Annotated in this window: 89 protein-coding genes (2 of these 89 running past the window's edge); 53 read left to right on the forward strand and 36 right to left on the reverse strand. The window is 61.2% G+C overall.

Annotated features, from left to right (window positions below; translation table 11 throughout):
• From GTP45_RS09720 to GTP45_RS09810, 19 genes are all read left to right on the forward strand, one after another.
• Positions 1-217, forward strand: partial view of a Pvc16 family protein gene (locus tag GTP45_RS09720; RefSeq protein WP_161013677.1) — the final stretch only. 359 nt of this gene lie to the left of the window's left edge; the window shows 217 of its 576 coding nt (coding positions 360-576); its start codon lies beyond the left edge, outside the window; its stop codon occupies positions 215-217.
• Between the two features lie 3 nt (positions 218-220).
• Positions 221-994: a hypothetical protein gene (locus GTP45_RS09725; protein ID WP_161013678.1), complete on the forward strand. Its 774-nt coding sequence runs from the start codon at positions 221-223 to the stop codon at positions 992-994.
• A 17-nt stretch (positions 995-1,011) separates the two neighbouring features.
• Entirely contained in the window at positions 1,012-2,628 is a 1,617-nt protein-coding gene (locus GTP45_RS09730) for a phage tail sheath family protein (protein ID WP_161013679.1), read from the forward strand.
• A gap of 87 nt (positions 2,629-2,715) precedes the next feature.
• Positions 2,716-3,132: a phage tail protein gene (locus tag GTP45_RS09735; protein ID WP_229258397.1), complete on the forward strand. Its 417-nt coding sequence runs from the start codon at positions 2,716-2,718 to the stop codon at positions 3,130-3,132.
• A gap of 7 nt (positions 3,133-3,139) precedes the next feature.
• Positions 3,140-3,595: a phage tail protein gene (locus GTP45_RS09740; RefSeq protein WP_161013681.1), complete on the forward strand. Its 456-nt coding sequence runs from the start codon at positions 3,140-3,142 to the stop codon at positions 3,593-3,595.
• A 15-nt stretch (positions 3,596-3,610) separates the two neighbouring features.
• Positions 3,611-3,772, forward strand: a complete 162-nt coding sequence (locus GTP45_RS09745; protein ID WP_161013682.1) for a DUF5908 family protein — start codon at positions 3,611-3,613, stop codon at positions 3,770-3,772.
• A gap of 2 nt (positions 3,773-3,774) precedes the next feature.
• On the forward strand, positions 3,775-4,452 hold the full coding sequence (locus tag GTP45_RS09750; RefSeq protein ID WP_161013683.1) for a CIS tube protein: 678 nt from the start codon (positions 3,775-3,777) through the stop codon (positions 4,450-4,452).
• 5 nt (positions 4,453-4,457) lie between these two features.
• Positions 4,458-6,248: a type VI secretion system tip protein VgrG gene (vgrG, locus tag GTP45_RS09755; protein WP_161013684.1), complete on the forward strand. Its 1,791-nt coding sequence runs from the start codon at positions 4,458-4,460 to the stop codon at positions 6,246-6,248.
• A gap of 9 nt (positions 6,249-6,257) precedes the next feature.
• Positions 6,258-6,557, forward strand: a complete 300-nt coding sequence (locus GTP45_RS09760) for a PAAR domain-containing protein (RefSeq protein WP_161013685.1) — start codon at positions 6,258-6,260, stop codon at positions 6,555-6,557.
• Position 6,558: 1 nt separating this feature from the next.
• Positions 6,559-6,972 carry a GPW/gp25 family protein gene (locus GTP45_RS09765; RefSeq protein WP_161013686.1) on the forward strand — a complete coding sequence of 138 codons (414 nt, stop codon included), beginning with the start codon at positions 6,559-6,561 and terminating at the stop codon, positions 6,970-6,972.
• Complete coding sequence (locus GTP45_RS09770; RefSeq protein ID WP_161013687.1) at positions 6,959-10,690, forward strand: baseplate J/gp47 family protein; 3,732 nt, start codon at positions 6,959-6,961, stop codon at positions 10,688-10,690. Before GTP45_RS09765 ends, GTP45_RS09770 begins: the two co-directional genes overlap by 14 nt.
• Entirely contained in the window at positions 10,687-11,505 is an 819-nt protein-coding gene (locus tag GTP45_RS09775) for a hypothetical protein (RefSeq protein WP_161013688.1), read from the forward strand. The genes GTP45_RS09770 and GTP45_RS09775 overlap by 4 nt, the downstream gene beginning before the upstream one ends.
• Before the next feature lie 12 nt (positions 11,506-11,517).
• Positions 11,518-13,989 (forward strand): baseplate wedge protein, encoded by a 2,472-nt coding sequence (locus GTP45_RS09780; RefSeq protein ID WP_161013689.1) that lies wholly within the window; start codon positions 11,518-11,520, stop codon positions 13,987-13,989.
• The gene (locus tag GTP45_RS09785) at positions 13,980-18,464 is read left to right on the forward strand and encodes a contractile injection system tape measure protein (protein ID WP_161013690.1); all 4,485 of its coding nucleotides are present in this window, start codon (positions 13,980-13,982) and stop codon (positions 18,462-18,464) included. Before GTP45_RS09780 ends, GTP45_RS09785 begins: the two co-directional genes overlap by 10 nt.
• Positions 18,465-18,471: 7 nt before the next feature.
• Positions 18,472-19,818, forward strand: coding sequence for an ATP-binding protein (locus GTP45_RS09790; RefSeq protein ID WP_217363339.1), 1,347 nt, complete (start codon positions 18,472-18,474; stop codon positions 19,816-19,818).
• Positions 19,815-23,081 (forward strand): hypothetical protein, encoded by a 3,267-nt coding sequence (locus GTP45_RS09795; protein ID WP_161013691.1) that lies wholly within the window; start codon positions 19,815-19,817, stop codon positions 23,079-23,081. Before GTP45_RS09790 ends, GTP45_RS09795 begins: the two co-directional genes overlap by 4 nt.
• Positions 23,082-23,110: 29 nt before the next feature.
• Positions 23,111-23,746: an eCIS core domain-containing protein gene (locus GTP45_RS28605; RefSeq protein WP_229258398.1), complete on the forward strand. Its 636-nt coding sequence runs from the start codon at positions 23,111-23,113 to the stop codon at positions 23,744-23,746.
• A 78-nt stretch (positions 23,747-23,824) separates the two neighbouring features.
• Positions 23,825-25,891 (forward strand): TonB-dependent siderophore receptor, encoded by a 2,067-nt coding sequence (locus GTP45_RS09805; RefSeq protein ID WP_161013692.1) that lies wholly within the window; start codon positions 23,825-23,827, stop codon positions 25,889-25,891.
• On the forward strand, positions 25,888-27,018 hold the full coding sequence (locus GTP45_RS09810) for an acetyltransferase domain-containing protein (RefSeq protein WP_161013693.1): 1,131 nt from the start codon (positions 25,888-25,890) through the stop codon (positions 27,016-27,018). Before GTP45_RS09805 ends, GTP45_RS09810 begins: the two co-directional genes overlap by 4 nt.
• Here GTP45_RS09810 and GTP45_RS09815 read toward each other — a convergent pair.
• Entirely contained in the window at positions 26,990-27,904 is a 915-nt protein-coding gene (locus GTP45_RS09815; protein WP_161013694.1) for a LysR substrate-binding domain-containing protein, read from the reverse strand. The genes GTP45_RS09810 and GTP45_RS09815 overlap by 29 nt on opposite strands.
• A gap of 86 nt (positions 27,905-27,990) precedes the next feature.
• Between GTP45_RS09815 and GTP45_RS09820 the strand changes: the two genes are divergently transcribed.
• On the forward strand, positions 27,991-29,052 hold the full coding sequence (locus tag GTP45_RS09820; RefSeq protein ID WP_161013695.1) for a tartrate dehydrogenase: 1,062 nt from the start codon (positions 27,991-27,993) through the stop codon (positions 29,050-29,052).
• Here the strand turns inward: GTP45_RS09820 and GTP45_RS09825 are convergent.
• Positions 29,045-30,346 carry a cation:proton antiporter gene (locus tag GTP45_RS09825; protein ID WP_161013696.1) on the reverse strand — a complete coding sequence of 434 codons (1,302 nt, stop codon included), beginning with the start codon at positions 30,344-30,346 and terminating at the stop codon, positions 29,045-29,047. The two genes, GTP45_RS09820 and GTP45_RS09825, sit on opposite strands and share 8 nt — an antisense overlap.
• Positions 30,347-30,421: 75 nt before the next feature.
• On the opposite strand from GTP45_RS09825, the gene GTP45_RS09830 reads away from it, so the two are divergent.
• Together GTP45_RS09830 and GTP45_RS09835 are read left to right on the forward strand one after the other, a co-directional pair.
• Complete coding sequence (locus GTP45_RS09830; protein WP_161013697.1) at positions 30,422-30,856, forward strand: nuclear transport factor 2 family protein; 435 nt, start codon at positions 30,422-30,424, stop codon at positions 30,854-30,856.
• Complete coding sequence (locus GTP45_RS09835) at positions 30,856-31,512, forward strand: pentapeptide repeat-containing protein (protein ID WP_161014175.1); 657 nt, start codon at positions 30,856-30,858, stop codon at positions 31,510-31,512. Before GTP45_RS09830 ends, GTP45_RS09835 begins: the two co-directional genes overlap by 1 nt.
• Here GTP45_RS09835 and GTP45_RS09840 read toward each other — a convergent pair.
• Positions 31,505-32,053, reverse strand: a complete 549-nt coding sequence (locus tag GTP45_RS09840; protein WP_161013698.1) for a thioesterase family protein — start codon at positions 32,051-32,053, stop codon at positions 31,505-31,507. The two genes, GTP45_RS09835 and GTP45_RS09840, sit on opposite strands and share 8 nt — an antisense overlap.
• Positions 32,054-32,146: 93 nt before the next feature.
• Between GTP45_RS09840 and GTP45_RS09845 the strand changes: the two genes are divergently transcribed.
• Positions 32,147-32,938, forward strand: coding sequence for a GlxA family transcriptional regulator (locus GTP45_RS09845; protein WP_161013699.1), 792 nt, complete (start codon positions 32,147-32,149; stop codon positions 32,936-32,938).
• A gap of 10 nt (positions 32,939-32,948) precedes the next feature.
• Here GTP45_RS09845 and bcaP read toward each other — a convergent pair whose 3' ends face one another.
• Together bcaP and GTP45_RS09855 are read right to left on the reverse strand one after the other, a co-directional pair.
• A complete protein-coding gene (gene bcaP / locus GTP45_RS09850; RefSeq protein WP_308494592.1) occupies positions 32,949-34,337 on the reverse strand; it encodes a branched-chain amino acid transporter BcaP in 1,389 nt (462 codons plus the stop codon).
• A gap of 145 nt (positions 34,338-34,482) precedes the next feature.
• A complete protein-coding gene (locus GTP45_RS09855) occupies positions 34,483-35,616 on the reverse strand; it encodes a sugar diacid recognition domain-containing protein (protein WP_161013701.1) in 1,134 nt (377 codons plus the stop codon).
• 130 nt (positions 35,617-35,746) lie between these two features.
• Here GTP45_RS09855 and GTP45_RS09860 point away from each other — a divergent pair, with 130 nt between their 5' ends.
• Genes GTP45_RS09860 through GTP45_RS09870 form a run of 3 tightly spaced genes read left to right on the forward strand, consistent with a single transcriptional unit; the run spans position 35,747 to position 40,682 of the window.
• Positions 35,747-37,072, forward strand: coding sequence for an MFS transporter (locus tag GTP45_RS09860; protein WP_161013702.1), 1,326 nt, complete (start codon positions 35,747-35,749; stop codon positions 37,070-37,072).
• 12 nt (positions 37,073-37,084) lie between these two features.
• A complete protein-coding gene (locus tag GTP45_RS09865) occupies positions 37,085-38,230 on the forward strand; it encodes a glycerate kinase (protein ID WP_161013703.1) in 1,146 nt (381 codons plus the stop codon).
• Positions 38,231-38,267: 37 nt separating this feature from the next.
• A complete protein-coding gene (locus tag GTP45_RS09870) occupies positions 38,268-40,682 on the forward strand; it encodes a hybrid sensor histidine kinase/response regulator (RefSeq protein WP_161013704.1) in 2,415 nt (804 codons plus the stop codon).
• Here the strand turns inward: GTP45_RS09870 and GTP45_RS09875 are convergent.
• The 10 genes from GTP45_RS09875 to GTP45_RS09920 form a co-directional block, all read right to left on the reverse strand.
• Positions 40,679-41,593, reverse strand: coding sequence for a diguanylate cyclase domain-containing protein (locus tag GTP45_RS09875; RefSeq protein WP_161013705.1), 915 nt, complete (start codon positions 41,591-41,593; stop codon positions 40,679-40,681). The two genes, GTP45_RS09870 and GTP45_RS09875, sit on opposite strands and share 4 nt — an antisense overlap.
• A complete protein-coding gene (locus tag GTP45_RS09880) occupies positions 41,590-44,661 on the reverse strand; it encodes a hybrid sensor histidine kinase/response regulator family protein (protein ID WP_229258399.1) in 3,072 nt (1,023 codons plus the stop codon). Before GTP45_RS09880 ends, GTP45_RS09875 begins: the two co-directional genes overlap by 4 nt.
• A 3-nt stretch (positions 44,662-44,664) precedes the next feature.
• A complete protein-coding gene (locus GTP45_RS09885) occupies positions 44,665-46,878 on the reverse strand; it encodes a TonB-dependent receptor (protein WP_229258400.1) in 2,214 nt (737 codons plus the stop codon).
• A gap of 106 nt (positions 46,879-46,984) precedes the next feature.
• Positions 46,985-50,011: a sensor histidine kinase gene (locus GTP45_RS09890; protein ID WP_161013706.1), complete on the reverse strand. Its 3,027-nt coding sequence runs from the start codon at positions 50,009-50,011 to the stop codon at positions 46,985-46,987.
• A gap of 2 nt (positions 50,012-50,013) precedes the next feature.
• Positions 50,014-52,980, reverse strand: a complete 2,967-nt coding sequence (locus tag GTP45_RS09895) for a sensor histidine kinase (RefSeq protein WP_161013707.1) — start codon at positions 52,978-52,980, stop codon at positions 50,014-50,016.
• A gap of 41 nt (positions 52,981-53,021) precedes the next feature.
• Positions 53,022-56,024: a sensor histidine kinase gene (locus GTP45_RS09900; protein ID WP_161013708.1), complete on the reverse strand. Its 3,003-nt coding sequence runs from the start codon at positions 56,022-56,024 to the stop codon at positions 53,022-53,024.
• Between the two features lie 68 nt (positions 56,025-56,092).
• Positions 56,093-57,427 carry an amino acid permease gene (locus GTP45_RS09905; protein ID WP_161013709.1) on the reverse strand — a complete coding sequence of 445 codons (1,335 nt, stop codon included), beginning with the start codon at positions 57,425-57,427 and terminating at the stop codon, positions 56,093-56,095.
• Between the two features lie 41 nt (positions 57,428-57,468).
• On the reverse strand, positions 57,469-58,824 hold the full coding sequence (locus GTP45_RS09910) for an amidohydrolase family protein (RefSeq protein ID WP_161013710.1): 1,356 nt from the start codon (positions 58,822-58,824) through the stop codon (positions 57,469-57,471).
• Position 58,825: 1 nt separating this feature from the next.
• Positions 58,826-59,965 (reverse strand): dipeptidase, encoded by a 1,140-nt coding sequence (locus GTP45_RS09915; RefSeq protein ID WP_161013711.1) that lies wholly within the window; start codon positions 59,963-59,965, stop codon positions 58,826-58,828.
• Positions 59,962-60,408 (reverse strand): RidA family protein, encoded by a 447-nt coding sequence (locus GTP45_RS09920; protein ID WP_161013712.1) that lies wholly within the window; start codon positions 60,406-60,408, stop codon positions 59,962-59,964. Before GTP45_RS09920 ends, GTP45_RS09915 begins: the two co-directional genes overlap by 4 nt.
• An 87-nt stretch (positions 60,409-60,495) precedes the next feature.
• Here GTP45_RS09920 and GTP45_RS09925 point away from each other — a divergent pair, with 87 nt between their 5' ends.
• A complete protein-coding gene (locus GTP45_RS09925) occupies positions 60,496-61,197 on the forward strand; it encodes a helix-turn-helix transcriptional regulator (RefSeq protein ID WP_161013713.1) in 702 nt (233 codons plus the stop codon).
• Positions 61,198-61,200: 3 nt separating this feature from the next.
• On the opposite strand, the gene GTP45_RS09930 is transcribed toward GTP45_RS09925, so the two are convergent.
• Together GTP45_RS09930 and GTP45_RS09935 are read right to left on the reverse strand one after the other, a co-directional pair.
• Entirely contained in the window at positions 61,201-62,586 is a 1,386-nt protein-coding gene (locus GTP45_RS09930) for a YfcC family protein (RefSeq protein WP_161013714.1), read from the reverse strand.
• Positions 62,587-62,588: 2 nt separating this feature from the next.
• Positions 62,589-63,713, reverse strand: a complete 1,125-nt coding sequence (locus GTP45_RS09935; RefSeq protein WP_161013715.1) for a succinylglutamate desuccinylase/aspartoacylase family protein — start codon at positions 63,711-63,713, stop codon at positions 62,589-62,591.
• A 204-nt stretch (positions 63,714-63,917) separates the two neighbouring features.
• On the opposite strand from GTP45_RS09935, the gene GTP45_RS09940 reads away from it, so the two are divergent.
• The 4 genes from GTP45_RS09940 to GTP45_RS09955 all read left to right on the forward strand — a co-directional run bounded on the left by GTP45_RS09940 (position 63,918) and on the right by GTP45_RS09955 (position 69,897).
• Positions 63,918-64,859 carry a MurR/RpiR family transcriptional regulator gene (locus GTP45_RS09940; RefSeq protein ID WP_161013716.1) on the forward strand — a complete coding sequence of 314 codons (942 nt, stop codon included), beginning with the start codon at positions 63,918-63,920 and terminating at the stop codon, positions 64,857-64,859.
• 25 nt (positions 64,860-64,884) lie between these two features.
• Complete coding sequence (locus GTP45_RS09945; RefSeq protein ID WP_161013717.1) at positions 64,885-67,620, forward strand: TonB-dependent receptor; 2,736 nt, start codon at positions 64,885-64,887, stop codon at positions 67,618-67,620.
• 60 nt (positions 67,621-67,680) lie between these two features.
• The gene (locus tag GTP45_RS09950; protein ID WP_161013718.1) at positions 67,681-68,901 is read left to right on the forward strand and encodes a cyanophycinase; all 1,221 of its coding nucleotides are present in this window, start codon (positions 67,681-67,683) and stop codon (positions 68,899-68,901) included.
• Positions 68,902-68,988: 87 nt separating this feature from the next.
• Positions 68,989-69,897 (forward strand): MurR/RpiR family transcriptional regulator, encoded by a 909-nt coding sequence (locus GTP45_RS09955; protein WP_161013719.1) that lies wholly within the window; start codon positions 68,989-68,991, stop codon positions 69,895-69,897.
• Here GTP45_RS09955 and GTP45_RS09960 read toward each other — a convergent pair.
• Together GTP45_RS09960 and GTP45_RS09965 are read right to left on the reverse strand one after the other, a co-directional pair.
• A complete protein-coding gene (locus GTP45_RS09960) occupies positions 69,864-70,013 on the reverse strand; it encodes a hypothetical protein (RefSeq protein WP_161013720.1) in 150 nt (49 codons plus the stop codon). The genes GTP45_RS09955 and GTP45_RS09960 overlap by 34 nt on opposite strands.
• 8 nt (positions 70,014-70,021) lie before the next feature.
• Positions 70,022-71,359, reverse strand: a complete 1,338-nt coding sequence (locus tag GTP45_RS09965) for a tetratricopeptide repeat protein (RefSeq protein WP_161013721.1) — start codon at positions 71,357-71,359, stop codon at positions 70,022-70,024.
• Positions 71,360-71,492: 133 nt separating this feature from the next.
• Between GTP45_RS09965 and GTP45_RS09970 the strand changes: the two genes are divergently transcribed.
• Positions 71,493-73,805, forward strand: coding sequence for a GH92 family glycosyl hydrolase (locus GTP45_RS09970; protein WP_161013722.1), 2,313 nt, complete (start codon positions 71,493-71,495; stop codon positions 73,803-73,805).
• On the opposite strand, the gene GTP45_RS09975 is transcribed toward GTP45_RS09970, so the two are convergent.
• The 6 genes from GTP45_RS09975 to GTP45_RS10000 all read right to left on the reverse strand — a co-directional run bounded on the left by GTP45_RS09975 (position 73,806) and on the right by GTP45_RS10000 (position 80,435).
• On the reverse strand, positions 73,806-74,183 hold the full coding sequence (locus tag GTP45_RS09975; RefSeq protein WP_161013723.1) for a glyoxalase superfamily protein: 378 nt from the start codon (positions 74,181-74,183) through the stop codon (positions 73,806-73,808).
• Positions 74,184-74,192: 9 nt separating this feature from the next.
• Complete coding sequence (locus GTP45_RS09980) at positions 74,193-74,564, reverse strand: VOC family protein (RefSeq protein ID WP_161013724.1); 372 nt, start codon at positions 74,562-74,564, stop codon at positions 74,193-74,195.
• Positions 74,565-74,620: 56 nt separating this feature from the next.
• The gene (gene ppk2 / locus GTP45_RS09985; RefSeq protein WP_371874443.1) at positions 74,621-75,466 is read right to left on the reverse strand and encodes a polyphosphate kinase 2; all 846 of its coding nucleotides are present in this window, start codon (positions 75,464-75,466) and stop codon (positions 74,621-74,623) included.
• 118 nt (positions 75,467-75,584) lie between these two features.
• Entirely contained in the window at positions 75,585-76,949 is a 1,365-nt protein-coding gene (locus GTP45_RS09990; RefSeq protein ID WP_161013725.1) for a wax ester/triacylglycerol synthase family O-acyltransferase, read from the reverse strand.
• 15 nt (positions 76,950-76,964) lie between these two features.
• Positions 76,965-78,479 carry a fatty acyl-CoA reductase gene (locus tag GTP45_RS09995; RefSeq protein WP_161013726.1) on the reverse strand — a complete coding sequence of 505 codons (1,515 nt, stop codon included), beginning with the start codon at positions 78,477-78,479 and terminating at the stop codon, positions 76,965-76,967.
• Between the two features lie 165 nt (positions 78,480-78,644).
• Positions 78,645-80,435: a thiamine pyrophosphate-requiring protein gene (locus GTP45_RS10000; protein ID WP_161013727.1), complete on the reverse strand. Its 1,791-nt coding sequence runs from the start codon at positions 80,433-80,435 to the stop codon at positions 78,645-78,647.
• 254 nt (positions 80,436-80,689) lie between these two features.
• Between GTP45_RS10000 and GTP45_RS10005 the strand changes: the two genes are divergently transcribed.
• A complete protein-coding gene (locus tag GTP45_RS10005; RefSeq protein WP_092269705.1) occupies positions 80,690-80,857 on the forward strand; it encodes a Flp family type IVb pilin in 168 nt (55 codons plus the stop codon).
• Between the two features lie 48 nt (positions 80,858-80,905).
• Positions 80,906-81,073, forward strand: a complete 168-nt coding sequence (locus GTP45_RS10010; protein WP_161013728.1) for a Flp family type IVb pilin — start codon at positions 80,906-80,908, stop codon at positions 81,071-81,073.
• Positions 81,074-81,283: 210 nt separating this feature from the next.
• Here the strand turns inward: GTP45_RS10010 and GTP45_RS10015 are convergent, their stop codons facing one another.
• The 4 genes from GTP45_RS10015 to GTP45_RS10030 all read right to left on the reverse strand — a co-directional run bounded on the left by GTP45_RS10015 (position 81,284) and on the right by GTP45_RS10030 (position 85,775).
• Positions 81,284-82,150, reverse strand: a complete 867-nt coding sequence (locus tag GTP45_RS10015) for a leucine-rich repeat domain-containing protein (protein WP_161013729.1) — start codon at positions 82,148-82,150, stop codon at positions 81,284-81,286.
• Between the two features lie 55 nt (positions 82,151-82,205).
• Entirely contained in the window at positions 82,206-82,568 is a 363-nt protein-coding gene (locus tag GTP45_RS10020) for a hypothetical protein (protein WP_161013730.1), read from the reverse strand.
• Positions 82,569-83,600: 1,032 nt separating this feature from the next.
• On the reverse strand, positions 83,601-83,864 hold the full coding sequence (locus GTP45_RS10025; RefSeq protein WP_161013731.1) for a hypothetical protein: 264 nt from the start codon (positions 83,862-83,864) through the stop codon (positions 83,601-83,603).
• A gap of 555 nt (positions 83,865-84,419) precedes the next feature.
• A complete protein-coding gene (locus GTP45_RS10030) occupies positions 84,420-85,775 on the reverse strand; it encodes an MFS transporter (RefSeq protein WP_161013732.1) in 1,356 nt (451 codons plus the stop codon).
• A 130-nt stretch (positions 85,776-85,905) separates the two neighbouring features.
• Here GTP45_RS10030 and cyoA point away from each other — a divergent pair, with 130 nt between their 5' ends.
• The 13 genes from cyoA (at position 85,906) to GTP45_RS10095 (ending at position 96,962) form a co-directional block, all read left to right on the forward strand.
• On the forward strand, positions 85,906-86,907 hold the full coding sequence (gene cyoA, locus GTP45_RS10035; protein ID WP_161013733.1) for a ubiquinol oxidase subunit II: 1,002 nt from the start codon (positions 85,906-85,908) through the stop codon (positions 86,905-86,907).
• A gap of 2 nt (positions 86,908-86,909) precedes the next feature.
• On the forward strand, positions 86,910-88,910 hold the full coding sequence (gene cyoB / locus GTP45_RS10040) for a cytochrome o ubiquinol oxidase subunit I (protein WP_161013734.1): 2,001 nt from the start codon (positions 86,910-86,912) through the stop codon (positions 88,908-88,910).
• Positions 88,903-89,532 (forward strand): cytochrome o ubiquinol oxidase subunit III, encoded by a 630-nt coding sequence (cyoC, locus tag GTP45_RS10045; protein WP_161013735.1) that lies wholly within the window; start codon positions 88,903-88,905, stop codon positions 89,530-89,532. The genes cyoB and cyoC overlap by 8 nt, the downstream gene beginning before the upstream one ends.
• Positions 89,529-89,936, forward strand: a complete 408-nt coding sequence (gene cyoD, locus GTP45_RS10050; protein WP_161013736.1) for a cytochrome o ubiquinol oxidase subunit IV — start codon at positions 89,529-89,531, stop codon at positions 89,934-89,936. The genes cyoC and cyoD overlap by 4 nt, the downstream gene beginning before the upstream one ends.
• The gene (locus tag GTP45_RS10055; RefSeq protein WP_161013737.1) at positions 89,933-90,727 is read left to right on the forward strand and encodes an SURF1 family protein; all 795 of its coding nucleotides are present in this window, start codon (positions 89,933-89,935) and stop codon (positions 90,725-90,727) included. Before cyoD ends, GTP45_RS10055 begins: the two co-directional genes overlap by 4 nt.
• Complete coding sequence (locus GTP45_RS10060; protein WP_161013738.1) at positions 90,705-92,072, forward strand: ATP-binding protein; 1,368 nt, start codon at positions 90,705-90,707, stop codon at positions 92,070-92,072. The genes GTP45_RS10055 and GTP45_RS10060 overlap by 23 nt, the downstream gene beginning before the upstream one ends.
• Positions 92,069-92,608: a response regulator transcription factor gene (locus tag GTP45_RS10065; RefSeq protein ID WP_161013739.1), complete on the forward strand. Its 540-nt coding sequence runs from the start codon at positions 92,069-92,071 to the stop codon at positions 92,606-92,608. The genes GTP45_RS10060 and GTP45_RS10065 overlap by 4 nt, the downstream gene beginning before the upstream one ends.
• A complete protein-coding gene (locus GTP45_RS10070; protein ID WP_161013740.1) occupies positions 92,605-93,189 on the forward strand; it encodes a 2'-5' RNA ligase family protein in 585 nt (194 codons plus the stop codon). Before GTP45_RS10065 ends, GTP45_RS10070 begins: the two co-directional genes overlap by 4 nt.
• Positions 93,190-93,231: 42 nt before the next feature.
• Complete coding sequence (locus GTP45_RS10075; protein WP_161013741.1) at positions 93,232-94,380, forward strand: putative peptide maturation dehydrogenase; 1,149 nt, start codon at positions 93,232-93,234, stop codon at positions 94,378-94,380.
• A 188-nt stretch (positions 94,381-94,568) separates the two neighbouring features.
• Positions 94,569-94,883 (forward strand): hypothetical protein, encoded by a 315-nt coding sequence (locus GTP45_RS10080; RefSeq protein ID WP_161013742.1) that lies wholly within the window; start codon positions 94,569-94,571, stop codon positions 94,881-94,883.
• Positions 94,884-95,228: 345 nt separating this feature from the next.
• The gene (locus tag GTP45_RS10085) at positions 95,229-95,441 is read left to right on the forward strand and encodes a hypothetical protein (protein WP_161013743.1); all 213 of its coding nucleotides are present in this window, start codon (positions 95,229-95,231) and stop codon (positions 95,439-95,441) included.
• The gene (locus tag GTP45_RS10090; RefSeq protein WP_161013744.1) at positions 95,438-95,878 is read left to right on the forward strand and encodes a GNAT family N-acetyltransferase; all 441 of its coding nucleotides are present in this window, start codon (positions 95,438-95,440) and stop codon (positions 95,876-95,878) included. Before GTP45_RS10085 ends, GTP45_RS10090 begins: the two co-directional genes overlap by 4 nt.
• A 73-nt stretch (positions 95,879-95,951) precedes the next feature.
• Positions 95,952-96,962, forward strand: coding sequence for a DUF4351 domain-containing protein (locus GTP45_RS10095; protein WP_161013745.1), 1,011 nt, complete (start codon positions 95,952-95,954; stop codon positions 96,960-96,962).
• A 50-nt stretch (positions 96,963-97,012) separates the two neighbouring features.
• On the opposite strand, the gene GTP45_RS10100 is transcribed toward GTP45_RS10095, so the two are convergent.
• Both GTP45_RS10100 and GTP45_RS10105 read right to left on the reverse strand, forming a co-directional pair.
• Entirely contained in the window at positions 97,013-97,267 is a 255-nt protein-coding gene (locus tag GTP45_RS10100; protein ID WP_161013746.1) for an NHLP-related RiPP peptide, read from the reverse strand.
• 104 nt (positions 97,268-97,371) lie between these two features.
• Positions 97,372-102,354 (reverse strand): hybrid sensor histidine kinase/response regulator, encoded by a 4,983-nt coding sequence (locus tag GTP45_RS10105; protein WP_161013747.1) that lies wholly within the window; start codon positions 102,352-102,354, stop codon positions 97,372-97,374.
• A gap of 156 nt (positions 102,355-102,510) precedes the next feature.
• Here GTP45_RS10105 and GTP45_RS10110 point away from each other — a divergent pair, with 156 nt between their 5' ends.
• A complete protein-coding gene (locus GTP45_RS10110; protein ID WP_161013748.1) occupies positions 102,511-103,461 on the forward strand; it encodes a 2-hydroxyacid dehydrogenase in 951 nt (316 codons plus the stop codon).
• An 87-nt stretch (positions 103,462-103,548) separates the two neighbouring features.
• Entirely contained in the window at positions 103,549-104,922 is a 1,374-nt protein-coding gene (yjjJ, locus tag GTP45_RS10115) for a type II toxin-antitoxin system HipA family toxin YjjJ (RefSeq protein ID WP_161013749.1), read from the forward strand.
• Here the strand turns inward: yjjJ and GTP45_RS10120 are convergent.
• From GTP45_RS10120 to GTP45_RS10135, 4 genes are read right to left on the reverse strand one after another with little or no spacing between them, the layout of a single operon-like run.
• The gene (locus tag GTP45_RS10120) at positions 104,879-105,649 is read right to left on the reverse strand and encodes a GGDEF domain-containing protein (protein WP_161014179.1); all 771 of its coding nucleotides are present in this window, start codon (positions 105,647-105,649) and stop codon (positions 104,879-104,881) included. The two genes, yjjJ and GTP45_RS10120, sit on opposite strands and share 44 nt — an antisense overlap.
• An 8-nt stretch (positions 105,650-105,657) precedes the next feature.
• On the reverse strand, positions 105,658-106,044 hold the full coding sequence (locus GTP45_RS10125; protein ID WP_161013750.1) for a DUF1987 domain-containing protein: 387 nt from the start codon (positions 106,042-106,044) through the stop codon (positions 105,658-105,660).
• Positions 106,045-106,064: 20 nt separating this feature from the next.
• A complete protein-coding gene (locus GTP45_RS10130; protein ID WP_161013751.1) occupies positions 106,065-106,622 on the reverse strand; it encodes a SiaB family protein kinase in 558 nt (185 codons plus the stop codon).
• A gap of 9 nt (positions 106,623-106,631) precedes the next feature.
• Positions 106,632-107,834, reverse strand: coding sequence for a SpoIIE family protein phosphatase (locus tag GTP45_RS10135; RefSeq protein WP_166454607.1), 1,203 nt, complete (start codon positions 107,832-107,834; stop codon positions 106,632-106,634).
• A gap of 207 nt (positions 107,835-108,041) precedes the next feature.
• On the opposite strand from GTP45_RS10135, the gene GTP45_RS10140 reads away from it, so the two are divergent.
• The 4 genes from GTP45_RS10140 to GTP45_RS10155 all read left to right on the forward strand — a co-directional run bounded on the left by GTP45_RS10140 (position 108,042) and on the right by GTP45_RS10155 (position 113,303).
• Positions 108,042-109,652: a methyl-accepting chemotaxis protein gene (locus tag GTP45_RS10140; RefSeq protein ID WP_161013753.1), complete on the forward strand. Its 1,611-nt coding sequence runs from the start codon at positions 108,042-108,044 to the stop codon at positions 109,650-109,652.
• A 111-nt stretch (positions 109,653-109,763) separates the two neighbouring features.
• Positions 109,764-111,224, forward strand: a complete 1,461-nt coding sequence (locus tag GTP45_RS10145; protein ID WP_161013754.1) for an alkaline phosphatase — start codon at positions 109,764-109,766, stop codon at positions 111,222-111,224.
• 19 nt (positions 111,225-111,243) lie between these two features.
• Positions 111,244-112,647 carry an alkaline phosphatase gene (locus tag GTP45_RS10150; protein ID WP_371874444.1) on the forward strand — a complete coding sequence of 468 codons (1,404 nt, stop codon included), beginning with the start codon at positions 111,244-111,246 and terminating at the stop codon, positions 112,645-112,647.
• A complete protein-coding gene (locus GTP45_RS10155; RefSeq protein WP_161013756.1) occupies positions 112,647-113,303 on the forward strand; it encodes a hypothetical protein in 657 nt (218 codons plus the stop codon). Before GTP45_RS10150 ends, GTP45_RS10155 begins: the two co-directional genes overlap by 1 nt.
• Before the next feature lie 11 nt (positions 113,304-113,314).
• Here the strand turns inward: GTP45_RS10155 and GTP45_RS10160 are convergent, their stop codons facing one another.
• Positions 113,315-115,343: the 3' portion of a TonB-dependent receptor plug domain-containing protein gene (locus GTP45_RS10160; protein WP_161013757.1), read on the reverse strand. 83 nt of this gene lie beyond the right edge of the window; the window shows 2,029 of its 2,112 coding nt (coding positions 84-2,112); its start codon lies off the right edge, out of view; it ends in the stop codon at positions 113,315-113,317.

Below are 115,343 nucleotides of genomic sequence, written 5' to 3' on the forward strand. Positions count from 1 at the left end.
CCAGCGTAACAGCCCAGGGCTGGACCGGCGCATCGACCGGCTGGTGCTGGATATCGAGAATCTGCCCATCCCCGATTTGAATAATTTGTGGAGCCTGCTGGGCGGGCGCTATCTGCCGTCGATGTTTTACAAGGTGCGGATGGTGACGGTGGACGCCGGTGCGGTGAGCGGCCAGCTGCCGTTCATCACCGACTTGCAGCCGGTGGTAAAGGGGTAGCGTATGCCGCGTTATTCCCGCTTGCTGGCGCTGGACGTCACGCACGAATACCTGGGCCATGCGGCGCTGCCGGGCTTGCGTTACGTGCCGACCGCCGAGACGGCGGCCTTGATGGAACAGGAAGGCTTGCTGCTGCGCGCACTGCCGCGCGGCGTCGAACTATGGCAGGAGCAGCGTGCAGGCGTCGCCAGCGCGGCGCTGTGGCAGCTCGGTTTTGATGTGTACGCGGAGGACGCCTTGCTGCGCTTTTACACGGCGTGGCCGCAGGATGCGTATGTGGCCACGACGCCTGGCGAGCAAGGCGCCTTGGGCGTTCTGCGTGCCGTGGCGCAGCCGGCGCGCGGCGGCGAGGGGGGCGGGCCGCTGTTGTGGATCGATCTCGCGTGCGCGCCGCTGGCAGCAGACCCGGAAGCTGCGCCAGTCTCGCCATGGCGCTTCGCGCTGCAATCGAGGCTGATTCACTGGAAATATTTTTTCTCCGGCGGATTGGCGGCAAAGAAACTCAGCATCATCGATCTGGATGCGTCCGACAGTGAACCGGGCTGGGCATTTGCCCCGTCGCCGCTGGCCGCAACAGCAAACGGGACGGCGTACCTGTCGGCGTCGCCGGTGCCGATGCAAAGCATACCGCGGCAGCGCTTGCAGCTACGGGAAGCAGGAGCGACAGGAAAGGTATTAATCAGGCGATTGCCCAATGCCAGTGTTGACAAGCTCGGCAAAGAGCGGGGTCCCAACGGCCAATCCATGATCGTTGCGGAAATTTATGTTCATCAATAATCTTCAAAGGAAAAGATATGGCAGGCGCGTATAAAACCCCTGGTGTATATATCGTTGAGAAAAATGCCTTTCCGAATTCCGTGGTGGAAGTCGCCACGGCGGTGCCGGCATTCATCGGCTACACCGAAAAAGCGGACAACAAGGGCAGTCCGTTGCACAACAAGCCGTGGCCGATCAGCTCGATGGCGGAGTTCGAATCGTATTTCGGCGGAGCGCCGAAAGACCAGTTCACCATCGTCCCGATCGACGACAAGAAGCCAGCTAGCGATGCCGCGCCTGCGCCGGCCGAGGGCGGCGCCGAGGGCAGCGGCGGCGAGCAGCCGGCCGACCAGCCAGCCGACAAGTCAGCTGTTCCGGTCTTACCCGACTTCAAGGTCGGCGACAAGGGCTACCTCATCAAGCGCAAGGATAACAAGCTCGACACCGAGCGCTACTACCTGTACCGCAGCATGCAGCTGTTCTTCGCCAATGGCGGCGCGCGCTGCTACATCGTCTCGGTCGGTACCTACTCCGACATACTGGACATCCAGCCCAAGGCGCTGACGGCCGGCCTCAAGCTGCTGCTGAAGGAACAGGAGCCGACCATGGTGGTGATCCCGGACACCATGGCGCTGAAGCAGGCCGATGGCATCGGCGTGCAGCAGGAGACCTTGACCCATTGCGGCGTCGATATGAAAAACCGCTTCGCCATTTTCGACATCCACAATGGCTTCAACGACAGCACCGCGCCAGAGGGCGATCCGGTGGCGGCGTTCCGCAACAGCCTCGGCACCACCCAGCTCAAATTCGCCGCCGCCTACTATCCATGGCTCAACACCGTGATGGTGGATACCTCCGACCTGAGCTTCGACACCTTTGCCGCCCGTACCGACTTGACCAATATTCTCAAGGATGCCCACAGCAACGACGAAGATATCAAGGGCTTCGTCGCGCAAGTGGCTGACGCCAACCGCGCCGTCGGCGGCAAGATCCTGTCAGATGAGGAATTGCACAAAATCCTGTTTGCGGTCAGCCCGACCTATGTCAGCATCCTGTCGGTTATCAAGCGCAAGCTCAATTTGCTGCCGCCGGCGTCGGCGATGGCCGGCGTCTACACACTGGTCGACAACCTGCGCGGCGTGTGGAAGGCGCCGGCCAATGTCAGCCTGTCCGGCGTGGTGTCGCCGACCGTCAACATCAGCCACGCCGAGCAGGAAGGCTTGAACGTTACCACCGCCGGCAAGTCGATCAACGCCATCCGTTCCTTCATCGGCGAAGGCGTGCTGGTGTGGGGCGCGCGCACGCTGGACGGCAATAGCCTGGACTGGCGCTACATCAACGTGCGCCGCACCATGATCATGATCGAGGAATCGCTGCGCCTGGCCACCAAGGCCTATGTGTTCGAGCCGAACGTCAGCGGCACCTGGGTCACCATCAAGGGCATGGCCAACAACTTCCTGACCAGCGTGTGGAAGCGCGGCGGCCTGGCCGGCGCCAGCCCGGAAGATGCGTTCAGTGTCTCGGTCGGCCTCGGCGAAACCATGACGGCCGAGGACATCCTCGAAGGCATCCTGCGCGTGACGATCCTGGTCGCGGTCAGCCGCCCGGCCGAGTTCATCGAGATCACCTTCCAGCAGCAAATGCAGAAGTCCTGATTCCCCATCCAATAACTGTGCAACAACTAAGCAAAGAGGTGTGATATGGCAGACGATGGCGCAAGTCAATCCGCAACTGTATGGCCGATGCCGAAGTTCTATTTCCGCGTGAAGTGGGACTCGAACGAAATGTCGTTCCAGGAGGTGTCCGGCCTGGACATCCAGTCGGAAGAGATCAAATACCGTCACGGCAATAGCCCGGTGTTCTCGGTGATCAAAATGCCGGGGCTGAAAAAGTACGGCAACATCACCATGAAGAAGGGCGTGTTCAAGGGCGATAACAAGTTCTGGGACTGGCTCAACCAGATCAAGATGAACACCATCAAGCGCGTGCCGGTGACCATCTCGCTGCTGGACGAGGAGGGCAACGACACCATGGTGTGGACGCTGACCAATGCGTGGCCGACCAAGATCTCCAGCACCGATCTGAAGTCGGAAGGCAACGAAGTGGCGATCGAGTCGATCGAGATCGTCCACGAAGGCCTGACCATTGCGAACGGCTAGGTAGCCAATGAGCCTGTTCGACGACTATCCGCCGGCGGCGTTTTACTTCACCGTCGCGCTGAGCGGCAGCCTGGTGGCCGACATGGCGTTCAGCGAGGTCTCGGGGATTGCCACCGAAATCGAGCTGGAGCCGTTGACGGAAGGCGGCGAAAACCGCTTCATCCACCAGCTGCCGAAGGCCGTCAAGCACGGCAATCTGGAACTCAAGCGTGGCATCGCCAGCATGCTGTCGCCGCTGGTGCTGTGGTGCAAAGACACGCTGGAGGGCGAGTTTGCCTCGATGATCACGCTGCAAACGGTGATGGTGATGCTGCGCGGCGGCCACGGCGAGGTGCTGCGCGCGTGGCAGTTCAACGATAGCTACCCGGTCAAGTGGAGCGTGGACGGCTTCAGCTCCACCAAGAACGAGGTGGCGATCGAGAAAATTTCGCTGGCGTACTCGTACTCGCAGCGCGTGCTTTAACCACGGGAGAAGACCATGTCGATCGAGATACGGGAACTGGTGATCAAGACCACCATCGTCGAGCGCGCCGCCAGCGACAGCGGCGAGCCAGCGGCAACGCCAGCACTAAAGGAAGAAATCCTGTCGGCCTGCCGTCAGATGATCCTCAACCTGCTGCGTGAACGCGGAGAGCGCTAGGCATGTCGGGCCAGAAAACCCTGTTGACGATTGCCGCCTGCACCGTGTCGGACGACGGCGTGGTGAGCGTGGACAGCTCGCGCCCGGAATTTCAGGCCTTGATCAATCCGGCCGGGTATGAGCACGGCTTAAACATCCGCTACACCAAAACCCAAGCGCTGGGGCAGGCCGGCACCGAGACCAAATACGACGTCACCCAGGCCGAAAAATTGACGTTGAAAGCGCTCACGCTGGACGGCACTGGCGCCGTGCCGGGCGTGGTGGTGCCGGTCAAGACGCAGGTCGAGCAATTGCGCACCGCCGTCTATGCCTATGTCGGCACCAAGCACGAGGCGCCGATAGTGCAGCTCGTGTGGGGCGCGCTGATTTTCTACGGCCGGGTGGAAAGCCTGAAGTTCGACTACACGCTGTTCATGCCGAACGGCGACCCGCTGCGCGCCAAAGTCACGCTCAATCTGGTCGAGTACATCAGCCAGCAGGAAATCATCAAGGAGAGCAAGCAAAGCTCGCCCGACCTGACGCACCTGATCGTGGTGCGCGCCGGCGACACCTTGCCGCTGCTGTGCGAGCGCATTTACCGCAATCCGTCCTATTACCTTGAAGTAGCGCGGATCAACGGCCTGACGGCATTCCGCCAGCTGGTGCCCGGCACCAGCCTGCGCTTTCCACCGCTAGGTTAAGCATCATGCCCGTCTCCCCAATTGCCGAAAGCACCGGCCCGCTCAGTTTTATCCTCACCATTGATGGCGAGGAAAAAAAGGACACGGTGCAGGTGGAATCCATCGTCACGCGCCACGAGACCAACCGCATTCCGACGGCAATCATCACCATCGTGGACGGCGACATGCCGAACCGCGAATTTCCGGTTAGCGACACCACCATGCTGCTGCCGGGCGCGGAGATCTGCATCAGCGCCGGCTACGACAGCAAGGTCACGCAGATTTTCAAGGGCATCGTCATCAAGCATGCGATCAAGATCGGCGCCGGCAACGAGTCGCGGCTGGTGATCGAGTGCCGCGACAAGGCCTTGGCCATGACGGTCGGCCGCCGCAACGCCAACTTCGTCGACAAGACCGATAGCGACATCATGGCAGCCTTAATCGGCGGCCATGCGGGCCTGACCGCCAAGGTCGATAGCACCAGCATCACTTACAAGGAACTGGTGCAGTACTACGTCAGCGATTGGGACTATATGATGGCGCGCGCCGAGGCCAACGGCTTTCTGGTCACGGTGGACGCCGGCACGGTCAGCGTCAAGGCGCCCGATGGCAGCGCGGCGCCGGTGCTGCTGCTCACCTACGGCATCGATATTATTTCTTTCGACGCCGAGCTGGATGCGCGCTGGCAGCTGAGCAAAGTGACCGGCACCAGCTGGGACTTGACCAGCCAGGCCATTGTCCAGCAAAGCGCCACTCCGGTCACCTACGGCAGCAACGGCGACGTCGCACCGTCCAAGCTGGCCGAGGTACTGGGCGTGAGCGACTACGTGCTGCAAACGGCCGCGCCGCTGGAGAGCGCGGCACTCACCGCCTGGAGCAAGGCCCAGCAGACCAAGTCGGCACTGGCGCGCATTCGCGGCTCGGTGAGTTTCCAGGGGCACGCCGCCGCCAAGCCAGGCGCCATGATTACGCTGGCGGGCACCGGCACGCACTTCAACGGCGACGTCCTGGTCAGCAATGTCACGCACCGGCTGACGGCGGGCAACTGGACTACGGAGGTGGAGTTCGGCATGCCAGCTTACTGGTTCACCGAGGAGCACCAGTTGCAATCGGCGGAAGCATCGGGCTTGACGGCCGGCGTGACCGGCTTGCACGTGGGCGTGGTCAAGAAGCTCGACGCCGACCCGGAAAGCCAGTACAAAATCCAGGTGACGGTGCCTCTGATGAATGCGCAAACCGTGGGCGTGTGGGCGCGCTTGTCGAGCTTTTACGGCTCCAAGGGCTTCGGCGCCTTCATCATTCCCGAGATCGGCGACGAGGTGGTGCTGGGCTTTTTCAACAACGACCCGTCCTGCCCGGTGATTCTCGGCAGCCTGTACAGCGCGGCGCGCACGCCGGCGTACGAGCTGGAGGCCGCCAATAATTTCAAGGCGCTGGTCACGCGCAGCAAGCTCAAGCTGGAATTTGACGACGACAAGAAGGTCATCACGCTGATCACGCCGGGCAACAACAAGATCGTCATCAGCGACGACGCCAAGTCCATCCTGCTGCAAGACCAGAACAGCAACAAGGTCGAACTGAGCCCGAGCGGCATCCTGCTCGACAGCCCCAAGGACATCACCATCAGCGCCAAGGGCAAGGTGGCGATTTCGGCGGTGCAAAACGTCGAGGTGGCGGCACAGATGGACGTCAAGGTCACCGGCCTCAATATCAACCAGAGCGCCAACGTTGGCTTCGCCGCCAAGGGTGCGGCGACCGCCGAGCTGTCGGCCGCCGGCCAGACCACCGTCAAGGGCGCGATGGTCATGATTAATTAAGGACACGCCATGCCGCCCGCCGCCCGCATCACCGATATGCACGTCTGCCCGATGGTCACGCCGGGGCTGCCGCCGATTCCGCACGTCGGCGGGCCGATCTCCGGCCCCTGCGTGCCGAATGTGCTGATCGGCGCACTGCCGGCCGCCGTGGTGGGCGACCTGTGCGTGTGCGTGGGGCCGCCGGACAGCATCGTCAAGGGCAGCGCCACGGTGATGATTGCCGGCCGGCCGGCGGCGCGCATGGGCGACACCACGGCGCACGGCGGCAATATCGTGCTGGGCTTGCCGACCGTGATGATCGGGGGCTGAGATGGATACAGACAAGTCTTTCCTCGGCACCGGCTGGAGCTTCCCGCCCGAGTTTGCGCGGCGCGGCAAGGTGCAAATGGTCAGCGCGGAAGAGGATATCCGCCAGAGCCTGCGCATCCTGCTCAGCACCACGCCGGGCGAGCGGGTAATGCAGCCGAGTTTTGGCTGCGGCCTCAAGCTCAAGGTGTACGAGACCATCAATGAAAACGTCATCACCATGCTGAAGGACGTGATCCAGCGCGCCATCCTGTTCTTCGAGCCGCGCGTGACGCTGGACAGCATCGTTGCCGATAGCAGCATGGCACAGGAAGGGCTGCTGAATTTTACGATTCACTACACCGTGATCAGCACCAACACGCGCCACAACATCGTCTATCCGTTCTACTTCAGGGAAGGCAGCGATGTGCAGCTCTAGACTGATTGTCAGCGATGGCCGCGACCAGCAGCACCGCCGCCCGCCGGCGCTGTGCGGCGATTACTTCCGTCTCAACGAGATGTCGTTCGAGCAGCTGGCGGCACTGGCGGCCGAGTATGCGCGGCTGGTGCATTTCTATAAGCTGGACCTCACGCCGGAGGGCGACTGGCACGAATATTTCAGCGCCGATGAAGCCATCTTGATGGCGTCTATCCTCGCGGTCGATACCAACAAGATGCTGAGCGAGTTTGAATTACGCTTGCAGCGAGAGCCCGACTATCACCAGTGGTTCGAGGCCGATGCCGGGAAGGAGCTGTACGGCGGCTACCGCGATAATCTGAATTCGCCGCTGCTGGTGCTGCGCGCGCTCGACGCGTGGGCGGTGGCGGTGCAGCCGATGCGCGGCCATGCCGGGCAGGAAGTCCGCACGCTGCTGGAAGGCATACTACGCGGCTTGCGGCGTGAAGTGGCCGAGCTGATAAAAACCGCGCCGGCGTCATTTTATGAAAGGGCTGGTGCGGTATTTTCGCATCAGTTGCATACCTTGACTGCGCTGCACGAGGTCACGCCGCAAGACGCCGATATCAGCCTCGTTCGCCACAACTTTCACACCGTGATGCAGGGTGTGCGCATGCTGCAAAACGGCATCCGCCGCTTGCTGCCGCCGTCGCTGCGCAGCGGCGACCACGATCCCGGCATCAGCTTGCTGATCGCGTTTATCCAGCTATTCCAGCAATTGCTGGAACGGCTCAACCGCTTTGGCGACCAGCGCATTGATTTCTACTACCAGCGCGTGCTTGGCATGCGGCCGCAGCCGCAGAAGCCGGACAGCGCCTTCCTGGTTATCAAGCCGACGGCGGCCGCGCGCCAGATCCAAATCGATGCAGGCACCGAATTCATCGGCGGTGTGGACGCCGACCAGAAGGACATCATCTACTCGGCCGACACGGCCTCGACACTGAGCGACGCCCGCGTCACGGCGCTACATTCACTGTATTTTGAGCGCCGCCCCATCGTCCGCACGACAGGCTGCTACCACCGCCAGTTCGACCTGCTGCCGCTGGACGGCGAAGATCGCGAGCACGAGAAAGCCCCGGCGCTGCCGCTGATGGGCGCGCCCAAGCCGGGCGAGCCGCTGATCAGCGGCGAAGCGGCGGCGTTCGGCTTCATCTTGGCCAGCAAGGTGCTGCTGATGCGCGAGGGCGAACGCACCGTGCGCGTGCTGTTCCAGTACCGCGTGCCGTCGCACGCCAAGCGGCCTTCGCTGGAGCAGCAGCTCAAGAACGTGCTGGAGCAGGTGCGCGCCGACCCGAAGCGCACCAAGGAGGAGGTGCAGGCCATCCGCGTCAACGATGTGTTCGTGCGCCTGTTCCGCAGCATGTTCCGCATCGGCCTGACTACCGAAACTGGCTGGTATCAAGTGACCGAGTACCGCCCGGAATACAGCGGCCTCAATCCCGGCTTGCCGGAGGACTGCCTTGCCATCGAGTTTGTGCTGCCGGCCAGCGCACCGCCGGTCACGCCCTACGTCGCGGCCGTGCACGGCGCTGCCTACGACAGCAAGCTGCCACTGCTGCGCTTCGAAATGACGCAGAACGAGTACCGCTATCCCTACGATTTGCTGGCCGACTGCATCCTGCACGATATCCGCATCGAGGTCGAGGTAAAGGCGGTGCGGCAACTGCTGCTGCATAACCAGGTCGGGCAGCTAAGCGCGCTGTCGCCGTTCATGCCGTTTGGGCCTTTGCCGGCGGTCGGCTCCTACATGGTGGTCGGCTGCGAGGAGATGCTGTACAAGCAGTTGCAAGATGTGTCGATCGACGTCGAGTGGACTGGCCTGCCGCTCGGCCTTGGCGGCTTTCCCGAATATTACCGCGCCTACCCCGAGCCTTTGAAAAGCGATGACATCGAGGCCAGCGTGGCCGTGCTGACCGACGGCAAGTGGCTGCACGCCGGCCCCACGGTCAAGCTGTTCCGCTACCAGACCAACGACGATGGCAGCCCAAGCAATCTGACCAGCGACGACAACAATATCAGCCTGCATGATGCGGTGCAGTTTTACAAGCCGGTGGAGGGCATGCCGGACGCTAGTGGCGCGCCGTTCCAGTACACCTCGGCCAGCATGAACGGCTTGTTCAAGATTACGCTGGAAGGGCCGGCCGGCGCGCTCGGCCATCAGGAGTACCCGGCGCTGCTGTCGCGCGTACTGACGCAGAACGCCCAGCAAAAGAAAGTGCGCCTGATGTCGCCGCTGCCGAATGCGCCATACACGCCGCAGATCAGCCGCATCGCGCTCAATTACAAGGCCACGGCGACGATTATGTTTGAGAAGGCGCGGCGTGCCAACAGCCCGTCGGAGGCCGATAGCTTTATCCATCTGCATCCGCTGGGCTGGCAGAGCATGTTCTTTAGCGATACGCGGCTGATCCGGCAGATCCCGCGCTACAAATCGACCGGCCAGCTATATATCGGCGTGGAGGGCAAGCAGTTGCGCGGCGCCTTGTCGCTGTACTTCTACCTGCGCGAGGATTCGCTGCCGATGAGCGGCGTGAAGAATATCAAGCTGCGCTGGCGTTACCTGGCCGGCAATCGCTGGCGGCCGCTGGAGTCGAACCGGATATTGGAAGACTCGACCAAGGGCTTTATGACCAGCGGCATCGTGCTGCTGCAACTGCCCGAGGATATCGACACCAATAATACCGTGATGCCGGCCGGGCAGTTCTGGCTGTGCGTGTCGGCGGAAGAGGGCGTGGAGCGCTTTTGCAGCCTGTACTCGGTGTACGCGCAGGCGATTCGCGTGACGTGGCGCGCCGACCGCGGCGCCAAGCCGCAAGCGGTGATGCCGGCCATGCACATCAATCGTGCGAAGGAAAACATTCCCGGTATCGACAGCGTCTACCAGGTGCGCCGCTCGTTTGACGGCAAGGCGGCTGAGACGGCGTTGCAATTCCGTGTGCGCGCCAGCGAGCGCCTGCGCCACAAGCAGCGCGCCTTGACCGCCAGCGATTATGAGCAACTGATTCTGGAGCGCTTCCCGCAAGTGTTCAAGGTGAAGTGCTTTCCCAATCTGCGCCAGGTCGACGATCCGGCCAAGCGTTCGCTGCCCGGCCATATCTTGATCGTGGCGATTCCGTATTTGAATCGCGGCGGCCACCTCAACCAAAAGCCGACCCTGAGCGGCTACCTGGTCAACGAGATCAAGCAGTACGTGCGCCAGTTTGCGTCGCCCGACGCTGTGATCCGGGTGGAAAACCCGGTCTATGAGGAGGTGCAGGTGCGCTGCACCATCAAGCTCAAGTCGCAGCTGCACACCGGCCGCTTGAGCGAGCAGATCAACCAGGCGCTGTGCGATTACCTGTCGCCGTGGAATGCGCAGGGCATCAACAAGCATTTCGGCTGGAGCTTGCGCCAGCATGACGTGGTGTCTTTCCTGCTCGATCTCGGCTACGTGGATCGGGTGTCTGGCGTATCACTATTACAGATTGCGCCATGGGGCAAGCCGCTTGACCGGCTATTCCAAATGCGCGACAACGCGCGCGAAAAAGACGTGGTGCAGAAAGTGATTGTGCCCAGCTACCCGTGGAGTATCGCGGTGCCGATGAATCAGCACTGGATCGTGCTGACGGATAAGCACGAACCGGCAGAGGCCAAGCATATCGGCATCGAGGAGCTCAAGATCGGCTCCACCTTCATTATTTCGAATAGGACAGAATCATGACCCGCCGCCGCCGCACCATGCTCAAAGAGCAGTTCGAGCTGGGCAAGATGCCCAGCCAGCAGGATTTTGAGGACTTGATCGACTCCATGCTCAGCATGCTCGACGAGGGCTTTGAAAAGACGCCGGAGGCCGGGTTCAAGATCGCGCAGCTGCGCGACGGCCGGCTGATCAGTTTTTACCAGGACATTGGCACCGGCAACGCCATGTGGTCGCTGGGGCTGGACAAGGCCAACAGCAACCTCAGTTTCCAGGATCGGCGCGGCCAGGCGATGCTGACCTTGACCAGCACGGTGGACGGCGACGGCGTGCCGCACAGCGGCGTTGGCATCCGCCAAAGCCATCCGCGCCATGAGCTGGACGTGGCAGGCACGGTGGCGTCGCACGCGCGCGTCGGCCGCAGCGGCGACTTTGCCGTGCCTGCCGATGGCTACTGGTATGACGTGACCGACTTCATGACCGGCTGCCAGGCGCTGGAAGTGGTGGCCGGCGTTGGCGGCAAGGATAGCGACGGCCGCTACGCCATCATGCACGCGTTTGCCACCAATGCGTTTGGCGCCAACGGCGATATCTCGTACCACCAAAGCCACTTCGGCAACCGGTGCAGCCGCATCGAGCTGCGCTGGCAGCGGGCGGAGGTGGCGAAGCCGTTCGAATTCAAGTTGCAAATGCGGGTTGGCTGCTCTTACGGCGAGGATGTCTGGGTCAAGTACCACATCACCCAGCTTTGGCAAGACACGCTGATGCTGGAAAGCGACGACAAGCCGCTGCGCCAGCCCAGCCCGCAATACGATGAAAAAGGCAAGGTCAAGGAATAAGGACGTGGTTGCGTGAAGATTGAGGATCACATCAAGCGTTTGCTGAGCGATCCTGACGGCCTCGATTTCGACGGCCTCAGGCGCAAGGGCATCGCTTTGCTGCAAGATTTGTCGAGCCAGCAATGGACTGACTATAACTTGCATGATCCCGGCGTGACGCTGCTGGAATTGCTATCGTATGGCTTGACCGACCTGGTCTACCGCACCGATTTCGATGTGGCCGATTTCCTTACCGGCCCGGATGGCAGGATCGATTTCGAAGCGCAGGCGCTGTATCCGCCGCCGGATATCTTCCCCAACCAGCCGGTGACGGATATTGATTTCTGCAAGCTGATCTACGACCAATTGCCGCCGGTGGATGATGTGTGGATCCGCAAGCGCGGCAAGACTGGCTTGTACTCGGTGTTCATCAAGCCGCACGAGTCACTGTTCGAGAGCGATAGCCGCAGCGATTGCGAAGCGTTGCGCAAGGACGTGCTGTTGCTGCTGTCGATGTACCGCAATCTGTGCCGCGATGTGGAGCGTGTGTCCATCGTGCGTGCGCAGGTGTATAGCCTGAGTGGCGAGATCGAGATCGACGACAGCCGGCCAGCGGCCGAGGTGTATGCCGATATCTACTTCAGCTGCGCCAAGCTGATTTCTTCCGGGGGCCAGATCGTGCGCTTCGAGGAAGCGCTGGCGCAGGGCATGAGCTGGGAGCAGATGCTGGAAGGGCCGTTGACCTATCACGGTTATATCGCCGACGGCCACTTCAAGCAAGCCAATTACGAAATCGACGTGGTCAACCTGATTACGCTGGTGCGGCATATTCCCGGCGTGCGGCAGGTCAAGCGGCTGTGCTTGCGCCGCGATGCCGAAGACATGGAGTACAGCCAGGTCAAATTGAAGGAGTCCGGCGAGGTATGCCCGGTGCTGGGCTTTCCGCAGTCGGCGGCCGTGTTGCAAAAGCTGCGGCTGATTCATGGCAAGAGCACCGATCCGTTGCAGACCGGTTCGCAGGAAGATTTTCAGCATGTGCCAGGCCGGTATGCCGACCAGCTGCACGAAGAGGCCAAGCTTTACCTGCGCAAGCTGGAGTTCGAATACGATGCTTTCCGCAATAACGAGGGCCAGTTGCAGCGGCTGCTCAAGCTGCCGCAGGGCAGTTACCGTGATTTGGCGGAATATGGCTCGGTCGGCGAGCATACGCCGGCCGTTTACGGCATCAACCATTACGGCGTGCCGGATAGCTATCCGCCCGAGGCGAAGGCGCGGGCGCGGCAGTTGAAGGCATACCTGTACCCGTTTGAGCAGATGATGGCGAATTACCTTGCTTCGTTGCAGGGCATTAAGCGCTTGTATTCGTCGGACGAAACGCTGGATCGGACTTATTTCGCGCAGTATCTGGGCAACGAGCAAGTGCCGAACCTGGAGGTGCTGTATAGCGGCCATGTGGGGCAAGGCGAGGTGGATGCGGTGCTGGCGGGGCAGGATACCTTCACTGATCGCCGCAACCGCGTGCTTGACAGCTTGTTGGCCGTCTACGGCGAGGTGTTTCCGGCCGATGCGTTGCGGCGTTATGACGTGTATCACCCGGATGATTTCGGCCATCATCTGATCGAGTGCAAGATTGGCTTGCTCAAAGATTTCTGCGATCTGAGCGCCGGGCGCGGGCAGGCCATGAATTTGCTACTGCCGTATTGGACTGGCGAGAATTGCGCGCCGATCCAGCGGCGGGTGCAGTTGTTGTCGGGCTGTAGCGGGCAGGTGGTAGGGCGCAAGCTGGTGCAGGCGCTAAATAATGATGAGGTCAAGTTCATCAGCGATAAGCGCTATGAAGGGCAGCTTGAGCGGCAAGTCGATTACGGCAAGACCAAGCCGTTGGCGTGGGCGGCTGAGGCGGCGCCGCAGCCGGTGTTGTCTGGGCTGCCGTTTGGTACGCTGAGTCCTTCGCTGCTGTCGGCCGGCATTCGCAAGGAAAACTATAGCGTGCTGGCGGAGGAAGGCGAGCAAAGCTGGCTGTGTCTGAGTTTGGATGAAAAGCGCTGCTGGCCTTTGTTGCGCCTGCCTAGCGCCGATGCGCCACAGGCTGCGCGCGAGTTGCGGCAGCGCTTGATCGGCTTGAACAAGGCGACTGAAGGCTTTCATTTGCTGGAGCATGTGTTGCTGCGTCCGCGCGTGGCGGCGACGCAGCATGATGTGAAGTCGGATTTCTATGCGCACCGGGTGAGCGTGGTACTGCCTGGATTTACGGCGCGCTTCCGGGATCAGGGCTGCCGGGCGTGGGTGGAGGAATTGATTGCGCAGAATTTGCCAGCGCATATCTTGCCGACTTTCTATTGGCTCGATTTCGCGTTCCTGGCGCAGTTTGAGTTGCGCTATGCGCGCTGGCTGGAGCTGGTGGGCGTGGTGAATGATCCAGCGGCGCTGGATCAGGCGGCGGCGGAGTTGATCGCCTTCTTCAATACGGTCGATGCGTATCACACCAACCGGCAATGGATGTGATGATGCGGACACCTAATCTAATCCATGGACTGACGCTGGATGTGGCCTACGAGGGCGGCGAGGAAAGCAGCGAATCGCTGGCGGAATGGTTGCGCGCGGCCTTGTTGCCGGTGGTGGATACGGCGCTGGCACAGCAGGACAGGGCCGGCCAGGTGCGGCGCATCGAGCGGCTGGAAATTGATCTCGGCAGCGTGCTGCGTGAGGAGGCGGAAGGCGAGTTGGCGCGGCGCTTGTCGGAGCAATTGGCGTCGGCGCTGGATTGGTCGCCGGAGGCGGCTGGTACAGCCGCCGCAGTAGCCGCCCACGCGACCGGCGCGGCTGCAGATGCCGATGCCGATGCCGGGTGGCGGTTGGCACGCGAGCAGTTGCTGAATTTCCTGCGTAGCGGTCGTCTGCCGTGGTCGGTATCGGCCGATCAGCAGACAGCGCATGAGCGCTTGCTGCGGCAAGTGTTGGCTGCGCCGAAGGCATCGGAGGTGCTTCGAGAGGTGGTGCAGGATAGCGATATGCTGATTCGGCTGGTTCGCCAATTTAGTGCTGACTTGCTGAAGGAAGCAGCCTCGATGCTGCATCCGCACCGAGGACTGTCGCACAAAGACGAGAGCGAAGCGTATTGGCTGGCCGCGCTGCAAGGCACCGCAGCACCGAATGATGACGCAGCGTTAGCGCAGTTCCGCAACTGGCGGCAGCGCAGCGCCGAATTGCCATCCGAGTTGGCCGAGCTACACCAGTGGCTTATCTGGTGGCTGATGCACGATTCCAGCATGGTCAATCAGGATTGCAGCCTGATGCTCGATTCCATCGCAGCCCACAGTGCGGAAGCGCGTGATCCGGTGCAATTCATGCGCTTGGTGTTAAGTACTTTGCGCTCCGGCGGCCAGCTTGATCTTGAGGAGATGGCGCAGCAGTCCGCGACTGTGGCTCCCTCCGCTCCGATGGACGCCATCACCACGCTCAAATCGCAGCAGTCCATTCGGAACTTCGTCAGCCAGCAAATGAAGGAGGATGCGCGGCTAAGCAATCTCAACCCGGCGCAGTTATATCAACTTGTGCGGGCGTGGATAGGCGATCCGTCATCGCTGTTTTTGGCGGCGGTGGAAAGCTACGCCTTGCAAGCGAGCGGCGCGCATGGCTACTTCCTGCAAATCCTGCAAAGCCTGTTGAACGGGCAGGCCATAGACCTCGAAGCGCTAACCAGTGCAACCGCGCCGATCGCCGCGACCACGTCGCTCGCTTCCTCCGCCTCTGCCACTGCCGTGTCAACAATATCCGCTGCGAACGAAGACAGCGGCGATGCTGTCAGCAATCCGCCGTTGCGCGGGCCGTCGCCACTGCCAGCGTTGCTTCAGCAAAGCCTGCCGCAGCGGCTCGCCAGTGCCATGTTGCAGGCAGATTTGAGTACGCTGGAAGTTATATGGTCAGAAATCACGCGCCATCATGCGGATGTCTTGATCGCTGCCGCGCATCGCTACCTTCGCCGTCCACAGGAGCGCACGAACCTCATCGCACGTTCGTCGCCGGACATGTTGATCGCAATGCTGAAGGCCATATCTCCGGCCAACGCATTGCTGGTGGAGCCTATCTTGCGTCATGCCGAGCAATGCGGCGCGGTGCTGTCATCGCCATTGCCTGCTGACGAATTCCGCCAGCGTGTGCTGAATTTCGCGTTTGATCAAACGATGATCAACGAAGAGGTCGTGTTGTCTAGCCTCATCCAGACCCTGCTTCCCAAGCAGTCTCCATCCGAAGATGTCCGTGATGCCGGCCACGCTTGGCAAGCGATCTTGCCGTCGATGCATGCGCTGGAGAGGCTGCTGTTTGGCGACCGCTATCTGCTGGCTGTCGAACAGCATCTTCAGGATGGAGATAACGTTTCGCCAGCGCTGCATACGATGCTCGCCGCCGAGCTCTGCCAGCACTATCCTGAATTGCTTGGGCCGCAGCTTCTCGAGCAGCTGGCGGCGGAAGATTTGGTCTCCTTTGAGCCTGCTGCGCCGTCCGGCAAACAAGCGCCTGATGCCATCGCGATAAGCGGAGTTACGACTGGCGCTACCGTGGAGGCTTCGCTGCCCGCGGCCGCTGAGTCGCTCACCGCCCAGAGCAGCGCTGCCAAGGCGGTGATGACGACGAAAACGGCAGCCACTATCGAAACGGAAAGCATCGCGAATGGACAAGCGCTGCCAGAAGCCGCAAGCTGCGAAGTTGGCGGATCGCAAGGCGCTGTTGACCGCGACTTTGAGGGCTCGGACGGCATGCCGCAACGCGCAGACCAGAGCGGCGCGGTTGTTGACATGCAAGCGACTGGCGACAGCGCCGCAGCGGTTGATATGCAAGTGGACGCCGAAGGCGCAGAAGCGAACGTCGCCGGGAGCACCGCAGCGCGGAATGCCGTCACGCCGCAAGGCGAAGCGACACGGAGCCATGCCAGAGCAAAAAACACGCGCAGCACCGGCCTAACTAACGACAAAGCTACGAGTGCAGAATCATCGGCCGCCGCGACTACGACTCCCGCCGCCGATGCCGACGCCACTACCGCCACTACCGCCACTACCGCCACTACCGCCACTACCGCTACTACCGCCACTACCGCAGCAGCCGTCGCCGTCCCGCTCAACATGGCAGGTGATGGCCCAGCAGGCGAGGATGAAGTTGCAGCTGTTGTCGCTGAAAGAGGTTCCGTGGTTCGCAAGTCGGCCGGCACTGCAGCCGCTGCCATCGTCGCTACCGAGGAAGCGACTGGCGTTAGGAAAGACGTAGAGTTTATCGCTCCAGTCGATTTGGCGGCGGGCATAGCCTCCGATGCGTCTGCCGCTGTCATCGCGGCAGACGATGGCGCTGCAGGTGTGGGCGAAAGTTTAACGAGTATCGTGGAAGACGATTTGACGATAGGTATGACAGTCCATGTCGATACGGATGCGGATGCGGTTGACCATGGCGTGGCTGGTGAGGCGGAGGGTGTCGTTGACGTCCTGGGGCGCGATGTCGCGGCGATGCTGGCGGCCCGTGACGCTATGATCGATGCGGAACACGATTACGCCGGGGGCACCGACGGAGATGCTGGCAGTATCGGGGATGGCGCTGCCGTTGCCATCGTGGCTCGTGATTACGCAGGAGATGCTAAAGGAGCCGCTGCTGGTATCGCCGGGGATGTGGCCCTCGCTACCATCGCAGGCGTTAATTCGGTGGAGGCGAATGCGGGCGCGCTAGGTGTAGCGTCGGCAAGTGAGTCGGCGGATATGGATGCAGGCACGACGAAGGGCGGCGCTGTTGGCTTCGCCGGCGTCAGTTCTGCAAAGCGTAATGCCGCAGAGGGCGGGGCGGCAGTCGGCTCGGGCGCTGATGTAAGTAGCGCTGCGGTTAGCGCCGTGCCGGTAGCATCGGCTGAGAAAACGGCTGGCAGTTTGGTGTTGAAGACTGCCTTGGAGGCCGAGGGAGCATTGGCGGTTTTGCTGATGCGGGCGGAAGCGCTTGGCCGCACCGAGCAGCTCGCCGCCGAGTTGATGCTGCAACGCGTACTGCGCGCTGACGGCATCCCGCTGAGCGGAGCGCTGGAAACGGCACTGTCCCAGCCATCCGCGATTGACCGGTTGGTGCAACTGGCGCCCGCGCCGGTATTGGCGCAACTACTAGTTCAGTTGCAGACGGAGTTGGCCGCGCAATTGCCATCGGTACTGCGAGCGATCGCCGCGATTGTGCCTGTTGCCCGCATTCCGGCAATGCAAAGCAAGGCCCATTGGCGCAGCATTTACCAAACAGCGTTTGTCACCGCCGATCCGATTACGCCGGCAGAATTTATCCGCAGCTTGATCCGCAATCTCGGCGGCAAGGCCGATACGGATCTTCCACCAGTACAGCCAGCCGCACACTCGCGTCAAGCGGCGATGCAGGCGTTGCTGCGACCGCTGGCCACCCAACCGGCCGGAAAGGGGACACAAGCATACGACCAAGCGCACGAAGAACCAGCACCATTCACCGGCGAATCCAACATCCGCAACGCCGGCATGGTCATCATCGCCACCTACGCCCAGCGCCTGTTCAGCATTCTCGAACTAACCAAGGACGGCCAATTCATCAGCGAAGAAGCCGCGCAGCGCGCCGTCCATCTGCTGCAATACGCGATCACCGGCGCTAGCACGACGCCGGAGTACCAACTGGTGCTGAACAAACTCTTGTGCGGCATCCACGGCGGCCAGCCGATCGCGCGCGGCATCGACATCACCGACAAGGAAAAAGACACCATCGAACAAATGCTCAACGGCGTCATCGCCCACTGGAAAGCCCTCGGCAAAACCTCGATCGCCGGCCTGCGCCAGACCTTCCTGCAACGCGAAGGCCATCTGTACTTCGAAGAGGAGGCATGGCACCTCAAAATCCCTACCGCCACCTTCGACATGCTGCTGGATCGCCTGCCATGGAGCTTCGCCATGATCAAGTTCCCCTGGATGGAACATCCCCTCCACGTGACCTGGCGCTAACGAGACCATGAAAATGAACGACATCGCCGAATGCCTCGAACGCGAAGTAGCGTGGTTCACCCAAGTGTGTGATGCCCGCTTCGAAGCCTATTTCAAGGCCGATCACGGCAGCGCGGATCTGTCCGCCCGCTGTCCGCCGCCCGACCTGGCGCGCGACAGCAGCCCGTACGCACAACTGGTGCGCGAATACGAGATGGGCTTTGCCGAGCGCGTGGTGCTGATGCTGGCCTTCATGCCGCACCTGCGCCCACAAGTGCTCGATATGTTCCTGCTGCAAAACGCTGCCCTCGGGCGAGGCTATAGCGAAATCGGCGGCTGGCGCGGCAAGCTGCACTCTGGCTTCCTGCCGACCTGCGAAACCGCCGCTTTCCTGCTGGCCGGCGCCGATATCGCACTGCGTTTCAAAGTCTCCAGCCTGTTCAAGGACGAACATTTCTTCACCCGAAGCGGCATGCTCAAGTTCGAACACGAAGCCAGCGGCGAGCCGATGTTCGGTTCGGCCCTGATCCTCAGTAACGAATACCTGCAACGGCTGTCCGACGGCGAAGTGCACAAGCCCGACTTCAGCGCCAGTTTCCCCGCCAAGCTGATGCAAACCAGGCTCGATTGGAGCGACCTGGTACTCAACCCGGAGGTAATGGAAGAAGTCGAACACATCGTCACCTGGCTGCGCCAGCCGCAGCACATCTTGCGCAGCTGGGGGCTCGAAAAGTCCGTCAAGCCCGGCTACCGCAGCCTGTTCTACGGCCCACCCGGCACCGGCAAGACCCTGACGGCCAGCCTGATCGGCAAGGCGGTCGGTGCCGATGTCTACCGCATTGACCTGTCGATGATCGTCTCCAAGTACATCGGCGAGACCGAGAAGAACCTCGCCAGCGTGTTCGACCAGGCGCAGAACAAGAATTGGATCCTGTTCTTCGACGAAGCCGACTCGCTATTCGGCAAGCGTACCCAGACCAGCAACTCCAACGACCGCCACGCCAATCAGGAGATCTCCTACCTGCTGCAACGGGTCGAGGATTTCCCGGGCGTGGTAATTCTCGCCACCAACCTCAAGGCCAATATCGATCAGGCCTTTGCGCGGCGCTTCCAGAGCGAAGTGTATTTCGCCATGCCGGACGCCGAGCAGCGGCAGCGGCTGTGGCAAGGCTTGTTCACTGAGAACAAGCGGCTCGGCGATGACGTTGATTTTCAAGTCATCGCCGAAAAGTACGAGCTGGCGGGCGGCGCCTTGCTCAACGTGGCCCGCTACGCGGCCATCCGCGCCGTGATGAACGGCCGCGAACGCCTCGAACAAGCCGACCTGATTGCCGGTATCGGCAAGGAACTCATGAAGGATGGGAAGACATTGTGAAACATATCCTCGATACTCATCGCCTGAAATACCTCGGCATGCTGGCGATCTGCCACTTGGTGCTGGGCGGCGCGCTGGCGGCCAGTGTGCCCGCGCCGGCGCCGCTGTCCAAAGAGCCCGCTCGCAGCTACACCGTGGTCGGCTATAACCGCGCCATCAAGCAGGCCGACTTTGACGGCCTGGCCAAGCCGGTGGTGCTGCAAATGCAGAACCAGCTCAAGTCCATCTACAGCAAGCTGCCCGACTGGCAGACCGATTACACCATGAAGGAACAGCCGCTCAGTGACGGCATTGTTGGCCGCATCACGCTGTCGTGGCTGCAACGCTATGGCTACACCTTCAAGATCGCCACGCCGGCCGGCTATGTCGAGAGCTTGCCGCAGCACGTGGAGCGGGTGGCGGCGTTTGGCGCCGCCTATCCGGTCGAGCTAGGCGCCTTGCTGAGTCCCGCTTTCAGCAATTGGGAAGATGAGCAGCCGGCGCCGGTCAGGGCCAAGGACACGGCCATCCTGCAACGCGCCAACACGCCGGAATTGCTGGAATTGTTCAAGCGCTACAGTGCCGGCCGCACGCCGGCGCCGCGGCCATCGGCGGTGACGGCCGACAGCGGTTATTACACCTACGAGCTGGACAAGGACGACCTCGCGCTGTTGCAGGGCAAGGATCAATTGATGCAGATGCTGGGCACGCTCAAGGACAAGCCCTTCCATTCGCAGGAGGAGATGCGGGTTGGGTTGCTGCAAACGCTGGGCGGCATGCAGGAGTTGCACAAGACGCTGTGGCCGGTGGTCAAGAGTCAAGTGCTGGCCTACGATGGTTTCCTGATCAACGAGGCGCTGGTGGACAAGTTGCAGAAGGAGGGCGGCTGGCAGGAGTCCACGCTCGACATGCTGCGTGATATGGGCACGGTGTATCTGCAATCGCAGGAGGCGTTCGACAATCTGATCAGCGGCAAGATGACCGGCGACGAAGCGCAGAAGCTGGCCAATGCCGCGCGCGTGCTCGATAACTATCACCTCGATGCGCAAGGGCTGGAGACCATTCAGAATCAGCTGAAAAGCAATGTGCTGAACGCCGGCGTGCCGGCTGCCGTGGTACGCATGCTGGAGCAGATCAAGGATGTGAACTATCCCGAGGCCAGCGTGTTCCGCAGCGCGGCAATTTCCAAGATCGATTTCGGGCTGGCCATGTGCAAGCTTAACTCGCCCACTAACAACGCTTACGTGGCGGGCTTGCGCATCACCGACATTGAACTCGACGCGCTGGAAAAGCAGTTGGAGCCGCTGCGCCAGCAGTCGTTGGACGGTGTGGCGCATTTGAAGGAGGGCGTGCCCGAGACCTTCAAACGCATCCGCGAGCTGCGTGCCAAGGCCGAATTGTGCGATGACGCCACCGACAAGGCCAGCAAGGAACTGGTGCGGGACATTTACCTGAGCTATCTCGGCACGGCAATCGAGGGGCTGGCGCGCAAGAAAATCCCCGACCCGTTGCCCGATATCCTGATCAAGGGCGGCAAGTGCGGCTGCGCGCTGGATGACGTGGCGCGCATCAATTACGCCTTCTATCCATACTGGAAAAGCCACAAGGGCGAGCAGGCGATTAATTTCCGGGCGCTCAACCGGATCGCGTTTCAAACGCTGACGGTGGATAATTTTGGCAACTTCCAGCGCGGCGCCGATAGCTATGACGTGACGCAAAACGATGGCAATGAAACGGCCTTCGTGCGCATCGCCCATCGCTACAATTCCAAGGTTGACTGGGTGATCCAGAAAAACGATTGGGACGGCGATTGGCGCAACTTCTCGCAGCAGAGCCGCAAGGTAGTGTTTGGCAAGATTCGCGCCAATATTCTGGAACTGCTGACGGCGCCACTGAACGATACGGTCTCGCGCATCAAGAACTTCAGCACGCTTGGGCTGGAAGCGCGGCCGCGCCGTGGCGACGGCGTGACCTTGTACTTCCCCAATTATCCGACCGACGCTACCGCCACCGCCGAGTTCAACCTGTTCTTCCTTGAGCTGCGCGAGCTGCTGGACAAGAACGATCTGGGCTTGAATATCCTGGTGTCGCAAAATGTGCTGACGGCCGGCCGTAACGGCGGGCCCGGCGCGTTCGGGCTGGCCAATCTCATCAATCTGCGCGCCAAGCGCTTAGCCACCGAACCGAATCGGCCGGGCGGCCCGGAAAATGACGAGTTCATTCTCGTGCTGCTCAATGAGCCCAGCTCCAGCGCCAAGAAGGCGCTGCGCGCCGCCATCGAAAGCGACGCCATGCTGCACGGTTCGGATCGCGCCGACTTCCTGCGCAGTATTTTGCCGGTGCTGCACTTCGATAACCGCAACTGGCAGCAACTGGAAGACGACATCGTCTATGCACGCGACAGCTTTGGCGGGCTGGGGTTGTGGGCGCCGGATTTTGAGAATCTGGCCACGCCGGTGACCGATCCGAGCCTGTCGTGCCTGAAGTCGATGCAGTTGACCGTCTGCCTGTCGCGCAACTACCTTGAGCCAGGATCGGAGGTTCAGCTGCCGAGCTGGATCGAAGTGTTTTCTTGCGTACAGCGCTGGGGCTTGCGCCTGACGCTGGGCATCCTGCTGCTGATCATCCTGACCACGGTGGTGCTGTTCTTCCGCTTCTGCGGCGCGCAGAACTTCCTCAAACGGAATTTCGCCTACGTGCTTGCGCTGGTCAATCTGCCGGCCACGGTGATCTTTATCTTGCTGCTGCTGTATGACCCGCAACTGGCCCGGCTGTCGTCCGGCAATTTGCCGTTCATCATCACGGCGGGCGTGCTGATGGTGGCGCTGTTTGCCGGCTATCGTTACCTGAAGCAGCGTCGTCGCGTGCCGATGCGCCAGCGCAGTACCTTGGTGCGGCACGAGATGGGCTTCCCGATTGTGGTGTGGCGCACCGAGGGCAATGAGCATGGCTTCCAGTGGACGCTAAAAAATACCGGCAGCGGCTACGCCATCATCAAGCGGGTTGAAATCCTGTACGACAACCTGCCGTTCGCCGATGTGAAAGCGGCGATGGACTCGGTCTTGGGGCCGGATAGCGCGGTGCAGTGGAAGAACACGCCGCTGGTCGGGCAAAAGATCGAGCCGGGCGGTGAACTACTGGCGCTGACGATCTCCGATGCAGCCGCCGCGCAGCACGTGGACGAAAAAATGAATCAAGGGCTGCTGGTGGTGAATATTGTGTACGGCGGATCCGGCAGTGAGCATTGGGTCAGCGATGGCAAGGAAGTGCGTTCGGTTTCCTGAGTGTGGTTCTTTTTTAAGGAGGGATAGAGATGAAAGTTCGATCGACACGGCCGGTGGAATCGCAGCGCTCGGCCAGCGCCACGTCCGGCACGGCGCAAAAGCGCAAGGCTACGGCATCGACGCACTATCAGGACATGGCCAGCAACTCGGCCCAGTCCGCGCAATTGATGGAGCGCGCGCAGATGATGGCGGGCGGCGCGCCGGCCCAGTTGGCCGAGGATGAAGAGCTATTGCAAGGTAAGTTTGAGGCAGCACAGCTGGTGGAAGATGAGGAGCTGTTGCAGGGCAAGTTCACCGCGCAGCGCGCCGAGGTGCAGAATGATTCTGGCTTGCCGCCGCAGCTAAAGGCCGGCATTGAGTCGATGTCCGGCATGAGCATGGATCACGTCAACGTGCACTACAACTCGGATCGTCCGGCGCAGCTGAATGCACACGCCTATGCGCAGGGTAGCGACATCCACGTCGCGCCGGGCCAGGAACAGCACCTGCCGCATGAGGCCTGGCACGTTGTGCAGCAAGCGCAAGGCCGGGTGCAGCCGACCACGCAGATGAAGGAAAGCACGCCGGTCAACGACGATCCAGGGCTGGAAAGCGAGGCCGACGTCATGGGCGCCAAAGCACTCAACATCGGACAAGCTCAATTGAAGGCCGGCGAGCAGGAGTAGCGGCGTCCCTAATTCGTTAATGCAATATGGTTGCATTTGTGTATAATGCAGCCAACTTGCATTAATGAAGGGGTGTTTATGTACCGTTCCGGGCTGGCTGTGTGCATCGCGGCTGTTTATCCTTTGCTTGCCACGGCTGATGACGTGGTGGAGATTGTCGGCGCGCGGCAGCCGTATCGCAGCTTGTCCGCCACCGGCGCGACCAAGACTGAGACGGATCTCAAAGATCTGCCGCAAAGCGCGCGCGTGCTGACGGCCGATATGCTGCGCGACGCCGGCGTGAATCGCTTCGCCGACGCGCTGGAACTGGGCAGCGGCATTTCGCGCCAGAGTAATTTCGGCGGCGTGTGGGATAGCTACGCGGTGCGTGGCTTTACCGGCGATCCGAATTATGGTTCGGACTTTTTGGTCAATGGCTTTAGCTCCAGCCGTGGCTATAACGGCTTGCGCGACAGCGCCAATATCGCCAGCATCGAGATTCTGAAAGGCCCGGCGGCGGCGTTGTATGGACGCGGAGAACCGGGCGGCATCATCAACATCACCACGCGCAAGCCTTTATTCCAGCCTTCGTACACGGTGGAGCAATCGCTGGCGTCGCACGACACCTGGCGCAGCGCGGTGGATTTGACCGGGCCGCTGAGCGAGACGGTGGCGTATCGGCTTAACGCGGCGATAGAGCAGGGCGATAGCTTCCGCGATACGCTGTCGTCCAAGCGGCATATGGTGTCGCCGTCGGTGATCTGGCGCTTGTCGGATCAGACCACGCTGTCGTATGAGCTGGAGGCGTTTGAGCAGCAGGCTTATTTTGATCGCGGCGTGCTGGCGGTGAAGGGCAAGCTGGGATTGATTCCCAATTCGCGCTTCCTCGGCGAGCGTGCCGATGGCCCGATGACGGTGAAGTCCAGCGGACATCAGGTCTTTGTACAGCATGACTTTAACGAGCAGTGGTCGCTGCAAAGCGGGCTGTCGTACCGCAGCAGTTCGATGATGGGCTTTTCGACCGAGGCGTCGGCCTTGCAGCCGGATGGCCGCACGCTGTGGCGCCAGCGCCGTTACCGCGACTTCTCGGCGCAGGACTGGTCGGGGCGTGTTGAGTTGCTGGGCAAGGTCGGCGCGCATCATCTGCTGGTGGGCGTGGATGGCTATCGCTTTGTTGACGATCGTCTGCAACTGCGCAAGAGCCCTAACGCAAGTGCGCCTTATTCCATCGATATCTATGCGCCGGTGTATGGCGGCGTTCAGCCGACCGTGCTTGGGCCGTCGATTAATACCCGCGAGCAGCAGTGGCAAACGGCGTTCTACGCGCAGGATCAAATCGACTTGAACGCGCAGTGGAAGGCGCTGCTTGGCGTGCGGCGCGATGCGTATCGGCAGACTATCACCAACTACAACCGCGCCGGTTTGCAGAACCATCAAGAGCTTGATGTGACTAGCCCGCGCGCGGGCATTGTGTACCAGCCGGATAAGCAGCTGTCCTTGTATGCATCGGCTGGCAAGTCGTTCCGGCCGAATAGCGGCATTGGCATCAATAACGAATCGTTCGAGGCGGAGAGCAGCCGCGCCTACGAAACGGGCGTGAAGTATGACTCTGCGGACGGCAAGTTAAGCAGCACCCTGGCGCTGTACTCGAACCGCAAGAAGAATGTGCTGACGCTTAACCCTGTCGATACCAACTTCTCGCTGGCCGCCGGCGAGGTAGGTAGCAAAGGCGCGGAATTGGACGTGGCGGGCGAGATTGCGCGCAAGTTGCAGCTGTCATTCTCCTACGCTTACACCGATGCCAAAGTTTTGCGTGATAACGTGCTGGCCGTGGACGGGCGCTTGGCGAATGTGCCGAAGCAGGCGGCCAACGTGCTGCTGGTACGGGAGTTTGGCCTAGGTGGCGGTGCTCGCGCTTCGCTTGGCGGCGGCTTGAATTACGTTGGCGAGCGCAATGGCGATGTGGCGATCAGCAGCACCTTCAAGCTACCTGCGTACACCACGGCGCGGCTGGTGTCGTCGTATTCGCCGAACGCGAAGCTGCGGCTGTCGCTCGATATCGATAACCTGTTCGATAAAGTTTATTATCCAAGCTCTTATCAGCAAACCTGGGTAGCGCCGGGCGAGGATCGCCGCATCACCTTGAAAGTGCAGTACAAGTTATGAAACGAGTAGCTTCGATAGATGTAATGCGTGGTCTGGTCATGATGATCATGATGGTGGACCACGTGCGCGAAACCTTCTTCCTGCGCTGGCAGGTCAGCGATCCGATGAACGTGGCGGATACCGATCCTGCGCTGTTCTTCAGCCGTTTTGCAGCGCATTTCTGCGCGCCGATGTTCGTATTTTTGACCGGCTTGTCGGCATGGCTGTATGCGCATCCGGCCGGCGGCGAGCGCTCACCGGCGGGCTTTCTGTTCAAGCGCGGCCTATTTTTGATCGCACTGGAAATCTGCGTGGTCAGCGTGGCGTGGACTGGGCGCATACCGCCGACCACCATTTACTTGCAGGTGATTTGGGTCATCGGCTTGGCGATGATTGCGTTAGCGCTGCTGCATCGCTTGCCGCGCGGCGTGCTGATTGCGCTGGGCCTTGCCATCGTCTTCGGGCATAACGCACTGACGCCGATTACGTTCCAGCCGGGGGAGGCAGGCTACATCCCCTGGACTATCTTGCATGATCGCGGCTTCTTGCTGGCGGAAGGAGCCTTGAAGATCAAGGTCAGTTATCCGCTGCTGCCGTGGATCGGCGTGATCGTGCTCGGTTACGCGGTGGGGCCGTGGTACGCATCGGCCACCTCGCCGGCCCATCGCCGCAAGCTGCTGCTGTTGGCAGGCGCCATCGCGCTGGTGCTGCTGGCGGTGCTGCGTGGCTTGAACATCTATGGCGAGACTTTACCTTGGCAGCAGGGCGCGGACACGCTGCATACCGTGATGTCATTCTTTAACGTGACCAAGTACCCGCCATCATTGGCGTTCCTGCTGCTGACGCTGGGCGTCGGCTTGCTGGTGCTGGCCTGGCTGGAGCAGCGCGATCACGCCTTCCTGCGCATCTGCGCCACCTTTGGCGGCGCGCCGATGTTCTACTACCTGCTGCATCTGTACGTGTTGTTACTGTTGCAAACGGTGGCGGTGGCGTGGCTGGGCACGAATCACGGCACGCGCTATGAGTTCGACAGTCTGTGGCAAGTATGGGCATTGACTGCGGTGCTGATCCCATTGCTGTATTTGCCGTGCCGCGCCTTCGGCAACTTCAAGCGCCGCACTACGATGGCGTGGGTGCGCTACCTGTAAGCTGCTGCTGCATAAATTCTACGCAGACGCGTACTTTGGCGGAACCGGCCAGGCGCTGCGGATAGACGGCCCAGACGTTGGCGCTTTGGGTGTACTGGGGCAGTACCTGTACAAGTTCGCCACTGTGCAGGTGCGGCTGGGCGTCCCAGTGCGAACGCAGCACAATGCCGGCGCCGGCCACCGCCCACTGCAGTGCAATCTCGCCGTGGTTGGAGGAGAGAGAGCCGGTGACTTTGACGGTTTCTTCCACGCCGCCGGCGCTGCGCAGCGTCCATACGCCGAATGGCAGGTCGCGTTCCTTGATCGCCAGGCAGTTGTGGCCTGCCAGTTCTTTGAGGTTGCGCGGCGTGCCGTGCTGCTTGAGGTAGGACGGCGCGGCGCACAGGATGCGGTGATTCGACATCAGCTTGCGCGCGATGAGGTGCGGTGCGATTTCGTCGCCAACGCGGATGTCGAGATCAAAGCCTTCGCTCACAATGTCGACCACGCGGTCGAACACTTCAAACCGTACCTGTAGCGACGGATGTTCCGCCACCAGCCGCGCCACCACCGGCGCCACCACGTTGCGGCCGAAACCAAAGCTGCTGCTGATGCGCAGCAGGCCGCGCGGCACGTCGCGCCGTTCGGCCACTTCGTGCAGCAGGCTGTCGAGATTTTCCAGTATCGTCATGGCGTGTGCGTAGACGCGCTCACCATCTTCGCTGACGACTACGCGGCGAGTGGTGCGGTGGAACAGGCGCACGCCCAGCGTTTGCTCCAGTATGCCGATCCGCTTGCTGACGTAGGCCGGTGACATGCCCAGTTCCTCGGCAGCCGCTGCGAAGCTGGCCTTGCGGGCCGCGGTGGCAAACACGCGCAGGTCTTCGTTGTCTATTTGATTGTTCACGATGCGTGATTTATGTAATTACGTTTATGGTGATTATAAACACGATTAATCGGTTTATGCTGTGGCTTTCCATGAGGAGAGCAGTCATGAAAGTACATAAAATCGCGGTGCTGGCCGGTGACGGCATAGGCAAGGAAGTGATGCCGGAAGGGATACGTGCGGTGGAAGCGGCGGCGCGCCGTTTCGGCATTGGCATTGAGTGGACTACTTTTGAGTGGCCGAGCTGCGAATACTATCTCCAACACGGCAAGATGATGCCGGATGACTGGATGGCGCAGTTAAAGGACTTCGACGCGCTGTTCTTCGGCGCGGTCGGCTGGCCGGACACGGTGCCGGATCACGTTTCGCTGTGGGGATCGCTGCTGAAATTCCGCCGCCAGTTCGACCAGTACATCAATCTGCGTCCGGTACGGTTGCTGCCCGGCGTGCCTTGCCCGCTGGCGAACAAGCAGCCCGGCGATATCGATATGTACATCGTGCGCGAAAATACCGAGGGCGAGTACTCCAGCGTCGGCGGCCGCATGTTCGAAGGCACGGAGCGCGAGTTCGTTTTGCAGGAAGCTATCTTCACTCGAACCGGCGTGGATCGCGTGCTGAAGTTCGCGTTTGAATTGGCGCAGAAGCGGCCGAAGAAGCACCTCACCTCCGCCACCAAGTCCAACGGCATTTCGATCAGCATGCCGTATTGGGACGAGCGCGTAGATGCGATGTGCGCCGGCTACCCGGAGGTAAAGCACGACAAGTACCACATCGATATCCTGGCCGCGCGCTTCGTGCTGTCGCCCGAGCGCTTTGACGTGGTGGTGGCGTCCAATCTGTTCGGCGATATTTTGTCAGACCTTGGCCCTGCGTGCGCCGGCACTATCGGCATTGCGCCGTCGGCCAATTTGAATCCCGAGCGTAGCTTCCCGTCGCTGTTTGAACCGGTGCACGGCTCGGCGCCTGACATCTACGGCCAAAACATCGCCAACCCTATCGCCATGATCTGGTGCGGCGCGATGATGCTGGACTTCCTCGGCTACACCAATGCGCATGACGCTATCGTGTCCGCAGTGGAGCGTTGCCTGGTTGACGGCCCGCGCACGCCGGATATGGGCGGGACGGCCGATACCACGCAAGTCGGCATGGCCATCGCTTCGCTTATTTAGTATCGATCAGCGGCTTCACGCTGAAGCCGTGCACCAGTATCGATAGCATGATGACGCCTAGCGCGATGCCGGTCAGTTCGCGCGCTAGGTTGGGCGGCAGGCCGGCTTCGATTGCAAACACGAGGTAAAACAGCGATCCAATGCCGCGCACGCCGAACCAGCCGGTAAGAGCGCGCATGCGCTTGCCCACGCCGCTGCCCATCAGACCGATATACACGGCGAGCGGCCGCGCAATCACGAACAGGAAGGCTGCCACGCCGATGGTTTCGTAAGGCAGGTCGCGCAGCGAGATCATGCCCCCTAACAGAAGTACCAGCGTCAATTCGGACAGGCGTTCGAGGTGTTCCTTGAATACCAGCGATTCGGCGCTGACCACTTGCGGCACTTCGCTGTGCTGTGCGGTTTCGGACTTGGCCATGTCCGGCTCCAGCAAGCCATAGCGGTCTTTCGGCGCGCCGGCCAGCACCAACTCGGTCTGGCGCAGCGCCACGGCGGCGAAGAAGACGGCCAGGTAGCCGGAGGCCTTGATCATGCTGGCGAAGCCGTAGACCACGGCGATCAAGCCTAGCGCGACCAGATCGTCCATGATTTCGTGGCGCGGCTTGATCATGCGCAGCCGCCAGCCTAGCTTGGCCAGTCCTGCACCGGCCAGTGCGCCTACCGCTACTGCGCCGGCCGTCGCCCAGAGCACGTCCACCAGTAGCCAGCGCAGATAATGTTCGGCGCCGTCGCCGCGTATGCCGTCACCGATACCGCCGACACCCAGCATGCCGAGACCGAGCAGCACGAACGGGAAGGCGCTGCCGTCATTCATACCGGCTTCGCAGGTGAGCGTGAACCGCAGTTGATCCTTGTCGCCGGCATGGCGCACTTGTACATCGGTCGCCAGTACCGGATCGGTGGGCGCGAGTATGCCGCCCAAAAGAATGGCGGCTCCGGCAGGAAGGTGCAGCACGTAGTAAGCAAACAGCGCGACCAGTGCCACGGTCAGCGCCATCGAAATCCACGCCAGCCGCAGCGGCGCATCCCAGCGCGCCAGTTTGAATGGCACCGGCATTTTGATCCCTGCTGAGAATAGCGAAATGAGCAAGGCGCTTTGGGTCAGCATTTCCAGCAGACCGGATTGCTCGCCCGGATCGAAGCGGAAGATGCCAAGGAAGCTCGGGCCGAGCGCAATCCCCACGCATAGGTAGACGATGGCCGACGTAAACGGCGATCGTGAAATCGACGTCGCCGCCAAGCCGCGCGCCAGCATTAGCAGGCCGACCAGCAGGAACCATTGATTTGTGCTCATGATGTCAGGCTAAGAGCTTTTCTTCAAATTGTATGTGGGGCAGGGCACGGAGGAGCGGTTATACTCGTCGCCACTATGAAAAAACTTCTATTCTCTCTGCTGGTCGCGCTGCCCTTGATCTCATCGGCTGGGCCTTGCCTGCCTGCGTCCGCGCTGATTGAGCGCGACTCCCAATACGAAGAGGCGTTGCGCGTCGGCGACGTGCCGTTCTTGCAATCGCTGCTGGCGGACGAGTATGTGTGGGTGCACTCGCTTGGTTCGCAAATCGAAACGCGCAGCGGCTTGCTGGCGCGGCTGGAGAAGCCGGTGGTCTACAAGGCGCGCAGCACCAGCGACGTGCACGTGCATGTACAAGGCGATACCTCGGTAGTACGCGGCGTTAGCACGACCGAGCAGTGGAATGCGGACGGCACAACGTGGCGCACCAACCGCTATCAATTCATGCGTACTTATGTCAACGCCGGCGGCCAGTGCAAGCTGCTGTCGGTGCAAACCATGAACCTGAAGTGATGGTGCAAGTGCAGCGCGCGGAATTGGAAGAGCAACTGGCGCAAGGCGCGCGCCGTTTTGAAGGTTGTTCGTTTGATGATGAAGATTTGTCCCGTCTCGATTTGCAGGGCTGCGTATTTGAGCGTTGCACCTTCGCCGAGACTTCGCTATTCGCCAGCAAATTGGCGCGCTCGCAGTGGCTGCGTTGCCGCGCCGGCGGCGCCGATTTCGAATCGGTGGATGCCGTCGATGCCCGTTTCGATGGCTGCGATCTGAATAACAGCAAGTGGCGCCGCTCCAAGCTGGCATCCGCCGCTTTTCACGGCTGCAAACTGACCGGCGCTTCGTTTGAAGAAGTGGCGCATCTCGGTATTCATTTTGAAGAGTGCTTGCTGATCGGCGCCGACATGCGCGGCTTCTCGTTCAGGAAGACGACTTTGAAGGAATTGGATTTCTCAGAGGCCTATCTGTCCGGCTGCGATTTCCGCGAGGCCGTGTTCGAAGGCGGCAGCTTGCGCCATGCGGTGCTCAAGCTGGCCAAATTCCAAGGCGCTGATCTGCGTGGGGCCAGCATCGAGGGCGTGAAGCTGACCGAGGCTGGTTTGTTCAAGGGCGCGATCATCTCCCACTCGCAGGCGGCAAGCTTCCTGCGCGAGTTGGATCTTATTGTTACTTAGCCGCGCTTTCTTCCTCGCGTAACTGCGCGCTCATACCGTCGCAGCTGTCAGACCATGCCGTCAACCACGACGGCATGGCTGGCGACTGTTCCGGCATGCCGAGATCTTTGACGATGGCGGCCGGCGGCACCGTGCCCTTGGCGGCGCGGAATACGCCGCGCATGATGACTGTACCGGCCACGCGGCCGTCCTTGACGAAGCGGTGTTCGAGGAAGCTCCACTTGTCGTCCCAGCCCAGCATGCGGGTGTGGATTTCAAACGATTCAAACAGTTTCAGCTCGCGGCGGAATTTGCCCCATGCGTCGCCGACGATGGGCACGGCCTTGTGGCGCAGCGCGGTGCGGAATGCGCCGGTTTTCAGCACGTAGTCCATGCGGCCGATGTCGGCCAGCGTGAAGTAGCGGCCGTTGGTGACGTGGCGGTTTAAGTCAAGATCCAGCGGCCATACGCGCATGCGCACCACGGTGGTCGAAAACGGGTCGGCAGCCTTGCGCCATGGGCGTTTCAGCAGCATCCAGAACAGTCGAAACCAGAGATTCATAATGTATAGGTGAGTAGAGTATTGCCACCACTATAGGGCAGGCGGATCTGGTAAGGTAGGTGCAGAAATGACTTTTTTCATGCGAAATATGCCATGCATCTGACTTTACTCTTCGCCGACCAATGCTCGGCCTCCAGCGCCACCACCGCGCTGGAATTGCTCACCGCCGCCAATCTGTTTGCCGGCGAGCCGATTTTTGACGTGGTCACCGCTTCGCTGGACGGCCAGCCGGTACGCACTTTGCGTGGCCAGGCTTTGCAGCCGGAAGTGGCGCTGGAAGATATCGCCCATACCGACCTTGTACTGATTCCCGGCTTCCTGTTCACGCTGCGCGAAGCTTTGCCGGGCTTTGGCCGTTACAGCGTATGGCTGCGCAAGCAGCACGCACAAGGCGCGGTGCTGGCCACCATGTGCACCGCCACTTTCCTGCTGGCGGAAACCGGCTTGCTGTCCGGCGCGCGCGCAACCACGCATTGGGCCTTCGCAGACCTGTTCCGCAAACGCTATCCCGATGTGCGCATGGATGAACGCGAAACGCTGTGCGAAGACAATCGCTTGCTCACCAGTGGCGGCGCCAGTGCGGCCATGGATTTGCTGCTGCACCTGCTTCGCCGTTACGGCTCGCTCGATCTGGCGCAGAAATGCAGCCACTATCTGCTGATCGATAACTCCCGCAGCGAGCAATCGGTGTATGTGTTGTGGTCTATGCCGAAAAGCCATGGCGAGAAAGCCAAGCACCTGCTGGAATCAACCCGCATGAGCCTGGACAGCATTACCTGCAAAGTGGGATACGAAGACAGTAACTCGTTCCGCCGGTTGTTCCAGCAGCGAGTGGGACTGCTGCCCGCGTCGTACCGGAAGAAGTTCCAGCCGCGGGCAGCATAAGGGAAGAGACTTAGTTCAGCGCTGAGTGTTTGCGCGCATAGGTGAAGTAGATCACCAGGCCGATGGCCAGCCAGACGCCGAAGGCAACCCAGGTGAACCAGCTCAGATAAGCCATTAGAGTCACGCAGAAGATCACGGCCAGCGCAGGAATCACCGGCACGCCAGGGCAGCGGAAGGCGCGCGGCAGGTCAGGACGCTTTTTGCGCAGGATGACGATAGCGATCGACACCAGCGTGAAGGCGGCCAGCGTGCCGATGTTCACCAATTCATTCAGCACGTTCAGCGGCACCACGGCAGCCAGCACGCCAAACACGATACCGACCAGCCAAGTGGCGAAGAACGGCGTCTGGAAGCGCGGGTGCACCGACGACAGGCGTTTCGGCAGCAGGCCGTCGCGCGACATGGCGTAGATGATGCGGGTCTGGCCGTAAGCCATCACCAGGATCACGGTGGTCATGCCCAGGATTGCGCCGAGGTCGACGAAGCCGGCAAACCAGTTTTCACCAGCGCGCTGCAGTGCCAGCGTAACCGGGTGGTCAATGCCGAGGAATTCTTTGAACGGCACGATGCCGGTCATGATGGCCGATACGATCACATACAGCACGGTGCACACGGCCAGCGAGCCGATAATGCCGATCGGCAGATCGCGCTCCGGGCGTTTGACTTCTTCCGCCGCCGACGTCACCGCGTCGAAGCCGATGAAGGCGAAGAACACCAGCGCCGCTGCGCTCAGCATGCCGTTGGTACCGTAAGGCATAAACGGCTGCCAGTTGGCTGGCGTCACGTGGCGCGCGCCGACCAGAATAAACAGCAGCACCACGCCGATCTTAATCACCACCATGATGTTGTTCACGCGGGCTGATTCGCGCACGCCGAGGCTCAGCATTGCGGTCAGCAGCAGCATGATGCACAGCGCCGGCAGGTTGATGAAGGTAGTCACGCCCGGCAGTGCGCCCGGCGCCGCCGTCAGCTCTACCGGCAAGTGGATGCCGAAGCCGGAGATCAGCGATTGGAAGTAGCCCGACCAGCCGACCGATACGGCGGAAGTGGCGAGGCCATACTCCAGTAGCAGATCCCAGCCGATCATCCACGCGGCCAGTTCGCCCAGCGTGGCGTAAGAATAAGTGTAGATGGAGCCGGCCACCGGTACGGTGGAGGCAAATTCAGCGTAGCACAGCGCCGCGAAGCCGCAGGCGATTGCCGCCACCACGAAGGACAGCGTCAACGCCGGGCCGGCGGTGACCGCGCCGGTGCCGGTCAGCACAAAAATGCCCGTGCCGACGATCGCGCCGATGCCCATCAAAACCAGGTCGAAAGGACCGAGTACCTTTGCCAAACCGCCCGGCTTGCGGGAGTTGGCGATCATGTCATCCAGATTCTTCGTTCTAAAAAGGCTCAAAATAGCTCCATTGCTTTTTTGTGTTTTATCGTAGTCCCGGCGGGGCGGCCTTGTGGGCCTGGTTCGGGCAAGCGCAGATCATACAGCATGTTTTCTGCATTTCCGATAGTGTTGTTTTACGTGTATCGATGTGTATCTGGACGCTTCATTCACTGGACAAGAGCACAGAAATGTAGAGTAAAAATCTATCTTCCAACCGGGCCAGATCGAGGCCGGTGACTTCGCCGATGCGGCGCAGGCGGTAGTCCAGCGTGTTGCGGTGTATGTGCAGGGCGTCGGCGGTGGCGGCCGGATGGCCGTCTTGGGCGAACCAGGTTTCTAGTGTGCGGCGCAGCATATTTTTATTCTTGCCGAGTTTTTCTATGGGCGCGCGCAACTGGCCGGCTTGCCATCCGGTGTTCAGGCCGGAGAGCAGTACAGGCAGGGTGTGGTTGTAATAACTGTATAGGTACTGGGGCTTTCCAGCCGCGTGGCCACGTTCGCGCGTGCGGCCGATGTGGGCAGCGGTGCGCGCGCTTTGCCACGATGTCGCCACCTGCCCGATGCCGTGCAGGGCGATGCCCATGGTGAGGGCGTGCGGCTGCGGGCAGAGGTCGCGCAGTGCCGCTGCCAGGGCTTGCAGCTGCTTGTGATGGCCGGGGCCGGGCGCGTCGTAAAAATCGAGAATCGCCAGTTCCTGCGGGCTGGTTGCCGCCGTCATGGTGGCGGGCAGGCGCGCTTGCAGGCGCAGTTGCAGCGCTTGCAGATCGACTGGCGCGCGGCTGTCGTCCACCTCCAGCAGGTAGACCGCGTGCATGCGGTCGAGCTGCACGTTGAGCCGGTGCGCCCATGCCACCAGGTCGGCCCGGTTGGCGTGATCGCCGTTGATCAGATTAAGAACGAAGGCCTCGCGGTAGCGCGAATCGCGTTGCAGTTCGCCGGTCAGTTGCGCCTGTTCGAGGATCATCTCGGCGGTAAGGCGCACCAATTCGCCGAACTGGCGGACGTCGTCCGGTGCCCCGCTCAAGCCTACTGCGCCGCACAATTGTCCGTGTACTGTCAGCGGCAAATTGATGCCCGGCTGGGCGCCGTGCAGGTTGCGCGCGCTGGCTTCGTCGATTTCCACCGTCAGTTGCTTGGCCAGGGCGAGCAGGGCGCCTGCATGTAGTTCGCCGATGCGGGCCGGATTGCCGCTGGCGATAATGCTGCCGTTGGCGTCCATGACGTTGACGTTGTAGGGGATGATGCGCATGGTGCGGGTAACAATATCCTGCGCCAGTGCCGTGCTTAGAATGTCCATGCACTGCATTTTAGGGCATTTGCACAAGATTTGGCCGCTTGGGAAGGCCAAATTCGGGCGCACGGCCAATGCTTTTTTGTGATCGATTCCAGATAATCGCCGTATCATTAAAAAGACACTGGAGACTATCATGAGCACTTCCACCACCGCGGCGCAGGCCTGGCCGGCGGCGTCGGTCCTCGACGGCGCGTACAAAAAAGCCAGCTGGCATCTGATTCCGTTTATCTTCGTCTGCTACCTGTTCAATTATCTGGATCGCGTCAACGTCGGCTTTGCGAAGCTCGAGATGCTGGACGCGCTCAAATTGAGCAATACCGTTTATGGCTTAGGCGCCGGCATTTTCTTTATCGGCTATGTGCTGAGCGGCGTGCCGAGTAATCTGATCCTGCACAAAATCGGCGCGCGCCGCTGGATCTCGGTGATGATGATCGCGTGGGGCGGCCTGTCGGCCTGTATGCTGTTCGTGAACTCGCCAACCTCCTTCTACGTGCTGCGCTTCTTTACCGGCGTGGCCGAAGCGGGCTTCTTCCCCGGCATGGTGCTGTACTTTACGCACTGGTTCCCGACGCAGAAACGCGGTCAGGTGATGGCGCTGTTCATGTCGGCGATTCCTATCTCCGGTTTGATCGGCGGCCCGCTGTCCGGCTGGATGCTGTCGCATTTCTCGTCCGGCCAAGGCGGCATGGCGGGCTGGCAGTGGCTGTTCCTGCTGCAAGGCCTGCCGACCGTGCTGCTGGGCGTTGGCGTGTATTTCTATCTCAACGACGGCATCGCGCAAGCCAAGTGGCTGAGCAGCGAAGAGAAATCCGCCATGCAGGCCGCGCTGGCCAGCGACGAGCAGCAGCGCGCCGCCACCAGCAATGTGGGCCAGTCGTTTAGCGCCGTGCTGCGTAATGGCAGCGTGTGGATGCTGGGTGTGATCTACTTCTGCATTCAAATGGGCGTGTATGCGATTAACTTCTGGCTGCCTTCGATTATCAAGTCGCTGGGCTTCCAAAGCGCGGTAACGGTGGGCTGGCTGAGCGCCATACCATATCTGCTGGCTGCCGTATTCATGGTGTGGGCCGGCCGCTCGGCCGACAAACACCGCGAGCGCCGCTTGCACGTGTCGCTGCCGATGGTGATGGGCCTCATTGGCCTGCTGATGGCGGCGAACTTCTCCAGCACTGCCTTGATCGTGATGATCGGCTTGAGCATGGCGACCATGGGCGCACTGGCGGCGCTGGCGCAGTTCTGGTCTTTGCCTGCGGCCTTCCTTGGCAGCGCCGCTGCTGCCGGTGGACTGGCGCTGATTAATTCGCTGGGCCAGATCGCCGGTTTCGTCAGCCCGTTCCTGGTCGGCTGGATTAAGGATGCGACGCAGAGCACCGATATGGCGCTGTATATTTTGTCCAGCGTGCTGCTGCTTGGTGCGATACTGGTGCTGCGCATTCCTGCGAAGCTGGTTAACCGTTAAGAGCACAAGCCGATGAAAATAGTCATAGCGCCCGATTCGTTTAAAGAGAGCCTGACGGCGATGGCCGTGGCGAACGAAATCGAGGCCGGCTTCCGTGAGATCTTCCCGGACGCCGAGTACCGCAAGCTGCCGGTCGCCGATGGCGGCGAAGGCACGGTGCAGGCCATGATCGACGCCAGCCGCGGTAAGCTGGTGGGCCTGGAAGTCACCGGCCCGCTGGGCGAACCGGTATCGGCGTTCTACGGCTTGATGGGCGACGGTCACACGGCGGTGATTGAAATGGCCGCCGCCAGCGGTCTTGAACTGGTCGCGCCGTCGCAGCGCAACCCGCTGCGCACCACCAGCTATGGCACTGGCCAATTGATACTGCATGCGCTCAACGCCGGGGCGCGCCGCTTTGTGCTGGGCGTGGGCGGCAGCGCTACCAACGACGGCGGCGCAGGCATGCTGCAAGCGCTGGGCGGCAAGCTGCTGGATGCTACCGGCGCGGAGCTCGCGGCGGGTGGCGGCGCCCTGAATATGCTGGAGCGGATCGACTTGTCCGGCCTCGACGCGCGCATCAAGGATAGCGTGTTCGATGTGGCCTGCGATGTCAGTAATCCTCTGGTCGGCCCGCAAGGCGCATCGGCCATTTTCGGCCCGCAGAAAGGCGCGACGCCGGAAATGGTGGCGCGCCTGGACGACAACCTGCGCCACTACGCCGCCATCATCGTCCGCGATGTCGGGCAGGACGTAGCCGAAGTGCCGGGCGCCGGCGCCGGCGGCGGCATAGGGGCGGCCATGATGGTATTCCTCGGCGGCCGTCTGCGGCCAGGCAGCGAGATCGTTACGGCGGCTGTCGGACTGGATGCAGCGGTGGCTGACGCGGACTTGGTGATCACCGGCGAAGGCCGCATCGACGGCCAAACCATCCACGGCAAAACGCCGATCGGCGTGGCCCGCGTGGCGCAGCGCCACGGCAAGCCGGTGATCGCGATCGCCGGATCGCTGGCTACCGGTGCGCCGGTGGTGCATGCACACGGCATCGATGCGGTATTCGGAGCGGTCAGCCGCCCATGCACGGTAGAGGAGGCGCTGGCCGCCGCCGCTGCAAACGTGCGCTGCGCCGCCCGCAATATCGCCGCTACGTTACGATTGGGAGCTGGCCTGGGCTTGTGATAAAGTTCTCGCCATATCCGTACTAGGGACGACTTTCATGGCGAGAGGCGGGGTGCCGTCGATTAAGGTGCAAATCTACACGCTGGTGTGGGCATGCGCCTTGCCGGCCATTGTCGGCTTCTCATTACTGACGGCGCACTTCATCGACCGCGAGCGCGAGCAAATCAAGATCGACACGCTGATCACGGCGCGCGCCCTGATACAGGCCGTGGATCGTGATCTCAACACCGGCATCTCGGTGGCGCTGGCGCTATCGCATTCACCCAATCTGGACAAGGGCGACTTCGCCGCCTTCCACGCGGAGGCCAGCAAGGCGCTGCGCCCCGAATTCCCCGGCTTTAATTTCGTCCTCAGTGACCGCGACTCGGTGCAGCTGCTGAATACCGCGCGGCCTTATGGGCCGGTGCTGCCGGATCCCGTCAGCGCGCCCCGCGTCCGTAAAGTGTTCGAGACCGGCAAGCCGGTGATCTCCGACTTGTTTATCGGCCTCGCGCTGAAACGGCCGCTGGTGGCGATACACGTGCCGGTTCTGCGCGGCGGTAAAGTCATCTACTGCATTTCCTCCGCCTTTGTGCCGGAGCGCCTTGGACAGGTGCTGAAAGAACAGCGGCTGCCACCCGACCGCGTGGTTGCCGTCTTCGACTCGCAAGGCGTGATCGTGGCGCGCACGCTGGATCCTGAGGGCTCGGTGGGCAAGAAAGGCGCGCAGTCGCTGCTGGTGCAGATGCCGGCGCGGATGGAGGCCGCCGTGGAAGCCACCACGCTGGAAGGCTTGCCGGTGTATTCGATGTACAGCCGTTCCCCTGCGAGCGGCTGGTCGGTGGTGATCGGCGTGCCGCGCAGCGTGGTGTGGTCGGAGATGCTGGCGTCAATTAAGTGGATCAGTATCGTGGTGACTTTGCTGATGCTGGCCGGCTTCTGCGCCGCGTGGGTGTATGCGCGCAATATCAGCCGTTCGCTGGAGCAGGCCAACGCCGCCAAGGATGCCTTCGTTGCCAACATGAGCCATGAACTGCGCACGCCGATGAACGCGGTGCTGGGGATGGCGCATTTATTAGGCTCCACCGAGCTATCGCCGGAGCAGCGCCGCTATCTGGAAATGATACGGGTGTCGGGGCAATCTCTGCTCGGCATCCTGAACGACATATTGGACTTCTCCAAGATGCAGGCCGGGAAAGTGGAGCTGCACCCGGTACGCTTTAAACTCGATGAGGTGATGCATTCGCTGGCGACCATCATGAGCGTCAGCGCAGGCGAAAAGGATCTGGAGCTGTGCATGGCGGTGGAGCCGGACGTGCCGCGTGTGCTGATTGGCGACGCGCTGCGCTTGCAGCAGATCCTGGTCAACCTCGCCGGCAACGCGATCAAATTCACCGAGCAAGGCGAAGTGTCGGTGCTGGTGCAGCGGATGAGCAGTTCGCCGCTGACGTTGCGCTTCAGCGTGCGCGACACCGGCATCGGCATGAACCCAGAACAGCTGGCGCGCTTGTTTTCCCCATTCACGCAAGGCGACCTGTCGTTCACGCGGCGCTTCGGCGGCACTGGCCTGGGCCTCACCATCACCAAGAACTTGATCGAGATGCTGGGTGGGACGATACAAGTCGATAGCGAGGCGGGCAAAGGCAGCGAGTTCCGCTTCACGCTGCAATTTATCGAAGCCGCAGACGCCGGCCCTGCGCGCGCCGCCAAGCCGCTGCATGTGCTGGTAGTGGATAGTAACCGCACCAGCCGCACCTTCATCGGCAAGACTATACGGGCATGGAATTGGACTAGCGATCGTGCCGCCTCCGGCGATGAAGCGCTGGCGCGGCTGCGCACCGGCACGCACTACGACGTAGTGCTGGTCGATGGCGTGGCGGCCATGCGCGCCGTGCAGGAGCTGACGCCGGCGCCGGTGATTTGCATGGTCAACGCTTACAGGCGCGGGAAGCTGATGCTGGAGATGGAGCAAGCCAGCAGTGCCGCCTTCCTCACCAAGCCGGTGACGGCATCGAGCCTGTTCGATGCGGTGCAGACGGCGCTGGCGCCTGCCGCGCAAGGCGGCGGCGTGCCCGCTGCGCCGCACGCGCCGGCGTTGAACGGTGTGCGCATCTTGCTGGTGGAGGATAACCCCATCAATCAAAACGTCGCCAAGGGCATACTGGAACACGCGCAGGCATCGGTCACGGTAGCGGACAACGGCCAGTTGGCGCTGGATCGCTTGAAGGATGGCCAGTACGACCTGGTGCTGATGGATGTGCAGATGCCGGTGATGGACGGCTTCACCGCTACCCGCAAGATACGCAGCGAGTTGGGACTAACGCTACCCGTCATCGCCATGACTGCCGGCGTGATGGAGTCGGAGCGCGAGCAGTGCACCAGCGCCGGCATGGATGACTTCATCGCCAAGCCGATCGACGTGGAGCAGATGTTCGCCACACTGGCACGCCACACTGCGCACCGCCTGGACTAAACGGCCAGCCGCCACTCGACGCGATTACGGCCCGACTTCTTGGCCTGGTAGAGCAAGGTGTCGGCAGCGGAGAACAGTTCGCTGCAGGTTTCGGGTGCCGCGCTGTTTAGCGTTGCGCCTCCTGCGCTCACAGTGAGTACGGGCGCGACGCCCGAGGCTTCGTGCGGGATTTGCAGATCCACGATGGCGGCGCAGATGCAGCTGACGACTTGCTGCGCCTGGGCTGCCTCGGTGTCCGGCAATAGCAGCACTATCTCTTCGCCGCCGTAGCGCGCCGCCAGATCGGCAGGCCGCCGCAGGCCGGAAGCCGCAGTCCGCGCCACGGCGCGCAGCGCGCGGTCGCCGGCCGGGTGGCCGTAATGGTCGTTGTATTGTTTGAAGGCGTCGATATCCAGTAAGGCCAGCGACAAAGGCCGGCCGCTGCGGCGGCTGCGCTGCCATTCGGCCTCGTAGACTTCGTCGAAGCGGCGGCGGTTGGCCAATTCGGTCAGCCCGTCGACGTGCGCCAAATGTTCCAGCATGCGGCGCTGGCGCACCATTTGCAAATGCATGGCCACGCGCGCCATTACCACGGTCTCATTGAACGGCTTGGAGATGTAGTCGGCCGCGCCCATCTTCAAGCCATTGGCCTCATCTTCCGGGCGGCCAAGGCCAGAGATGAAGATCACCGTGATGTGTGCCGTTTGCGCATCTGCGCGCAGGCGGCGCAGTACTTCATAGCCGTCCATGTCCGGCATGACCACGTCGAGCAGGATCAAGTCCGGCAGATGGCGCGCGGCGCGCTCCAGCGCCTGTTCGCCATTCTTTGCCAGCAGCACCGTATGTTCTGGCTTGAGCAGATCAGACAGCACTTGCCGATTGACGATGTCATCGTCAGCCACCAGCACTTTTTGAGTCCCCGCAAAATTCATTTGCTTACTTCCAGTTGGTTGTGCAGAGCGCGCGACAGGGCGCTCAGCGGCGCTAGCGCAGCCTGGTATTCGATGTCGTCTACGGCGCGCTGGACGGCCGATAGCGGTTCCGCATGGCGTAAGACCGCCGGCAGCGCCCGCAGTTCCGTCAGTACGTCTTCGGCACGGGCATCGTCGTTGCGCAGATAAGCTTCCAGGCGGGTGATCAGCAATCCCGCATCGCTGTCGCGGTAGCGCAGCGGTGCTGGTGCGTCGCCCAGCTGCGACAGGCCGCTGACCACGAGATCCAGCCCATCCGCCAATTCCGCGGCCAGCATGGCGATGCGGTCGAGACGCTCGGTGCGCATGGCTTGCTCCAGCGCGTGCGCTTGCGCGGCCAGGTGGAAGGCGCCGATGTAGGCAGCGGTTGATTTCAGGTTGTGCGTCAGGCTATACAGCACCTCGTGCTGGCCGCTGGCAATCGCCTCGCGTACGGTTTGCGCGGCGGGCTGGTACTCATGCAGGAAGCCGCGGATGCGCTTATCCAGGCGGGCGCGCTGGCGATCGACCCCCTCCAGCGCCAGTTGCCAATCCACGCCCGGTATCGACGGCAGCGGTGCGCCGGCGCGAGCGTTGTCGGTCGGCGGCGGGGTCATTTGGAGCGCGGCGCTGGTCTGTGCGCGGCGCGCGGCAAGACGCGATGGCGGAATCCATTTAATCAGCGCGCGGAACAACTGCTCCGGCACGACAGGCTTGGTGAGATGGTCGTTCATGCCGGCGGCCAGGCTCTTGTCGCGGTCTCCCGCCATCGCATAGGCAGTCATGGCGACGATAGGCAGGTGCTCGCAGCGTTGCATGGCGCGGATGCGGCGGGTGGCGGTGAAGCCGTCCATTTCGCGCATTTGCACGTCCATGAGTACCAGGTCGTAGTCCGCCTGCTCGATCATGTGCAGCGCTTCGAGGCCATGTTCGGCGATGTCGATCTGCATACGGGCGGCGGACAGGAAGTCCAGTGCTACCTCGCGGTTGTTGGCGTTGTCCTCCACCAGCAGAATGCGCGCGCCGTCCAGCGCCGACAGGTCACGCATCGCCAGGCCGGCGCTATCCGAGCGGCGTAGTTCGCGCGCTGGCTGCTGGTGATGCAGCGGCCAATCGACTGCCGTAGTGCCGTTGTCGGCGATGCCCAGGCGGACGATGAAGCTGAAGCGGCTGCCGATGCCGGCGCTGCTGGATACCTTGATGTCGCCGCCCATCAGCTGTACCAGCTGGCGCGAGATGCTGAGTCCCAGTCCGGTGCCGCCGTACTTGCGGGTAGTGGTGGCGCCGGCCTGGTTGAACGATTCGAACAAGCCTTCGACCTGCGATGGCCGCATGCCGATGCCGGTGTCGCTCACGGAGAAGCGCAGCGCCACGGTATCCGCCGTCTTGTCCATTAGTTCGACGGCGACGATGATCTCGCCGCGCTCGGTGAATTTGACGGCGTTGCTGGTGAGGTTGATCAGGATCTGGCTCAGGCGCAGCGGGTCGCCGATCAGGCGCGCCGGTATGCTGGCGTCGGCGCGCATCTTTAACTCCACGCGTGCAGCGTCGGACTTGATGACGGTAAGGGTGGCCAGGTGATCCAGCATCTCTTGCAGGTTGAATGGCACGGACTCCAGTCCCAGCTTGCCCGCCTCAATTTTGGAGAAATCGAGAATGTCGTTGATCACGGCCAGCAGGTGCTCGCCCGCGCCGAGAATTTTGCCGAGGTAGTTTTGCAGCTTGGGATTCGGCTCGGTCATCAGCGCCAGCCGGCTCATGCCGATGATGGCGTTCATCGGCGTGCGAATCTCGTGGCTCATGTGGGCTAGGAATTCGGACTTGGTGCGCGTGGCTTCTTCCGCGCGCAGCATGGCGGTCTGCATGGCCTTGGTGCGCAGGCCGAGGATGCGGGTGAACAGCAGCATGTCGACCATATTCCCGAACTGTAGCGCGTGCATCGTCCAGAAGTTGGCGTCTACCTTGCCGCTAATGACCTGGCTCAGCACCGCAGACGAGGTAAAGCTGACGCCCCAGCCGACCAGGAAGTAGACGCCGACCGCATCGCCGCGGCGGGCGCGCAAGTAGGCGCCCGGTAGACCGAGCAGCATCGGCATCACGCCCAAGGTGCTGACGATGATGACCAGTGTCTCCACGCCCATGATGTCGGTGATATAGGCGAGGGCGCTGATGACGCACAGCGCCGCACCGGTCTTCATCAAGCGGCTGAAGATGCGATCCTTGCCGGGACGCGCGAGCGCCTGTTCGACGAACAGATAGGCGCCGCAGGAGGCGGTCAGCGCGAACACGCCGCCGGCATGAATGCTCATCCAGGCACTGTTGTTCCACAGGTATTGGTGTCCGAGCCCGAAGAACTCGACCGAGAACAGCGTGGTGCCCAGCACCAGCAGCGCAAACTTTCCATACAGCGGCTCGCGCAGCGTGGCCCATTGCGCAAGGCTGTACAGCAGCAGGCACAAACTCAGCCCGGTCAACACGCCTTGCAGCATTTGCTCGTTGAGCGCAGCGCCGTGGAAGCTGGCAGGACGCGAGAAGCTGATCGGCAGGATCATCGCTCCTTCGTTCTCGATCCTCAGCAGCAGAACGTGTTCGGCGCCGGGCGTCAGATGCAGCAGGGCTGCCGGGACGCGGCCGCGCGGCTTGCTGTCGCTGTCCGCTTGCAGATTGCCGGTGACTTGATGCTGGGTGATGCGGCCCTCAGTCGTTACGTAGACGTCGATGCGGTTCAGCACTGCGTAGTCGATACTGAGGATCCACTCGCCATCGCTATGCGCGGCCAGCGCCACCGGAATGCGCAGCCACACGACGTCCTTGTGCACGCCCAGCGTGGCGTAGGCGGAGTTGGCAACGGCATAGTGTTCAACGGCGGCCAGCGCCGCTTCCGGCGTCAGCTTGCCGCCCGTATCGTGCATGACTTTAACGGCGGGCCAAGCTTCTATTACATCGTGCTGGCCATTGAGCACCAGCGGCCCGGAACCGGCATAGGCCACGCAAGGCAGGAAGGCCAGCGTGAGGATCAGCAGCAGGTAGCGGGTCAGGTGCATCAGCATGGATTAGAAGCGATAGTCCAGCCGTACGTCTACCGTGCGCGGATCGCTTGCCGTCAGCATGCCGAAGCTGTCGATGTAAATCGGGTGCACCTTGTTTTCGAGATTTTTCACGCGTGCCGTGACGCTCCATGCCGCGCCTTGCGGGCGGTAGCGCAGCGTGGCGTCGGTCTGCGTGTACGATGGAATGCGGTATTGCAGCAGCTGCGCCGGCACGGCGATCTGGTAAGCCGCGCTGCGGCGCGCGCTCACGCCAGCCGACAATGGGCCGAAGTCATGCTCATAGCCGAGCGTCAGCGAGTTCGATGGCGAGCGATCGAGCTTGACGCCGGCCCAGTCATGCACGCCGTCAGGGCTGTAACGAGCATAATGCGCATCGAGCAGCGCCAGTGCATAGCTGAAGCGATCTTGCGCGGTCGGCGCGATTTGGCCCTCGGCTTCCAGGCCTTTAACGCTGGCTTCACCGGCATTGCTGGTGACGAAGCGCGGCGCGCCCGACACGATGGCGACGCTGGACAATTGCAGGTTGCGGTAATCGTAGTAGAAGGCCGCCAGGTTCAGGCTAGCCTTGTTATCCCAGAAGCGCGTCTTGACGCCGGTTTCGTAGGAACGCACGGTTTCGGGCTGATAGAACAGCGCCGCCGCAGGTACTGCCAGTGCGGCCGGGCAGCCCAGTCCCAGTTGCGTGGAGCCGGCGAGGCAGCCGTCGTTAAAGCCGCCGGCCTTGTAGCCGGTGGCGATGGCGCCGTACAGCAGCGTGCCTGGCGCGAGGTCGTAGTCCAGGCCCAGGCGCCAGGTCGTCTGGTGCGTGCGCATGGCGGCGTCGTTCAACAGCTTGAAGTCGGTGGCCGGGTTGAAGGCCGGGCCTTGCTGGAAGTTGGTCGAGCCTACACGCGATTTTTGATCGGAGGTGTAGCGCGCACCAGCGGTGGCGCGCAGCTTGTCGGTCACGCGGTAGGTGGCCTGGCCGAAGACGGCCTTGCTGGTCGAGATAGTCGGGCCGTGATCGAAAACGTAGTACGGTGGCAGGCCAACCAGCGCCAGGTCGCGGAAGGTGTAGACCTGCGACGACTCTTCGCGGAAGTAGTACACGCCTGCTTGTGCGCTGAGCGGGCCGTCGCCTTCGGTGGCGATGCGCAGTTCGTGCGAGTCCTGCTTGTAGTCGCCGAGGAAGCTCTCGCGCACGTTGAGCGCCAGCGTAGGCTGCACGCGGTAGTAGAAGTTGGCCAGCTGGTCGTGATCGAAGCTGCGGTGCGAACCGAGGTAGTACAGCGTGGCCGGGCCCAGATCCCACGACAGGTCGGCGCTGACGCCGTAGGTATTCTTGTAGCTGTGCGCTTGCTGCTGCGGCGCGATCGCCGCGTTCGGAGCGACGAAGTTGTAGGTCAGGCGGGTACGCGTGCCGCTGTTGTACGGTACCGGATTGCCGCTAGCGACACCGGTGTAGAAATTGGTGTCAGGGACGTAGCTGTCGTTGTTGTCATCAACCTTGCTGCGGTCATAGCGCACGACCAGCGTGGCGTCGCGCGTGATTTTCAGTTTCGCCGACAGGCGTGCCGAAATATCGTCGCGATCCTTGCCCAATTCGCGGCCGTTATTCAGACCGTTGGTCAGATAGCTGTCATGCTTGTTGGCCGACATGGCGGCGCGCAGCGACAGCATATCGTTGACCGGCACGTTGATCATGGCGGCCAGTTTGCGGCTGTTGTAGTTGCCGAATTCCGTGGCGACCCAGGCCTCGAAGCGGTTGATCGGCGTCTTCGACATCACGCTGATTACGCCGGCCGTGGTGTTGCGGCCATACAGCGTGCCTTGCGGGCCGCGCAGCACTTCCACGCGTTCCAGATCGTAGAAGCTCAGGTTTTGAATTTGCGGGCGGGCGATGTAAATCCCGTCGAGCAGGAAGGCTGCCGATGGATCGCCTTTTTCAGTCGCATCGTTGTTGGACACGCCGCGCATGGTGATGCGCATGCCGTCCGGCGTGTTGTCCACTTCCACATTAGGCAGGCGCGCGCCGATGTCGCCCGGCGTGTCGATGCCGGCCTTGGTCAAAGCATCGGCGCTCAAGGTGCTCATGGACACCGGCGTTTTCGATTCCAGAGAAGGCGCGCGTTGCGCCGTCACGGTCACTTCTTGAATCTGGGCTTGCGCCGTCCCCGCGATCATTAGCGAGAATGGAATCACCATGAGTTTTGGCCGGGCCTGCGCGGTGGTTTTCATGATTGCTTTTTTAAAAACGGCTGCTGCGTTTGAGATGCAAAGCCTCAGAGTGTAGCAGGTTAGCTGCCCGTTTTGTAGTTGATAAAGCAACTATGTAGATAAAAAATCACGCTCCGTGTCGCTGCCACCAGCGCCGCGCACCCGCATACGCCGCGCGAGCCGGCACGCTAAAAGTGATGCGCACACCACCGTTTTCAGAGGTGGCGCCGACTTCCAGCCTGCCGCCGGCGCGTGCTGCGCGCTCCTTCATTCCGGTCAATCCGTAGTGGCGGGTCTTGGTTGCGGCATCTGCCGACATGCCGACGCCGTCGTCGCTGATCTGCAACAGGAAGTGCTCTTGCTCGTAGATTACGCGTGCTTCCACGCGCTTGGCGCGCGCATGGCGGAAGGCGTTGCGCAGCGCTTCTCGGGCGATTTCGCATGCTTCTTCGGCCACCGTGTCTTGCAGCTTGCGGCGCGGCCCGGCCGCCGTGATGCCGAAGGAGGTGGACGGATGCTCGGCGTGCAGCTGGCGGCCCGCTTCTTCGGTTGCGCTTTCGACATTGTCCACGCGGCCGGTGCGCAGCTCGTGGACTTGGTCGCGGCCTTCTTCGACGGTGTTGTTGGCTTGATCGAGAATCGGCGCCAGCTTGTTGCGCGCGTCTTCCGGCAGTCCGTGCGAGACCGTGTCCAGGCGCAGGATCAGCGCCTGCACGCTTTGCAGGAAGGTATCGTGCAGTGTGCGCGCGATGCGTTCGCGTTCAGCCATGCGCACCGACATTTGCGCCGCCACGCGCCGGGTCGCAACGCGCAAGCGGTAAAGGTAGAGCAGGTACAGCACAGCCGCAATGGACAGCAGGCACAAGGCCTTGAACCAGGTGGTCTGCACGAACTTGGGTGCTACCTCAAAATCGAGGCGGGCGTCCTCCACGCTCATCATGCCGTCGTCGTTGAAGGCGCGCACGCGGAAGGTGTAGCTGCCCGGCGCCACGTTGGTGTAATAGGCGATGCGGCGGTTGCCGGCTTCCTGCCAGTCGTCGTCGACGCCGGAAAGCTGGTATTGGAAGCGCATCGCCTCTGGCTTGCCCAGTCCCGGCGCGGTAAATTTGATGCTGAAGTTTTGCGCGCCTGGCGGCAGCCGCAGGCCATGGGTTGCGGCGTAAGTCATGTCGCTCACATCGACGCCTTGTACCGACGGCACCGGCGCGATGTGGTTGTGGCGTAGCTCGCCCGGCGACAGTCGCAGCACGCCGGCGCTGGTCATGAACCAGAGACTGCCCGCTTTGTCGGCGTAGACGCTGGGCAGGCGGTTTTCGAGCATGGCCTGGCCGTTGTAGCCTTCCAGCGCGCCAAGCAGTTCATACTTCAGCATTGCGCCGGGCTGCGCCAACACTGCCTGCCAATCGGCGCGGCGCACGTGAACCACGCCTTGGCTGCCGTTGAACCAGCGGTCGCCGTTGGCGCTGATGGCCATGCCGGAGATATTGGTCAGCGGATCCGGGCGCAGGGCCTTGAGCTTGCGGAAGCCGTCGCCGGTGAATACCGCCAGGCCCTTGTCGCCGCCCGCGACCACGTCTTCGTTCACGCTGATCATGGTGGCGAGGCCGATGTGATGGGCGTCATAGTTCGAAAGCTTGCCGTTGTCATTGAAGACCAGGGTGCCGTCGCCGGTTGCGTGCCAACGCTCGCCGGGATTGCGGCCTGCGACGCCCAGGAAGATCTTGTCCGGCAGACTGAAGGCGCTGCGCGGACGCCATTGGCCATCGAGCAGGCCGACCAGCCGCACCTGCGGTGACGACATCCACAGTACCTTGCCGTCATCGACCAATCCCATGACGTCATGATCGGTCTTGCCGTCGGGGCCGGGCGGCAGCGGGATGGTGCTAGTTAGTCCCAGGTGGCGGCGCTGGATGCGGTCGCGTTCCGCCAGCAGCAGCGCGCCTTGGCGGTCGTTGGCGACCACGCGGTAAAATTCCGGCTGACGTTGCGGCGCCTGGTTGGCCGCCAGTTTCCACGTGATCTTGTTGTAGGCGTCGGACAGCCATACACCGCCCTCGCTATCGCCCGCCATGGAGAACGCGCCGCTGGCAACCGGCAGGCGCACCGGGATTAAACTGTTTTCACGAAAGCGATCTAGCCCTGTTTGGGTGGCGACCCAGATATTGCCCTCGATGTCTTCCAATATGCCGTTGGTGGTGCGCGAAGTGAGCGCCAATGGTGCGGCTACCTTGTCGGTGGCGGCACTGCTGACGATTAACGGGCCGCCCTGGTGCTGGCCGGCGCGGGCCACGACGCACAGCGTCTCAGGGCAGTAGCGGCTCCACAGGTTGCCCTCCTGGTCGAACTGCGCGCCGGGCATCGATTCGAGTGAGTTGAACAGCGCGGGACGCGGCAGGATGTGCCGCTGGCCCGGCGGCAGGGTTTTCTCCTGCGGCAGCGGCAGCATCTCTTGTCGCGACGTGATCCATAGGCGGCCGTCTGGCGACTGGGTCAGGGCGGCGCCGCCCTGGTAGGCCAGCGCCTGTGTGAACTTGCCGCTGGCGCGGTTGAGGCGATACAGGCCATCGCTGTACAACGCCCAGATTTGATTGTACTGATCCAGTAGTACGCTGCTGATGCTCTCCGGTGGCAGTCCCTGTTCGGCGCTCAGCTTTTGCAATTGGCCGTGCGCGTAGCGGAAAAAACCACGGCCGCCGGCAATCCACGTGCAGCCATCGTGGTCGACGGCCAGCGTCTTTACATTGCCGACTGGCCCATCCAGCGGTTGGATGTCATCGATCCTGCCGTCCTTGTGCAGTACCGACAGGCCTCCGACCGAGTAGCTGATCCACAAGTCGCCATTGGCAGCGGAGCGCAGCTCGCCGATGCGGCGCCTGGCTACTTCCCCCTTGGCCGGCGGCTCATAACGTTCGAAGCGCACGCCGTCGAAGCGGTATAAGCCGGTGGTGGTGCCTAGCCACAGCCAGCCGTCCGGCGTTTGCGCCATGGTGGTAATTTCTCCGGGCGCGCCGTCGCGCGTGCTCCACGAGGCGTGGTTGTAATCGTTCAGGCGAATGTCGGGATTGAGGGCTTGCGCCGGGCCGCACAGGCCCAGCGCGATGGCCAGCGCGGCCCATGCTGCAAGGGCGCTGCGGACGAGTGTTGATGCGGTCATGCTTACTTTCCAAACAGGCGGCGCCACCACGGTGTGTGGCTGTCCGCGTAAGCGCGGCGCGCCGAGAGCGACATTTTAACGTCGCTGCCCTCATTCTGGGTACTGCTGATCTCCAGTGCGGCGCCGATGCGGGCGGCGCGCTCGCGCATGCCGACCAGGCCCCAGTGGCCGGCCGCCGGCGCCGGCGCCATGCCTTGGCCGTTGTCGCGCACCAGCAGTGTGAATTGCTGCGGCGCGTAATCGAGCTGGACATCGATCCGCTCGGCGTGCGCGTGCTGGTAGGCGTTGCGCAGCGCCTCGCTGGCGATTTCGCTGATGTCGTTGACCACGGTGGCGCGCAAAGCGGTGCGTTGGCCGCTTACCTCCAGCGCGAATTGCACGCCGGGATAGCTGTTGGCCAGCAGTGCGGCGACATCGCGCAGGCGGCTTTCCACCTCGTCGATATCGGCCGAGCGCAGCTCGTGCACCTGGGCGCGGCCCTCGCTGATGCTGGTGCGCGCGCTATGGAGCACTGCCGACAGGGATTTGTGCGCGGCGCTGTCGTCGGGCAGGGTATCGACTGCCGCATCGAGCCGCAGCACCACGCCTTGCACGCTTTGCAGGAAGGTGTCGTGCAAGGTACGGGCGATGCGTTCTCGCTCGGCCAGCCGCACTTCCATGCGTTCCTCCAGTCGTGCGGTGACGACGCGCAGGCGGTAAAGGTAGATCAGGTAGAGCAGCGCAGCCGCCGCCAGCACGCAGCCTGCCCTGAACCACCAGGTTTGCGTGAAGGTGGCGGGGATTTCGAATTCGATGGTGGCCGGCTTTTCGCTCCATACGCCGTCTTCATTGGCAGCGCGCACGTGGAAGCGATACAGGCCGGGACTCATGCCGGTGTAGAAGGCCGAGCGGCTGTTGCCGGCGTCCTGCCAGCCGTTATCCTCGCCGTCGAGCCGATATTGGAAGCGCACTTTTTCGGGCTGGCGCAAGCTCGGCGCGGTGTAGTGGATGTTGAAGCTATGCGCGCCGGCCGGCAGCGTGACTTTGCCCTTGCCCGCGTAGCCGGCGCCGTCCAGCGTCGAGATGCGCGACACGAAGACCACTGGCGCTACCGGGTTGCGCACGATATTGCGGGTGTCGAGCGACATCAGGCCGCCGGTGCCGCTGATCCAAAGGCGGTCATCCTTGTCGGCCAACATGCTGGGCAAGCGATTACCGAGCGTGGCTTCGCCGCGATAACCGTCGTGCAGCGAGAACAGCTTGTAGCGCAAGGGTTGGGATGGCTGGGCTGCGCTGGCCAGCCAGTCGGCCCTGCGCACATGCAGCAATCCCCTGGCGCCATTGAACCAGCGGTCTCCATTGCTGGTGATGGCCATGCCAGAGACATTCGACAGCAGCTCCGGGACATCGATGCGCAGTTGATGGAAAGCGTTATCCTTGAACACGGCCATGCCTCGGTCGCCTGCCGCGATCACGTGTTCCCGGCTGAACATCGCTGTTGGCTGGCCTATGGTGCTGGCCGAATAGCTGGGCTGCGGACGATCCTCCGAATAGCGCACGATGGTGCCGTCGATGAGCGCCAGCCATGATCCACCTGTGTTGTCAGGTGTACCGATCACAAAGCGCGGCGGCAGTTTAAACGCGGTGCGCGGCAGCCAGCGGTCGCCGACCCATCCCAATAAGCCGGTATGCGGAGACATCATCCACAGTACCGTGCCATTGTCCTGCATCCCCCACACCACCATGCGTATCGGTTTGCCATTTGGCCCCTTGGGCGCAGGCAGCGGAATTTTTTCTACCGTGCCTTTGTAGCGGCGCTCAATCTCCGCATCGGTGGCCAGCAGCAGGCCGCCGTTACGGTCGTTGGCCGACACGTGGTAGCGCTGCGTGCGATCGGCTACCGGCGGGCTGTTGGCTGAAACCTTCCAAGCGGTGTCGTTGGCGGCGTCGACTACCCACACTTGGCCGGCGTCGTCCTGATTGAGCGAGAACATGTCGTAACTCCCCGGCACATGCACAGTCGTTAGCGCGGTATCGCGGAAACGTTCCAGCCCGGCCTTGGTGGCGACCCAGATATTGCCCTCGCGGTCTTCCAATATCAGATTGACGCTCAGCGACGACATTTGCCACGGCTGGTTCAGGCGCGAACTCGCGGCGGAGAAGTCAATGCGGTCAGAAGTGCGCTTGGCGGCGTTGGCTGTAAGGCACAAGCCTATAGGGCACTTGCTGTTCCACAGATTGCCATCGCGGTCGAACATGGCGGGTTGGTTAGGGTAGGCGCCCGGCATGGGGATGACGGGCCGCTGCCCGGTGGCGGGCGGCACGGGTAAGAGCCGTGCGCTCTCGTGGCTGATGACCCACATGCGGCCATCAAGTGCCGGCAGCAGGCCAGTGAATCCCGACACGTCGAGCACAGGATTAAATTTATCGGCGGCGCGGTCGTACACAAAGACGCTATCGGTGTTGAGCAGCCACAGATTGCCTTGACGATCGAATCGTATATCATCGACGGCGCCATTTGGCAGGCCGTGTTCTTTGCCCAGCAAGCGCCATTTGCCGCCGCTGTAGTGATGCATGCCGCTGGGCGCAGCCAGCCAGATATTACCGGCATCGTCGTAAGTCAGTGCGTTGAACGCTTCGATGCCGGTACCCGGTTTGGCCAGGTCTTCCAGCGTGCCGTCCGGGTGCAGCAGCGACAGGCCGCCCCCTAAAAAATAGCTAATCAGCAGATCGCCGTTGGGCATAGCCCGAATTGAAGCGGGGCGCCGCCGCAATGGCTGCTCGGATCCGGGCAGGTGGTAGCGCTCGAAGCGCACGCCATCAAAACGGTGCAAGCCAGATACGGATGTCATCCATAGCCAGCCGTCGCGAGTCTGCGTGATGCTGTCGATGTTGGTCGGCACGCCATCCTTTGCCGTCCACGTGGTGTGGTGATAGTCCTGTAGCGGCGTGCTGGGGTTCAGCGCGGAGGCGAGGCATGGTGTTAGCAACAGGTATACTGTTGTGATCCAGTGCTTGATCGAGCGTTTCATCATTTGCTGAACCAACGCCGCCACCAGGGCTGCTTCTTGCCGGCATAGGCGCGTGCGGCCGATAGCATCAACGTCACGCTGCTGCCTTGCCCGGGCGTGCTGTTGACTTCCAGCGCCGCGCCGATACGGGCGGCGCGCTCGCGCATGCCGACCAAGCCCCAGTGGCCTTGCGCCGGCGCCGGCGACATACCCTTGCCGTTGTCGCGCACTACCAGTGTGAATTGCTGCGGCGCGTAATTGAGCTGGATTTCGATCTGCGCCGCCTGCGCGTGCTGGTAAGCATTGCGCACTGCCTCGCAGCCGATTTCGCTAACCTCGTCAACGATGTGCGGCTGCAGCGCGGTGCGCGCACCACTGGCGGCCAGTGCGAACTGCACGCCGGGATAGCTGGCCGAGAGCAGGGCGGCGACGTCGCGCAGGCGGCTTTCCACCTCGTCGACATCGGCCGAGCGCAGCTCATGCACCTGGGCGCGGCCCTCGCTGATGCTGTCACGCGCGCTGTTGAGCACCGCCGACAGCGATTTGCGGGCGGCGCTGTCATCGGGCAGCGTATCGACCGCCGCGTCGAGCCGCAGCACCACGCCTTGCACGCTTTGCAGGAAGGTGTCGTGCAGGGTGCGGGCGATGCGTTCGCGTTCGGCCAAGCGTACTTCCATCCTTTCCTCGAGCCGCGCGGTGACGATGCGCAGCCGGTACCAATAAAGCAGGTAAAGCAGCAGTGCCGCCGCCAGCACGCAGATCGCCTTGAACCACGGCGTTTGCGTGAAAGTGGCTGGAATCTCGAAGTCGACGGCCGCCGGCTGCTCGCTCCACAAGCCGTCTTCATTGGCGGCGCGCACGCGGAAGCGATAAGCGCCGGGACTCATATTGGTGTAGTAGGCGGCGCGGCGTGAACCGGCGTCCTGCCAATCGCTATCCGCGCCATCCAGGCGGTATTGGAAGCGCACCGCTTCCGGCTGGCGCAGGCTGGCAGCGGTATAGGTGAAGTTGACGTTCGTCGACCCGGGAGGCAAGGCCAGCCCTGGCTGAATCTTGTAGCTGGCGGCGCCGGTATGTAGGCCTTCGAGTTTGGCGATCGGCGCTACTGCATTGCGCGGAATGGCGCGGGTGTCCAGCCGCAGGATGCCGGCGGTGCTGGATAGCCAGAGATTGCCATCCTTGTCCAGCCGCGCACTCGGATGGCGGCTGAACAGCATGGCCTTGCCGACGTAACCATCGCGCAGGCCGAATAGCTCGAAACGCAGCGGCAGCTCCGGGTTGGTCAAAGCAGCTTTCCAATCGGCGTGGCGCACGTGAACCAGGCCCTTGCCGCCGTTCAGCCAGCGGTCGCCATCCGGGGTGACAACGAAGCCGGAAATCTCCTGCAGCACTTCCGGGTCGGTGGCAGTCAACAGTTGAAAGCTGCCCTCGATGAAAACCGCCAAGCCCTGGTCGCCGGCGACGACGGTATCCTCTTCAGAGAAGAGGCCAGTGGGAGTGCCGATTATGGGAGACGGATAGGCCGTCAGCTTGTCGTTTTCATCGAGTAGTTCAACGGTGTTGTCGCCGGTGGCCATCCACATCTGTCCTGGCTTGTTGCCGGCCACGCCCAGGACGATGCGCTTCGGGATATTAAACTTGGCGCGTGGCAGCCATTGACCGTTCACACGCGCTATCAGGCCGGTTTGTTTGCCCATGAGCCAAAGGCGCTTGCCGTCATCGGTGACGCCCCATGGCTCGATGGCTTGCGGTTTTCCGTCGGGGCCGGGGATGGCGGGGTAGGCGATTTTTTCAACCTTGCCCTGGTGGCGGCGCTCGATGTCGTAAGCGCCAACGAGCAGCAGGGCGCCGCCAAAATCGGTGCTGACGAGGAACGCTGGCGTCGGGTCGCGTTCGGGTTCTGCGCCGCCTTTCATGCGCCACACTGCTGCATTAAACGGATCGGAGACCCAGGTTTGGCCAGTATCGTCCGTGACCATGCTCGAAGCAGTGCGGCTGCTGGAGATGCGGATACGCTGCAGACGGTTGTCGCGGTAGCGATCCAGGCCATCCAGCGTCGCTACCCAGATATTGTGCTCACGGTCTTCAAGTATGGCGTTACCGGCGTAATTGGTCGTGCCCGGAGCAGGCTTGAGCTGTGCCGGTGCTTGCGGCGCCGGGATAATGACGGAGGTGCTGGCCACCACCGGCGCTGGCGTGACGCACATATCGTTCGGGCACTTGAGCTGCCACAGGTTGCCGTCACGGTCAAAGCGAGCGACCCAGTCGGAGCCGAAGCCCGGTGCACTGCTCAAGTTGGGCGCGGCCATGCGGGCTGCGGGATCGGTGGGCGCCGGCAGCGCTTCTATTTTCTGAAAGTTGGCGCTCCAGATGCGGCCATCCGGTGATTCGATCAGCGAGGTTCGCATTGGCAGCTCGCGCACTGCTTCGAACTTGCCACTTGCACGGTCATACAAATACACGGCTTGCGCTCCGGCCACCCATATCCGCCCATAGCGGTCAATGCGCACATCGTGGACATCCCCTGGAAGGCCTTGCTCGGCGCCCAGTCGCTGCACCTTGCCTGGCTGGATGCGGAACGCGCCCCCGTGTGACACGGCCCATATATCGCCATTGTCGTCAAATGCCAGTTGGGATACGGTAGGTAGTTTGCCGATGGAGACGATGTCTTCCAGCTTGCCGTTCGGATGCAGCACCGAGAGGCCGCCGCCGTAGAAATACGATAGCCACAAGTCGCCGTCTGGATGCGCGCGGATGAAGCCCACGCGGCTACGCGCGGTATTTTCAGCCAAGGGAAGACGGACTTTTTCGAAGCGCACGCCGTCGAATCGGTGCAAGCCATAGGGGCCGGTCATCCATAGCCAGCCGTCCTTGGTCTGGGCCATGCTGACGATTTCCGGCGGCGCGCCGTCCTTGGTAAGCCAACTGGCGCGGTTATAGTCGTGGAGAGGCGTGTGCGGAGTGAGCGCGCGCGCAAGGCACGGCAGCAGGGCAAGCAGCAGGAGGACGATACGAGATAGCATGGATAATCCCGGAAGGCCGGCACATGCCGGAGCATCCGGGATTGTAACTTGGAACTGATACCAAGTTGTTAAGCTTTTTTAACGCCGAGCTTATATCCAAGGGCCAGTATGGCCAGCCATGCAGGGATCAGATATACCGACAGTTGCAAGTCCGGCGTCAGGTACATCACTACCAGAATGGCGGCGAGGAAGGCCAGGCACAGGTAGTTGGTCAGCGGGTAGCCCAGGCTCTGGAACGCCGTCACCTGGCCAGCCGCCTTCTTCTGCGCGCGGAAGCGCAGGTGGATCCAGCTGATCAAGCCCCAGTTGATGATCAGCGCCGATACGACGAGTCCCATCAAGAAGCCGAAGGCCTTGGCCGGCATGAAGTAGTTGACTGCCACGCAGATGCCGGTGGCCACCGCCGACACGCCGAGCGCCGTCAAGGGCACGCCGCGCGCGTTGACTTTCAGTAGCGATTGCGGTGCGTTGCCTTGCTTGGCCAGGCCGTACAGCATGCGGGTATTCGAGTACACGCCGCTGTTGTAGACTGACAGCGCGGCGGTCAGCACCACCACGTTCAGCACATGCGCCACCAGGTTGCTGTTCAGCGCATGGAAGATCAGCACGAACGGGCTGCCGCTGGTGACCACTTTCTCCCATGGGTACAGCGACAGCAGGATGCCCAGCGCGCCGATGTAGAAAATCAGGATGCGGTAGATCGCCTGATTAGTCGCCTTCGGAATGGAATGAGTCGGGTTGTCCGCTTCCGCCGCGGTGATGCCGATCAGTTCCAGTCCGCCGAAGGAGAACATGATGACGGCCATCGCCATCACCAATCCGCTCACGCCGTGCGGGAAAAAGCCGCCATGCTGCCACAGGTTGGCCACCGTGGCCTGCGGGCCGGCGTCGCCGGAGATCAGCAGGTAGGCGCCGAACACGATCATGCCGACGATCGCCAGCACCTTGATAATCGCGAACCAGAACTCCATCTCGCCGAAGGCTTTGACGTTGAACAGGCTGATGGCGTTGATGATGGCGAAGAAGGCCAGCGCCGACACCCACGTCGGTACGGCCGGCCACCAGTATTGAATGTAGATGCCGACCGCCGACAGCTCGGCCATGCTGACCAGCACATACAAGACCCAGTAGTTCCAGCCTGCCATGAAGCCGGCCCAGTGGCCGCAGTACTTGTCGGCGAAGTGGCTGAAGGAGCCGGCCACCGGTTCGTCTACCACCATTTCGCCCAGCTGGCGCATGATGAAGAAGGCTATCAGCCCGGCCACGCCGTAGCCGAGCAGCACAGACGGCCCGGCCATCTGGATGGTCTGTGCGATGCCGAGAAACAGGCCGGTGCCGATGGCGCCGCCCAGCGCGATTAACTGAATGTGCCGGCTTTTCAGGCCGCGCTTTAGTTCACTCATCTGCCTTCCTATGCGAGATCAAAAATTGATTCTCGCATAACTTAGTCTTCGTGCACAGGTAATGGCGTGAACTTGTAGTCGGCGCGCGCGAACTCGTGGCCGCGCTTGACGGTCAATATCACCGAGCGCACATTGGCGATGTCTTGCAGCGGATCGCGCTGGAGGAACACCATGTTGGCGTACTTGCCTGCTTCCAGCGTGCCGAACTCCTTCTGCTTGCCCAAGGCCTCGGCGGCATTGGCGGTGGCGGCGATGATGGCTTCCTGCGGCGTGAAGCCGACGTACTTTACCAGCTTTTCCAGTTCGTGATCGACGACCGGGAACGCGTCTTCGCCGGTGTTGTCGGTGTCGGTGCCGGCGATAATCTTGATGCCTGCCTTGTGCATGGCGCGGGTGATGTCGCCGGCCAGTTCGATGTGGCAGTGCGGGCCTTCGCTCTTGTACACACTAAGGGTAGCGTCCATGATGGTGCCGGATTCGGCCAGTGCGGCGATGTACTTTTTGATGCCCGGGTCTTCTGCGGTCAAGCCTTGGTACGATGGCTCGCCGTTATGGCCGTAGGCGGTTTTGCCTTGTTCGCGTACATGGCGGGCGATCATGCAGACGTGGGAGATAGCGGTCGCGCCCAGCGAATCGTAAGGCGAGGCAGGGTAGACCTGCATGTGCGTCCAGACCGGGAAGTTCTGCGATTTGGCTTCGGCGATCAGCTTGCGTACCAGGGTGCCCGGCAGGTTGGCATAGATTTTCATGCCGGTGGCGCCGGTGCCGCGTGCCTGGGCGATTGCCAGCGGCAGCTTGGTCTTGTCGTCCACTGCGTACAGCCACGGCACGGTTCCCGGCTGCGTGCCCAGTGCCGCGACCACGGTGCGCGGGTCTTTGAAAAAGCTCGGGCCGGCCACCAGCGAGGCATAGAACACGTCCGGCGATGGAATGCGGTTGAGCAGGGCGTCGCGCGACAGGCCTGCCAGTTCGCGGGCGTCGCCCGCCATATCGCGCACGCCGGTGACGCCGCCGTAGATATTGCGCTTCAATTCCGCTTCCGCGTATGGGCGGTCTGGATTGGTGGCGTAGTGGACATGCGAATCGATGAGGCCCGGCAGTACATACTGGCCTGCCACGTCGACGATGCGCGCGCCGTCTTTTTGCTGCGCGGTTAGTTGGGTGGTCGGCAGCACGGCTTCAATGCGGTCGTCTTTGACGATGATAGTCATGCCCGAGCGCGGGGCGGCGCTGGTGCCGTCGATGAGCGTGGCGCCGCTGTAGATTACGCGGCCCAGTGCCAAGCCGTTGAGTTTATTCAGGCGGTCTTGCTGGGTGTTGGCTTTCGGTTTCTCTTCCGCCGCGTGGACGGTTGCGAACATTACTGCGATGGCAATTGCTGCGTACTTCAAGTTCATATTAGCTCCATACTCCGTCGGCCGCACGCAGGAAGTTCGTGCCGAGGATTTTTTCAATGCGGCTGCTGCTATGGCCACGCTTGGCCAGCAAGTCGGCCAGCTTCCAGAATTTGTCTCTGCCCATCAGGTCAGGCAGGAAGGGCACGATGTCGGGCCGCTCGCCCGGCGCGCTAATGCCGGCGGCGCGGCGCTGGCGGACTTCTTCTTCCAAACCTTTCATATAGGTTGGCATATCGTCGATCTGGGGTACGGTGCCGTCGGTGCCGATGCCTACATGGTCTTCGCCGCAAACGTTGATGGCGTGTTCGATGTGGGCGATCAGGTCAGCCGCCATTGGCTGACGGCCCACCGCCAGGAACGGCATGAAATAGATGCCGACAAAGCCGCCTTTTTCGGCAACCAGCCGCAATTCCTTGTCGGTCTTATTGCGCGGCAGGTCTGCCAGTGCACGGCAGCCGGTGTGGCTGATGATGATCGGGGCCTTGGATGCGGCGGCGGCATCGAGGCAGATTTGTTCGCCGCTGTGGCTCAAGTCGACGAGGATGCGGTTGCGGTTTAGTTCAGCTACCACTTCGCGGCCGAAAGGAGTGAGGCCTTTGTTGGTTGGAACCATCGAGCCGTCGCCCAGCTGATTCGCGCCGTTGTAGGTCAGCTGGATCACGCGTACGCCGCCCTTGGCGAAGCTCTCCACGCGGCGTGCATCCTTGCCCATCATGGCGGCGTTCTGGAAGCCGAGGATCACGCCGATGCGGCCGTCGGCCTGCGCGCGCTTGATGTCGGCGGCGCTGCGCACCAGCAGCAGGTCGGCGGATTTTCTCTGGATGAAGGCGTTCCAGGCGTGGACGTCGGCTAGCGTTTTTTCATATGGATCACCGTCGCCGAAAACGTGGCCGATGGTCATGTTGAAGGCGTTCAGGCCGGAGGCCTTGGCGTCGGCCAAGGCGCGGGCGTCGATGCCGAAATCACTGGCGGCGCTATCGCGCAGCGCGGCTGACAGATTGATGTTGTCAATGCTGCCCAGCGCATCGATGATCAGCGGACGCTTGTCGCGCAGGGATGGTGCAGCGGCGAGGGCGGGGAGGCCCAGCGAGGCAACGCCTGCGGCGGCTGCGCTGTGCAGGAAGGTGCGGCGGCTGGTCATTTGGCTACCGGCGCGTAGGCCATGCATTCAACTTCGATTTCGCCACCGAGTGCGAGACCGTTGGCGCCGAGCGCGCTGCGTGCCGGCAGGCGGTTCGGCTTGAAGTAGCTGACGTAGATTTTATTGAAGTCCGCCCACTTGTTCATGTCCGCGATCATGATGGTGCACTTGACGACGTTGTCCATGCCAAGGCCCATGCCTTTCAGGATGTCGGCCACGTTGTCCATCGCCTTTCGTGATTGCGCTTCAAAGCCGCCGGCCACCAAGCCCTTGTCGTCGGTGCCCAATTGGCCAGAGAGGAAGACGTAGTCGCCAGTGCGAACCGCCAGCGAGAACGGGCGTCCGGGCGGATTGCCCTTGTTGTAGAACTCCGCATCGGCGGCGTGGGCGAAGCCTGCGCTGACCAGCAGCGCCAAGGCGGCGGTGAGGCGTTTGAATGTCATGGCGATCTCCTTATCCCGAAAAATTATAAACAGTTTGTTTAAAAAGTGGGAAAATAAACGCATTAATCAACAAATTGTTAGATTTTGATGAAAGCTGTTTCATTGGCCGCCGAGCGCGCGGCCGTAATCAATGCCTTGCGGCCGGTGGTGCCGATGCTGGCGGCCATGGCGGGGCCGCATTTGGAAGTGGTGCTGCACGATGTGAGCAAGCCGGAAAACTCGGTGATCGCCATCGCCAATGGTCATATCTCGGGGCGCAGCGTGGGCAGCTCGGTGCTGGAAGGGCCGCAGAATGATCGCGGTTTTGCGGCGGCCACGCGTTTGAAATCAAAGGACGGCGCGGTGCACAGTCTCGTAGAGGATTATGTGACAGTGACGGCCGATGGACGCGAGCTGCGCTCGGCCTCGGCGATTTTCCGCGACGCGAGCGGCGAGCCGTTTGCCACCTTGTGCCTCAACGCCGATATGAGCGGTTTCCAGGCGGCGCATGGCTGGCTGTCGCAGATGCTGAAGCCGATGGTGGCGGCTGTGACGCCAACGCCGGCCGTCGCACCGCCCGAATCGCAAATGGACACGCTAATGCAAGAGATCATCAGCGAAGCGGTCGGCCCCGGCGGCAGCGCCGAGACCATGAAGCGCGAAGAGAAAATCCAGGCCGTCGGCGCGATGCAGCGGCGTGGCCTGTTCATCGTCAAAGGCGGCGTAGAACGTGCCGCCGCCGCACTCCAGGTCTCCCGCTTCACCGTTTACAACTACATGGAACAACTGCGCCGCCGCGAGGAGGAGTGACTGCTACTGCCAGTTCAGAAGGCAGGGAGGGATAAGTAGCAGCATCGCCAGGATGGCATAGGCGACTTGCAGGGGGATCATCCATTTTGCCCATGTCAGCCAAGGGATGCGGGCGAGGGCGAGGACGCCGACGGTGATGCCTGAGGTGGGGATCATCGGAGTCGTGAACTCGCCGAATTGGTAGGCCAGTACTGCCGTCTGCCGCGTCACGCCAACCAAGTCCGCCAGCGGCGCCATGATCGGCATGGTCAGCGCGGCTTGGCCGCTGCCGGAGTGGATGAAGAAGTTGATCACGCTCTGCATCACGAACATTTTCTGTGCGGCGAAGACGGGACTCGATGACGCCACCAGTGGCATAAGTGCGTGCAGCATGGTGTCGATGATGTGGGCGTCGCGCGCCAGCACCATGGCGGCGCGGGCAAGCGCGATGACCAGCGCGGTGCCGACCAGGTCGCGTGCGCCTTGGATGAAGGCGGCGACCAGCGTGTCGGAGTCCAGCCTCCCGGCGATGCCGACCACGATGGCCATCGCCAGAAACAGCGCCGCAATTTCTTCGATAAACCAGCCGTAGTGCACCACGCCGACCACCATGGCAGCCAGCGTCGCGGCAAAAATCCACAGCACCACGCGGTGCGTGCGCGTAAGCGCGGCGTGGTCGTCATTGGCCGGCGCGTTGCTGCGAATTTCCTGATCCAGCAGATATGTTGGACTGCTTTGCGGCGCTGCTTTCACGCGCGCCGCGTACCACATCAGGAAGGCGATGGTGATCGCCGTCGCCAGCGCCCACACCAGCAGCCGGTAGCCGATGCCCGAAAACACCGGGATGCCCGCAATCCCTTGCGCAATGCCGACGTTGAATGGATTCAGGAACGCCGCAGCAAAGCCGACCTGCGAGCCGACAAATGGAATCGCCACGCCGACTATCGAGTCATAACCCAAGGCCAGCGCCAGCGGCACGAACAGCAGCACGAACGGAATCGCTTCCTCATTCATGCCGAAGGTCGCACCGCCCAGCGAGAACATGGTGACGAACACCGGTATCAACGCCGCCCGTACCAACGGCGATTGCTTGTGTGCGCGGGCGATGCTGCGGATTAGTGCCTCAATCGCCTCAGTCTTTTGCAGCACTGCGAACGCACCGCCGACAATCAGCACAAAGCCGATGATCAGCGCCGCTTCGGTAAACCCCTTGATTGGCGCCATCAGTAACTGCACCGGCCCTTGCGGCGCGGCGGTCACGTATTGGAAGCTGGCTGGATCGACCAACTGCTTGCCGTTCACAGTGTGCGTTTCATAGCGGCCGCCCGGCACCAGCCAGGTAGCGGCGGCAATCAGCACTAGAATGGCGAATAGCAGCACAAAGGTGTGCGGAAGTTTAAATTTTTTCATGATCAGAGGCTCAGGAGTTTGCCTTCGCGGAAGGCGTTACGGCCGGCGACTTTGCCGATATTCATGCCGCGCAGGACGTGGCGATATGCGCTGCGGGCGAAGAACACGCCCGCCACACTGGTACGCACATGGGTGGTTTGGCCGCTGACAGGATCGATTAAATCTGCAATCACGGAGCCGGCTTCCACGCGGTCGCCCAGCTCTTTGCGGTACAGGAGCACGCCGGCCTGTGGTGCGAGTAGCGGCTGCACGGCTTCCAGGTCGGTGGCCGCGCACAGCGGCGATGGAAGCGGATTTTCATCGTTGGCCTCAAGTTCCAGCATGCGGTTCAAGGCAAGGTAGCGCAGGATGGCTTCCGCATCGCGCTCGGCCAGTCGTTCGCTGACGTCACGTTCGCCGCGCAGTTCAATGGTGGCGGCCACGCAGGCGACTGGGATGGGATGGCGCTCGCCGAAATGCTGGGCTAATTCCCACCACACGCGGCTGCAAGCTTCGTCGAACGGCTCACCGCCCGACTCAGTGGTCAGCAGCGTGGCGTGCGATTCCATCAGCGCCGACAATGGGGCAATTGCGGCAGCCAGCGGCGTGCCGCTGTAGATGTGCAGCACGGCCTCGTTGTCGCAGTGCAGATCCAGCACGATGTCCGAGCCGATCGCCAGTTCCAGCAGGGTTTTCTTCAGCGTTTCAGCGTCATCGGCCGGGCGCCATGCGGCCAGCGCGGCGCGCGCGTGACGGCGGATGGTGCGGACATTGGCTGTTGCGTCGTCGCCTAGTTCACCTTCCAGGGTTTGCTTCAATTCAGCGGCAACGTGCCGGTAAGCGCGGTTGAAATTGACGCCGGTGCGCAGGTCGAAGCGGCCGAACGGTGCGCCGTGCACCGCTTGCGCCAGACCGATCGGATTAGCTGCTGGCACCAGCACAATCTCGGCGCGCAGCCTGCCCTCGTTCTCCAATTCCGTCAGACGGCGGCGCAGAAACTGCGCCACCAGCATGCCCGGTACTTCGTCTGCATGCAGAGAGGCCTGTATGTAGACCCGCTTCTCGGCGGCGGGGCCGAAATGAAAACTGCTTAGTTCATACGCGGCACTGCTGTGCGGCGCCGAGATCGGATGTTTTTGCACTCTCATGGTGATGGGCTGCCCTGCTTTGGGGCGCGTTGGTTGGAATGCAGTCGATTATGTATCGCAATTTACACAAAGTAAATCGATGTAAGCAAATTTACAGAAAGTTGTTGAGTTTTGTTTTTGGCGTTGCTAAAGTTGCCTGCAAATCGAATTCCAAATTTTCCGAAAATGAAAGTATGCTTACACCTTTCGGAAAAGGAGAGCTGCATGAAATCAGTGAATACGGCGGAAGTGGCGTTTGCGCATTCGGAACTGGGCCAGCGGTTATCTGGCGTGCTGGCCGAAGGCTCGGCGTCGAACCGCAGCATCGCGGAATACCTGCTGCGCAATCCGCTGCGAGTGGCGGCGCTGAAGATCGACGAGATGGCGGAAGTGTGCCAGGTGTCCAACGCTACCATCAGCCGCTTTGCGCGCGACATCGGCTTCAGTAACTACGCCGCCATGCGCAGCGCAGTGGCTGAAACGCTGCACACGGAAATGCAGCCGGTGGACAAGCTGCGGCATTCGATTGAGAACCGCAAGGGCGCCGTGTGGCCCGGCGATGAAAGCATGGAATACGCGCTGGCGAATATCAGCAATACGCGCAATAACCAGTCGCAGCAAGAGATGAAGCAGGTGGTGCAAAAGCTGAGCAAGGCGCGCACCGTGTATGTGCTGGGCTTTGGCCTGTCGTCGCATTTGGCCGGTTTGCTGACGCTGCACTTGCAGCCGTTCTGCCATCACGTGGTGGAGGCGGCAGCGGCGGGCGGCACCGAGGTGGCGGCGGGTCACTTGGCCAACATCGGATCGGGCGATGTGCTGGTGGTGATCTCGTTCCCGCGCTATGCGCTGGACGTGATTCGCCTGGCCCAGTATGCGCGCGACCGCAAGGCCACCGTGATTTCGATTACCGATGCGCCAGCGTCGCCGCTGGTGGAAGTGTCTGAGCATGTGCTGTACGCGACCAGCAGCCATGCGGTGCTGCCGAGCAGCGCAACGGCGGCAGTAGCAGTAATCGAGGCCTTGGCGGTGTCGCTGATGGTCTCGAACCAGGACAACGTAGAAAAAGCTGCGCGCTTGACGGAGGCGATTGCCGCCTACCTGTACGGCGCAGCAGGAACCAACACCAAGAAGGTGAAGAAGCGCACCGCGAAAAGCGGCGCGTCATAACCGCAATTTCAACAGGGAGTGGGGAATGAGTCTGCATCATAAGAAGAAATTGGCACTGAAGCTCGCAGTGGGCGTGACGGCGGCGGTAGCGCTGCCGGTTCAAGCACAAGACGAGCCGCAAAAGATTCAGCGCGTGGAGATTACCGGATCGTCGATCAAGCGTATCGACGCCGAGACCGCGCTGCCGGTGCAGATCATTGGCCGTGACGACATTGATAAGAGCGGCGTGACCACCGCCGCAGAACTGCTGAAGAATATCAGCGCGAATACCGCGCCGCTGTCGGACGGCGCCAGCATCACCGACGGCACCTCGGGCCAGCGCGGTTTCAACGGCGCGAACTTGCGCGGTATCGGCGTCTCGTCCACGCTGGTGCTGCTGAACGGCCGCCGCCTCGCCAACTTTGCGTCGCCTGGCGATAACGCCGGCGTCGATTTGAATAACATCCCGGCCGGTGCGATCCAGCGCGTGGAAGTGCTGAAAGACGGCGCGTCCGCGATCTACGGCACCGATGCGATTGGCGGCGTGATTAACTTCATCACCCGCAAAGACTATACCGGCGTGGAGATGAATGCTTCCGTGGCGGGCACGCAGGAAGGCGGCGCGGGCAAGCGCACCGCCAGTATCAGTGCCGGCCATGGCAATCTGCAGAACGACCGCTTCAACCTGTTCGGCGTGCTCGATGTGCAGAAGCTCGATTCGCTGCGCTCCAGCCAGCGCGACTTCATTCAAGAGCGTCCGCTGGCGGCCAATCTGCCGGCGCTCATGTCCAGTAATACCTATCCGGCCAATATCGATATCTCCAGCGCCCAGCGCGCAGCCCTGATTGCAGCCGGCGTGCTGCCGGCCGGTTCGACCGCCAACCGCATCAACCCAAGCGCGCCCGATTGCGCGCCGCCGGCCACGGTGTATGCGCCGAAAGGCCCGGGCGGCAAACTCGGTTGCAGCTATGACTACATGGAAGATACCGAGATTTATCCGAAGGCCAGCAAGATCGGCTTTATCGGCCGCGCCACGTTCCAGGCCAGCGCCGATCACCAGGTCTTCCTTGAACTGGTGCAGTCGCAGGCCAAGAGCGATTATGTGTTGAGCCCCAATCCACAGCGCATCCGCAACCTGCCGGTTAGCCTGCTGCCGGAGAAGTTCCGCGCGCCGCTGAGCGCTGCCGGCCTGCCGACGACTTTCAGCGGCATCCGCTACCGCATGATGGAGGCGGGCAACCGCACCAACCAGGTGACCAGCGATGCGCAACGCCTGGTGCTTGGTGCTACCGGCACCGTTGGTGGCTGGGACTACGATCTGGGCCTGTCGCGTGCCGAGAACAAGGCGGTCGATAAGTACGTCAACGGCTATGTGCTGTTTGATAAATTCGACGCGGGCGTACGCTCGGGCATCATCAATCCGTTCGGCCCATCGTCCAAGGCGGGGCAGGATCTGATTAACAGCATCAAGGTCAATGACGAAGCCCGCAAATCGAAAGGTACATCGACCGCGATTGACGGCAAGCTCTCGACCACCCTGGCTACGCTGGAAGGCGGCGACCTTGGTCTGGCTATCGGCGCAGAAGCACGCCGCGAGCGCAGCACCTTCACCCCATCGGCGCTGCTGCTGTCGAATAATATCGCTGGCGACCGCGATACCGGCCTGGCTGCCGGTTCCACCACCGACCTGGTGGCGACGGACGACGGCCGCACCGTCGCCTCGGTCTACGGCGAGATCAACGCGCCAATCAGCAAACAGCTGGAATTGCAAGGCGCGCTGCGATACGACCATTACACCGAAGTCGGTTCGACCGTGAATCCCAAGCTGGGCGTGCGCTGGCAGCCTGCCAAGCAACTGGTGCTGCGCGGTTCGGCCGGCACCGGTTTCCGTGCACCGTCGCTGTCGGACTTGAAGCGTCCAACCACCTATGGCAGCGCATCGAGCTTCCTGACCGACCCGGTTTGCGTGAAGACCGGCCTCGATAGCATCGACGGCTGTACCGATCAATACCCGGTGGAGCGCCGCTCCAATCCGAACCTGAAGCCTGAGAAGTCGCGCCAGTTCTCGCTGGGTGTTGCGCTGGAAGCCGCGCCAGGCCTGAACCTGACCGTGGACTACTGGGACATTCGCAAGAAGGACGTCATCAGCACGCTGGGTGAGCAGATCATCGTCGACAACGCCGCCAAATATGAAGGCAAGTACATCGAGCGCGATGGCGACGGCTACATCACCAACATCATTCTGCAAAAAGAAAACCAAGGCAAGCTGAATACCTCGGGCGTCGATCTGGGCGTGGACTACAAGACCGCCAACAGCGCTGCCGGCCGTTTCTCGGTCAATGCCACCGGCACGCTGGTGCTCAAGTATGACCGCCAGTTCGGCCCACTGGAAGCGGAGCGCAGCAACCTTGGCCTGTTCTTGAACGACCAGGTGATTCAGAAATGGCGCCATCGCATCAGCTTTGGCTGGGATCGCGGCCCGTTCAACGCCACGCTGTCCAACCAGTTCTCGTCCGGGTACACCGACCAGAATACGACTTACGATCCAGTCGCCGATTCGCTGCTGCCGTCGCGCCGCGTCAAGCCTTACTCGCTGTGGGACTTGACCGGCAGCTGGGCGGTTAGCAAGCAGCTGAAGGTGCGCGCCGGCGTGCTGAATCTGGGCGACACCGCGCCGCCGTACTCGAATCAGGCTTATTATTTCCTGGCAGGGTATGATCCTACCTATACCGATCCGCGTGGACGCAGCGCCTTCATCAGCGTAAGCTACGCATACAAGTAAGGCAGGGCCGGGGAGCGGGGCGCAAGCGCCGTTCCCCTTTCTTTAGACAGGGAAGAACGTATGACGATTTTGGTAAAAGCGCTGCGCATACTGGGCGTGTCGCTGGCAGCACTGTGCATGCAGGTTTCTATCGCGGCCGAAGCGCCGCCGCAGGGCAACCTGCTGATCGCCGGCGGCGCTATCCGCGCCGACAACACCATCGTCTGGGAACGGCTGGTCCAGCTGGCAGGCGGCAAGGGTGCGCGCATCGCGGTGATGCCCAGCGCCGCCGGAAACCCGGAGCGTTCCGGCGCCAATCTCGCAGCCACGCTGACCAAGTACGGCGCGTCGGCCTTCGTGGTACCGGTGGCCGTGCGCCTCAAGAATTCCGATTACAAGGTAGCTGCCGAGGATGAGGCATTGGCGCGTTCGATCCGCGAAGCTGGCGGCGTCTACTTCGCCGGCGGCGATCAAGGCTACATCACCAAGGCGCTGGTGCGGCCGGACGGCTCACGCACCAAGGTGCTGCAAGCGATCTGGGACGTCTACAACAAGGGCGGCGTGATCGGCGGCAGCAGCGCCGGCGCGGCCATCATGAGCAGCACCATGTACTACGAGGCCAAGACGGTGCTCGGCACCTTGGCCGCAGGCGTCAACGACGGCCGCGAACTGGCGCCGGGACTGGGTTTCGTCGGCACCGACCTGTTTGTCGATCAGCACCTGCTGGCGCGCGGCCGCTTTGCGCGCATGCTGCCAGCCATGCTGAAGAAGAATTACAAGCTGGGATTGGGCATCGATGAAAACACGGCGATGATCATCAATCAAAAGCGCGAGGTGGAGATCATCGGCTACCAGGGTGCGCTGCTGCTGGATCTCACGCACGCCAAGACCAATGGCGATGTCAAGGAATTCAATCTGTCCAACGCCCGCATCAGCTACCTGGATCGCGGCGACCGTTACAACCTCCAAACTGGCCAGTATATTCCCTCTGCCGATAAGGTAGAAGGCAAGCTCGATCCCTCCAAGCCCTACCTGAATGAGCAGGTGTACACGGCTGACGTCCTCGCGCACAATATGGTCTTGGTGATGATGGAGAAGCTAATTAACAATGCCCGCAACGAGGCAATCGGCATCGCCGTCGCGCCACCGGGCGAGGCGCTGGATAACCTGGGATTCGAGTTTAAGCTGACGCGCGACGCTGAAAGCAGCGGCTACGAGTCGGCGACATCGGACGCTTACACTATCCTGAACTTGCGGCTGGACGTACGTCCGTTGCAGATCACGCGCCCTTGGTATCGTTGATAGGGCGTGCACTTACGGGTAAATACGAGGTTCCCAGTTGCCTGAAATGTACGTATGCTTACGCTTTTTTAAGAATTAGAGAGCAGCATGACAGCAGGTAAAGCGGTTTCGGCGGACGTCGCATTCGTACAATCGGCGTTGGGTAAGGTGCTGGCCGGGGTGCGGGCCGAGGGCTCCGCCTCCCACCGCAGCATCGCCGATTACCTGATGCGCAACCCGATGCGCGGCACCGCGCTCAAGATCGAAGAGATGGCCGAAGGCTGCCAGGTCTCCACCGCCACCATCAGCCGCTTCGCGCGCGACATCGGCTTTAACAGCTATGGCGCGATGCGCAGCGCTTTGGCCGAGACCCTGCACACGGCCATGCAGCCGGTAGAAAAACTGCGCAGCTCCATCGCCCGCCGCAAGGCCTCGCTGTCGCCGGGGGAGGCAAGCATGGAGTACGCGCGCACCAATGTCTCGGCCTCGCACGACGCCCAATCGCAGCAGGCGCTGGATGCGGTGGCGACTAAAATCAGCCGCGCACGCACCGTCTACGTGCTGGGACTGGGCATGTCGTCCAGCCTTGCCGCCATGTTGACGCTGCACTTGCAGCCGTTCTGCCAGCACGTGGTGGAGATGGCGGCGGCAGGCGGCACGGAGGTCGCGGCCGGCCAACTAGTGCACATTGGTCGCGGCGACGTCCTGGTGGTGATGTCCTTCCCGCGCTATTCCTGCGATGCCATGCGTCTGGCGCAGTTCGCGCGCAGCCAGCGCGCTACCGTGGTGACGATTACCGACAGCCCATCGGCGCCGATGGTGCCGCTGGCTGATCACGCGCTGTACGCCAGCAGCGCTCACGGCGTGCTGCCTAGCAGCGCGGTGGCGGCGGTGGCAGTGATCGAGTCGCTGGTGGTGTCGCTGATGGTGTCCAATAAAATCAACGTCAAAAAAGCGGCGCGCCTGACCGAGGTAATGGCCGATTACATGGTCGGCGGCAGGTCGGCCAGTTTGTAACCGCTGCGGTTATTGTCGCTCCAGTAGATCAGCCGATTGACCTCGTAGCTGACGCCGCGGTGGCAGCTTTCCGGCAGCGCGCCGTACACGCCTTCGAAGCGGCACAAGTCACGCAAGGCGCGGCCTAGTCCGCGCAGCCGCCTGTATGCATCCTGTCGCTCTTTGCCGAGTTGTACTCGCCTACCAGCAGAACGTAGGGCTTCATGGTTAGCATCTTGGCCTTGTAGTCAGGCTCATTGAGGCAGGCAGTGACCAAGCCTGCAGCCGTACCACCCGCCAAGCCGCCCAATTTATTCAGCAGGTAGTCGCGGTAGCCGGGCAGGTCGTCAATGTTCTTGTAGTTGATATCGTAGGAGACGCAGTTGCCGAAATCCTTGGTCACGGGATTGACCACGTGGAGTGGAATGAAGGACATCCATAACTGTTCGTTGCCGATACCACTGTAGCCAAACTGGATTTGCTTGCGTAATTCAGGCTGGCTTTCGGCATAAAGCTTGCGGAACTTGGTCTCGCCGGCCTTAATGTCGGCGACGGTTGTGTCGATCATGTAGTTGATTTCGCCAGATACAGTGCGTCCGCTTTTCAGCGGTTTTTTCAGTACCGCCTCAAATGCCTGGTAATCGCCGCGCGTTAGCACGAGATATATCGACAACTGGCGCGGCCAAGCGTAGGTCGTCGATTCGTCTAGTCTCTTTTGTTCGAGCGTATAAATGAGCGGAATCCGGCCTTTCGAATCCGAGGCACAAGGGCGCATAATGGCCTGCTCAATCGGTACACCATATTCTTCAACGGCGGCAAAGACAGCGAACAGATTGACGTGGTCGTCCACTGGCTGCTTGCAAAGCAGGGTGTCGATTGCTTCGTTCTTGGACATGCTGCTGGTGACGCGCATCTGCTGCTTTGCTTCCTCCGGCTCGGTGTTGAGCTTGATCTTGGTGCGTCCCATAATGCGGCGAAAATCAGTCTGGCGAATGTCGGTGCTGTAGCTTTGCGCCAGCTGCCAGTTCTTCTCGGCGCCGTCGCCTTTCATCAGCATTTCCACCAGCCGGGTGCGCGGCGTGGTGTTTTTGAATTCAGTGCGTAGGCGAACTTCGGAGATATCGATGCCTTGCCGGTAGAGCTCGAACGGCGTTTTGTAGCTGCCGCGAGGGATTTGCTTGTAGTAGATCAGGTCTGCCAGCTCGAAAGCGGCGTTCTCGTTACCCTGTTCTGCCGCCTTGTTGAACCAGATGGCGGCGTTAGTTGCGGACAGTTTATCGCCTACGCCGAGCAGGTAAGCCCTGCCCAGCCAAAGCTGGCTGGCCGCGTCGCCGGCCGCCGCGTTCTCTTTGTGGCAGTTAAAGCCGGGCTGCCATTGGACTGGCTCCATTTCGGCCGGGTCTTTGGGGAATTGCTGGCAGTCCGCGGCGCTGGCGGCGCTGTGCAGGAGGGCGCAGGAGAGCAGGAGCAGGATTTTTTTCATGTCATAATTTAAACATAAAAAATGACGCTGTAGACGATCCATGCGTTGTCTTGTTTAGGCATTTTTACTAAACAACCGTGCTACCTGCAGGGCATCGATTGACCGGCGCTGGTGGTCAAGCTATAAAGTCGGAATGAACCCGACCACACTTTTCTCGGCCGGTGCGGTAGCACTGGCTTTGGCACTTCCGGCGACCGCCATCGCCCAATCCACCCCTGCTGCGGCGGTTGATGTCTTCATCGGCACCGGCGGCGACGGCCACACCTTCCCCGGTGCGACGCGGCCTTTCGGCATGGTGCAGCTCAGTCCTGACACGCAGGTGCGGCCATTTCGCCAGAGCTATCCTTGGGCGGCCGGTTATCGCTACGACGATGACAGTATTCTCGGCTTCTCTCATACGCACTTTTCCGGCAGCGGCCACTCCGATTTGGGCGATGTGCTGCTGATGCCTTACAGCGCGGAGACCAAGTGGGAGCCGGGCTATCCTGAGCGGCCATTTAGCGGTTATCGCTCGCGCTTCAGCCACAAGGAGGAACGCGCGGAGCCGGGCTATTACGCCGTACGTTTGTCGGACAATGAGGTCAACGTCGAGCTGACTGCCAGTGATCGCGTTGGCCTGCACCGCTATAAATACGCCAAGGGTGCGGAGGCCAAGGTCATGCTGGATCTGCGCGCCAGCATCTACGACTACGCCGCCAAGAATTTGTGGTCACGCTTGCGCGTACGCGATAACACGCTGATTACCGGCATGCGCGAGACGCGCGGCTGGGCAGCTGGCCGCCAGCTGTATTTTGCGATTCAGTTCTCGCAGCCGCTGACCGCCCGCACCTTGCGCAATATGGAGCGCGATGTGGAGTACAAGGGCTTTGCCGGCCCTGCCGATAAGATTCTGGTCGAAGGCAAGGCGCTGGTTGGCTCGCTGGAATTCGGCGTGCCGGCCGATGGCCAGCTGCAGGTCAAGGTGGCGATATCGGGCGTGAGCGAGGAGGGCGCGATTGCCAACCTGGCTGAGATGCCGGGCTGGGATTTCGATGCGGAGCGCGCCAAGGCTTCCGCCGCGTGGAACGAGGCGCTGGGTTCTGTCGCCATCGAGGCCGAGCCGGAGATGCGCAAGATGGCTTACACGGCGCTGTATCACAGCATGCTGGCGCCTAGCTTGTTCATGGATCGCGACGGCCGCTATCGTGGCCCGGACAACGAGGTGCATCAGGCTTCGGGCTTCCGCTATCACTCCACGTTCTCGCTGTGGGACACCTATCGCGCCCTGCATCCTTTGCTGACGCTGATCCAGCCTGAGCAGCGCAATGTGGACTTCGTGCGTTCGCTGATCGAGTCGCAGAAACATAGCCCGTATGGGATTCTGCCGGTGTGGTCGTTCCACGGCCTGGAGACGTGGTGCATGATCGGCTATCACGCAGTGCCGGTGATTGCGGACGCGTACATGAAGGGGCTGAAAGGCTTCGATGCGGATGAGGCCTTGAAGGCCATGACCAGCACTGCGGAGTATGGCCCGTACGGCGGCCTTGAACACTATATGAAGCTGGGCTACGTGCCGATCGACCTGGAGCCGGAAGCAGCGTCGAAGACGGTGGAGTATGCGTTCGACGACTGGACCATCGCGCGCATGGCGGAGAAGATGGGCAAGAATGACGTCGCCGCCAAGTACTACAAGCGTGCGCAGAACTACCGCAATTCGTTTGATGTGAAGACCGGCTTCCTGCGCGCGAAAAAATCGGATGGCACTTTCCGCGAGCCTTTCAACCCGGTGCAATCCAACTTCGGCAGCGATTACACCGAGGGCAGCGCGTGGCAGTATTCGTGGTATATGCCGCATGATAATGCGGGCTTGATCAAGATGCTGGGTGGCGACGCTGGCCTGCAAAACAAGATCGACCAGGTGTTCGACGCCAAGGTGGACGACAATGTGTACGCGCACATGGAAGACATCTCGGGCCTGATCGGCCACTACGCGCACGGCAATGAGCCGTCGCACCACGTGGCATACCTGTACAACTACGCCGGTGCGCCGTGGAAGACGCAGAAGCGTTTAACGCAAGTGGTAGCGACGCAGTACAACACCACGCCGGCCGGCTTGTCGGGCAATGATGATTTGGGCCAGATGTCGGCATGGCTGGCCTTCACCGCACTGGGCTTCTACCCGGTGGCGCCGGGTAGCAATGAGTACGTGATCGGCCGTCCGTTCCTGGATAAGGCTGTGCTGAACCTCCCGAACGGCAAGCGCTTTACCATCCGCGCGGTGGGTCTGAGCAAGGAGAATACCTATGTGGCAGGCGTTACGCTGAACGGCAAACCGCTGGCGCAAACTTACCTGCGCCACGAGCAAATCACCGCTGGCGGCGAGCTGGTATTCACCATGTCCAGCCAGCCGAATGCCGACTGGGGCAAATCTCCAGCAAACCGCCCATACACGCAGACCGCCTATTAATTAAGCTGAGATTTCCGGCTCGCGGTTGTAGAAGGTGAGGGTGTTCCCAGCCGGATCTTTGATCGACATTTCGCGCCCGCCCCATGGCACTTCTTTCACACCGGGGCGGGCGTGTTTGTACTGCTTGTCGATGAGTTCTGACTGGTAGGCATCGACGTCGGTGGTGGCGATGCGGATTGCCGCCCCCGGTGAGCAGTCGCCGAAATGCCCCGACAGGTGCAGCAGGCAGCCGTCCTTGGACACTTGCATGTAGAGCGGCATGCCATCTTCAAAGCGATGCTCCCAATCGATCTGAAAGCCGAGGAAGTCAACATAAAACTCACGCGCCATGCCTTCGTCGAAAATACGCAGGATGGGCGTGACGGTGCCAAGGCTCACGGCCGTTTCCTACACGTGTTGTTCGAATAAGACCGTATTGCCATCCGGGTCGACGGTGATGAAACTGGCCGGGCCGGTGGTGGTTTCGTCAGCTTCGATCTGGAAAGTCACACCTTGGTCTCTGAGCTGGCGCTGGATCTCGCGCACGTCGGTAAAACCGTCGAGCGGCTGCCTGTTTTGATCCCAGCCGGGATTGAAGGTGAGGATGTTCTTTTCGAGCATGCCCTGCGATAGGCCGATCACGTTGTTGCCGTTCTTCATGATCAGCCAGTTCTGGTCTGGATTGCCGCCAGACTGGGTGAAGCCGAGCTTCTCGTAGAATGCCCGGGAGACGGCCAAGTCCTTGACCGCCAAGGTGATGGAAAATGCGCCGAGTTGCATGATGAACTCCTATCACTTAGAAATAAGACAAGTCTACTCTAGCACACAGACCGCGCTCAGTACACCTCGGGCACGATGATTTCCGGCGGCACCGGGCGGCGCACGTAATCATCATGATACTCACGCTCCGGCAGATGAATAGCCGGGTGCTCGACTTCTTCGTATGGCATTTGGCCCAGCAGGTGGTGAATGCAGTTCAGGCGCGCCTTTTTCTTGTCCACCCCTTGCACCACCCACCATGGCGCCTCGGGTATGTGGGTGCGCTCCAGCATGACCTCTTTGGCGCGCGTGTATTCTTCCCAGCGGCGGCGCGATTCCAAATCCATGGGGCTCAGTTTCCACTGTTTGAGCGGATCGTGGATGCGGCCGAGGAAGCGCGCATTCTGTTCTTCGTCGGAGATCGAGAACCAGTACTTGATGACCTGGATGCCGGAGCGCGCCAGCATGCGTTCGAATTCGGGCACGGTCTGGAAGAATTCTTCATACTGCTCGTCGGTGCAGAAGCCCATTACGCGCTCGACGCCAGCGCGGTTGTACCAGCTACGGTCGAACAGCACGATTTCGCCAGCGGCCGGCAGGTGCGAGACGTAGCGCTGGAAGTACCATTGGGTACGTTCGCGGTTGTTCGGTGCGGGCAGGGCGGCCACGCGGCACACGCGCGGATTCAGTCGCTGCACGATGCGCTTGATGACGCCACCTTTGCCTGCGGCGTCGCGGCCTTCAAACAAGATCACGACTTTATGGCCGGTGTGGACTACCCAGTCCTGCAGCTTGACCAGTTCCGCTTGCAGGCGGAATAGTTCGCGGAAGTAGAGGCGGCGCGCTTCCTTGGCTTCGGCGCTGCGTTCGCGCTCGACGACTTGCTTGGTGACTGGATCGATTTCGCGGTCTTCCAGTTCCATTTCCAATTCTTCGTCGTAGCTGTCGGTCAGCTCGCGGTGGACGCGGTCCAGCAGTTCGTGCTCGTTCAGGTTCACGCAATACTCCTCATTTTGCAATGGGGAGCAGCATACGCACAGATTATGACGCGCTGATGACCATGCCCGGCAGCGCTGGTTCGGCGGCTGGTTGCGGCGCCTCCACGTCTTGCGTGGCGAGTTCCAATTCTTCGAAGGCCTCGTAGGTCAGCTGCATCAGGCGGTCAGGATCGGGCACCAGGTCGGTGTCCACGAACAGCGCCAGCTGGATTTGACCGGCGTAGGAGATGAAGGCCAGTCCCACGCCAAGCTTGCCCGCCTGCGGCACCCAGCAGATCAAGTCCGTCAAGCGCGAACCGGCGAGGTAGCGGCGGCTGGTCGGGCCTTCGATATTGGTGAGCACCACCGAACCCTTGGAGGTGAACAGGTTCAGGGCGAAGTGCTGCAAGGCGGTCGGCAGGCAGCCCGCAATCGACAGGAAGGCCATGGTGGCGCGCGGCTGGTGCGAGCGCTTGATGGCGGTCATGCGGCTGCTGGACTTGCGCAGGCGTTCGACTGGACTGTTTTCGTTGGTCGGCAGGTCGACTGCCACCAGTCCGAATTCATTCCCCAGCTGGAAGGCGTTGGCCTTTTCGCGCAGGTTGAAGGTGACGGCGGCGCGCAGGGCGCGGCCATCCGGGCGTTGTCCACGCTCGCCGAGATACTGCCGTAAGGCGCCGGAGACGGCGGCTACCCACACGTCGTTGAGCGTCACGCCCATGCGCTTGGACATGGCGCGCACGCGCTCCATCTCCAGCGGCGGCAGCCAGACCAGCTGCTTGGCGCCGGTCATGGGGGCTTTGAATTCGGAGTGCGCATCCGGCCACAGGACGGACAGGCGGGCCACGTGGGCGCCGATCTTTAGCCACGAGATGCCGCGCACCACCGCCGAGCAGACCTTGTTGTGCGCCACCGCGCGGTGCGGATGGCCGACCGGCGACGGCGTTTTCCCATGCAGGCCGTTGTCGTCGGTGAGGTGATTTAGCACGTGCACCAACCCCAGGCCGTCGGTGATGCAGTGGTGGACGCGGAACACGATGGCGTGGCCGCCGTTGACACGATCCAGCACCGTCATGTGCCACATCGGGCGGCCGCGTTCCAGCGGCAGGTGGGCGAGGCGGGTCAGGTGGTCTTGCAGCTCGGCGCGCGCAACGTCATGCTCCATGCGTTCCAGTTCGATGTGCCGGGTGATGTCGAAGTTGTCGTCCTCCACCCAGTGCGGGCGGCCGCGATGCTGTACGACTTTCTGCGTGAAGCGAGGGTAGTTGGGCAGGCGATGGGCGATGGTCGATACCAGCCGCTCCATATCTACCGGGCCTTCGAACAGCAAGATACTGTTGATGACCATGAGGTTCTTTTCCGTGTCCATGCGATGCCATGCATAGTCGCGTCGCGTCATTGCGGCTGGTGCTGCCGGGGTTTTGCTCATTCGTGCTGTCTCGCTTTATATTGTTATGGGTGCTGCGGATACTTCTGCTTCTACCGCCTTGGCCGCGCGCGGGCGCAGGGCGTAGCGATTCAAGCCTGTCATGTGAATGCGGCACAGGTAGTCGCGCCAATCGATGGCGGCCGTGTCTACGCTGTAGCGTGCTTGCTCTTCTTTGCTGAAGCGCTGGGCCAGCGCTTGCAGGCGGTCGCTCTGGAAGATGTAGCGCGGCGCGGTGTAGAACGAGAAGGTCAACGCCAGCAACTGCGTGGTGCGCAGCGCTTCCAGCTTTGGCGATTCACCAGTGCCGAGCAGCTTGCGCACGCCGCTCCAAGCGGCAGCGCCGATGCGCATGGCGCGTAGCATCAGCAGGAATAGCGGGCGGCTGACCACGCGAAAGCTGTGTTTCGGCTCGTTGTAGAACAGGCGCTCGTACTGGCGCCAGTTGCGCTGCGACTCGCCTTGAATCATTTCGATGACGCGGCCGACGGTGATTGGGTTGCTGGCGCCGGTGCAGGCTTGGTAGATGCGCGTCGCGGGTTGCGATAGCAGCGCTTCGGCCGATGCCAGCACGATGCTATTGGCGACCAGGTCGGCCGGTACGATGTCCACCACTTCATTCGGGCGGGCCGGGAAGAAGCTGGTCTTGCCGCGCGCGTAGGCGAGGATGATGGCGTCAGCTACTTTCACGCCTTCGATCCAGCCGGGTGCTGGTTCTTGCAGCGTACTCTCGATGATAGACGGACGCACGATGGTCAGCGAACGGCCGCGCATGGCGCTCATGGCCAACTGCTCGCCCATCCATTTGGTGAAAGTGTAGGTGTCGTTCCAGCCGTGGTAATTCGCTTCGGCGATGCCCAGCTCCGTCAGGCGGCGCTCCAGTTCTTCCTTTTCGCGGACTTCGGCGCGCAGCAGGGCGATGCGGTGGTTCAGGTGCTGGAGCAAAGCGTATAAATCGTAATGGCCGTCGGCGTGGCGCGGGATGGAAGCGCGGGCTGGTGTGACGTTTTGCTCGTACATCGGGCCGCGGTTGTAGCCGTTGACGTAGCAGGTCGATACCTGGATCAGCGGCGCATGGCCGGCGCGCGCCAGCTCGGTGATGTTTTGCACGCTGATGGTGTTGATGGCCAGTGCTTCATCCAAGGCTTCGCGGAAGTTGACACTGGCGGCGGCGTTGATAATCAAGTCGATGCGGCGGGCCAGCGCATTGAAGGCGGTGATTGGAAGGCCGAAGCCCGGCTCCGTCACTTCGCCAGTGATGCATTCGATTTTCTCGGCGAAGAACTCGGCCAGGAAAGCAGGGCGCTCGGCGCGCAGGCGGTCGAAGATGGACGAGGTGGCGATATCGCGTTCAAAGCGCTGGCGGGCATCGGCGCCGTTTTGGCTGCCGCGAATCAGCAGCACAATGCGGCCGATATCGGGCACGCTGCGGATCAGCTTTTCCAGCACCACCTTGGCGAGAAAGCCGGTGCTGCCGGTAATCAGGATGCGCTTGCCTGAGAGTGCCGCTTGCACATTCAATGCTGGTGTCATAGGTGTCTCAGAAACGAACGGTGTCAGAACTGCAATGAACCGATCTTAGAGCCAAACCACCTTGTGACTAGCTAATTTGCACTGGCTTGGGGAGCCAAACGCATGACGCGAGGAGTCATCCCCGGTGGGGCCGCAGATTGTCGCCTGCGGCATTTGCACAACGGATTAACGCTTGGTGCCCGGGAACAGCCCATCCCACGCTTCCTTGATGGTGGCGGTGATGACCCCGGTGGCGTCCGGGTCGCCGCGCAGCAGCGCGCGCACGTAGTGCGCCGCTTGCTTGGCCGAGACATGCGGCGGCAGCGGCGGCACGTCCGGGTCGGTCACCATTTCCAGCACCACCGGAACCGGCGAGGCCAAGGCCTCCTCCCAAGCGGTGGCCACTTGATCCGGGTGGTCGACCCGCATGCCGCGCAGACCCAGCAGCTCCGCGTAGGCCGCATAAGGGAAAGGCGGCAGGTTTTGTGAGGCGCTGAGCTTGGCGTCGCCCTCGGTCGCGCGCTGCTCCCAGCTGACCATGTTCAGGTCGCCGTTGTTGAGCACCATGATGACGAGGCGCGGATCGCTCCATGAGCGCCAGGTGCCGGCTAGCGTGATCAGCGCGTTCACGCCAAGCATTTGCATGGCGCCGTCGCCCAGCAAGGCGACCACAGGGCGGCCGGGATGGACGCACTTCGCGGCTAGCGCGTACGGCACGGCGCAACCCATGGAGGCCAGCCCGCCGGACAGCGAGGCCGTCATGCCGCGCCGCAGCTTGAGGTCGCGCGCGTACCAGCTGGCGCACGAGCCGGAGTCGCAAGTCAGTATCACGTCGTCCGGCAGGCGTGGCGACAGCTCCCAGAACACGCGCTGCGGATTGAGTGGCTTGGCTTCGTTCATGGCGCGCGCCTCCAGCACGCGCCACCAATCGGCGACGTTGCTCTCGATGCGCTGGCGCCAGCTGGTGTCGGTGTTTTGCTCCAGCAGCGGCAGCAGCGCTTCCAGCGTGGCCGCACTGTCGCCGGTCAGGCAGACTTCCATCGGATAGCGCAGGTTGAGCATGCGGCCATCGATATCGATCTGCACGCCGCGCGCCTTGCCTTCCTTGGGCAGGAACTCGGCATAGGGGAAGGCGGAACCGACCATCAGCAGGGTGTCGCACTCGTTCATCAAGTCCCAGCTGGGCTTGGTGCCGAGCAGGCCGATGGCGCCGGTTACGTAGGGCAGGGCATCCGGCACGGCCGCCTTGCCGAGCAGCGCCTTCGCGATGCCGGCGCCGAGCCGTTCCGCCACGGCGATCAGCGCATCGGTCGCATGCAGCGCGCCAGCGCCGGCCAGGATGGCGACTTTCTTGCCGCTGTTGAGCACTGCGGCGGCGCGTTGCAGGTCGGACTGTGGCGGCACGCTTGCGCGGCCGGTATAGCCGATGCCGCTGTGAACCGTGCCATGTTCGCGCGGTGGCGTTTCAACCGCCTTCATGTCCTGCAGGTCGTTGGGCAGGATTACGCAGGTGACGGTGCGGCGCTCCATGGCGATGCGCATGGCGCGGTCAATCAGGTGGCGCACCTGCGCCGGCGTGGTGGCCATCTGGACGAAGTCGTGCGCGACGTCCTTGAACAGCGACAGCAAATCGACCTCCTGCTGGTAGTCGCCGCCAAGCGCCATGCGGCTTTGCTGGCCGACGATGGCGACCACCGGCTGGTGATCCATCTTGGCATCATACAAACCGTTGAGCAGATGGATCGCGCCTGGGCCGGATGTGGCCAGGCAGACGCCCACTTCGCCGCTGAACTTGGCATGGGCGCAGGCCATGAAAGCGGCCAGTTCCTCGTGGCGGGCCTGCACGAACTCGATGCCGGTATCGCCGTGGCCGAAGGCGCCGATGACGCCATTGATACCATCGCCGGGATAGCCGTAGATGCGCTGAACGCCCCACGCAGCCAGCCGTTTAAGTACAAAATCGCCGACGGTCGCCATAACGTACCTCGTTCAAATTGTTGAGGCCCGATTCTAGCGAGGAAGCCCACAGTTGCGCAGCGATAACGTGCGCACCTAAGGACTACGGCACCGTGACAAATGTCACTGCATAAGGTGACGTTTGTCTGATGGCGGGAGGAGTGCAGCGGCGTAGAATGCATTTCATCGGCAGCACACACGCCATACCTAAAACCTGAACCCCGTTTTAGTTGAGCAGCAAAAAATTCACTCAACCAACTTAAACGAGGTCTATCATGAACGCAGTCAAAAACTTCATCAACGACGAAGCCGGCATCACCGCCATCGAATACGCCCTGATGGCAGCAGCCATCGCCGCAGCGATCACCGCTGGCCTGGCCATCCTTGGCCCGAAAATCACCGCCTCGTTGACCTACATCTCCGGTTTGATCAAGTCGTCGTAATTCCGGCGCCAATCATCCTACCCATCGATCAAACTTAGGAGAACGACCATGAACGCAATCAAAAACTTCATCCGCGAAGAAGACGGCATCACCGCAATCGAATACGCCCTGATGGCAGCAGCCATCGCCGCAGCAATCACCGCTGGCCTGGCCATCCTCGGCCCGAAAATCACCGCCTCGCTGACCTACATCTCGGGCCTGATCAAGTCGTCGTAATTCACACAGCGCAAGCAAAAGCCGGAGCAAAATTGCTCCGGCTTTTTTATTTGTGCTCACAAAACATTGTGGTCTTAAGGCGACTTCCGCTTCCGCCCCAACTCGGACCTTCGCACTTATTATCGAAATCCCCAAAGAAGTAATCTATGCTTGAGACCGGGGCATATCCGAATGCAAATCAAGACTAACAGGACACGCGGACTCGCAGCCTTATTTATATGCGACGGAATAAGCACTTTGGTTCAAATCAGACGTTTTGTGAGAGAAGTGCTGCTTTTCGGTAAAGTACACATCTTCCAGTCGTCGCAAAGGCAATAGATCGCCGTCTAAAACATCGGTCTTCATGAACCGAAAGGTTTTCAGCTTCTTTAGACGCTCAACAAATGCAATCGTTTTTATCGGGCCGCAATCATGTAACTTCAACTCTTCAAGATTTCCGCAGTTCCCCAGTTGTTCGTAATCGGATATCTTCTTGCAGACGGAAACAATGAAAGAACGTAGATGCGGCAGATGCAATGGCCCCAGCGCCTCAAGCTTATTCATGTAATGCAGCTCAATTTTCCTTAATTTATCAAATCTGGAAACCCCGTCTAAACTGTGAATTGTCGACTGAACCAATTCAAGTTCCTGTAATGCGGGAAAGGCTGGAAAATCAGCAAGATCACCTGCAACAGATTTATACTTCGATAATCTCAACGATGTAATACCTGACTGATGCGCATTCCTTAGTAAGTTCTCTCTCCAATCCCCAGACAGCCTTCTAAGGGGCGGTAGCATCGAAAGATCGATTGCTCTAACTACGTGGTCAAGCGATAGCTCCTCCAGCTCTGGAAGAGCACTTAATCCCTCCATGTCTAAATCAGGAAGTCCCCGCAGAAGAAGTATCTTCAATCCCTTAAATTCGCTAAGCACCTTGAGTGATTCGATTGAACATCCATCACGAGATGAAAGACTTATACCGTCAGCATTCTGCTCAGCATAAGCTCGAAGAGACGCAATCTTGTCCGCAGGAAGGAATCGCATCACGCGATATCGCCCCCATTTTAAAATTTCAGGTTCACTCGTGTTTTCGTTCATTGATGCTTACTTTATCCTATCTGAACATGGCTGCTATTGGCCGTAAACAGCCCACCTAATTTACACGTAGCAGCCGTGTTTCCACGCAACCTCGGGCTACCCCTCCGACAAAGAACAACGGAATTTGTGCGAAGATTATAAGCAGAAGTGCCGCTGCAGAGCGAATAAACGATTCTTCGGTTGCGTAATATTGAAATGGAAGCCACATGATAAATAGCGCCAAGCCGCCAGAAATTGTTGTGACGCGCAACGCAGTTCGACCGAAAATGATGCCCATGAGAAGCGACGTCCCTGCCACGAAAACAAGAATCAATAGTGCCGAAAGCCACGGGGCCGTCTGAGCTGTACTGGCATTACTACCGAACATCGCAGCGAGTGCAATGAACAGAAAAGCGCTAATGGCGGCAATTACCTTCATGTGCAGACTTTCTTAAAATTCTTGCGAAACCGACCGGCCGCTTGTGGCCGGTTGCTGTCGAGTACAATAGCTAGGCCAACAGCTTATACACAAGCATAACTGGAATAGATGCTGCGGTAAGTCCTAAGGCATAGGCGCTCAAGGACAGGGATGTCTTGCGAGCCAGATAAAGCAATCGCCAACAATACGCTCCTATGCCGCCGCCAAGAAAGATAAATATCAAGGATACGAAACCAAGTATGAAGAAGCCTTGGAAATCCGACGGTCTTAGTGCCGAGTATGCCACCGCGACACCAAGGGCAACCGCTACTACACTGCTTGAACCATAGGTTTTCAACCTATTATTCAGGTCAGCTTGCCTTTCTTCCATATGCTTCCTTTGTTAATTTTTCGACTGGCCGTTTCTGGCCGGATTCGGCCTGCATGACCAGAATAGCATCTTGCCCACTTGCAAAGTTCACAATTTGTCACGAATGGGAGCCAGTCGCCCAAAGCCGCGTGCGCACTAGCACTATGCAGGGCGAGTTGACCGGCATTCGCGAACCGGGTCATGGGATCGGCAATAGCCGGCGTGCTGCGCTATACCAGCGGCCCTTCCTTCCGCGTTAATTGTCACGGTTAGGGTGAACTGATCACCCCATTCTCGCTTGTAGTAACTAATCCTAGGCCAGGGTGGAGGTGCGAAGTCAAGCGCGACACTTGCCATCGTGATTTCCTCTAGTCCGATTCGCGAGAGGTTCGCCAGCTTTTCAAGAAGACGGCGATAGTGCGTCAATATAGGGATGAATTCGGACGACGACGGAAGAATGGATAACGTCAGCAAATCAAGTATTACCGTGGTCCGACCACACTGCTCGGCCAGCGAACGTAGTTTTCCGATTGCCCAGTAGCCATCCAGATCGTTGTTCCGGCTATTGAATGAGCCGCACAAACCGATGGCAATATTCCTCAGGCGCGCCCCTCTAGGCATACATCAGTCCCATTCAATTAATTTAGTGCATTACGTCCAGACACTATGGCCGCTATTGGCCGTTAGCCGCAGTGGCCGGAATTCAAGTACGCATTTAGTTCCACAGCGTCCATTTGAGATACGGAGTCTTCAATCATTTCAAGTGCCAAAAAACCTTCACGGCTACGCACAAAGCTTGTTTCGATATGCGTCAGTTGCCGTTGCAAAATGCGTTCGCAATCTACAAGAATTTTAGCCTGCCAAGCTTTAGCTGTTTTCTCATTGTTCTTCATGCTCTTCTCGCGATGGTCTGCTGCTGGCCGGATGCCGCCGAAGATGATGAGCATATCATCATTGCTCAAGTGCAAAGTTCACGGTTTGTCACCGCGAGGCAGAGGCTGGCCGCAAGCTGCCGTTGATCTTATTTGCACAGTTTCGCGGGTTGCGGCAAGCGACGTTGTCGGATTGCCAGAACTGGCCCCGCCGAATGACTCACCAGTTTTAGGATTGCAGTGCATCCTGCAATTTCATGCGTAAAGCATCGCGTTCTGCTAGCGAAGGGATTTGGTCGTTGGCGGCGGTCGTCAGACGCGATACGTCCGCGCGGGGTATGGTCGCCATATCCGCGTAGACAACGAGGCTGCGAAAAGCGAAGTTATGAGCTGCGCACATCCAGATTTTGCTCCAGGTGCTTAGCCTTTGGAGTTTGCCTTGGACGCTTGCTCGTAATGAGTTTCTCGCAATTCAACAGGGCTTCGATGATGTCATCGGTTAGGCTGGAGGGATCCATTTTTGATCCTCGTTGGGGGGGTCTTGCTGCTTCGCAGCAACGTTGATAAATGCTCAAAATGACACCGGCCGCGCGAGGCGGCCGGTGTTGTTATTTTGCTGCTAAAGCGCGATTAATTGTCGCGGATATTCCACGCCCGGTTGATGCTCAGCGCGGCCAGCGAGCTCACCGCGCCCGACAGCAGGTACAAACCCGCATATGCCAGGCCGAAGTGCGAGGACACGCCCAAGGCCACCAGCGGCGCAAAGCCTGCGCCCACCAGCCATGCCACGTCCGAGGTCAACGCCGCGCCGGTGTAGCGGTATTTCTGCGGGAAGTTGGAGGTCACCGCGCCGGCGGCCTGGCCGTACGACAGGCCCAGCAGCGAGAAGCCGATCAGGATGAAGGCATCCTGGCCCATTTCGCCGCCGTCGATCAGGAACGGCACGAACAGGCTGAAGATACCGATCATGGTCGCCAGCGTGCCCAGCGTGCGGCGGCGGCCGACGCGATCAGCCACGTAGCCGGAGATGATGATGCCGATCGCCATCAGCGCCACGCCCACCATCTGCACCTGCAGGAACCCAGCCAGCGAACGCTGCGAGGTGAGGGTGATCCACGACAGCGGGAACACGGTCACGAGGTGGAACAGCGCGTAGCTGGCCAGTGCAGCCAGCGCGCCAATGATGACGTTGCGCGACTGCGAACTCATCAATTCACCAACCGGCACCGGATCGAGCTGATGCTCATCCAGCAGGTGCGAGTATTCATGCGTGGTCACCAGGCGCAGGCGGGCAAACAGCGCCACCACGTTGATGGCAAACGCCACGTAGAACGGGAAGCGCCAGCCCCAGTCGAGGAAGTCCAGCGAGCTTAGCGTCGAGAGCATGTAGGCAAACAGGCCGGCCGCGATGACGAAGCCGATCGGCGCGCCCAACTGCCCCAGCATGGCGTACCAGCCGCGCTTGTGCTCAGGCGCATTCAAGGCCAGCAGCGACGGCAAGCCGTCCCACGAACCGCCCTGCGCAATGCCTTGCCCAATTCGCAAGATGGACAGGATGACAATCGACCATGTCCCCAAACTGGCATAGTCCGGAAGGAAGGCGATGCCGGCCGTGGACACGCCCATAATCAGTAGCGCCAGGGTAAGTTTAGCTTCGCGGGTGAAATGGTGTTGGACTGCCATAAAAGCCACAGTTCCTATCGGACGGGCAATAAAGGCAAGCGCAAAAATGGCAAAAGCGTATAGTGTGCCGTCAAGCCTACTCTCGTACGGGAAGAACACCGACGGGAATACCAAGGCTGAGGCGATGGCGTAGACGAAGAAGTCGAAATATTCGGAAGCGCGCCCGATGACCACGCCAATCGCTATTTCCCCGGGAGAGATATGCCCATCCCTGGCATTGATGCTCCTAGCACCAGGGCTCGTTTGATGATGTTCGTGGACGCCAGCTGCTTGGACGTCACTAATAGAAGTCGTGTTAGCCATAGTCTCTTGTCTCGTGTTAGTTGTTATCACAAGGGCTGTCCAGGCGGGTAGGACAAAGTGTCCAATGGCAAGAACAGTCCTTAGTGAGTACAGTAGCATGTTCCCAATATTCTGTAACGTACATTACCGCATGATTCCTCCTATCGTTCGTCGTGGATTGCTCCTCGCACCGTTATTGTGGCTCGCTGGCTGCGATACGGTGGTGCTCAATCCTTCCGGGGATATCGCAGCGCAGCAGGCACACCTTGTCGTTGTGTCAACCTTGCTGATGCTGTTGATTATCGTACCTGTCATGTTCTTGATCTGTCTGTTCGCTTGGCGCTATAGAAAGTCAAATACCGCCGCCGAATACAAGCCAGACTGGGACCACTCCACCAAGCTGGAACTGCTGATCTGGGGCGCTCCGCTGCTGATCATCATCGTGCTGGGCCTGATCACCTGGATCTACACCCACTTGCTCGACCCTTACCGTCCGCTGAGCCGCATCGACGAAAACCGTCCGATCGCTGCCGGCGTCAAGCCGCTGGAAGTACAAGTGGTGTCGATGGACTGGAAATGGATGTTCATCTACCCAGAGCAGGGCATCGCTACCGTGAACGAACTGGTCACCCCGATCGACGTTCCAGTACGCTTCCACATGACCTCGACTTCGGTGATGAATGCGTTCTACATCCCTGCGCTGGCCGGTATGGTCTACACCATGCCTTCCATGGAAACGCAGCTGAACGCGGTAATGAACAAGGTAGGCGTGTATGACGGCTTCTCCGCTAACTACAGCGGCGCCGGCTTCTCCGACATGAAGTTCAAGTACCACGGCGTAACGCAAGCAGACTTCGACGCATGGGTCGCCAAGACCAAGGCCAGCACCACCGTGCTGAACCGCGCTGAATTCCTGTCGCTGGACAAGCCGACCATCAAGCACCCGATCATGCATTTCGGTACCGTGGAGAAGGGTATGTACGACCTGATCCTGAACCGTTGCGTGGCTGAAGGCTCGGTCTGCATGAACACCCAGATGCACCAGGATGCCACCCGCATCAAGGCAGCTGCAGCAGCCAAGAAACTGCCAGAAGACGTGTGCGAACCGACCACCACCGTCGCCGCTACTGCTCAACCTACCCGTAAAGAATGACCATGTCTGATCTGAACCTGACCAATCTGATCATTGGACGGCTGTCGCTGGAAGCAATTCCGTACCACGAGCCTATCCTGATCGGCACCTTCGCCATGGTGGCGATCGGCGGCCTCGCGCTGCTGGCTGCCATGTTCAAATTCCGCCTGTGGGGCCCGCTGTGGCGCGACTGGATCACCTCCATCGACCACAAGAAAATCGGCATCATGTACATGGTGCTCGGTATCATCATGCTGCTGCGCGGCTTTGCCGACGCGCTGATGATGCGTGCACAGCAGGCAATCGCCTTTGGCGATAACGCCGGCTTCCTGCCGCCGCACCACTACGACCAAGTGTTTACCGCCCACGGCACCATCATGATTTTCTTCGTGGCGATGCCTCTGGTAACCGGTCTGATGAACTACGTAGTGCCGCTGCAAATCGGCGCGCGCGACGTGTCGTTCCCGTTCCTGAATAACTTCTCGTTCTGGATGACCACCTTCGGCGCGATGCTGACCATGGTGTCGCTGTTCGTGGGTGAATTCGGTAAAACCGGCTGGCTGGCGTTCCCGCCGCTGTCGGGCATTGCTGCGTCGCCTGACGTCGGGGTCGACTACTACATCTGGTCATTGCAGGTAGCGGGTGTGGGTACGACACTTTCGGGCGTCAACCTGATCGCCACCATCGTTAAAATGCGCGCTCCTGGCATGTCGATGATGAAGATGCCAGTGTTCACCTGGACTGCCCTGTGCACCAATGCGCTGATCGTTGCAACCTTCCCGATCCTGACCATCACCCTGGCACTGCTGTCGCTCGACCGTATCGCCGGCTTCAACTTCTTCACCACCGAACTCGGTGGTAACCCGATGCTGTACGTGAACCTGATCTGGATCTGGGGCCACCCAGAGGTGTACATCCTGATCCTGCCAGTGTTTGGCGTGTTCTCGGAAATCGTTTCGACCTTCTCGGGCAAGCGTCTGTTCGGCTACACCTCGATGGTGTATGCAACCGTCGTGATTACCGTGCTGTCCTACCTGGTATGGCTGCACCACTTCTTCACCATGGGCTCCGGCGCGAGTGTGAACTCGTTCTTCGGCATCACCACCATGATTATCTCGATCCCAACCGGCGCGAAGATCTTCAACTGGCTGTTCACCATGTACAAAGGCCGCATTCGCTTCACCGTGCCGATGATGTGGACTGTAGGCTTCATGCTGACCTTCGTGATCGGTGGTATGACCGGCGTGATGCTGGCTGTGCCACCTGCTGACTTCGTGCTGCACAACTCGCTGTTCCTGATCGCTCACTTCCACAACGTGATTATCGGTGGTGTGGTGTTCGGCCTGTTCGCTGGTATCAACTACTGGTTCCCGAAAGCCTTCGGCTTCAAGCTGAACGAGTTCTGGGGCAAGGTATCGTTCTGGTGCTGGCTGGTGGGCTTCTGGGTTGCGTTCACCCCGCTGTACATCATGGGCTTCATGGGCGTTACCCGCCGCATGAACCACTTCGATGACCCATCGCTGCAGATCTACTTCATCATCGCTGCGCTGGGTGCTGTGATTATCGCTGGCGGTATCGGCGCCTTCATCCTGCAGATCTTCCTGAGCTGGAAAGACCGCGAGAAACTGCGCGACGTCACCGGCGACCCATGGGATGGCCGTACGCTGGAGTGGGCGACTTCGTCGCCACCGCCAGACTACAACTTCGCCTTCACCCCGGTGGTGCACGATAGCGATAGCTGGGCAGACATGAAGAAGAACGCTTACCAGCGTCCGCTGAAAGGCTTCGTGGACATCCACATGCCGAAGAACACCGGCGCCGGCTTCATCATCTCGGCTCTGTCGTTCGCCTTCGGCTTTGCCATGGTTTGGCAGATGTGGATTCCTGCCGCACTGTCGTTCCTGGTGATGGTGGGTGCGATCATCGTTCACACCTTTAACTACAAGCGCGACTACTACATCAAAGCCGATGAAGTAACTCGTACCGAAGACGCGCATACTCGTTTCCTGGAAAGCCATGTCTGAAATTAACGCAAACGGCGCCGTGAGCGCCGACCCAAGCGCGCGTTACTACGTGCGTGAACACCACCCAGAGAACGGCACCTTGCTGGGCTTCTGGATCTACCTGATGAGCGACTGCCTGCTGTTCGCCGGCCTGTTCGCTGCTTACGCCGTCCTTGGCCGCAGCTATGCTGGCGGTCCGTCGGGCGCGGAGCTGTTCGACCTCAGCCTGGTTGCCATCAATACCGGCTTCCTGCTGCTGTCGTCGATCACCTATGGCTTTGCCATGATCGCTTCGCAGCGCAAGAACCTGAAAGCCACCATCGCGTGGCTGCTGGTGACCGGCGTGTTCGGTCTGTGCTTCCTGTACCTCGAGGTGTACGAGTTCCTGCACCTGATCCACGAAGGCGCAGGCCCGCAGCGTAGCGCGTTCCTGAGCTCGTTTTTCGCGCTGGTCGGCACCCACGGTCTGCACGTGACCTTCGGTACCATCTGGCTGGTCACGCTGGTATTCCAGCTGAAAAAGCACGGCCTGACCCATGAGAACAACCGTCGCCTGATGTGCCTGTCGATGTTCTGGCACTTCCTGGACGTGATCTGGATCGGCGTCTTCACCTTTGTATACCTGATGGGAGTCCTGCCATGAGCGCACCACATAACCACGACCACCACGGCCACGGCCACGACGATCACGGTCATGGCGATGACGGCCACCACGGCAGCCTGAAGGACTACGCGATCGGTTTCATCCTGTCGGTAATCCTGACCGCGATTCCGTTCTGGCTGGTGATGACCCACCAGTTCGAAAAATCGAGCACCACCGCCATCGTTGTACTGGCGTTTGCTGCGATCCAGGTGCTGGTGCACATGGTCTACTTCCTGCACATGAACGGCAAGGCAGAAGGCGGCTGGTCGATGCTGGCTACCGTGTTCACCGTTGTGCTGTTGGTCATCGTGCTGGCTGGTTCGATCTGGGTCATGTACCACATGAACAAGAACATGATGCCTTCGATGGGCAATGATGCTCACAACATGCAAGACATGCAATGATGACGGGCGCGATTAAGCGCCAACGTCCCCGCGCCCTGCGCGTCATCCTGGCCCTCGTGGCCGGGGTGATGTTTGCAGGGTTTTTTGCTTTAGGGACGTGGCAAGTCTTCAGGTTGCAGTGGAAACTGGCGCTGATTGAGCGCGTGGACCAGCGCGTGCACGGCGCGCCAACGCCGGCGCCGGCCCGCGCGCAGTGGCCGCAGTTGAATGCAGAAGCGGACGACTATCGCCGCGTGCAGTTGAGCGGCGTGCTGCTCGACGGTTCGACCACGCAGGTATTGGCGTCGCTGGAACGCGGCATCGGCTACTGGGTGGTGACGCCGCTGTGCACCGCCGACGGCATCGTGATGATTAACCGTGGCTTTATCGAAGCGGGCCTCGGCGGCTGGAAGCCGCAGCCTGCACCGCCGGCTGCGTCGGCCGATGCGTGCGCGAATGCGCAAGGGCCAACCATCACGTTCAGCGGCTTGCTGCGCTTGAGCGAGAAAGCAGGGCGCTTGCGCGCCAACGAACCGGCTCGCAATTACTGGTACACGCGTGATGTGCAGGCGATTGCGCAGGCGCGCGGCCTGGCCAATGGCGCGGCGGTAGCGCCGTACTTCGTGGATGCCGATGCTGCGACCGCCAAGGCCGCCGGCCCGGTAGCGGGCGTTCAGCCGACCGGAGGCTTGACGGTTATTTCCTTCGTCAACAACCACTTGGTTTATGCTATCACCTGGTACGCATTGGCCCTGATGGTGGCCGCTGCGACGGTATGGGTCATCCGAGATGCGCGCAAACAAAAATCCTAATCCTTACGACAGAGGCAGGCCGGGCTTGCCGGTGGTGGAACCCTTGGCGTCGGTGAACGCCTCCGCCAACACCATCACCCACGCTGCGGGCCACAAGAACATGCAGCAGCTGATCCAGCTGCGCTGGATCGCGGTGGTGGGGCAGATCACCACCATCGCTACCGCGTCCATCCTGTTGGGCGTGCAGTTGCCGATGCCGGCCATGCTCAATGTGCTGGCCTGCCTGATCGCCTTCAACGTCGCTAGCATCTTGCGCTGGCAAGAAAATCAAGTTGTCTCTAATAGCGAACTGCTGCTGGCGTTGACGGTGGACGTGGCCAGTTTGACGGCGCAGCTTTATTTGAGTGGCGGTGCGACCAATCCGTTTGTATTCCTGTATCTGCTGCATGTAATTCTGGGCGCAGTGCTGTTGGAGACGTGGTCGACGTGGACTATCGTAATCGTCACCGGTGCTTGTATCGCCGGGCTGGCGCTGTTCTCGGAGCCGCTGCCGCTGCCGCAAGATCACGCGCTCGGCATCTTCAGCCTGTACGTACAGGGTATGCTGATTTGCTTCATCCTCGATGCGGCGCTGCTGGTTATCTTCATCACGCGGATTACGCAGAATATGCGCAGCAGTGCGGCCAAGCTGGCGGACTTGCACCAGCGCGCAGCGGAGGAGGAGCACATCGTGCGCATGGGTCTCTTGGCATCCGGTGCGGCGCATGAACTGGGCACGCCGCTGGCGACGCTGGCCGTCATCCTCGGCGACTGGAAGCACATGCCCGAATTCAAAGGCAACCCGGTGCTGCTGGAAGAAATCAGCGAAATGCAAACGCAGCTTCAGCGCTGCAAATCCATCGTCAGCGGAATTCTGCTATCGGCCGGCGAGACGCGCGGTGAATCGTCGGCGGCCACCACCATCAACACCTTCCTCGATGAAGTAGTGGCGGAATGGCGTGTCGGCCGCCCGGTGGCGGCGTTTGAATTTGAGAACAGTATCGCGCCTGATCACCCGGTAGTGTCCGACTCCACGCTCAAGCAAATGATCTGCAACGTGCTGGATAATGCGTTGGAGGCCTCGCCGGCATGGCTGCGCATGGAGACCAGCATCGAAGGCGATACGCTGGTGCTGCAAGTGACCGACAAGGGCGCAGGCTTCGATCCGTCTATACTGGCGCAGTTCGGCAAGCCATACAACTCCAGCAAAGGACGGCCGGGCGGAGGTCTCGGGCTATTCCTGGTAGTGAACGTGGCGCGCACGCTGGGCGGAGAAGTGACTGCGACGAATCTGTCGCAGGGTGGGGCGATGGTACGCTTAACGCTGCCGTTGGCCGCCATAGAAATTAAATCGGAACAACAATGACAACAGAAGAACGCGTACTGCTGCTGGTGGAAGATGATGCGGCGTTTTCCCGTACTTTAGGGCGCTCTTTCGAGCGTCGCGGCTACAAGGTGCTGCAGGCGGAAAACGTGGATGAGGCGAGTGCGCTACTGGTCGATCACTCGCCTGGTTACGCGGTGGTGGACTTGAAATTGAAAGGCAACTCGTCTGGACTGGCCTGCGTGCAGATGCTGCACGAGCATGACCCGGATATGCTGATCGTGGTGCTGACCGGCTTCGCCAGCATTAATACGGCGGTGGAGGCGATCAAGCTGGGTGCATGCCAGTATCTCGCCAAGCCGTCGAACACCGATGATATCGAAGCCGCGTTTGAACACGTGGCCGGCGTGGCGGAACTGGAGCTGACCACGCGCGCAACCTCCGTCAAAACGTTGGAGTGGGAGCACATCCACGCTGTGCTGGCGGAGACTGACTTCAACATCTCGGAAGCCGCGCGCCGCTTGGGCATGCACCGCCGCACCTTGGCGCGCAAATTGGAAAAGCAGCGAGTCAAATGAGCCAGCAAGCATCCCTGTTCGATTTCGAACCGCCGCCGAAAAATACTGACCGGCTGTTCTTTGCCGTTATGCCGGATCAAAACGCAATCGCCTCCATTCGTGCCGTGGCTGCGGAGCTCAAGGCGCAGCATGGCATGACAGGCCGGCTTATCGACGAGGCCAAACTGCACGCGACCTTGTGCGTGCTGGGCGACTTTCCCGGCATGCCGGATGCGCTGATCAAGAGCGCATCCAAAGCCGCAGCGCTGGTGGCTGATAGCACGCTGCCGTTCAAGGCAGGTTTCGACACTGCGCAGACCTTCATCACCGGCCCGCGCCATCGTCCGCTGGTGTTGACTGGTAGCGAAGGCATTGTCGGTCTCACTGGCTTCTATAAAAACCTCTCCGGTGCGCTGCTGAAAACCAGCGGCTTGCGCAACCAGACTAGCTACACGCCGCATGTGACGATGCTTTATGACGACATCGCCGCGGCGCCGCAGAGCGTGGCGCCGGTCGAGTGGACGGTGCGTGAATTCGTGCTTCTGCACAGCCACATCGGCCAAGGCCGGCCGTACAACATCCTTGCTCGCTGGGCGTTCTGAAATATGTTAGTTTAGATGCTGTCGATTTCTATCGGGGGCATCATGCTAATCAGGCGTTGTGCAGTGCTGTTTTTGGAACCGCGCGAAGACCTTGATGTTGATTGGGCCGCGCTGTTTTCCGGTCAAGGCGCGATAGGCGCCAAGTTGGAATGGATCGCTTTGGCGCCGCACATCGGCGATGAGATCATCGTTACTGCTGCCGAACTGCCGGCACTTGGCGGCATCAGCCTCACCTTGTGGCAGGAACGCGCGGCTATCGAATCGCAATTCGGTGCAGCGGTTGTGGCGCATTTGCTGGAGCTGGGCCTGCTGCTTAGCGATGCGCCTGAAGGTGCGGCCTTGCGCGAGCGTGATGAGGTACTGCGATCACAGCACTGGCGGCCGTTGTCCGCCACCGTCCATATGTACAGCCGCTGGGCCGATATGCGGGTCGACAAAGGCATGCAGTTCCCGAGCTTTGAAGAACTGGTCGACAACTACGGCACGCCGCCTGGCCCAACCATCAATCGCCGCAGCGATGGCGTTAATGTCCAACTGCCGCCGCCCGAACGCGCTCGGCTCGACGACACGCTATTCCAGCGCTACACCGGCCGCAACTTCGACCAAAGTGCCGTGCTGCCATTGGCCACCGTATCGCGTCTGCTGCAACGCGCCTTCGGCGCGCAAGGCGAACGCGAAATGGCGCCGGATGCCTTCGTGTTGAAAAAACTCAGTCCCTCGGCAGGCGGCTTGCATCCGACAGAAGTCTACGTGCTGGCGCAGCGCGTTGAGGGTATTTCGCCCGGCCTGTATCACTATCAACCGACACGCCACGCGCTTGAGCCGCTGGCGGAGATGGCGCCAGCAGAAACCGAAGAGCTGGCGTTGCGCATGGTGGCCGATCAAGACTGGTTCCAACCGGCGCCGATGCTGGTGGTGCTAGTCACGCGCGTCGAGCGCAACTTCTGGAAATACCGCAATCACGCCAAGGCTTACCGCGCGGTGCTGCTGGATGTCGGCCACCTGTCGCAAAACTTCTACCTGCTGGCAACGGAGGCGGGGATGCCGGCCTTCGTCACCGCCGCGGTGAACGAAATCGACATCGAACGCGCCCTGGGCCTCGATCCGCTGAAAGACATGGTAGTAGCCGTCTGCGGCTGCGGCCCCGCCTCCGGCGCCCAAAACACCGTCGAAATGCGTTACGAACCCTAACCCTCAGCGACTACCGTCGTTCCCGCGAAAGCGGGAACCCATACACAGCGTGCAGCACCACATTAGCGCCTATTTTGCTGGTTCAATTTCAAGGGCTGCTCGAGGTCGCAGGGGCCAGTAGCGCAAACACCCCACAAGCCGTTGCACGCCGACGTATTCGGCGCTGGTGAACTCAAACGTTGGGCTGCATGATGGAACTTTCCGAGTACTTTGAAGAATTTGCGCGACGCTTGAATCTGGACACCGGAGCCGGGTTTCCAGCCAATGTGGCTGCCGAAATCGCTGCCGCTCATTCGATCGGTTTGGAATTGGATCAACTGCAAAAATTTCTCGCTCGACGCACTGAGATTACGAGCGTTGCGGTTGCCCTGAAAGGGAATACCCTTTCAGTTGAAAAAATTGAGCGAATTCTTTCTGCTCGCCGCAATGGGGCTATCTATCCCAAGGAAGTCTTGGCTGCGGCATTCACGGAGGACGAAATCCATGAAAAATCTATGCTGTGACCACCTTGCCCAACAATACATTCAACGTGGACACGCTAACGCGCGCCGGTTAATTTAAGTACGTTGGGAGTGAAATGCTTCGCCTGCTTATTGGATTGATCCTTGTCGCGTCAATTCAGTGGACGGCTTCGCCACCACTCGATGATCAACAAAAACGAGGGGCCGATTAAGTGGGCAATGCTCATGGTTGAGTTCGATGATGCGCGTGAGCGTCATCCTCCATGATTTGCCTTGCACCCCACGCCTGTGCTAAATTGATATAACTTATTGATAACGTTATCAAGGAGAGTGAAATTGATTTACTGGCTGGCTGCGCTTGCCTGCGGTTATGGCATTGGAACGTTTATGCGTCCTGGCTGGATTCCTTACGCGCTCTGCATCCCGGCCAGCGCGCTTATCTACTTCCTGTTCGACCTCTCCTCGACGATGACCACCGGGAACAAGGAGTTTTCCTCAATAGGCACCTACGCCGCCGCGACCATCATGCAGTCGCTCGGCGCCATGCTGGGCGTGTACCTCGCGCATCGAAAAGCCAAGGGCAAGTCGTTCAAGGCATGACGTCTGCACCTGATGGGATCGTCGTTCGTCACGCCTCGCGTGAGGATATTCCGGCTATGCACAGGGTGCGCAAGGCGGTGCGGGAAAATCGGCTCAGCGCCAATACCAAAATTACAGAAGAGACTTACATCCCGTACCTCGAAACCATCGGCCGTGGCTGGGTGTTGGAGGAAGAGGGCGTGATCGTTGCCTTTGCTGTCGGCGAGCACGAGACCGGTAATATTTGGGCGCTGTTCGTGCATGAAGATCACGAGGGCAAGGGCTACGGCAGGATGGTGCAAGAGCCGATGGTGAGGTGGCTGTTTGACCAAGGATTGGCACGTATCCATCTCACCACCGGCGCCGGCACGCGGGCGGAAGGGTTTTATCAAGCCACCGGCTGGACTTACATCGGAATCGACGCCCATGGTGACGCCGCCTACGAGCGATATCAATAGTCGGCGCATGAAAATCGGCTGGTGTTTTGTCTTTTGTCATATGCCAGTCTGCATATGAATGCAGACTGGGCAGATGTCCGATACCGCCCAGCCCGCTCGCTACGATCTGCCTTGGAAAGCCGCTTTAGCGCATGCTTTTCGTTCCTTCATGGAGTTCTATTTCCCCGATTTCAGCGCCAGCATCGACTGGAAGCGGCGGCCACGCTGTCGTGACAAGGAACTTGCCGAGTTTGGCATTGGCGCTGCGGCGAACGTCATGGTGGCCGATAAGCTGTTCGAGGTCTGCATGCGTAACGGCCACGCGCAACAAGTATTGATTCACATTGAAATTCAGGCGCAGCGTGATGCGGCACTGGCGCGGCGGGTACATGACTACAACTACCGGATTGGCAAAGCGCATGGCTGGCCGGTGCTGAGTTTCGTCGTCTTAGCCGATACTGATCCCCGCTGGCGGCCCAGCCGCTTTCGTCAGCAATTTCGAGGTGTGGGAAGGATATTCTCTTTTAATACGGCGAAGCTGCTTGACTATCGCGCTGACCCCGACGCACTGGCGGCCTCGCATAATCCGATTGCTTGGGTCACGCTGGTTCATTTGTGTGCGCAGCAGGCTCATCGTGATCCACCCACACTCTTTGCCGATAAGCTGCGTTTAACGAGGGTACTGTTCCAGCATCGCTGGAGTGGTAGGCGCATAATGGTGTTATTCAACGTGATCAACTGGATGATGGTTTTGCCTGAGCCGCATCAACGCCGTTACTGGCAGGTCGTTCTCAAGTTTGGAAAGGAGCACGACATGAAATTACTCAATCCATTGGAACAAATGTTCCTTAACGATGGCGTGCAAATAGGCCTGAAGCAAGGTCGGCAAGAGGGCAAGCAGGAGGGCAAACAAGAGGGGCTGACACAAGGGCGCAAAGAGGGCGCTGCCATGCTGCTGGAACGGCAGCTGGCACAACGCTTCGGGCCATTACCGCAAACTACCCGAAAGCGGTTGGCGAGGGCGACGGAGTCGCAAATAGAAGCATGGAGCGACGCACTCGCATCGGCTGAATCGCTGAAGCAGGTTTTTGCGTCCTCACAATAAAAAAAGCCCGGCCCAATCGGGACCGGGCATCGCTGGCGGGGAAGGCGCGCTTAGCGTTGGCCCGACAGGAAGAAAGGAACGGCGCCGGCGGCGCTTTCCACTTTGCCCTTGATGGCGTGGCGGCCGGCGGCAATCACTTCTTTGGCCGGCAGGCTGCGCGTGGATGGGATCTGGCTGGCATCGAGCTTGATGCCCAGGCCGCCCAGCGCCAACTGCGGGTCTTTCAGGAAACTTTGGCGGAAGCTGTCATCACCGGACAGCTTGGACAGCAGCAGGTCGAGATCTTGTGGGGAATACGTGGCCATGTCTTACCCTTTCATGTGGAGGAGTTCGGTGCGTGTTGGGGAACGCAACTTCATCGTATGACATGCAAGCGACGACCTCAAGCCATTTCAAACCTAGCAAGACGCTAGGAAGTCGGCGCGACTTCGGTCTCGCGTGCCGCCGTCTCTTGCCGCGCGCTCTCCATGACAACATCGAACGCTAGCACAAATGCATGCATTAAATCAGGCAGCACAGCCGGCTCCTCTCTGAGACGGTCTTCGAGCGCCGTTGATGTTTTAAAAAGTTCGTTTGCAGAAAGATTACCTGCCGCGCCGCGAATTTTATGGACCAAATCAGCCGCGTGTAACAATTCGCCCGAGTGGATTGCATCTTGAATCTGTTGCAAACTCGATTCAAAGTCGTGCGCGAACAAGCTCAGCAGTTGCGACAGCAGCGCCTCGTGGCCGCCCAGCCGCTCCATCGCCTCGTGCATATTGATGCCGGGGCGCGGCGCCGCCGGCGCGCCGCTGCGGCGCAATAAGGGTTCCGGCTCCATGGCGCCGGCACGGCCCAGGTCCGGCGTCACCCACGTTGCCAGCACGGCGTACAGCGTGTCCGGGTCGATCGGCTTGGTGACGTAGTCGTTCATGTCCATTTCCAGGCAGCGCTCGCGGTAGCCGGCCACCGCGTGCGCGGTCATGGCGATGATGGGCAGGGCGGCATGGCGCTGGTCGGAACGAATCAGCGCCGTCGCCTGGTAACCGTCCATGTCCGGCATTTGGATGTCCATCAGCACAGCGTCATAGAGGTTGACGCCGATCAGGCGTGCCGCTTCCTCGCCGCTACTGGCGACATCGGCACGCACGCCGGCGCGCTGCAGGATTTCGCTCGCCACTTGCTGGTTGATGGCGTTATCGTCCACCACCAGCACGTAGGCGCCGCGGATGCGCTGCACCGCCACCGACGACGGCGGCGCGTTGGTGGCCACGCTTTGCTGGCTGGTCTCCAGGCCAAGCGCCGACAGCACGGCGTTGCGCAGCAGCTGAGGATTGGCCGGCTTATCGAGGAAGGGCATGCTGCGGGTCTGTTCGATGGTCTCTTTGTTATGCTCGCGCGCGTAGGCGGTTACCATCAACACGGCGGGCACGCCTGCCAGTTCGGGATCTTCGGCGATGCGCTGCAAGGTCTCGATGCCGTCGAGATCCGGCATATCGGCGTCGATCAGCAGCACGTCGTAGTTATCGAGCTGCATCGCTGCCACCGCTGCGGCGCCGGACGCCACCGCGCGCGCGCGCAGGCCCAGGCCGGTCAATTGGAATTTGAGCATGTGGCGGGTGGCTTCACAGTCGTCCACCACCAGCACGCGCTTGCCCTGTGCGGCCGCGGGCACCGCAGGCAGCGGTGGCGTTTGATCAACGGCCGCTTGCAGATGCACGGTGAAACTGAAGCTGCTGCCGACGCCGGGTTCACTATCGACCGAGATGTCGCCGCCCATTTTCTGCACCAGCTGCTGCGAAATGGCGAGACCGAGGCCGGTGCCGCCGTACAGGCGCGTGGTGCTGGCGTCGGCCTGCGCAAAGGCCTGGAACAGGCGCGCTTGCTGCTCCTGGCTGATGCCCAAGCCGCTGTCTTCCACCGTAAAGCGCAGCACCAGCGGCCCGCCGGGGACGACGTTGAGCGTGGCCGCATCCAGTTCCACGCGCAGTTCAATGTGGCCGCTGGCGGTGAACTTGAGCGCATTGCCGACCAGGTTGACCAGGATTTGTCCCAGCCGCAGCGGATCGCCCAGCAGGTTGGATGGCACCTCCGGCGTCGACCAGATCACCAGTTCCAGCCCACGCTCGGCGGCGCGCCACGAGAACAGGTCAGCGATTTGATTCAGCGTATCGGGCAGGTCGAACGGCAACGCCTCCAGTTCCAGCTTGCCCGACTCGATCTTGGAGAAGTCCAGCACGTCGTTGATGATCTGTAGCAGGCTTTGTCCGGCGCGGCTGATCTTGCGGAAGTAGTCGAGCGGCTGCGACGGCAAATCGAGGTGGGTGCCCAGGCCGGCGAAGCCAAGGATCGCATTCATCGGCGTGCGAATCTCGTGGCTGATATTGGCGAGGAACTCGCTCTTGGCGCGCGTGGCTGCTTCGGCATTGGTGCGCGCTTGTTCAATCATGCGCATCGAGCGCGCCTTCTGGTAAGCCGAGACGAACGGCTCTTTCAGCGCCTTGAGCAGGTCAAGGTCGCTCGGTGCGAAGGTGGCTTGGTACTGGTAGTTTTCAAAGATCAGGTAACCTTCGACCTGGCCGTCGATCACCACCCGCACCGACAGCAGCGCGCACACGTCTCCCGGCAGTGAATGCGGGTGGTGCACTTCAAAGATATCGGGGGCGATCATGTCCATAGGCGGCGCGTAGCGCAACTCGGCCTGCCGCAGATCGATACGATAGGCGTCGGCAGCGGCGTCGATGCGGCCCCACGCGGCGCGCAGGCTCAGGGTCTCCGTGCCATCCTCGCGCACCAGCGCCAGTGCCGAGTCGATGCCCTTGATGATGGTCGATTCGTGCAGGATGGTGTGCAGCAGGGCGTCGAAATCAATTTGCTCGTTAATCGACTTGACGATGGCGTTGAGTTTTTCAAGGTGCTGGGTGCGCGAATAGACCAGCGCCTGCAGCGCCTCGCCCTTGCGGTGCAACTGGCGCACGCGCATGCGCACCAGTGTCCACGCCAGCGCGCAGGCGGCGAGGAAATAGCACAGCCACGCCCACCAGGTCTGATGCCACGCCGGCAGCACCGTCACGCGCAGCGCCAGTTCGTCGGCGTTCCACAGTCCTTCGCGGTTACTGCCGCGCATGCGCAGCGTGTAGTCGCCGGGCGGCAGGTGGCCGTAGGTGGCGATGCGGCGGGTGGCGTCGACTTCGATCCAGCGCTGGTCGAAGCCCTCCAGCAGGTAGGAGTAGCGGTTGCGCTGCGGCGCGGAAAAGTCCAGCGCCGCCAGTTCCACTTCAAAGCTTTGGTTATCGGGTTTCAGGATCAGTGTCGGGCCGGCCTTGCCGGTCAACTCGGACGGCGTCAGCGCGCGCTGATCCAGCCGCACCGCGCTGATGACCAGCGGCGGGCGGTAGGCCCAGTCGCTCAGGCGTCCCGGGTACACCACCGCCATGCCGGCGGTGGCGCCGAACACCAGGTCGCGCTCCTGCGTCACGGTGCTGGCGCCAATGAAGAAGGTGCGGAAGGCCAAGCCGTCGGCGCGGGTCAGCGCGCGGGCGCGCAGCGTGCCCGAATCAACGACGGCAATGCTGTCGGAGGTCGCCGCCCAAATGCGGCCGATCGGATCCGATTGCAGCGACATAATGGTGCCGTTCTGTAGTCCCGCTGCGGTGCCAACGTGCTCGAATACCGGTTCGCCCAGCGCGTCGCGGCCGGTCATCACGCAAATGCCGCTGCCGTAGGTGCCGATCCACAGGCGGCCGCGCCGATCAAACACCAGAGCGTTGATGACCGCTTCCATTAGTGCATCCGGCTTGGCGGGATTGGCCTTGATCTGTTCTACTTTGCCGCTTTCGGGATCGATCCGGTTCAAGCCGTTGCGGGTGCCGATCCACAAGGCGCCATCGGCGTCGGCCACCACGGCGTGAACGCGGTTATCAGTGAGGCCGCCGCCTTCTTGCTGTCCCTGCACATAGCGTATCAATGCGCCGGTGGCCGGGTTGTAGCGCAGCAGGCCTTCAAAAGTGCCCATCCACAGTTCACCCTTGCGGACAAGGATGGTGCCGATGCGCGGATAGGGATTTTGCTGCGGCAGCGGAATGCGCTTGACCGCAGTGCCATTGCGGCTGGTGTGGTACAAGCCCAGTTGAGTGCCGATCCATGCCTCGCCGGCTTCCGCTTCGGCCAGCGACAGTATCACGCGGTTGGGGAGCGCCGTATCGGGCTTGTGCGGATCCGGGCGCAGGGCGCCGCGGCGGGCGCCGTCGTGCGGGACGATGTCGATGCCCTGGTCGGCAAGGCCGATCCAGACGTCGCCGCGGCTGTCGGTCATCAGCGCCGACACCCCGGCTTCCTGCGCGCCTTCGGCGCCAAAGACGGAATCGATGGCTTCACTGTGCGGATCGTAGATATCGACGCCGCGCTCGGTGGTCACCCAGATCATGCCGCTGCGGTCGCGCAGCAGGGCGGCGGTGCGGTCGTTACTGAGGCTGAAGGAGACTGCCGGCTGGTGCAGTATGCGCACGCTGCGGGCGCTGCCGGTGCGGTACTCGATGACGCCGCCGCCGTAGGTGCTGGCCCACCAGATGCCAGGCACCGTCTCGGCCACCGCCAGCACCATATTGGCCTGTGCGTCTTTCACGCCTTTGAGTGCGACGATGCGGCCGTTGTCGGCCAGCGCTTCAATCACGCCGATGCCGCTTTTCAGCGTGCCGAAGGCGATCTGGCCGCGGCTATTTTCTCCCAGCGCCAGCACTGTGTCGCTCCATGCACCCTGGCCGTCGTGGACGGGAATGCCGACGATGGTGCCGCCGGGCTTCATGCGCGACAGGCCGGTGGCGCTGCCGATCCACAGGTTGCCGGCGCGATCCATCAACAGCGAACGGATTTGATTGTCCGGCAGGCCGGGCGTGTCTTCGTGGCTGTAGCGGCGGATGGTCTTGTGGACGGTGTCGTAGTATTTCAAACCGGTCGGGGTGCCGATCCAAAGGTTGCCCTTGGCGTCGCTGGCGATGGCGCTGACCAGCCCCCGGCTTAACTCATCGTTTAAGCGGGTGTACTTTTCGGTGTGCTTGTCATACATGGCCAAGCCGGCGGCGGCAGTGCCGACCCAAAGGCGGCCGGCCACGTCCACGTGCAGTGCCTGAATGAAGTCACCCGGCAGGCTGGATGTATCGGCGGCGTCGTGGCGGAAGCTGCGCACGCGGTAGCCATCCCAGCGTGCAAGGCCGCTTTGGGTGCCGATCCAGATAAAGCCGTCGCCATCCTGCGCCAGCGCCATGCCGACGGGATGCGGCAAGCCTTGGTCGAGGCCCAGGTGTTCGAATAAGGGGGTAGCCAGTTGGTCCCAGCGCTCCGGCGCGGCCAAGGCGGCGCTACAGGCCCCCATGCCGGCCAACACTGCAAACGCGGCGAAGCGCAGCCAGCGCATGGCGGTTGCTAACAGGGCTGCAAGGACATAGATCAGGGCGCGCTCCTTCTAGGGTAGCTTAAGCATACGGAAATGCTGACCGAAAGTCTATGTCTGGCAACGGGAAATGCGCTGCGCTTGTACAATCACCACAGGCAAACCAGAGTAGGTATAGTTATGAAACCTGAAGTATTGGTAATGGCGGCCAGTCCCTCGGCCAGCGTGATGGCGCAACTGGAGCAGCATTTCGAGTGCCGCCACCTGTGGCAGCAGCCGCTTGAGCAGCAGGCCGCGTGGCTTGAAAGTGTGGCCGGCAGCGTGCGCGCGGTGCTGACGACCGGCGCGATCGGCATCAATGCGGCCTTGCTGGCGCAGCTGCCGAAAGTGGAAATCGTCGCCGTCAACGGTATTGGCACCGATGCTGTGAACTTGGCCGCAACCCGCGCGCGCGGCATCCACGTCACCAACACGCCGGGCGTGCTGACCGATGACGTGGCCGATTTGGCGTTGACCTTATTGCTGTCGGCCGCGCGCCGCTTGCCGGCACTGGACTTCTTTGTCCGCACCGGCGGCTGGGAGGCCGGCAAGGCAATTGCGCCGACGCGTGCGTTGCGCGGCAAGGTATGCGGCGTCTATGGCTTTGGGCGGATCGGGCAGGCGATTGCATTGCGGGCGCAGGCTTTTGGCATGCAGGTGCAGTACTTCCAGCCGCGCGCTATCGACGGCGTGGGCGTGCCGCGTGCGGATTCGCTGCTGGCATTGGCCGAGGCCAGCGATTATCTGGTGGTGGCTGCGCCGGGCAGTCCGGCCACGCGCCATTCGGTGGATGCGGCGGTGCTGGCGGCGCTAGGCCCGCAAGGTACGCTGGTGAACATCGCGCGCGGTTCGCTGGTGGATGAGGAGGCGCTGATCGCCGCGCTGCGCGAGCGCTCGCTGGGCATGGCCGCGCTGGACGTATTTGCGGACGAGCCGCGGGTGCCGGCGGCATTGCGCGAATTGGATAATGTGGTGCTGACGCCGCACGTCGGCAGCCTGACGGTGGAGACGCGCAACGCCATGGGGCAGCTCGTGGTGGACAATTTGCTCGCGCATTTCGGCGGCAAGGCCTTGCTGACACCTGTTGCATAATCGTTTCATGGGTTTGTGCTCTTGAGTGCGTAAGTCATTGAATATGCTATATTTATGTAATTAGAATCGTTTCATATAGCGTTTCACATGACTGATATCTTGCAGATTCTCCGGCTGGCGCGGGTACTGTCCGGCGCTGAGCTGCTGCTGCGCTTGCAGAAAAGCCGCGCAACGCTCAGCCGCGCCACCATGATGCGCATGGTGCGCGAACTGGGCGACCAAGTGGTGGTGCGCGGCGCTGCCCGCCGGACCAGCTACGCGGCGCGTCGTCCGCTGCGCGGCAGCACCGCGTCGCTGCCGGTCTACCGCATCGATCAAAAAGGACGCGGCGAACAAATCGCCGTGCTGGACCCGATCTATCCGGCCGGCTGCGCGCTGCGTTACGAACAGCAGTTTGAATGGCCGCTGGCGCCGGAGATGCGCGACGGCTGGTTCCCCGGCCTGCCATATCCGCTGGATGATATGCGTCCGCAAGGCTTCTTGGGACGTAATTTCGCGCGCAATTATGCCGGCCTGCTGCAAGTCGGTGCCGATCCGCAGAAATGGCCGGAGGACGATATCCTCTACGTGCTGGCGAATCTCGGCCACGACACGGCCGGCAACTACATCATCGGCGAAGCAGCTTACCGCCAACACCTTGCGGTGATGCGGGATGGGCACCGTCTGGCGAAGCAGCAAGAATACTGGGCGCTGGCCGACTTGGCCATGGTTGCCGGCGACGCCGGTTCCTCGGCAGGCGGCGAGTTCCCCAAATTTACGGCCTTCCGCGAGCATGAGGGCGAACGCGCACACGTGATCGTTAAATTCTCAGGCAACGATCACACTCCCGGCGTGCAGCGCTGGTCTGATCTGCTGGTGTGCGAGCACCTTGCACTGGAAGCCATCGTTAATGAACTGGGAGTGCCCGCCGCGCGCAGCCGCATATTCCGCGCCGACAACCGCACCTTCCTGGAAGTGGAGCGCTTTGACCGCCATGGAGAATTCGGCCGCTCCGCCGTCTGTACATGGGCGGCGCTGGATGCTGCCTTGTTTGGACTGGCCGGCGAAAACTGGAGCAGGGCGGCGGCGCGCATGCTGGCTGACCGCTACATCAGCGCGGCCACGCATCGGCGCATCAATCGCCTGTGGCACTTCGGCCGCTTGATCGCCAACAGCGATATGCACGAGGGGAACCTGGCCTTCGTTCCCGGCGCAGAGAGCGAGCCTCCGCTGGAACTGGCGCCAGCCTACGACATGCTGCCGATGCTGTATGCGCCGGCGCGCGGCGTGGAGCTGCCGCAGCGTGAGTATGCGCCATCGCTACCGCTGCCGGCCGAGCGTGAAGACTGGCTGGCCGCTGCCGATGCGGCGATGGCTTTCTGGCGTGTGGCGGCGGCGGATGAGCGCATCAGTGCGGCCTTCCGCGCCGTCTGCAAGGCTAATGGCAAGGAGTTGAAGCGTCTGCGGGAGATGATGGCGTAGCCGGGGTTGCGGCGAGTAGCGGTAATTGCGAATAGATCTTTACGCAATTGCGGCCCGCGCGCTTGGCGGCATACAACGCTTCGTCGGCGCGGCTGTAGGCCAGTTCGAAGCTGGTGCCGATGGTGTTCCAGCTCACGCCCACGCTGGCCGTAATCTGGCGGTCGATCGGTGCGCCGAAGACTTGATCGGCAATGGCGTCGCAAATGCGCAGCGCCACTTCTTTGGCCTCTTCGACCGATGACGTAGGCCACACCACCGAGAATTCCTCGCCGCCCACGCGGCCAATGGCCACACCGGGGCCGAGCAGCGTTTTCAGGCAGGCCACCACGGTCTTGATGACGGTATCGCCGGCCGGGTGGCCGAAATCGTCGTTGACCCATTTGAAATGATCGATATCGAGCACGATCAGCGCCATATCGCCTTTTTCAAGGCAGTCGGAGGCCTGATCGATGACTGCCGCGCGGTTCAGCGCACCGCTCAGCGGGTCGTGGGTGGCGCGGTATTCCAGCTGCTGCGCCAACTCGTGCAGCTGGCGGTTCATCTGGTTCATATCCAGTTCTGCGCGGTCGCTGCGGCGGATCAGGCGCCGGCTCTCGCGCATCAGGCGCTCGTAGTGGACGATCATCTCTGCCAACGCTGCGCGCGCATCGGCGCGCGGGTCGTCATGCGCCGCCTTGGCATTCGCCAGTGCGGCGCTTTCCAGCGCAAACAGGTCGGCGTCGGCCATGGATTTCATTAGTTGCTCACTGCGTGGTCGTGGAAGTCGAGTGCACCGAAATCGTCTTGCAGCTCCTGGCCGAATTCGAGGATGGTATCGTCGTCTTCATCGTGATACCAGTTCAGGCGCACCTGGTTGCCGTCCATGGCTGCGTTGTTGAGCGACTCGAAAAAGGTGAACAGCATCTTGGTGCTGGAGCTGTTGAAGTAGGCCAGCGACACGTTGACGGTAATCTCGGCCTCCTTGCAGCTATCCAGCCATGCCTGCACGCGCGCGATCACCGGGCCGTAGAAGGCGGCAGCGTTTTCTGGATAGGATTCGCCCTTGATCGACAGCGTGTGCTGGTCAAAGCGGAAGTCGATTTCCGGCGAGGTGGGCGAAGCGGCGATAAAAAGTGGTTCCATTGTTGTTCTCTGTATTAGGTTCAGATGATCGCTTTGATGCAGAAAATAGTGGCGTCCGGGTTGTGCGCGTCCTTGACGAACTCGAACTCCAGCGGCTCGCTGGCGTCGCGCGCCATGGTCAGGAAGCCGAGGCCCGCGCCTTTGCTGTCGGCCGGCGTTTCGTCACGCAGGGCTTTCTTGTAGGCGGACTTGATCTCTTCCATGGTCATGGTGTGCAGCGGCTCCAGGCGGCTGCTGATGCGCTGCACGTTGGCGCTATCGACCGGGTTGGCGCACAGCAGGAAGAAGCTGTCGCCCTTCATGCCGATGCAGAACGAGCCGCGGCGGATTTGGTTCTCGGCTTGCTCGTCGGGCGTCAGCGAATCGGACGAGTAGTGCATGATGTTCTGCGACATTTCGACAAACGACGAGAAGATGCGGCGCCGCGTAGGGCCGGCCGCACCGGCTACGTCAAGGCGCGCCTTGATGGTCTCCGAAATGGCGGCCACCACGTGCTGCGAAAAATAGCCCACGTAGAAAAAGATGATGTGGCGCTTGCGGGCCACGTCAAAGAAGTCGTTGAATTCTTCGTACAGCAAAATTGCTCCTCAGGGGCGGAAACAGAAAAAGGTCAGGTCGTCGCGGCGCGGCTGTTGGCCTTGCCACGCCTGGTAGTCATCCAGCATGGCTTGCGACACGTGGCGCGCGCACTCGGTGCGTTGGGCCAGCAGTACGTCGCGCATGCGGCGCTTGCCGTAGGCGATGTCCTTGGCGCCGCCGATCTGGTCGATCAAACCGTCGGTGGTGAGGAACAGCAGGCTGCCTTCCGGGATGGCGATCACTTTGTTGGTCCACTCGTAATCGAGCGGCGAATCGACGTAGCCAACGCCCATGCGTTCACCGTCCACGGTTTGTACTGCTTGCTGATCCGGGGCGAGCTGGAACAGCGATAGCTTGGCGCCGGCGAAGTGCAGCTGTCGGGTGGCGTTGTCGAACCATAGGAAGGCGGCATCCATGCCGTCGTTGGATTCGGCCGATCCGTGGCCTTCGACCTGGCCCAGCATGCCTTTGACGCCGCGGTTCACCTCCGCGATCAGGCGCGCCGGATCGCGCGGGCCCAGTTGCTGCAAGGCCTGCGTTAAAGTAGACGAAGAAATCAGCGTCATGAAAGCGCCAGGCACGCCGTGGCCGGTACAATCGGCAATCGCAGCGAACCAGCCGTCCTCGTACTTGGCGAAGTGATAGAAGTCGCCGCCGACCACGTCGCGCGGCTGCCATTCGAGATGCGCGTCGTCCAGCGCATCGCTCAGTGCGAGGTTGGATGGGCGCAGCAGCGAGCGCTGGATCACGCTGGCGTAGTCGATGCTGTGCATGATCTGGCGGTTTTTCTCGGCCTGCATATTGGCCACCACGTTCATCAGCTGGAGGCCGAAGCCGACGCCGGCCAGCGTGCCGTCGCGCGTGACGATAAAGCCGTCGGCCAGTGCCTTCTCGCCCGATTCCACGGCGCGGAAAGTCAGCGCCTCGATGCTCATGGCGGCATCGACGATCAGCGGTTCCTTGTCCATGAAGGCGATGCAGCTCTTTTTACCGTATAGCTCGTGATAGAAAGGCTTGGACATCTGCGACATGAAGATGTTGCGGCTGATGAGGCCGATAGGGCGGCCGGCCTCGATTACGGGCAGGCTCATCAAGTCACGGCGCTCCGTGAACAGTTCCAGTACGGCGAAATTGGTAGTGTCGGACAAAACCGAAATGGTTTCCACGCACAAATCGGCGGCAACCGACAAACGAAAACGCGGCAGGTGCAAACGAGAGGCATTGAACTCCACGGCGAGGAACCCTTTATTAACACTGAGGCCTGCATGCTAATAGGAAATTATTACCTGCTCATTACATCTTGATCTGGAGAAAATAATGTTGCATTAATTGCCTTGCGGTAACAAGGGCGTCACATTGGGTGTGTAAATTGGTGAGAATTCGTGCCGCAGGCACTTTTCTTGTCTTTGTGAATGGTTATGAAATTCCCTCAATTGAACACGGGTATGCGGGTGGTGGCGTCGTTTGCGGTGCTGCTGTTGGTGATGGCGTGCATGTCGGGCGTGTCGCTGTGGCGGCTGCAATCGGCCAACGACACGGCGGCTAACCTCGTGCATGAGAAGCTGGCGCGCCAGCAGTTGACCTCCGAGCTGCTGGGCGTGACGGAGCTGAATGGTTTGCGGGCGATGTCGATCGGCCGCAGCGATAGCCTGGAAGTGTCGGACATCTTCCAGGCGCAACTGACGGCCGGCGAGAAAGTAGCGGCCGAGATGGAGCGCAAGCTGGCGGCAATGCCGGTGCAGGATGATGAGGCGGCGCTGGTGCGCGTGGTGGCCGAGAAGAAGGCTGCTTTCCTGGCGATGCGCGGCGAACTGTTCAAATTTAAAGATAGCGGCCGCATACAGGAAGTGAGCGATCTGCTCGATAACAAATGGCCGGGCGTGTTCAAGGCGTACGCCGGCGCGCTGGAAAAGCTGCTGGCGCATCAGACGCAGCAAGCCAAGGCGCTGGCGGAGGAATCATCCGACCAGTTCGAAGGCAGCCGCGCGCTGTTGATTGGCCTGGGCCTGGCGACCCTGGCGCTGGGCGCGGTGCTGGCGTGGATGCTAACGCGCAGCATCGTCAAGCCGCTGACGCAGGCCGTCACCTTGGCCGAGCAAGTGGCCAGCGGCGAACTGCACGTGGCAATTGAACACGGCCGCAGCGATGAAATCGGCCAGTTGTTCGACGCGCTGTCGCACATGACCGGCCGCCTGTCCGATACCGTGGGCCGCGTGCGCGATGGCGCGGTGGCGATTGATGCGGCTTCACGCGAAATCGCCAGCGGCAATATGGACTTGTCGCGCCGCACCGAGCATCAGGCCGGTGCGCTGGAAGAGACGGCGTCGGCGATGGAAGAATTGACGGCGGCCGTCAAGCAAAACAGCGGCAACGCGCGCCAGGCAAATCAGCTGGCGATGTCGGCGTCCGAGGTGGCGGGCAAGGGCGGGGCGGTGGTAACGGAAGTGGTGCAGACCATGGCCAGCATCAACGACTACGCGCACAAGATCGTCGACATCACCAGCGTGATCGACGGCATCGCCTTCCAGACCAATATCCTGGCTTTGAACGCGGCCGTGGAAGCGGCACGCGCCGGCGAGCAGGGACGCGGCTTTGCCGTGGTCGCAGGCGAAGTGCGCAACCTGGCGCAACGCTCAGCCGAAGCGGCCAAGGAAATCAAAAAGCTGATCAACGATTCCGCCGAACGCGTCGCCAGCGGCAGCGCCTTGGCCGAAACCGCCGGCGCCACGATGAACGACATCGTCACCAGCGTGCAGAAGGTTACCGAGATCATCGGCGCCATCAGCGCAGCCAGCGGTGAGCAAGAGCACGGCATCGAACAAGTCAACGCCGCCATCAGCGAGATGGACGACGTCACCCAGCAAAACGCCGCCCTGGTCGAAGAAGCGGCCGCCGCCGCAGCCTCCATGCAAGCCCAGGCGCGTGCACTGGCGCAGTTAGTCCAGTCGTTCAAGACTGACTCGCAGCACGCCACCATCCAAGCCTTGCCATCACGCGAGCGCTTGCCGGAACTCCTCCGCGCTGCTTAAGGGGCACGAGCGGCGCATGTAACAAAATGCGCCGCAATGTATCGCAGCGTCATAGTCTGGTCACAAACGTTTGTTATCTTGCAAGCCTTTATAACAAGCCGGATTGACGATATGAACCGCAAGTCTATTTTCATCGCTGGATTGAGCGCGGCCTTGCTGGCTGCTTGCAGCAGCAGCGACAATGCGCCCGCTACCACCACGCCTCCAACCACCCCGGTAGCCGCCGCACCGAAAAACGTCATCTTCTTCCTCGGTGACGGCATGGGCTTGACCACCATGACCGCCGCGCGCATCTATTCCGTCGGCGAAGACGGCGAGCTGACCATGGACACGCTGCCGGAAACGGCGTTCGTCAAGACCTTCTCCAACGACGCCCAGGTCACCGACAGCGCGCCATCGATGGCCGCCTACATGACCGGCGTGAAGATGAATAACGAAGTAATCTCGATGTCGCAGAACACCGTCGCCATCGATCCGATCACCGATTCGGCCGGCAATAAGCTCGGTAACAACTGCGGCGCCAACAACGGCACTCCGGCCATCACGCTGCTTGAACTGGCCAAGACCGCCGGTCTAGGTACCGGCGTCGTTTCCACCGCCCGCGTTACCCACGCGACCCCGGCCGCGACCTACGCCCACATTTGCCACCGCGACCTGGAAAACGACATCGCCGCCGCAGCCGTGCCGGGCGGCGCCGGCTACAACAGCGCGCTCGGCGCCACCGGCCTCGACGTGCTGATGGGCGGCGGCAGCCAGTTCTTCAAGCCAGTCAAGGACGGCGGCAAGCGCGCTGACGGCCGCGATCTGATCGCCGAGCTGAAAGCCAAGAGCTACGCCTACGCCAGCAACAGCACCGAGTTCAACGCCATCGACGGCACCAAGACCGACAAGCTGCTGGGCCTGTTCACCTCCAGTCACATGAGCTATGACCTGGATCGCGACCCGGGCAAGGAACCTAGCCTGGCCGAGATGACCACCAAGGCCATGGACGTACTGTCGCGCAATGCCAAGGGCTACTTCCTGATGGTCGAAGGCGGCCGCATCGACCACGGCCTGCACGAAACCACCGCCAAGAAAGCGTTGCAAGACACCGTCGCTTTCGATAACGCCATCAAGGCCGCTATCGCCAAAGCCAAGCTGACCGACCCAACCTTGGCCAACACCCTGATCGTGGTCACCGCCGACCACGACCACACCATGGTACTGAACGGCTATGCCAAGCGCACCGGCAAGACCACTGCCAGCAACGCCGGCGTACTGGGCGTGGTGAAGAACTACGTGACCGGCGCAGTGGATAAAGACCTGGACGGCGCACCGTACTCGATCATCGGCTTCGGCAACGGCGAGAACCGCGTACAAGCTAGCCGCGCCAGCCAGTCGTCGCTGGACGATAGCGTCACCAGCGGCAACGTATATCACCAGGAAGCAGTGGTACGCGTGGCTGTCGGCGGCGAGACCCACGGCGGCACCGACGTCTTCCTCGGCGCCATCGGCAAGGGTGCGGACACTTTCAACGGCACCATCGACAACACCAAGGTCTTCAACCTGGTGAAGAGCGCAGCTGGCCTGTAAGTCACACTTTAAGAACGGAATCTCGCACATGAAACGTACTCTCTTAGCCGCCGCGCTGACGCTGTCCTTCGCCCAAGCTGCCTACGCAGCGGGTGAAGCCAAGAACATCATCTTCTTCCTCGGCGACGGCATGGGCCCGTCGACCATTACCGCCTCGCGCATCTACAAGTACGGCGAAGCGGGCAGCCTGACCATGGATACGCTGGAACGCACGGCCCGCATCAAGACCTACTCGAACGACGCGCAAACCACCGACAGCGCACCGTCGATGGCCGCCTATATGACCGGCGTGAAGATGAATAACGAAGTCATCTCGATGTCGCCGGAAACGGTTGCCACCAATCCCGGCAAGGATGCCAACGGCAATCTGGGCGTGAACAACTGCGCGGCCGGCAATGGCACTTCGGCGGTGACTATCCTGGAACTGGCCAAGGCCAAGGGCAAGGCAGTCGGCGCCATCACCACCACCGAGCTGACTCACGCGACGCCTGCCTCCACCTTCTCGCACATCTGCAACCGCAACGCGCAGTACCACATTGCGGCGCAAGTGGTGCCCGGCGGTGCAGGCTACAACGCCGCGCTGGGCGACGGCGTGGACGTGCTGATGGGCGGCGGCCGCAATCACTTCACGCCGTACAGCGCCACCAACACCGCAGGCCGTGCGGATGGCCGCAACCTGCTGACCGAATTGGCGGCCAAGGGCTACGTCGTGGCGGCCAACAAGACCGAAATGAACGCTGCCAGCGCCGGCAAGAAGTTCATCGGCTTGTACAGCACCAAGAGCCACCTCGAATATGAACTGGATCGCACCGCCACGCCGCCGCTGGGCGAAGGTGCAACGCAGCCTAGCTTGGCCGAGATGACCGTCAAGGCCATGGAGCTGCTGTCGGCAAATAAGGACGGCTACTTCCTGATGGTTGAAGGCGGCCGTATCGACCACGCACTGCATGGCACCAACGCCAAGCGCGCGCTGACCGATACCATCGCTTTCGATGACGCCATCAAGGCCGCGCTGGAGAAAGCCAAGCTGACCGATCCAACCTTGGCCAATACCCTGATCGTGGTCACCGCTGACCACGATCACACGCTGGCGTTCAACGGCTATGGCAAGAAGGGCAATCCTATCCTCGACATCAATCGCGGCTACAAGGACAATCAGCCAAGCAAAGACGCGGACGGCAATACCTACACCACGCTGGTGTTTGGTAACGGCCCGAATCGTCCTAACACCCGCGTGAATCTGGACAGCGCGACCGTACTGGCCGATAACTATCTGCAGGAGACCGGTGTGCGCCTGGCTAGCGAGACCCACGGCGGCGGCGACGTCAAGCTGTTCGCTACCGGCGCCGGTTCCAAGACCTTCAAGGGCACGCTGGACAACACCAAGGTGTTTAGCCTGTTGAAATCGGCCTTTGGATTCTGATGAAACGTGTGACTTTGTTGATGGCCGCGCTATGCGTGGCCGGTTCCGCCGCCGCGACCGACCTTGATGTGAAGATTGCTTATTACAGCAAGGTCGTCACGGCGGAGGGCGTGGTTCGCGAGGCGCGCTACGAAGAGAAGATGCTGCGCCGCGCTGGCCACGTGTGGAGTTCGCGCGTGCTGCCGGCGCACGTGGAGGAGCATAGCAACGGCGCGCCGCACAAGCACTTCAACCACGTGGTGCTGCCGCGTCATGTGATCCTGGAGAACGGCAAGCCGCGCGTGGAATTCGTCGATGCGCATGCGAAGGAAGTGGTGCGCGTGCCGCCGGCGGAGTATGACAACGTCAGCTTCGACGGTTCGTGGGATCACGCTTACTACCTGTTGGACAGCAAGCGCTTGAAGGCGATGCCGGTGACTGCGCGTGTCTCCTCCGTTGCTGGCGCTCGTTGGCGCGAACGCGAGGACAAGGGCTTGTTCGAGCGCGTGCTGTGGGACGACCAGCGTCAAGTGCCGCTGGTGATTGAAAGCGGCGATAAAGCCGCCACCTTCTTCAATCGCATGGAGCTGACCGTCCAGCCGACGCTAACCCGCGACCTGCCGTGGCAAAAGCTGAAAGGCTACTCGCAGAAGGAATACTCGGACTTCCTCGACTAGCCAGGAACTGCCTATAGCTTGTACGAAGCCTGAATCGACAACGCACGCGGCGCCATCGGTAAATCGTGCGGCAGGTTCAGGCCCGGTGCCGGACTTGGTTCGCGCACGTCGGTGTTGAAGACATTGCGCAGCGCCGCCGAGAAGTTCCACTGGTTGCGGCCATTGCGCGTGCCGATGGTCAGATCCAGCGTGGTGTAGTCGCCAAGCGCCGGACGCAGATCGCCGAAGGCGCGCTGGCGGCCCGCCACCCAGTTCATCTGCGCGCTCGATTGATAGCCGCTGGCGAAAGCCCATTCAGCCCGGCCATATAGGTGATGGCGCGGCGCATAGCCGGCGTCGGTGTTGGTGGTTTCATCGGTCGAACGCTGCCACGCGTAGTTGCCGGACAAGTGCACGTCGCGCGTCACCACCCAACTGGATTCCAGTTCGATCCCGTGACCTTTCTGGTTGCCGGCGTTGGCGTACGTCGCGCCGGTGCCGGCCAGCGCATTCGGCACGGTGCGGATGATGTTCTTCATATCGTAGTGATAGAAGGTCAGGTTGACCGTGGCATCCGTACGCGCCTGCCATGCGAACGAAAGCTCTGTCGTCGCATTGCGCTCCGGCTTGAGATTCGGATTCCCCAGCGCCACCGGATTGGTGATGCCGTAGCTCTCCGCAAACGCCGGTGCCCTGAAGGCGCGGCCGTACAGCAGCTTGGCGGTCAGGTCGAAACTGGCGTCCCATACCAGCGCCATGCGCGGATTGGTGGTGCCGCCAAAGTCCGAGTATTGATCGTGCCGCACGCCGGTCGTCAGATTCCAATCGGCCGCGAAGTTCCATTCATCCTGCAGGTAGACATAATCGATCCTGCGCCGTTGCGGGCGCAGGAAAGGCGTGGTGTACGTAGTCTCCACCACGGACGGCAGCGGAATCGGCGTGCCGTTGGCGGTGTAGTTGAAGTTGCGGTACTCGCGCGTGCGGTACAAATTGATGTCGTCGTGGCCGACGCCCAGGCGCAGATGATGTCCAGGCAGGCCGCCATAATCGGCATAAGCGGACAAACGGACGGCGCGCTCCCAGGTTTCCGGCGCAGCGATCATCCCGTTCGGGAAAGCGCCGGTCGGCAGCACGAGCCCCGGCGGCAGCAGGCGATACAGGGTCGGCATCTCTTGAGAATAAAACTGGGTGCTCAAGTTGGCGCCTAGTCCAAGGTCTTGCGTTACTTGCGGCTCGGCCCAGCTTAGACTCCCGGTGATACGCTCACCTTGTTGGCGGCCGACCGGATCCAGCGCCGATGCGATGCCCGCGCCAGTGCCCATGTCGTAACGCTTTTTGTAGCCAAAGCGCGCGCGCCATTGGTTGTAGACCAAGTCCAGATTGGCGTCGATGGACTTGAACTGTGTATTCAATTGGCCCGGCGCCAGCGAGGCGTCGGTTTTGAACAGTGCGTCGTTGCGCGTTTGTGCATCGGCTTCGATGGTGCGGTGGAAGCCGTCGGTCGAGCCCACGCGCAGATAAGCCGCGACATCGACATCGCCCATTTTGCCGCCGTGCTGCACCCAGCCATCGTATGTGCTGAACGAGCCGGCGCGCGCGCCGATCTCGGTGCCTGCGGTTTCATTCGCGCCCTTGGTGATGATGTTGATCACGCCGGATAAAGCATCCGCGCCATACAGCGCCGAGCCGGGGCCGCGAATAATCTCAATGCGCGCAATATGCTCGACCGGGAAGTTACCCCAGATATTGCCCTTGTTGCCGACATAGGCAGTGGTGATCGGCACGCCGTTTTGCAGCATCAGGATTTGCGGCGTGTACGGACTGACGATGCCGCGCACCACGTACAGCGGCGAGTAGCTATTCGGCGTGCGGTTGACGTGGATGCCGGCCACACTTTCCAGGATCTGATCCAGATCGGTCGCACCCATGGCGGCGATATCGGCCGCCGTCACCACTGACGCCACGGCCGGCGCGCGGCGCAGCGCTTGCAGATTGCCGGTGGCGATACTGACGCTGTCACCCGCGCCGTAGACCAGCGCCATTTCCTCCTCGTCGGCCGAC

Origin of the sequence: Duganella rivi (assembly GCF_009857435.1) — a bacterium.
Taxonomy (GTDB): Bacteria; Pseudomonadota; Gammaproteobacteria; order Burkholderiales; family Burkholderiaceae_D; genus Rugamonas; species Rugamonas rivi.

Bases quoted from the DNA above. Each gene is read 5' to 3' on its own strand.
- GTP45_RS09725 (WP_161013678.1), top strand. From the start codon at position 221: ATGCCGCGTTATTCCCGCTTGCTGGCGCTGGACGTCACGCACGAATAC.
- GTP45_RS09730 (WP_161013679.1), top strand. From the start codon at position 1,012: ATGGCAGGCGCGTATAAAACCCCTGGTGTATATATCGTTGAGAAAAAT.
- GTP45_RS09735 (WP_229258397.1), top strand. From the start codon at position 2,716: ATGCCGAAGTTCTATTTCCGCGTGAAGTGGGACTCGAACGAAATGTCG.
- GTP45_RS09740 (WP_161013681.1), top strand. From the start codon at position 3,140: ATGAGCCTGTTCGACGACTATCCGCCGGCGGCGTTTTACTTCACCGTC.
- GTP45_RS09745 (WP_161013682.1), top strand. From the start codon at position 3,611: ATGTCGATCGAGATACGGGAACTGGTGATCAAGACCACCATCGTCGAG.
- GTP45_RS09750 (WP_161013683.1), top strand. From the start codon at position 3,775: ATGTCGGGCCAGAAAACCCTGTTGACGATTGCCGCCTGCACCGTGTCG.
- vgrG (WP_161013684.1), top strand. From the start codon at position 4,458: ATGCCCGTCTCCCCAATTGCCGAAAGCACCGGCCCGCTCAGTTTTATC.
- GTP45_RS09760 (WP_161013685.1), top strand. From the start codon at position 6,258: ATGCCGCCCGCCGCCCGCATCACCGATATGCACGTCTGCCCGATGGTC.
- GTP45_RS09765 (WP_161013686.1), top strand. From the start codon at position 6,559: ATGGATACAGACAAGTCTTTCCTCGGCACCGGCTGGAGCTTCCCGCCC.
- GTP45_RS09770 (WP_161013687.1), top strand. From the start codon at position 6,959: ATGTGCAGCTCTAGACTGATTGTCAGCGATGGCCGCGACCAGCAGCAC.
- GTP45_RS09775 (WP_161013688.1), top strand. From the start codon at position 10,687: ATGACCCGCCGCCGCCGCACCATGCTCAAAGAGCAGTTCGAGCTGGGC.
- GTP45_RS09785 (WP_161013690.1), top strand. From the start codon at position 13,980: ATGGATGTGATGATGCGGACACCTAATCTAATCCATGGACTGACGCTG.
- GTP45_RS09790 (WP_217363339.1), top strand. From the start codon at position 18,472: ATGAAAATGAACGACATCGCCGAATGCCTCGAACGCGAAGTAGCGTGG.
- GTP45_RS28605 (WP_229258398.1), top strand. From the start codon at position 23,111: ATGAAAGTTCGATCGACACGGCCGGTGGAATCGCAGCGCTCGGCCAGC.
- GTP45_RS09805 (WP_161013692.1), top strand. From the start codon at position 23,825: ATGTACCGTTCCGGGCTGGCTGTGTGCATCGCGGCTGTTTATCCTTTG.
- GTP45_RS09810 (WP_161013693.1), top strand. From the start codon at position 25,888: ATGAAACGAGTAGCTTCGATAGATGTAATGCGTGGTCTGGTCATGATG.
- GTP45_RS09820 (WP_161013695.1), top strand. From the start codon at position 27,991: ATGAAAGTACATAAAATCGCGGTGCTGGCCGGTGACGGCATAGGCAAG.
- GTP45_RS09825 (WP_161013696.1), bottom strand. From the start codon at position 30,346: ATGAGCACAAATCAATGGTTCCTGCTGGTCGGCCTGCTAATGCTGGCG.
- GTP45_RS09830 (WP_161013697.1), top strand. From the start codon at position 30,422: ATGAAAAAACTTCTATTCTCTCTGCTGGTCGCGCTGCCCTTGATCTCA.
- GTP45_RS09835 (WP_161014175.1), top strand. From the start codon at position 30,856: ATGGTGCAAGTGCAGCGCGCGGAATTGGAAGAGCAACTGGCGCAAGGC.
- GTP45_RS09840 (WP_161013698.1), bottom strand. From the start codon at position 32,053: ATGAATCTCTGGTTTCGACTGTTCTGGATGCTGCTGAAACGCCCATGG.
- GTP45_RS09845 (WP_161013699.1), top strand. From the start codon at position 32,147: ATGCATCTGACTTTACTCTTCGCCGACCAATGCTCGGCCTCCAGCGCC.
- GTP45_RS09855 (WP_161013701.1), bottom strand. From the start codon at position 35,616: ATGGACATTCTAAGCACGGCACTGGCGCAGGATATTGTTACCCGCACC.
- GTP45_RS09860 (WP_161013702.1), top strand. From the start codon at position 35,747: ATGAGCACTTCCACCACCGCGGCGCAGGCCTGGCCGGCGGCGTCGGTC.
- GTP45_RS09865 (WP_161013703.1), top strand. From the start codon at position 37,085: ATGAAAATAGTCATAGCGCCCGATTCGTTTAAAGAGAGCCTGACGGCG.
- GTP45_RS09870 (WP_161013704.1), top strand. From the start codon at position 38,268: ATGGCGAGAGGCGGGGTGCCGTCGATTAAGGTGCAAATCTACACGCTG.
- GTP45_RS09875 (WP_161013705.1), bottom strand. From the start codon at position 41,593: ATGAATTTTGCGGGGACTCAAAAAGTGCTGGTGGCTGACGATGACATC.
- GTP45_RS09880 (WP_229258399.1), bottom strand. From the start codon at position 44,661: ATGCTGATGCACCTGACCCGCTACCTGCTGCTGATCCTCACGCTGGCC.
- GTP45_RS09885 (WP_229258400.1), bottom strand. From the start codon at position 46,878: ATGAAAACCACCGCGCAGGCCCGGCCAAAACTCATGGTGATTCCATTC.
- GTP45_RS09890 (WP_161013706.1), bottom strand. From the start codon at position 50,011: ATGACCGCATCAACACTCGTCCGCAGCGCCCTTGCAGCATGGGCCGCG.
- GTP45_RS09900 (WP_161013708.1), bottom strand. From the start codon at position 56,024: ATGCTATCTCGTATCGTCCTCCTGCTGCTTGCCCTGCTGCCGTGCCTT.
- GTP45_RS09905 (WP_161013709.1), bottom strand. From the start codon at position 57,427: ATGAGTGAACTAAAGCGCGGCCTGAAAAGCCGGCACATTCAGTTAATC.
- GTP45_RS09910 (WP_161013710.1), bottom strand. From the start codon at position 58,824: ATGAACTTGAAGTACGCAGCAATTGCCATCGCAGTAATGTTCGCAACC.
- GTP45_RS09915 (WP_161013711.1), bottom strand. From the start codon at position 59,965: ATGACCAGCCGCCGCACCTTCCTGCACAGCGCAGCCGCCGCAGGCGTT.
- GTP45_RS09920 (WP_161013712.1), bottom strand. From the start codon at position 60,408: ATGACATTCAAACGCCTCACCGCCGCCTTGGCGCTGCTGGTCAGCGCA.
- GTP45_RS09925 (WP_161013713.1), top strand. From the start codon at position 60,496: ATGAAAGCTGTTTCATTGGCCGCCGAGCGCGCGGCCGTAATCAATGCC.
- GTP45_RS09930 (WP_161013714.1), bottom strand. From the start codon at position 62,586: ATGAAAAAATTTAAACTTCCGCACACCTTTGTGCTGCTATTCGCCATT.
- GTP45_RS09935 (WP_161013715.1), bottom strand. From the start codon at position 63,713: ATGAGAGTGCAAAAACATCCGATCTCGGCGCCGCACAGCAGTGCCGCG.
- GTP45_RS09940 (WP_161013716.1), top strand. From the start codon at position 63,918: ATGAAATCAGTGAATACGGCGGAAGTGGCGTTTGCGCATTCGGAACTG.
- GTP45_RS09945 (WP_161013717.1), top strand. From the start codon at position 64,885: ATGAGTCTGCATCATAAGAAGAAATTGGCACTGAAGCTCGCAGTGGGC.
- GTP45_RS09950 (WP_161013718.1), top strand. From the start codon at position 67,681: ATGACGATTTTGGTAAAAGCGCTGCGCATACTGGGCGTGTCGCTGGCA.
- GTP45_RS09955 (WP_161013719.1), top strand. From the start codon at position 68,989: ATGACAGCAGGTAAAGCGGTTTCGGCGGACGTCGCATTCGTACAATCG.
- GTP45_RS09965 (WP_161013721.1), bottom strand. From the start codon at position 71,359: ATGAAAAAAATCCTGCTCCTGCTCTCCTGCGCCCTCCTGCACAGCGCC.
- GTP45_RS09970 (WP_161013722.1), top strand. From the start codon at position 71,493: ATGAACCCGACCACACTTTTCTCGGCCGGTGCGGTAGCACTGGCTTTG.
- GTP45_RS09980 (WP_161013724.1), bottom strand. From the start codon at position 74,564: ATGCAACTCGGCGCATTTTCCATCACCTTGGCGGTCAAGGACTTGGCC.
- ppk2 (WP_371874443.1), bottom strand. From the start codon at position 75,466: ATGGAACTGGAAGACCGCGAAATCGATCCAGTCACCAAGCAAGTCGTC.
- GTP45_RS09990 (WP_161013725.1), bottom strand. From the start codon at position 76,949: ATGAGCAAAACCCCGGCAGCACCAGCCGCAATGACGCGACGCGACTAT.
- GTP45_RS09995 (WP_161013726.1), bottom strand. From the start codon at position 78,479: ATGACACCAGCATTGAATGTGCAAGCGGCACTCTCAGGCAAGCGCATC.
- GTP45_RS10000 (WP_161013727.1), bottom strand. From the start codon at position 80,435: ATGGCGACCGTCGGCGATTTTGTACTTAAACGGCTGGCTGCGTGGGGC.
- GTP45_RS10005 (WP_092269705.1), top strand. From the start codon at position 80,690: ATGAACGCAGTCAAAAACTTCATCAACGACGAAGCCGGCATCACCGCC.
- GTP45_RS10010 (WP_161013728.1), top strand. From the start codon at position 80,906: ATGAACGCAATCAAAAACTTCATCCGCGAAGAAGACGGCATCACCGCA.
- GTP45_RS10015 (WP_161013729.1), bottom strand. From the start codon at position 82,150: ATGAACGAAAACACGAGTGAACCTGAAATTTTAAAATGGGGGCGATAT.
- GTP45_RS10020 (WP_161013730.1), bottom strand. From the start codon at position 82,568: ATGAAGGTAATTGCCGCCATTAGCGCTTTTCTGTTCATTGCACTCGCT.
- GTP45_RS10025 (WP_161013731.1), bottom strand. From the start codon at position 83,864: ATGCTCATCATCTTCGGCGGCATCCGGCCAGCAGCAGACCATCGCGAG.
- GTP45_RS10030 (WP_161013732.1), bottom strand. From the start codon at position 85,775: ATGGCTAACACGACTTCTATTAGTGACGTCCAAGCAGCTGGCGTCCAC.
- cyoA (WP_161013733.1), top strand. From the start codon at position 85,906: ATGATTCCTCCTATCGTTCGTCGTGGATTGCTCCTCGCACCGTTATTG.
- cyoB (WP_161013734.1), top strand. From the start codon at position 86,910: ATGTCTGATCTGAACCTGACCAATCTGATCATTGGACGGCTGTCGCTG.
- cyoC (WP_161013735.1), top strand. From the start codon at position 88,903: ATGTCTGAAATTAACGCAAACGGCGCCGTGAGCGCCGACCCAAGCGCG.
- cyoD (WP_161013736.1), top strand. From the start codon at position 89,529: ATGAGCGCACCACATAACCACGACCACCACGGCCACGGCCACGACGAT.
- GTP45_RS10055 (WP_161013737.1), top strand. From the start codon at position 89,933: ATGATGACGGGCGCGATTAAGCGCCAACGTCCCCGCGCCCTGCGCGTC.
- GTP45_RS10060 (WP_161013738.1), top strand. From the start codon at position 90,705: ATGCGCGCAAACAAAAATCCTAATCCTTACGACAGAGGCAGGCCGGGC.
- GTP45_RS10065 (WP_161013739.1), top strand. From the start codon at position 92,069: ATGACAACAGAAGAACGCGTACTGCTGCTGGTGGAAGATGATGCGGCG.
- GTP45_RS10070 (WP_161013740.1), top strand. From the start codon at position 92,605: ATGAGCCAGCAAGCATCCCTGTTCGATTTCGAACCGCCGCCGAAAAAT.
- GTP45_RS10075 (WP_161013741.1), top strand. From the start codon at position 93,232: ATGCTAATCAGGCGTTGTGCAGTGCTGTTTTTGGAACCGCGCGAAGAC.
- GTP45_RS10080 (WP_161013742.1), top strand. From the start codon at position 94,569: ATGATGGAACTTTCCGAGTACTTTGAAGAATTTGCGCGACGCTTGAAT.
- GTP45_RS10085 (WP_161013743.1), top strand. From the start codon at position 95,229: ATGCGTCCTGGCTGGATTCCTTACGCGCTCTGCATCCCGGCCAGCGCG.
- GTP45_RS10090 (WP_161013744.1), top strand. From the start codon at position 95,438: ATGACGTCTGCACCTGATGGGATCGTCGTTCGTCACGCCTCGCGTGAG.
- GTP45_RS10095 (WP_161013745.1), top strand. From the start codon at position 95,952: ATGTCCGATACCGCCCAGCCCGCTCGCTACGATCTGCCTTGGAAAGCC.
- GTP45_RS10100 (WP_161013746.1), bottom strand. From the start codon at position 97,267: ATGGCCACGTATTCCCCACAAGATCTCGACCTGCTGCTGTCCAAGCTG.
- GTP45_RS10105 (WP_161013747.1), bottom strand. From the start codon at position 102,354: ATGCGCTGGCTGCGCTTCGCCGCGTTTGCAGTGTTGGCCGGCATGGGG.
- GTP45_RS10110 (WP_161013748.1), top strand. From the start codon at position 102,511: ATGAAACCTGAAGTATTGGTAATGGCGGCCAGTCCCTCGGCCAGCGTG.
- yjjJ (WP_161013749.1), top strand. From the start codon at position 103,549: ATGACTGATATCTTGCAGATTCTCCGGCTGGCGCGGGTACTGTCCGGC.
- GTP45_RS10120 (WP_161014179.1), bottom strand. From the start codon at position 105,649: ATGGCCGACGCCGACCTGTTTGCGCTGGAAAGCGCCGCACTGGCGAAT.
- GTP45_RS10125 (WP_161013750.1), bottom strand. From the start codon at position 106,044: ATGGAACCACTTTTTATCGCCGCTTCGCCCACCTCGCCGGAAATCGAC.
- GTP45_RS10140 (WP_161013753.1), top strand. From the start codon at position 108,042: ATGAAATTCCCTCAATTGAACACGGGTATGCGGGTGGTGGCGTCGTTT.
- GTP45_RS10145 (WP_161013754.1), top strand. From the start codon at position 109,764: ATGAACCGCAAGTCTATTTTCATCGCTGGATTGAGCGCGGCCTTGCTG.
- GTP45_RS10155 (WP_161013756.1), top strand. From the start codon at position 112,647: ATGAAACGTGTGACTTTGTTGATGGCCGCGCTATGCGTGGCCGGTTCC.